Consider the following 115,343-nt stretch of genomic DNA (forward strand, 5'->3'; position numbering starts at 1 on the left):
AGCGGCTAGAACTTGTTCTTGGCTAATCATCATTAGTCAAATTTAACAAAAGACCGCCACAATTAATTTTAAATGCCCCTTTTTATTGTAATTTTAACACGAAATAAACATTTGAGTTTAACGTTTAGCATTAATACCTGTTTTATAACATGCATCTTCCAAAAATTAACATTCCTAAAAAGTACATAAAGATCGGAGCATGGGTATTGGGGATTTTTCTGCTCCTGCTGGTCATTGGTGGCACGATTGCTTATAACAAACGGGAGGCTTTACTGGAAAAAATGATGGCCAAAGCAATTGCGAAGGCCGATAAAGACTATGGGCTGGAGGTTAAAATCGGGGAATATGGCTTTAACGGGCTCAATACCGTCCATATGCAAAATCTTTCCATTGTGCCAAAAGACCGTGACACCCTAAGCACCATCAGCGATATGACCATCGGCGTGAAGCTTTTTCCTTTAATTTTTGGAGATGTAAAGCTTTCGGAGATCAACTTAAACAGTGGAAAATTCAATATTGTATTCAGGGATTCATTAAGCAATCTTGATTTTTTCCTGAAACGTAAAAAGAAAGACAGTACAGAAAAGAAGTCAAAGGTTGACCTTGGCAACCTGGCACACAACCTGTTGAACCAGGTGTTGTACAAGATTCCCGACAACATGGAGGTCAAAAATTTTTTACTGAATGTAAATGATAACGATACCGCTAAGTTGAGCTTCCTGACCACAACCGCAACCATAGATGACGGCGACCTCAGTTCGACCATTTTAGTAAATGGAAATGAAGCAACCTGGCACATCAATGGAAAAGTAAGGCCGGGCCGGAAACAACTTGACATCATGCTTTATGCCGACAACAAAAAAGTTGAGCTACCTTACCTGGAGCGAAAACTGCAGGCCAGATTTAGTTTTGACACGGTCAGAACGGAAATGAAGAACGCGGATTATAGTGGTGATGATTTTAGAATATCCGGTTCCTGGTCCGTAAAGAACCTGCTCATCAACCATCCCAAGATCGCGGCCAACGACATCATTGTTCCCGATGCAAAGATTGATGCAGAGATGCTGATCGGAAAAAACTTCGTGGCGCTCGACAGCTCATCCACCATATTCCTGAAAAAAGCGGCCATCCATCCCTATTTAAAATATACCCTCTCACCAAATAAAATTTATGAACTTAAGCTGCACGCGCCTGAACAGGACGCACAGGAGGTCTTGAGTGCCTTTCCAAAAGGGCTCTTTGAATCGCTGGAGGGCATGCAGGTAAGTGGAAAAGTACAGTACGACCTTAATTTTTACCTGGACAGCGCTGTGCCGGACAGTGTTAAATTTAATTCCGCGCTGACACCGATTCATTTTAAGATCCTGAAATGGGGCAAAACAAATCTGCAAAAGATCAACAAAGATTTTGTGTATACGCCTTATGAACGGGGCAAGCCGATGCGTGACATTCTGATTGGTCCCTCCAATTCAAATTTCACCCCCTTATCCGAGGTTTCGAGCAACTTTAAGAATGCGATTTTAACCTCTGAGGATCCTTCTTTTTTTACGCACAGGGGTTTTGTTCAGGAGTCTATCCGCAAATCATTTGCAGTAAATTTCAAAGAAAAAAAATTTGTCAGGGGGGGAAGTACCATATCCATGCAGCTGGTTAAAAATGTTTTCCTTAGCCGGCAAAAAACGCTTGCAAGAAAAGCAGAAGAGATCCTGATTGTCTGGCTGATAGAAAACAATCACCTCATCAGCAAGAACCGGATGCTTGAAGTATATTTCAACATCATTGAAATGGGACAGAACATCTACGGGATAGGAGAAGCAACACGATACTATTTCGGTAAAAAACCTTCCGACCTGAACATCGGAGAAGGCATCTTCCTGGCCAATATTGTTCCGCGCCCCAAAATTGCACTGTATAAGTTCAGAGGTGATGGCGGACTGAAAGATTACCTTTATCCTTATTTTAAATACATCGGAAACATCATGGCCAGAAGAGGGCTCACTCCGGGAGATACCAGCGGATATGGTTTTTACAATGTGCGTTTACGGGAGGGCTTAAGGCAATACCTGCTGCCTGATTCTGCAAAAATTGACACCAATGCTTTTGATAATGATGACCCGCTACCGGCCATTGAGACACAGGATGCTTCAAAAAACTTATTTGACCGCTTATTTGGACGCTCTAAAAAAGATACAACGGCCATTCAACCCATAAAAATAGATAGCGCGCAAAAAACAAAAAAAGAACTCAGACAGGAGCGCAGGGAACAACGCCGGAAGGAAAAGGAAAAAGAGAAAGCAGGCCAGCTTTAACCAAAACCAAAACATGAATAAAATTCAAATCGCCGATAAAGAGTTTGAACTCCTTTTGGACAGTGACAACATCAGCAAACGTATCCGTTTAATTGGTATCCAGTTAAATGTCGATTACGAAAAGCGCTGCCCTATATTTATTGGGGTACTCAACGGCAGTTTTCTCTTTATGGCCGATCTGCTAAGGGAAATAGAAGTTCCTTGCGAAGTTGGGTTCATCCGCATTTCCTCTTACGCAGGAGCCGAAAGCAGCGGAAAGATCAACCAGGCATTTGGTTTGCCCGAAGACCTGCACAACCGGGATGTCATCATCGTGGAGGACATTGTAGATACGGGTTTCACCCTGGACTACATCCTGAAAGAAGTACACAAACAAACACCTGCTTCTGTTAAAGTTTGCTCGTTATTGTTCAAGCCAGCGGCTTTAAAAACAGAAATCGCCGAACTCGAATATGTAGGTTTTGAGATTGCAAATGACTTTGTGGTGGGGTATGGCCTGGATTACGATGGCCTTGGCAGAAACCTGAAAGCAATTTACAGGGAAAAAACTGTTCCGGCTGATTTACCTTGAATGTAATATATTTTTCCCAATTTTGTAAAAAATATATCAAATCAATGACCATACATAAAGAAGGTTACACCACCATCGCATTATCTGTTCTTTTTATATTCATCCTGAATGCATTTATCGATTATAAATATGCAGATATCACCTGGTTAAGGTGGTTTATTTATCTTTTCTCTTTTTTACTATTCGTAACGGTACTCCAGTTCTTTAGAAATCCATCAAGGTCATTTAAGACCGGGGACAATCTGGTGATCTGTCCTGCAGACGGAAAAGTTGTCGTGATAGAAGAAACCACCGAAGGAGAATATTTTAAAGATAAAAGATTGCAGGTTTCCATATTTATGTCCCCGGTAAATGTGCACATCAACAGAAACCCCATTTCTGGTGTGGTTAAATTCTTTAAATACCATCCCGGTAAATACCTGGCTGCCTGGAACCCTAAATCATCTACAGAAAATGAAAGGACTACTGTTGTAGTAGAACATCAAAACGGCACTCCGATATTGTTCAGACAAATTGCTGGTGCATTGGCCAGAAGAATTGTATGGTATGTTAAGGAAGGGGATCCGGTAATCCAAAATAAAGAGTTCGGGTTTATTAAATTTGGCTCCAGGGTTGATGTATTCCTGCCTTTGGATACCAAGATTAACCTCGAACTGAATCAGGTCGTAAAAGGCGGGATAACCGTATTGGCTGAGCTGTCGTAACCGTTATCTATAAAATTTATTCTGCTGTTTTATCTGTGATGGAACGCTGTGTCGGATAAGCAAAGTCAGACCGGTATTCTTTTACGATTTCCATCAATTTAAAATTGATCTCCTCCTTTACCTTAACGTATTTACTATGCTCCATATTGATCACCAGGTATACGACCTGGATATTTAAAGCAGAGTCGCCAAAATTATCAAATGTAGCATAGCCATCCTTGGTATCGGGATGGGCATTCAGAAAATCAGCGATAGCTGATAGGATCTGCCTGATATCTTCCGCGGCTGTCTCATATACAATTCCAATAAAAAAATTAACCCTTCTGTAATTTCTCAAAGTCACATTTTCGAGCACTCCATCTATCATAGCCCTGTTTGGAATTACAATTGTTGTTTTGTCCGGGCTAATGAGCCAGGTACTTCTAAAACCCACTTTTTCAATTGTACCTTCAATACCATCAACTTTTACCACATCGCCAACCGTAAAGGGCTTGTCCAGGAATATCGTAAACGAGCCAATCAGGTTTTCCAGACTTTCTTTCGCCGCCAGCGCAATCGCTATACCGCCAATCCCTAATCCTGTGATCAGCGTAAGCACATTGATTTCGAAAACAAAGCCCAGCAGGACAAAAAAACCCAGAAAACAAATGAGCGTCTTGGTGAGCTCCTTTAAAAACGGAACCAGCTGGTCGTCGGCCCTGTTATTGGTTATGCTTGCCTTTTGCTTCAACACAAATGCGATAAAATCAATGATCCTTAAAATGATCCAGAATATGGAGAGAATGATCAGAAAAAGAAAAATTTTGTCCAGGCAATCGCCGATGGTAACCCCAATCTTTGTTTTAGATCTATGCCAGAGCACCAGGTTAAGTGGATGATTTAAATTATTAACTGCCAGGTATATGGTACAGAACGTAATGAACGACTCTATCGGCTTTACTAACAAAGCAACAAAGGTTTCTCCTTTAACCTCTTCTGCAAATTTGCTGAAAATTTTAAAAAGAGCAAGACTAAACAACCTGGATACCAATCTTTTAAACAGCAATCCAAGTAAAATAACAATCACAAAAATGCAGTATTGCTTAACTGTATTTCCCCAAAAAACCTGTTCAAAAAATTGATAGTCCATCATAATTATTATACTAATTGTTTAAGCGCTATTTCAAATGCCGTTTTTGAAAGCTTCTTTCTCCCCGCCGATTCTTCATGTACCGCCTTCATCGCATGATATATTACCTGAGATGCATCTGTAAAGATAGCGTCGTCACTCATTTCCACGTTTCTCTGCATCAGGTAAGCAAAAACTCTCGCCATACCGCAATTTGAAATAAAATCAGGGATTACGGCAACATGGTTATCAGCGTGTTCCATAATGCTTCCAAAGAAAATCTCCTTATCCGCAAAAGGAACGTTTGCACCACAGGCAATTACCTCAAGCCCTCCGCAGATCAACTGATCCACTTCAGCTTGCTGAACAAGCCTGGAAGCCGCTGCCGGAACAAATATCTCTGCTCCGATATTCCAGATCTGCGTACTGGCCTCTTCAAATGGGATTAACGCTGATGAGACCAATGTATTTCCGGCCCTGTTGTTGAATAAATTAACAATTTCTTCCACTGTAAAACCTTGTTTATTGATTAACCCACCAACGCGGTCGATAATGCCAACAATTTTCACACCATTTTGCGCCAGGTAGTATCCTGCCGCTGCGGCCACATTGCCCCAGCCCTGGATAATCGCAGTCTTGCCGGCTAACGATCCGCCCCAGATGCTATAAAAATGTCTGATAGATTCTGCTACGCCATAACCAGTGATCATGTCTGCAACTTTGTATTTTCTTTTGAAATCCGGCGTATAATTTAAATCTTCCAGCACTTTAGAGACCCCGTAGCGCAATTGTCCGATCTGGTGGATTCTTTCATTTTCCCTCGCCTGATAATGCCCGCTGATTACGCCTTCCTGAGGATGCCATAAACCATAGTTTTCCGTAATAGGGATCACTTCATGGATCTCATCAATATTTAAATCGCCCCCCGTTCCATAATAGTTTTTTAACAAGGGCATCACCGCCTTATACCAGCGCTCTAAAACTTCTTTCTTCCTTGGATCCGCCGGATCGAAATTTATGCCCGACTTTGCCCCGCCTATTGGAGGGCCGGATACCGTAAACTTCACTTCCATTGTTTTTGCCAAAGATTCTACCTCTCTTTTATCCAGGCCTTTGCGCATCCTGGTCCCCCCTCCTGCTGCTCCTCCGCGAAGTGAATTGATCACCACCCATCCTTCAGCTTCAGACTCTTTGTCTTTCCACTCAAAAACGATCTCTGGCCGCTTCTCTTCGAATTTTTTTAACAGTTCTTTCATTACGATATTAAGTTAGTTGCCGCAAAGATATACAAACAAAAAAACCTCCCCGATATATTCGGGGAGGTTTGTCTATTTTTTTAAAAGAATTTCTAAACTCTTTTAGATTTGATACGTGCCGCTTTACCAGTTAATTCGCGCAGATAAAATAGTTTCGCTCTGCGAACTTTACCATGGCTGTTTACTTCAATTTTAGCAATGTTTGGAGAGTTAATAGGGAATATCCGCTCTACACCAACACCGTTAGACATTTTACGAACAGTAAACGTTTCGTTTGCGCCTACGCTGTTACGTTGTAATACTACGCCCTGGTAAATTTGAATACGTTCTTTATTACCTTCGCGAATTTTATAGTGAACACTCACTGTATCTCCTGATTTGAATGCAGGAAACTCATTTTTTGCGATTACCTGCTCTTCAACAAATTTTACTAAATCCATGATTTTAAGCTATTAAGCCGATTTTTTGTTGTTTAAAATCGGACTGCAATATTAGGAATTTTATTTTATAAATAAAAACGTTTTTTATTTTTTTCCACATTCTTTAACATTTCCACAAAACCAAAGCCCTGATCTGACTGCCAGCTCATTTCTTAACTTTCTTTTTATGGATCAATGTCTGCAGGTCAGGGCCTTTTATTTTAAAGTTTTCCAGCTCCCCTCTGTTCATCTTAAAAAGGACCTCCAGCTTTCTGATGATACAGTAAGGAATATCCGCTTCAGAATCAATCTTTATATTCCTGTAATTATGAAAAGTATTCAACGAAATATCCAGTTCCTGAGGGATAATCCTCCTTGCAGCAGAGTACTCCACCACATTCAGCCCGTATAAATACTCATTGATTTTATATTTGTACATATCTGATAAATATTTAGCTTAGCGCTTTTTGGCAAATCTGCTTTGGCGCAATTCCTTTCCCATCAGCACTTTTAAAGGCTTGCACTTCACCTCTACATTGATCAGCTCACCCGTCCTCATTTCAAATAATTTCTCAAATAAGATCACTTTTTCGTAAGGAATGTCCTGCTTGTCATCAAATAAAATATTTCTGTAATTGTGAAATGTATTCAGCGAAATCCCCAAAATCTTAGGGATAATTTTTACAGCCTCCCTGTACTGCGGTACGGGTAACCGCAATAAACAATCATTGATCTTATACTTTCTTGCTTTATCGCTCATAAATGAATATTTAGTTAGGTTTAATTGTTTTCTTATATGCGAACATAAAAAAAACGGATCAATCATAATTTTTTTAGTGTAAATTTACTTAAAAAATAAGCACAACCCAACAAAAATATTTTTTTATTTAGAAACGAAAATCTAGTCAAACAAAGAATTTGTCGAATCCCCGGTAAAAAAGATGCGTATTATCTTTACAACAATAGCATTGATGCTAAAATTAATCTTCCAGGAGATCAGGCCTGCGCAATTGCGTACGGATTAAAGCCTGTTCATGACGCCACTCATTGATCTTCGCTTCATGGCCACTCAATAAAACCTCCGGAACCTTATGCCCTCGCCAGTCTGCCGGCCTGGTATAAACAGGAGCATCCAGCAATTCCCCTTGAAAACTATCAGACAAGGCTGATGTTTCGTCATTCAACACCCCCGGGATTAATCTAATGATCGCATCAACAAGCACCGCAGCAGGCAGCTCTCCGCCTGAAAGCACGTAATCTCCAATCGAGATTTCCCTTGTCACATAAAGGTCCCGGATCCGCTGATCAATCCCTTTATAATGGCCACAGAGCATCATGATATTCCTTTTTCCCGACAGCTCATTTGCAATGGTCTGATTAAATGTTACCCCATCCGGGCTCATAAATATAATCTCATCGTAGTCCCTTTCAGCTTTCAGCGCCTCAATACATCGAGCAAATGGTTCTATGGACATGACCATGCCGCTGCCGCCGCCATAGGGGTAATCATCAACACTCTTTTGCTTATTGCTGGCATAGTCCCTCAGGTTATGTACCAGAATTTCAGCAATGCCTTTTTTTTGGGCCCTCTGCAAAATAGAATGAGCAAAAGGACTTTCCAAAAGATCTGGTAAAACGGATATAATGTCGAAACGCATTTGACAAAGTTAAAACTAATTTGACAGATAAATATCAAGCAGGCCTTCCGGTAAATCGACCAGCAAAGTCTGCGCTTCCTCATCAATCTCGATAATCATATCCTCATTTAAAGGAAACATGATTTCTATCCCTTTATATAAAACCGTAGCCACAAACTGCTGAGGATATTCATTTACTTCAATGACCTCTCCCAACTCACCCACAACCTCATCCGAAACCACAAAACCCTTGAGGTCATTGTAATGAAAATCATCTTCAGAACGGTCGGGCATTTTTGCCAGGGGCAGGTATATTTTTTTCTTTACCAATGCCTGGGCCTTATCGATATGATCGATATCGTCAAAATAAAAATTACCCGTACTGTTTTGCTGCAGTTTATAGGAGGATACAAAAAATGGCACCATTTTTCCATTAATAGCTGCGAAAACAACATCCAGCTCCAGCAAGTCTGGCGCATCATATTCAAAGAACAACTGAACCTCGCCCTTTAAACCTTTTGTTTTAGTAATGTATCCTATATAAAATGTTTCTTCCTGTTTCATAAATACCTATGAATAAAAATAGCGAAGATTCATTTAAATGAATGCTTCGCTATCTTACAGCATAATTAAAAGATTATGCTTCTTCTTCTTTGCTTTCTTCAGCAGCAGGAGTCTCTTCAGTTGCAGCTTCAGCTACAGGAGCCTCTTCCACAGCCGGAGTTTCTTCGACTACAGCTACTTCTTCTTCAACTGCAGGAGCCTCTTCAGTTGCAACTTCCGCTACAGGAGCTTCTTCTACAGCTGCAGTTTCTTCAACAGCAACTTCTTCTTCTTCTGCCACTTCTTCTACAGGTGCATTTTTAATTGCAAGAGCTGCAGCGCGATCAGCATTTTTCTTAGCTTCAGCAGCTAAAGCAGCTTTTTTAACTTCATCTTTAGATTTAGTTAAGCTGTCTTTTTTGCCTTCAATTTTTTCACCTTTAGCACTCAACCACTCTGCAAATTTAGTTTCTGCCTGTTCTGCGGTTAAAGCACCTTTTTTAACACCACCTTCCAAGTGTTTTTTGTACAAAACACCTTTGTAAGAAAGGATAGCACGACAGGTATCCGTAGGCTCAGCACCTTTGTTTACCCAGTCTAAAGTTTTATCAAAATTAAGGTCGATGGTAGCAGGATTGGTATTTGGGTTATAAGAACCTAAACGCTCAATAAATTTACCGTCTCTTGGTGAACGGGAATCCGCTACCACTACATGGAAAAAAGGTTTTCCTTTTTTACCGAATCTTTGCAATCTGATTTTAGTTGCCATTTCTTCTTTTAATTTATGTATTCAACATAGTTCCCGGAGCTTCGTGCTTGCGGGGTTGCAAAAGTAAGTAAAATACTAATGATTAACAAGATGCAATATTTTTAAATTCACAATTGCTGCAAAAATTACTTCAGTTCCTGTAACATCCTGTTTGCATGCCCGTCAAACCATCAAAAAAAATTATGCTAGTCACAACAACCAACACCATAGAAGGCAAAAAAATAGTGAAATACATTGGCCTTGTTAGCGGCGAAACCATTATTGGCGCCAACATTTTTAAAGACCTTTTCGCAGGCATACGCGATATTGTAGGTGGCAGGTCGGGTTCCTACGAGCAGGTACTGAGAGAGGGGAAGAATACTGCGGTCAATGAAATGCAGCAATATGCAGCAGCAATGGGTGCCAATGCAATTATTGGCGTAGATCTGGATTATGAAACTGTTGGTAGCGGGGGCAGTATGCTCATGGTTGCCGCAACAGGTACCGCTGTAATAATTGAAGATTAAAAAAAGGCCCTTAGAAAGGGCCTTTTTTTATAAGGATAAAATTTCCACCAGCTTTAACCAGGCCGGACTGACTTGCTGAGCGTCTATATGTTTAATTGCATGATCAAACCGGGTAAAAACAATTTCCCTGTTCACCTGGCCTACCATTACACCTGATTGACCAGCCAGCACACCCTCAACAGCGGCAACACCAAAACGACTGGCTAAAACCCGGTCCATACAGCTTGGTTTTCCCCCACGCTGAATATGCCCCAGTACCGATACCCGAATGTCATAATTCGGGAATTTCTCCTTTAATGCCTCTCCAACATTAAATGCTCCGCCTACCTCATCACCTTCCGCAACAATCACAATCTTTGAAGCTTTATCTTTACGCCCGTTTTCCAGCCTCGTGATCAGTCCATCTACCCCCATATTTGCCTCCGGGATAAGAATCGCTTCAGCACCCACGCCTATTCCGCTTCTTAAGGCGATCAGCCCTGAGTCACGACCCATAACCTCTACGATAAATAAACGATCGTGCGATTCGGCCGTGTCCCTGATCTTATCCACGGCATTTACAACCGTATTTATCGCGGTGTCGTAACCAATGGTAAAATCTGTACCCTGCAGATCGTTATCTATTGTTCCTGGTAATCCTACAACAGGAAAATTAAATTCATTGGTAAACAAATTTGCACCGGTAAAAGTGCCATCACCACCGATCACGATCAAAGCATCTATATTGTGCTTTTTCAACTGTTCATGGGCCTGTTCACGCCCTTCTTTAGTTTTGAAAGCTTCGCTGCGCGCCGTTTTTAAAATGGTTCCGCCACGTTGAATGATATTCGCCACCGATTTCCTGTTCATTTCGATAAAATCCCCATGAACCAGACCTTCGTAACCTCTCAAAATACCCGTAACGTCTAAATCATAATAAATTGCTGCTCTAACAACTGCCCTAATGGCAGCATTCATTCCCGGGGCGTCGCCTCCGGAAGTTAATACTCCGATATTCTTAATCTTGTTCATTTAGTTTTCAGCCGTTTTAAACAAATTTCTACAAGGCCGTGAAATTAGCTATAATCTTTAAATGTTATTTAAAAATTCTACTTCTTTAAAAGTATAGCCCCTTTTTACCCCTTCAGATAGGATCACCAACAAACCATTTTCGGTCACATCTACAATAATTCCTTCAAAGCACTCGCCATTATGACGGTAAAATGCCGGCTTATTAAATTTATACAGGCTATTTATGTAATTGTATTGCAACTTATTTGAATTCCCCGCTTTCAATTTGAGGTATTCCGCCTCTATATTTTCACAAATAATTGCCAATAATTCCATTAAATTAACATCCCGCTGTAAAATTTTACTAATCGATGTTGCCTTGTTTAACAGTTCAGGATCAAAATTTACCTGGTTTACATTAATTCCTACACCTATAATACTGGCCTTGTAACTCGCTCCGGCTATGATATTTTCAATTAAAATACCCCCGATTTTTTGATCCAGATAATAAAGGTCGTTTGGCCATTTTACCTTCAGAAAGCCCCCCAGATAAGCCCCAAGAGCATCACCAACAGCCGTACTCACGGCCATATTGAGTAAGAATTGTTCGCTTACCATCAAAAAAGAAGGACACAGGTAAATGCTGAAGGTAAGGTTCAGCCCGGGTTCTGCATACCAGGTATTTTCTTGTTGCCCCCTCCCCGCAAATTGATTATCTGCCATAATAACAGTCCCTTCGGGTAATGGCTCGGAATTTGACGCTTTAACTTTCAAAAAGTTATTGGTAGAATCAACCTCAGATAATCTGATCAAATTTTGACCAACAAATAATGTTGAAAAAGTGTTATTTTGCAAGTGTTGATTGTATATTTGTTTATCAAAATTAAAACATTTTAATGGTAAAAAAGAAAATTGGAAACCTTTCTACATACCTCTCAGAGATCGCTGTACATGGCATCCAGGAAAAAAAAGGAAACGACATCGTAAGATTGGACTTAAGAGAACTCAACAGTTCTGTTTCCGATTACTTTATCATCTGCAACGCCGACTCCGCAACACAAGTTAAAGCAATTGCCGATAGTGTAGAGGAAGAAATTTATAAGAAAACCCAGACTAACCCATGGAGAAAGGAAGGCCTGGAGCATGCAGACTGGATCATTCTTGATTATTTTGATGTCGTAGTCCACATATTTAAAACTGAAAAGCGCGAATTTTACGGGATTGAAGACTTATGGGGCGATGCCCAGTCTACTTCTTACCAAAGCGCTTAATCATTCACACATTTTGATTTTATAATGAAAGAGAACCCAAATACAAAGCCCAAATTGATAAAGAGAATTCCAAATATTCCCAAGAAACCCCAAAAAGGTTCAAAGTTTAACATTTTTTGGGTTTACGCTGCTATTATTTTAGGGCTTATTTTATTGCAGTTTCTGTTTAGCGCAGACGCGACAAAAACCATCTCTTACCGTACATTTGAAACCCAGATGCTCTTACCCGGTGATGTGGAAAAACTGATCGCCTATAAACATGAGGACGTAGTTAAAGTAGAGGTCTTTATTAAAAAAGACAGGCTAAAAGATCCGAAATATAAACAATACCTCAGCAGAAACAATTTCAGCACTAGTGATGGCCCTACCGTTTATTTTAATGCCGGTTCCATGGACAGACTGGATACGGATCTGAAGGAATCTCAAAAGAACATTCCTGAAGGTCAGCAGGTTCTTGCCGAGAAGCAGACCCGGCAAAGCACCTTCAATTCCTGGTTCTTTACCATTATCCTCCCTGTACTGTTATTTATTGCCTTCTGGATCTTTATCATGCGCCGCATGGGTGGAGGTGCCGGAGGTGGCGGTGGCCAGATCTTTAACATTGGAAAGTCAAAAGCTACCCTTTTCGATAAGGAAAGCCAGGTAAATGTTACTTTCAACGATGTTGCCGGGCTTGAAGAAGCTAAACAGGAAGTAATGGAAATCGTTGATTTCCTTAAAAACCCTAAAAAATATACCAATCTCGGAGGTAAAATTCCAAAAGGGGCCTTATTGGTTGGCTCACCGGGAACTGGTAAAACCCTGTTGGCCAAAGCTGTGGCAGGTGAAGCCCAGGTTCCTTTCTTCTCCCTTTCAGGATCAGACTTCGTAGAAATGTTTGTTGGAGTTGGCGCCTCACGTGTACGTGATTTATTTAAGCAGGCCAAAGACAAGGCACCATGTATCATCTTTATAGATGAGGTGGACGCCATCGGGCGGGCCCGCGGTAAAAACAGCATGATGGGCGGAAATGATGAACGTGAAAATACGCTCAATCAGTTGTTGGTAGAAATGGACGGTTTCGGAACAGATTCTGGCATCATCATTCTTGCCGCAACCAACCGCCCTGACGTTCTCGACTCCGCTTTGCTGAGACCAGGACGTTTTGACAGACAGATCTCTATTGATAAACCAGACCTGGTTGGACGTGAACAGATTTTCAAAGTTCACCTCAAGCCTATAAAAACGGATGAAATCGTGGATGCTAAAAAGCTTTCCGCACAAACCCCGGGATTTGCAGGCGCAGAGATAGCCAATGTTTGTAATGAGGCCGCTTTAATCGCTGCCCGACGCAATAAAGAATTTGTGGATATGCAGGATTTCCAGGATGCTATAGACCGTGTTATTGGTGGTCTGGAGAAGAAAAACAAGATCATCTCACCTGAGGAAAAACGTATTGTTGCCTATCATGAAGCCGGACACGCTATTGCTGGTTGGTTTCTTGAACATGCTGATCCCCTGGTTAAAGTGTCTATCGTTCCTCGTGGAGTGGCCGCTCTGGGTTATGCACAGTATCTGCCCAAAGAACAGTTTCTATATACTACGGAACAGCTAACAGACGGCATGTGCATGACGATGGGCGGTCGTGTAGCGGAAGACATCGTTTTCGGAAAGATCTCTACCGGCGCACAGAATGACCTGGAGCGCATCACCAAGTTATCTTACGCCATGGTCACGATTTATGGTATGAACAGTACCATTGGTAATGTGTCTTTCCATGATCCGCAGAATGAATACAATTTCAACAAGCCTTATTCTGAAAAAACTTCAGAAATGATCGACAATGAAGTCCGTATCCTCATTTCTGAAGTCTACGCCAGAACCAAAGCACTGTTAACAGATAAAAGAGACGGCCTTGAAAAACTGGCCCAGAAATTAATAGAGAAAGAGATCCTGTTCCAGGCAGATCTGGAAGAGATATTAGGCAAACGTCCTTTTGATAACCGCACCACTTATGATGAATTTGTAAATGGAACCGGTGACCAGAAACCAGCTGCAGAAGGCTTAGTACACGATGGTGTTACTCAGCCTACAGATCCTTCAACGCCTATAAATCCGGCTAAAACAGAATCTTAATCACATTTTATGGGGCTGCCGTTTCCAAAAGAAGCGGCAGCAAATCCATTACCTATGCAAGAAAACATTTCCTCAAAAGAGCTCATGCTAAAAAAGATAAGAAAAGCCCTTCTGGAAAGAAGAGATAACCCTTATCCCAATTTAGAAGACAGCCCGCTTTATGTAGAAAACACAGAATATCCTGAAGTTCTGTTTGCCGAACAGCTTACAGCAGTTTCCGGAAATTTTATTTATTGCGAAAACGGAATAGAATTTATTGAAAACATTATTCAGCTGGCTGAAAAGTTCAACTGGAGGAAAATCTACTGCTGGGAACCAGAACTTCAAAAACTCCTTTCTACCTACGAATTTCCTTTTTACCAGACCGATAAGGATTTTGAAATGGCTGAAGCAGGTATTACCCTATGCGAAGCCTTAATTGCCCGCAATGGCTCTGTAATGGTCTCTAACCAAAATGCAGCAGGCCGAAGGCTGAGCATTTTTCCGCATCACCACATTGTCATTGCCCGTACCGGGCAATTGGTAATGGATCTTAAGGACGCTTTTAAGCTGATCAAAGATAAATACGGCAGCCAGATCCCATCTATGATCAGTACCATTACCGGTCCCAGCCGAACGGCTGATATCGAGAAAACTTTAGTTCTGGGTGCACATGGACCTAAGGAATTATTTGTATTTTTAATCGATGATTTTTCATAATCTAATTATTTTATTCTAGTTTTATACTGTACACTAAAACAGTATACGGTACAAAATGGGCACTAAAACGAATTTACACGCAGTTATTACTGGCACAGGGAGCTATATCCCTAAAAATGTTATCTCAGGAAATGCATTTCTAAACGCCTCTTTTTACGAGAACGGCTTAAAGCTGGATAAAGACATCTATGAAATCATCAGCAAATTTTCGGAGATTACCGAAATTGTGGAGCGCAGATATATTGATGCCGGCCTGGTTAGCAGCAATATTGCGACCATTGCCGCGCAAAGCGCAATAGATGACGCTAAAATCGACAAAGAAAGTCTTGACTACATCATATTCTGCCACAATTTCGGAGATGTAAAAGCGGGCAGCAACCGCATGGACATTCTTCCATCGCTTGCCTCAAAAGTAAAACAAGCCCTCCAGATTAAAAATCCAGACTGTGTGGCCTATGATATCATCTTTGGCTGTCCGGGCTGGGTGCAAGGCGCGATTCAGGCCAACTACCTTATCCAAAGCGGAGATGCAAACCGGGTAATGGTTATCGGGGCAGAAACACTGTCCAGGATTGTCGATCCACACGACCGGGACAGCATGATTTTTTCTGATGGTGCCGCCGCCGTTATATTTGAAGCCCGGACCGACGAAAACCCAAGGGGCATTATCGCACATAAAACACAAACCTACGCGGTTGATTATGGTTCCCTGCTCGTGATGGGCAAAAGTAACAATCCGGAAGAGTGCAATGGCAATGCCTACCTTAAAATGAACGGACGGAAGCTGTATGAATTTGCCGTAACCACAGTACCCCATGTTGTAAAAACAGCGATTGATAAGGCCGGGATCAGCATTACAGACATTAAAACTGTCTTTATTCACCAGGCCAACGGGAAAATGGACAATGCCATTATGAAACGGGTTTTCAAGCTTTACGGCCTGGATACCGTTCCTGAAAATCTGGTACCCATGACCATCTCCTGGCTCGGCAACAGCTCCGTAGCTACAATTCCTACGCTTTTAGACCTGGTACTTCATGATCAGGTAAAGGGCTATAAAATCAACAAAGGCGAGTACGCCGTTTTCACTTCAGTTGGCGCTGGAATGCACATCAATGCGTTCGTCTACCGGTTCTAGTTGATCCGTCTTAAACTGTCACGGGCTTCACTTTCAATACTATTCTCGTATTGATGGTCCTTCATATTTATTGCAGTATTAAAGCTGGTTTTAGCCTGTGTATAGGCTTTCCTTTTCATATAGATCTTTCCCATACTCAACGCAGAATTAGCGGCAAAATATGCTTTCAGCCCTTTTCCATAGTTTACCGCTTTTTGATAATGCTGCAGCGCAAGGTCCCCTTTTCCCAATTCATCATAGTTTCTTCCCAGGCGGTAATGGTATTCTGTCCGGTCTTTCAACAGGCTCAGATCGCCTTCGTTAATGTCCGCCAAAATTTCCAGCGATTTGGTATAATAACCTCCGTCAAACAATAACCTCGCTTTTAAAAGCCCAACATTAGGACTCCCTGAGCCCACTTCATTCAGGGCCTGCTTGTCGCGCTCATTGATCACATACCCTGTGGTTTTGACTTTCTCCGCAAAAGCATGATAACTCCTTACATCCCCCGAAATCAATGCGATCCAGCCCAAATGAAGGTAGCTGTCCTTAATGTAACTAACCCCCCTATTGCGCTGCAAAAACTTGTTAAAATAAGCCCCGGCACTAAAATCAAGTTTATTCAAGCGGGCAATTCCCATCAGGTAGTCAAGGTATGGAAAAGCCTGGTACTGACTCCCTACAGGTCTTTCAGAAAGCGTAGCTATTGCTTCCTCGTTATGCCCTTTCTTTGCGCTCACATAAGCTTTAAGATAGGTTTTCAGCAAACTGCTATCCGCTATCCTTGTGGTATACTTTATGGTTTCTGCATACGCATTTTCACTGCGGGTAACATTAATCAACACAAATGAATAATAAAATACCGCCTCTTCATAAAAAGGCTCATAGGCAGATTTAGGCAAACCCTCTGCCAACTTTCTCATCATGGCAAGACCTGTTTTCACATCCCCCTTAATACCAAAAGTAGACAGTGTTTTTTTCATGAAACCCTCCGGCAGGCTTCCCAAAAGAGCGTTGATCAGGCCAAGTCCTTTTAAATTTAAATGAAAGCCCGGAAACTTTTTCGCATTCTCCTGCAGGTAACCATTGGCTCTTTTAATTTCAAGTGCTGCATTAAACTGCTCGCCAAAAAGACCACGGATCAAGGCCCACTGTAAATTGATCTCTGCCTGGGCATATAATTTATAGGGTGATTTACTGTCGTCGTCAGCGAGCTGGTCCAGCCTGCTGTTTTTATTTCCCTTCAACCGGTTAAAGTCTTCTTTGTTGTCCGTTGCCAGCAAATAAAAGAAGTCAATATAATTTTCCAGTAAAGGCACAATAGCGTTATCAGGATTAACTTTCTTCTCTGAGGCGACCATTTGCCTCGCCACATCAAGTTTAAGCTCAAATATCAACTGATATGCCTTTAAACAATTCGCATTAAAATCAAATTTAGCAAACAGGGATCCGGGTAAAAACAACAAGAGCGCAGCCAGGCATAGTTTCTTCATTAAATGGATGTTCTGCATAATTTCTGTTTTTTGTAAAAAAAATCACAAAAAAAGGCCAGATGGAATTTCTGACCTTTTTATATGATTAAAAAGCTTAAGCAGGAACTACTTCCTGGGTAAGCGCCTCGTCTACTAAAATCCTTCCGCAGTGTTCACAAACGATGATCTTTTTGCGTTGACGGATATCTAACTGACGCTGAGGCGGAATCTGGTTAAAACAACCAGAGCAGGAATCACGATCAATCGTCACTACCGCCAGGCCATTATTGGCATTTCCCCTCAACCTGTTATACGCCACTAAAAGCCGCTCCTCAATTTGAGTTTCTGCTTTCTCCGCTTTTTTAAGCAAGCCCTGCTCATCTTTTTCCGTCTCGGCAGTAATGGTTTGCAGCTCACCTTTTTTAATTTCAAGATCCTTTTTCCTTGACTCTAAATCCGCCAGCGCTTTATCATAAACTTCAGTTTTCTGAGCGATGTCAAATCCGAACTCCCTGATCTTTTTCTCGCAAACCTGTATCTCAAGCGTTTGTATCTCCACCTCTTTGGTCAGGGCATCATACTCCCGGTTGTTTTTAACATCTTTTAACTGGGTCTCATATTTTTTGATCAGGTTCTGAGCTTCCTTGATCATATTTTTACGTGTTACAATGGCATCTTCAGTATCATCCAATTCGCCTTTGAATTTTTGTATACGTGTTTCCAGTCCTGCAACCTCGTCTTCTAAATCAGCAACTTCCATTGGCAGTTCACCGCGTATCTGACGTATTTTATCGATCTTAGTATGCAGGGTTTGTAATTCGTATAAAGCTTTTAGCTTTTGCTCTACAGTTTGTTCCATTAAATGAAATAATTTATGGGGTTTGTGTTATGCTCCGTTAAACGGATTGCAAAGTTAGGAAATTTTTCTTGAATAATATCTATCAACAAATCAGATGTAAATTGTTCACTCTCAAAGTGTCCGATATCTGCGATCACTAATTTTTCATCGGCGTCAAAAAACTCGTGGTATTTAAAATCCGAGGTCACAAATGCATCCGCACCCGCAGCTATCGCTTCCCTTAATAAAAAACTCCCGGCCCCGCCACAAACTGCAACCTTCCTGATCTTTTTAGGCAGCAGACGTGTATGCCTGATCACGGTGGCATCCATATTGTTCTTTACCCGTCTCAAAAACTCCAGGCCATCCAGCGGTTCTTCCAGCCAGCCGATCACGCCCGCCCCAACAGTCTCCAGTTTATTTTCGAGGGGATAAATGTCGTAAGCCACTTCTTCGTATGGATGGTGTTCCAATAAAGCCAGCAATACTTTTCGCTCATCATGAACCTTGAAAATGGTTTCTATCCTGATCTCGCGCTCCTGGTGCTGTATGCCCCTTTCACCAACATAAGGATCCGTCCCGGCTCCACCTTTAAAAGTTCCGAAACCCTCAGCATTAAAACTACATTCACTATAATTGGCAATATGACCAGCTCCGGCAGCAAACAGGGCTTCTCTCAATACATCCGCTTGTTCAACCGGGCAAAAAGTAACCAGTTTCTTTAAAAACGAATTTTTTGGGCTCAATATTTTTGTATGCTGCAGCCCCAGGCGACCTGCAATCACTCCGTTTACCCCATGCGGGACATGATCCAGGTTAGTATGTATGGCATATAAAGCGATGTCGTTCTTTATTGCTTTTAACACCACCCGCTCCACGTAATTTTTTCCGGTGATCTTTTTCAACCCCTTAAAAACGATCGGATGATGTGTAATGATCAGGTTACAGCCATGCAAAATGGCTTCATCAACCACATTTTCTATACAGTCCAGTGCAACCACTGCACCCTGCACCTCCTGCTCCGGATCGCCTACAATAAGGCCCGAATTGTCATAATCCTCCTGATAATTCAGTGGAGCAAAAGTTTCCAGGTGCTTCATTAAAACAGATAACCTCATTCCGTAAATATACGATAGATTTTAATTACTGTAAATTGCCCATTTTTACCATTTGCAGACTTTCAAAAACCATCCGCTGGTTGTATTCATAAGCCAGTGTTTTGTGGTTGATCAGGTCTATGATCGTACCGATAAAACACAAACCAATAGTAAAGAAATACAAAATACCCATTCCGATCTGATTTACTAAAAACCTCGGCAGCCCTGGCACAAAAAAACCAAGAATACAGTACAATACCATATCGTCCGGGTTTCTCCGCTTACCCCCGTAGATCATTAAAAAACCTCTCAACTGTTGTTCGCTAAATCCTGTAGTTGCACTTTGCAAATACGAATACTCCTGCGGCGTAATACCCGGTAGCGACATAAATGGTGAATCAAACATATCTTTTCTCCTTATATTTTAAATTTAATAGCTTATTGTTTATCCAAATCATTTTCATTAAAACGCCTATCCTCCGGCAAATGATCAGCAGGGCCGGCAGGCCAAACCAGTGCTGTGCAAAGCTTTCTGCAAAATTTCCATGAAAAAGTTGTGTGATCGATCTCCCTATCCCACATCCAGGGCACCAGGTCATGCCCAAATTGGCAATCGGGCAAAGCGTAAAATGCTGTGCTTCCCCATGGTTCTGCAGATCAGCAGTAGCCAGCAGCACCAAAGCCGTAATCCAGAAAATCAGTTCAAGGGGTATCCGCTTTAATCCGCTCATTTTAATTTCCTCTGTTAAATATAGGTACTTCCAAATCAAAAAATTGCCAAAAACCCAGCTTTGTGCATAAATAACCACGTGTGTTAAGGCTTTTTAGCTTTAGATCAATTGGTTGAAACTTTGTTACATTTAAAGACCGCCATAAATCTTACCTTTGCATGGTGAACATTCGCGACCTGATCAGCAGATACAAGACAGACGAGCGTATTGTGGCATTGGCAAAGGCTCTTAACGCCGGTAAAGGCACCAAACTTCAATTAAAAGGTTTAGTAGGTTCTGCCGATGCAACAATTGCAATGGCTACCTATTTCCTTTTGCACAAGCCACAGCTCTTTATACTCCCGGACAGGGAAGAAGCCTCCTATTTTTTGGCCGACCTGGAAAGTATCCTCGATAAAGAGATTTTGCTCTTTCCTTCCTCCTTCCGCAAAGCCTTCGATTTTACGCAGGTGGATACCGCCAATGTACTCGCCCGGGCCGAAGTATTGAATGAACTAAATCACCAATCTGAATACGGTAAAATTGTGGTTTCCTACCCGGAAGCCATTGCAGAAAAAGTGATAGACCGCAAAGTACTCGAAAAAAACACCCTCGAAATTAGCTTAAACACCAAACTGGGCATTGATTTCATCAATGAATTTTTAATCGATTACGACTTTAACCGAACCGATTTTGTCTACGAGCCAGGTCAATTTTCCATACGTGGCGGCATTGTAGACATCTTTTCCTTCTCACACGACCTGCCTTACCGCATCGAGTTTTTTGGAGATATTGTAGAAAGCATCCGAACCTTTGAAATAGAAAGCCAGCTTTCGGTAGAAGATGTAAAAACGCTTACCATCATACCCAATGTACAATCCAAATACCTGACCGAAAACAACATCAGTATCCTGGATTATATCGAAAAGGATACCCAGGTTTGGTTTAAAGATGTAGAATTTACTTTAGACATTGTTAAAAGCGGCTATAAAAAAGCCGTCGAACTCTGGAAAGCCCTGCCATCCAAAGAAAAACAGGAAAACCAGGACTGGATAGACCCTAAATTTGCTTTTACAGACGAGAAAATGATGGGCGATATGTTCCATGACTTTCCTCTTGTAGAGTTCGGAAAGCAGTTCTTTTATAAAACTGATCACATTTTTCAATTCGAAACAAAGCCTCAGCCATCTTTCAACAAAGACTTCAGCTTGCTGATCCATAACCTCAAAGAGAATGAAAAACAAGGCATACATAACTTCATTTTTAGCGCTTCTGTTAAACAGACAGAACGTTTATATGCCATTCTGGATGACATCGACAAAACAGCCAAATTTACGCCGGTAAACATCCCGTTGAGGGAAGGTTTTGTAGATGCCAAGCAGAAAGTTGCCTTTTATACAGATCACCAGATCTTTGACCGTTTTTATAAATACAAGCTAAAAAGAGGTTATCAGCGCAGTCAGGCCATTACGCTAAAAGAACTGAGGGACCTGAAACCAGGTGATTTTGTTACACATATCGACCATGGAATAGGTAAGTATGCCGGTCTTGAAAAAGTAGAGGTAAATGGCAAGACCCAGGAAATGATCCGGCTGGTCTATGCAGACAACGACCTGCTGTATGTTAATATCAATTCCCTTAACCGCATCGCTAAATACAGCGGGAAAGATGGCACAGCGCCAAAAATGAACAAGTTGGGGACTGAGGCCTGGGACAAACTTAAAAAAACCACTAAAAAAAAAGTTAAAGACATTGCCCGCGACCTGATCAAGTTATACGCGTTGAGAAAATCGCAGGTAGGAACCGCTTTTGCACCTGACGGCTACCTGGAAACCGAACTGGAAGCCTCCTTTATTTATGAGGATACTCCCGATCAGGAAAAAGCTACCGCTGATGTAAAAAAGGACATGGAAGCCCCGCATCCTATGGACCGGCTAGTTTGCGGTGATGTTGGTTTTGGAAAAACTGAAATCGCCATCAGGGCCGCTTTTAAAGCCGTCGCTAACGGCAAGCAGGCCGCGGTTCTGGTGCCAACCACCATCCTGGCCCTGCAACACTTCAAAACTTTTTCCAGCCGCTTAAAAGATTTTCCCTGCACAGTAGATTACATCAACCGTTTTAAAACCAGCAAACAGATCAAAGAAACCCTGGCTAAAGTGGCTGAAGGTAAGGTAGACATCATCATCGGCACGCACCGTTTGCTTAGTAAAGATGTAAAATTCAAAGACCTGGGCATCATGATCATTGACGAGGAACAGAAATTTGGTGTATCCTCCAAAGAGAAGCTCCGGGCCTTAAGGGTAAATGTAGATACCTTAACCCTAACCGCAACTCCAATACCCAGGACCCTGCATTTCTCGTTAATGGGCGCACGTGACCTTTCCATCATGAGCACCCCGCCACCAAACCGGCAGGCCGTAAACACGGAATTACACGTATTTAATGATAAACTCATCCAGGAAGCGATTCAGTTTGAACTGGACAGGGGCGGACAGGTGTTTTTTATCCACAACCGGGTACACGATCTGCCGCAACTCGGCGGCCTGATCAAAACCCTGGTACCAAAAGCACGCATAGGCATTGCCCACGGGCAATTGGATGGCGATCAGCTCGAAGACGTGATGCTCGATTTCATCAACGGGGAAAAAGATGTTTTAGTAGCCACCACAATTATCGAGGCCGGGCTTGACATCCCAAATGCCAATACCATCATCATCAACCATGCCCATATGTTCGGGCTGAGCGACCTGCACCAGATGCGCGGCAGGGTAGGCCGGTCCAATAAAAAGGCTTTCTGCTACTTACTGAGCCCACCTTTAAGCACCCTTACCTCCGAAGCCCGCAAACGCCTCAGCGCAATTGAAGAGTTTTCAGACCTTGGAAGCGGTTTTAATATTGCGATGAGGGATTTAGACATCCGGGGCAGCGGAAACCTCTTAGGCGCCGAGCAAAGTGGCTTTATTGCCGAAATAGGTTTCGAGATGTACCATAAGATACTCGATGAAGCCATTCAGGAGCTGAAGACCGATGAGTTTAAAGATTTGTTTAAAGATGAGCCCTTACGCCCTTTTGTAAATTTTACCCAGGTAGATACCGACCTGGAGCTTTATATTCCGGATGATTATGTGACCAACATTACCGAAAGGTATAACCTGTATACAGAACTTTCAAAAATTGAGGATGAAATCCAGCTCAAAGCCTTTGAAAAAAGCTTAAAAGACAGGTTTGGACCAGTTCCTGAACCTGTTAAAACCATGCTGAATGTATTGCGGCTGCAATGGGTAGCCAAAAAACTGGCCTTCGAAAAGATAAACTTTAAAAAAGGGGTTCTACGTGGCTATTTCATTACGGATAAACAATCCTCATTTTTTGATTCTACCATGTTCAATAAAATATTGCATTTTGCGCAGATCCATCCGCGATTGTGTAACCTCAAAGAGGTTAAAGATTCGCTACGTATTGCATTCGATAACCTGAATACCATTGATGAAGCGGTAGAGATGCTGGAAATGGTGGCCAAATAAAAAATAAGATGAACCCTAAACTGTTACAAGACCTGGTTACCATGCAAATGCCCTTTGGAAAATATAAAGGCCGCCTGTTATGCGACCTTCCCGAATCTTACCTGATCTGGTTTCACAGAGAAGGCTGGCCACCGGGCAAACTCGGAGAAATGATCGCCACGCTTTACGAGATCAAGCTCAACGGTCTGGAATACTTGTTGCAGCCATTAAAAAAGAATAAGCCCTTTTAATTCAATATCAGATACAGGTAGGCGTATACAACTGGTGCCGACAGTAAAAGACCATCAAAACGGTCTAAAAAACCACCATGCCCAGGCAGTATATTCCCAGAATCTTTTACGTTAAGACTACGTTTTAACATCGACTCTACAAGATCGCCGAGTGTACCAAAGCAAACAATTAACACCGCCATTCCCCCCCATACCAGTGGGTTGATCTCTTTAAAAAACAAAGAAATCAGGTAAGAAGCCAATATGCTGGTAAACATCCCACCGAAAAAACCCTCCCATGATTTTTTTGGAGAATGACGCTCAAATAGACGTGTTTTCCCAAATTTAACCCCAAAAAGGTAAGCTCCGGTATCACTGGCCCACAACATCAGTAAAAAGGCAAGTGGTAAATGGAAACTATATGTCGCCTGTTCCTGTATAAATCCAAGCGAATAAAAGAAACAAAAAGGCAGCGTCACATAAATAAAGCCCACAAAGGTGTAAGAAATATTAGAAAAAGGTATTTTCTCTTTTTTATACAATTCGCTGATGAACACCGAGAAAATCAAAGGCACAATCAGGAGCATAAATTTAGTTTCAAATTGTAACAGGTGATACCCGGCTGTCATTGAAAAGATCAATGCAGCGGCAAATAGCGCAATGTTCCGGTGCGGTCGTATGCCTGCTGTTTTTATCATGGAAAAGAATTCCAGCAAAGCTGCAAGGCTTAGTATCAGGTAAAAGCAGGTAAAAGCATAAGCCCCTAAAAAAATGGAGCCCAGCATCGCAATGGTAAAAAAGACAGCAGTTATCGCTCTTGTTTTCATCTGGCTTGTTTTTTAAAATATCGGAACAGCAAAAAAGTCAATCCTGCACTGATTACATAACCATACCAGGCAATATTCATCGTTTTATCGGATTCAGACAAAGGTATATTGTTTTTTTGCATATACCACGCTGCACATACTGCATATCCGTTATTTAAAAAATGACCAAACATGGCATACCATAAACTTCCGCTCCAGAAATAGATGTATCCAAAGGCAGCCCCCAATAACAGTCGAGGTAAAAAGCCATAAAACTGAACATGAATGGCGCTGAATATAAAGGCCGAAAGCCATATGGCAAGGTGTGGATTGTGGAACATCCTGCCAAAAATACGTTGTAAACCAGCCCTGAACAGGAGTTCTTCCGCCACTGCCGGCAATAAGGCGATCATCCCTATATTCAGCAGGAACATGCCTATATGATCCATTTTTAACAGCGCAATGGTCATTTTCATCCCCTGATCCTCTGCGGCTTTCATCCAGGCTTCCAGCCCCTTCAAAGCAGCAGGAAATTTCATTTGCTGATTAAACTGTGTAAGCCATTCCAAAACGGGCAGGGAACAGGCCATCATTACCAAAACGAGCAATAAAAGCCCTGCGGTAGGCCTTTTAAATCCATAAAAGCCATGAATAGCGCTACCCTCAGTTTTGGCAAGCAGCAAGGCGGGCACCAAAAATAAGCCCAGTTGCTGGGCGGTGATCAGTATCCTTTGTGCAGGCAGGTAATAGACATCCGTACTGCTCAGCCAGTCCATATTTTGCAGCATTTCTCCACCATATTTCAAATATATCAATGCAAAACCTATTGCTGGAAAAACAAGCAGGCCCAGAAAAGCATAAAAACACAGCATCAGCAGTTGTATAAAAGGACTATTCTCTTCTTTAATTTCTTTCATTTACCTGCCTTTTTATTTTCATTCTTCCAAGATTTGCCGGCCAGCAAAATAGTTAATTAACTATTTTAGCTAAGTTTTGTACCTTTGTGCCGTGAATTTTGGGTTGAAGATAGAAAAATGTCTGTAAAAATAGGAAATATTGATCTGGGAGAATTTCCCTTATTGCTTGCACCAATGGAGGATGTAAGCGATCCTCCTTTCCGTTTTGTATGCAAACAAAGTGGTGTGGATATGATGTATACAGAGTTTATTTCATCAGAAGGGCTCATCAGAGATGCGGCTAAAAGCAGGGCCAAGCTGGATATTTTTGAGTATGAAAGGCCAATAGGCATACAAATATTTGGAAGCGAGATAGACCACATGCGTGAAGCAACTGAAATAGCTACGCTTGCCGGCCCTGATTTGATGGACATCAATTATGGTTGTCCAGTTAAAAATGTTGCCTGCAGGGGTGCTGGCGCCAGCCTGCTTCAGGATATAGATAAAATGGTGAAGATGACAGCAGCGGTAGTAAAAGCCACTCATTTGCCAGTTACCGTTAAAACCCGTCTGGGCTGGGACGACAACACCAAAAATGTAGAAGAAGTTGCGGAGCGTTTACAGGACATCGGCATTCAGGCTTTAACCATTCACGGCCGTACCAGGGCACAATTGTATAAGGGAGAGGCCGACTGGACACTGATACGTGAGATCAAACGGAACCCAAGAATTAAAATACCTATTTTTGGCAATGGCGATGTTGACAGTATCCGTAAAGCGGCAGACTGGCGGCTGGAATACGAAATAGATGGCATCATGATTGGCAGGGCAGCCATAGGTTATCCCTGGATATTCAGAGAGATCAGGCATTTCTTTAACACGGGCGAAATATTGCCAGGGCCAACCCTGGAAGAACGTGTTTCTGTATGCCGCACACACTTTGACAAATCCATTGCCTGGAAAGGTCCAAGAGTAGGTATCTTTGAGATGAGACGACATTATGCCAACTATTTTAAAGGTATTCCGGATTTTAAAACCTACAGAATGCAATTGGTTAAAGAAGAAAATATTGATACTATTCACAGTATTTTAGATGAAATAGCAGAAAAATATCAACATATTTACCCCGCCGGTGAAATGGCTTGATTTTTGAAAACTATTTATTAAATTATGAGTTAAAATGATTACAGCTATTACGTTAGGCGTTAAAATTTCAGTCGAAACAACTTATCAGGAAGAACATTCCAATCCGGCTAATGCACATTTTATGTTTGCTTACCGCATTACCATTGAAAACCTGACCGATTACGCTGTACAGCTTAAAAGGAGACAATGGTTTATATTTGATTCCAATGGCACACAAAGAGAAGTAGAAGGAGAGGGTGTTGTGGGTGAACAGCCAATCATTGAGCCAGGTTCCAGCCATTCCTATGTATCAGGTTGTAATTTAAACACTGACATGGGTACCATGAGTGGAAATTACCTGATGTACCGTATTGCAGATGACAGGGACTTCATAGTAGATATCCCTGAATTTGAGCTGATTGTTCCTTATCGCTTAAATTAACCTATCTGCTTCGTCCAAATAGTATAGAAACATAATAAAACAGGTTTGCAAGTGCACCCAAAGCTGCGATAACATAAGTCATAGCAGCCCACCAGAGGGCATCTTTAGCCTGCGTGTGTTCTTCGGTAGTATACAATACACTTTTATTGTTTTTAAGCCAAAGCAGGGCTCTTCTGCTGGCATCAAACTCAACCGGCAGGGTGATGATACTAAATAAAGTAATCAGAGCCAGTCCAAGAACGCCAATCCCCAAAACAAAAGGATTAAAAGTAAAAGCAATCAGCAATACCCCGGCAATCAGTACCCATTGCAACAGGTTAGAAGTGATGCTGACCACAGGTACCATGTTTGATCTCAGCTGTAACCAATGGTAAGATTTTGCATGCTGTACAGCATGGCCACATTCATGGGCAGCAACTGCAGCAGCGGCAACACTTCGCCCATAATATACATCTGTACTTAAGTTAACCGTTTTATCTTCAGGATTATAATGATCTGATAAAGCTTTGTCAGTGCTCATCACCTTTACGTCAAAAATTCCATTATCCTGCAGCATCTTCTCAGCCACCTCCTTACCCGAAAACCCTGAATTTAACTGCATTTCAGCGTATTTTGAAAACCTGTTTCTAAAACGCCACTGCACAAACATGCTAATCATCAGTATCGGAATTATCAAAACAAAATAAGTTCCCATTTTATTTAAAGAATGTTTCAGTCATTATGAATCAAAAAGTGTTCCTAATTTAATTATTTTAAAAAAAAGCCTCAAATGAGGTAAGAACGGCCTGCAAGCTAAGTACCCTTCTCATCTGTAGGTTAAACTAAGCAGGTAGCTTTACACCATATTTACTATTTATTTTTGCAATACAGACTTATTATCATGATATTTGATAATAATATTAGTATGGAAACCATAGGAATTACATTATTGATCATCATTCTGATCACCCTCATCTTTATCCTGTTTAGAAAGCTTGCTGCTGATAAAAATCAGCTGGAACTTTTAGCACTCAAAGAAAATGAACATCAAAAATCATTAAACTGGTTAAAAGAAGAAAAACAAAAGCTGGAAGATGAATTGAATGACCTGCGTCAGAATTTTATTAATGAACGCAGTAAAGTGATCAAGGCAGAAGAAAATTTACTTGCCCAAGGGCAAAGGCATGCAGAACAGGAGAAATATATTATTGAACTTCAACAGCGTTTTAAACTGGAATTTGAACATATAGCCAGTAAAATACTGGAAGAAAAATCAGAAAAATTTACCCTGCAGAACAGGACCAACCTGGACATCATTTTAAATCCGCTGAAAGAGAATATCAAAGCTTTTGAAGACAAGGTTGAAAAAGTATACAAAGCCGAATCTGATGAACGTAATGTTTTAAAAGGAGTAATTGCCCAGCTGATGGACCAGAGCAAGCAAATCCAGGAAGAAGCTAATAATCTAACCAAAGCCCTTAAGGGTGACGCTAAAAAACAAGGAAACTGGGGTGAAATTATATTAGAGCGCGTTTTAGAACGTTCAGGTCTGATTAAAGACCGGGAGTACCGCATACAAACCAGTTTAAGCTCAGCTGAGGGCTCCAGAATGCAGCCGGATGTAATTATTGACCTTCCGGACGATAAACACATTATCGTTGATGCTAAGGTCTCTCTGGTTGCTTACGAACGACTGGTTGCTGCAGATACAGACCAGGAAAGAGAACTTCAGCTCAAACAACATTTGATTTCTATAAAAACACATATACAAGGTCTATCCGGAAAAAATTATCATGAACTCTACCAGATCAACTCTCCCGATTTTGTACTGCTTTTTATCCCGATCGAATCATCTTTTGGAATTGCAGTGCAGCAGGACGCCGAACTGTTCAATTATGCCTGGGACAGGAAAGTAGTCATTGTAAGTCCTTCTACCTTACTGGCCACTTTACGTACCATATCCAGCATCTGGAAACAGGAAAGACAAAACAGGAACGTATTGGAAATAGCCCGGTTAAGCGGCAGTATGTACGATAAATTCGTAGGTTTCTTAACCGACATGGAGAGCATTGGCCGGAACATAAAACTAAGTCAGGATGCTTATGATAAAGCAATTAACAAGTTATCCACAGGAACAGGTAACCTCTCCAATACCTCTGAAAAGATCAAAAAATTAGGTGCCAAAGCCACTAAACAGATTGACAGCAAGTTTTTAGACCCTGTTTTACCTGAAGAGGAGGAATTATAACTTAAAAGCGTTCCAGCCCTGCGCTTTCAGTTCATGTACTACATTAGATTTAGAAATCATTTTACATCCCGAATTTCGATCCGTAATGTGCCCGATGATACTGATGTCTACATCGTGTTTGAGCTTATCGTAGTCGGCTTGTTTAATGGTAAATAATAATTCATAATCCTCCCCACCATTTAATGCGCAAACGGTAGGGTCAAGGCCCAGTTCTCTTGCGGTCTCATAAGTCATGGGATCAATGGGCAATTTATCTTCATATAAAGTAGCTCCCTTTTCCGATTGCTGGCAGATGTGTAAAACCTCTGAAGCCAGTCCGTCAGAAACATCAATCATCGCCGTAGGAACAATATCCATTTGCGCCAGCAGGTCCACAATATCCCTTCTTCCCTCAGGTTTCAGCTGACGTTCTATAATGTAATCCTTTCCCTCCAGATCAGGCTGAATACCAGGATTTTCCAGAAATATCTGTTTTTCCCTCTCCAGGATTTGCAGGCCCACATAAGCACCACCCAGATCTCCTGTTACACAGATCAGATCTCCTTCTCCGGCACCATTTCTATACACCACATCTTTCTTTTCCGCATAACCAATACTGGTCACACTAATTACCAATCCCTGCTTACTCGATGAGGTATCCCCACCAATCAGGTCAATGTTAAACTTATCACAGGCCAGTTGTATCCCTTTGTAAATTTCCTCCACAGCTTCGAGCGGAAATTTGCTCGACAAACCAATAGAAACCGTTACCTGGGTAGCAATCCCATTCATGGCATAAATGTCACTCAGGTTCACCTGTATAGCTTTGTACCCCAGATGCATCAGGGGTACGTAAGCCAGATCGAAATGAATGCCTTCCAGTAACAGATCTGTAGAAATTAAAACCTCTTTATTTTCAAAGTTTAATACAGCAGCATCATCACCAATACCTTTAATACTGCTTTCATGCTTTATTTTGAATTGATCCGTCAGGTGTTTGATCAACCCAAATTCTCCCAGTTCAGCAATATCGGTACGCTCTTTATTCTCAAACATTATCTTATTCTATTACAATCAATTAACAGGTTATCCACAACTATTTACCATACATAACCCAAAATATCTAATTACAAGCCCAGACTCGCTGATATTTCCAGCATTCTTTCAATAGGTTTACGTGCCTGGACAATAATATCAGCAGGTACAGTAACCTCTGGCAGTCCGTTTTTTATACAGAGATACAATTTTTCCAGGGTATTTCTTTTCATATACGGGCAATCGTTACAGGCACAACTGTTGTTTGGTGGCGCAGGAATAAAGGTCTTAGCCGGATTAGCTTTCTCCATCTGGTGGATGATCCCACTTTCGGTAGCCACAATGAACTCCTGGGCATCGTTATTGATCGTATATTTCAGCAAACCAGTGGTAGATCCAATATAATCAGCCATTTTTAATACTGCATCCTCACATTCAGGATGTGCAATAAATTTTGCCTGCGGATGGCGCTCCTTTAATTTTGTGATCTTTTCTCTTGAAAATATTTCATGCACCATACAGGCACCATTCCATAATACCAGATCCCTACCGGTTTTTTTAGCCACCCAGGCCCCTAAATTCTTATCCGGTCCGAATATAATCTTCTGGTCTTTGGGCAAACTTTCTACAATCTGAACTGCATTCGTAGAGGTACAAACAATATCACTTAAAGCTTTGAGCTCAGCAGTACAGTTCACATAAGTAATCACCAGATGATCAGGGTATTTCTCTTTAAATTTTTTAAACAAATGAGGCGGGCAGCTATCTGCCAATGAACAGCCAGCTTTCAAATCAGGCAACAATACTGTTTTATCAGGAGAAAGAATTTTAGCAGTTTCAGCCATAAAATGAACACCCGCAAATACAATCACATCTGCTTCTGTTTTTGCTGCTTCCTGTGAAAGGCCCAAACTATCGCCTATATAATCTGCTATATCCTGAATATCAGGCTCTTGGTAATAATGAGCCAGTACAATGGCATTCTTTTCCTTTTTTAACTTTTCAATTTCTTCAAAGAGATCTAAAGTTGGATCAATATGTTCCTCTATAAAACCTTTTCTGTTTAATTCCTCTAAAGTATCCGTTTTCATCAGAATGAGTTTATTTTAACTTTTGTAAAGGTACGTAGTTTCCACACTTCAATAAATTATAATTAATTTAATATAAATAGATTTCTATTGTTTATTAGCGTGTGGATACTGTGTATAAATATCTGTTTTCTGTTCGATTATATGAGTTATTAATAATTTACTAACATTTAGATTACATTTTCATTTAAAATATCAGCTGATTTACAGCTATATATTTTACAGTCTATATTTTTATCAATACCAATATGTTTATTGTTAGTCGCGGTGGAAAAAGTTAATAAACTAGTGAATGTTGCTTAAAAATAACTCAAAATATTGTGGCAAATTGGCTTTTTAGGTTAGCTTTAAACATTCAAAAATATTTGTTCTTTTTATTTAGACATGTAATCAACAATTATATTAACGTTGTTAACAAGAGTCAGAATATGGATAATTTAATGGTATTTATAAGGTTAATAGCTGGATAAAACAGGCAGAGATTTTATAATGTATTGAAAAACAACAGCACACAAATGAGAAAAGTAGATTTTTTGGTGATAGGGTCTGGAATTGCGGGTCTGAGTTTTGCATTAAAAGCAGCTCAGCACGGTAAAGTATTGATCGTAACCAAATCCAATGAAGACGAGTCCAATACAAAATATGCACAGGGCGGAGTAGCCGTTGTGGTAGATAAGGACGATTCTTTTGAGAAACATATTGAAGATACACTGATTGCGGGTGATGGCCTGTGTGACAAGAAGGTAGTAGAGATTGTGGTTAAGGAAGGGCCACAGCGGATACAGGAAATTATCGATTATGGAATTAATTTTGATAAAAACAGAACAGGAGTTTATGATCTGGCCAAAGAGGGCGGACACTCAGAACATCGTGTATTGCACTATAAAGACGTTACAGGCTATGAAATTGAAAGTGTGTTGTTGCGTCAGATCCATCAGAATGAGAACATAGAGATATTAACACATTACTTTTGCCTGGAACTGATTACCCAGCATCACCTGGGACAACATGTGGATAAGAGCTCCGAGGATATCCGCTGTTATGGCATATATGCCTTTAATACAGAACGTAACGATGTGGAAAAAATATTGGCGAATGTGACTATCATGGCTTCCGGAGGTGCAGGCCACGTGTATTCCAGTACTACAAATCCAGTTATTGCTACGGGAGACGGAATGGCAATGGTCTATCGTGCAAAAGGAAAAGTAAGAAATATGGAGTTTATCCAGTTCCATCCTACAGCTTTATACCATCCCGGAGAATATCCGTCCTTTTTAATATCAGAAGCTGTAAGGGGTTTTGGTGGAGTACTCAGACGTAAGAACGGTGATGAATTTATGTATGAATACGATAAAAGGGGTTCTTTAGCTTCCCGGGATATTGTGGCCCGTGCAATAGATGCAGAAATGAAAAAATCGGGTGACGATTTTGTTTACCTGGATATCAGAAGCAAGAAGAAGTCCGATATTTTAACACATTTTCCTAATATTTATGCCAAATGTTTGTCAATTGGAATAGATATGACAAAGGATTTGATCCCGGTTACGCCTGCAGCGCATTATATGTGTGGCGGTATCCTGGTCGACGAATATGGAAGATCATCCATAAAGAATCTTTATGCCTGCGGGGAATGTTCCTCTACCGGATTGCATGGTGCAAACAGGCTGGCTTCTAATTCACTTTTAGAGGCCCTGGTTTTTGCGCACAGGATTTACGAGGATGCTGTCAAAGCATTTGGTAAATCTGTAATACCTGAAAATATACCCGATTGGGACGCAAAGGGCGTTACCCAATCTAACGAGGATATTCTGGTTACACATAACCTTCGTGAAACACAGAAACTGATGAGTGACTATGTAGGTATTGTCCGCTCAGATTTCCGGTTGGAACGGGCGATGAGAAGGTTGTTCCTGCTGCATGAGGAAACAGAAGAGTTTTATAAAGCAAATGAAGTTTCGGTAAAACTCTGTGAGTTGAGAAACGTCATCCAGGTTGCTTTTTTAGTCATTAAAGCTGCCATGGTAAGAAAAGAAAGCAGGGGGCTGCACTATACAACCGATTATCCGGATCATTCTCAAACTTTGACAGATACAATTTTTTAAATTATGCCAGTAATATTGCCAGTAAAAGATAAAACTCCAAAATGGGGGAATGACTGTTTCATCGCGCCAAATGCTACCATAGTTGGTGATGTACTAATGGGAAGTAATTGTTCAGTTTGGTTCAATGCAGTTATTCGCGGAGATGTAAACAGCATTACCATAGGTAATGAAACGAATATACAGGATGGAGCAGTGATCCATGCTACTTATCTCAAAGCTTCTACAATTATAGGAAGCAGGGTTTCAGTAGGTCACAATGCCATAGTACATGGCTGTATTTTGAAAGATCATATCCTTGTCGGCATGGGTGCTATTATCATGGATAATGCATTGGTAGAAGAATATTGTATCATTGCTGCTGGTGCAGTAGTGCTGGAAAATACCCGTTGTGAAAGTGGTTTTATCTATGCAGGTACACCTGCAAAAAAAATAAAGCCCATTACCGAAGAGCAAAGGGTTTTATTAAATAAATTACCTGATAATTATATCCTATATTCCGATTGGTTCAGGTAGTTATTCCTTAGGGATGGTGATCGTTTCATTTCTTTCCCAGAGGGCCCTTATAGAGAGTTCTTTGGGCTCATTCCAGATCCGCTCCGGCTGTACGCCCCGCTTTACATTTCCCGTATCCCATACCCCGTTTTTATTGGTATCGTAAGTGATGCGCAGCCAGTATTTACCAGCCTTATAGTTGGCAAATCTAACGGTAGTATCCCTCGTGATTACCAAAGTATTGGCTACGTTCTTATTCTCGTTCACCACTTCAAGGATATAACTTTTATTCAGTTCCGGGGGAACGATCTTGACAATTAATGTCCCGTAATCATCCTTATTAGCCAGTTCAAATGTCTTAATAAACTCTTTATTCTTGGTGCTGAATATGGCTGTAGCTGCACCTGCTTCAAACTTAAGCTCATAAGTTTTTTTAGGCTTCCATGGATACCTGAAATAATAGGAGAGGAGATCAGTACTGTCTTTAACCAAGGTAAAGCCTGTCCGTTCGACAGAGTCTTCCAGCAAGCTTATTTTAGTGATATCTGTACTTTCCAATGGAAAATTGAAAGTCAGTCTCAGCGGTTTATTGGGATTTAAAAGGCGACCTTCTATATTATCTGTTGCGGTTAGGGCCCTCGTATAAGTTTCTTTTTTCCCCCTCGTGATGTTTACCGTCTGCAGGTCTTTGCTCTGGTCCTTAATGGTTATTTTAGTAGAATCAAAACTAAGTTCTTTTAACCATACCTTTAAGGAATCATTGTTCCGGCTAAATTTGAACAGCTTGCCGGCATCCAATGCCGGAGGATCCGTAACTACAACTTCTGGTTTTTTTAATTTTTGGTTAAAGACAAAAGAAATGCTTCCATCTGCATTAAGTTTTCTGTCTGTTATTCTGAAGGTCTCGGCATCCTCTTTAAAAATACTTAAATTGACATTGTCCAATACTTTATCCAACAGGATGGAATCCTTCAAAAAGCCAATTTCATCGCTGGCCTGCTGATAGACCTTGTCTCCACCTTTCTCCTTAAGGGCATAGATTTTATAGGTATCCTTTCTTAGATTGTTCAATGCATAATTACCGCTGCTGTCTGTGGTAGTAAATATGGAAGGTTTACTTTTACCAAAAATAGTATCTCTTTTTATAGGCAGAATAAATACGAGCACATCCAGCTCCGGCAGCCCTGTCACAGAATTGGTCACCTTACCTTTGATGCTTAAGGAATCCAGCTGGGGCCCTGTTGAGAAAACATAAGTAAAATTTTTAACAGTATTACCTTCATTCACGTCACCAATGGCCTTACCGAAATTCAGGGTATAGGTGGTATTTTTCTCGAGGCTGTCCTGAATGCTGACCTCCAGTTTTTTTCCCTTGATCTTCAGTTGCGGTGGTTTTTCCATTTCCGGCGAAACTGAAAATTCCTTAAACTCATTTTGTATTTTAAAATACTCGTTAAATTCTATGACAATTTTTGGCGAAGTGAAATTGACCGTCAGATTTTTCGGGGTCATCTTTAAAATCTTGGGTGGTTCGGTATCTCTGGGTCCGCCCTGAGGTTGTTGCATACTCGCACAAGCATAAAAGAGTACACTTATGCAAATAAGAACAAAAAAATTCAGCAAGTTTATTACAATTCGTTTTTTAGCCATTTATGTGCGCTGTATTTAATTTATATGCTTTTTTAACCCATATCATTAAAAAATATTAAAAGTTGCTCAGATCGAATTTAAATAGGCTTGTTTAAAATGTTACTGATTTACTTGTAATTAATTAAAAATCAATGAGTTGTATCTTATTTACTGATATGAACCATTAAAACAGAGATATCAGAAGGTGAAACGCCGGAAATTCTGGAAGCTTGCCCCAGCGTTCTCGGTTTGATCTTCAGCAATTTCTCCCGCGCTTCTTTGGATAAAGATACCAATTGTGAATAATCGAAATTTGGATTGATGTCTTTATCTTCCATTTTTTGCATTTTGTTTACGATTTCCTGTTCTTTTTCAAAATAGCTTTCATACTTGATCTTAATTTCCGCCTGCTCTACAGTTTCTTTATCAAATGGATCCAGAAATTCTTTAAATGTTTCACTTACTTTTCTAACATCATTGATGCCCACTTGTGGTCTGCTTAATAAGCTAACTAATTTTACATTCTGGCTCAATGCAGATGTACCAAGCTCTTCCAGCATGCCGTTAGCCGTACTCATTTCAATGCCCTGTTTTTTAGCAAAAGCAACTATCGCATCAGAATTTTTTATCTTTTGATTTACGATTTCCAAACGCGCATCACTGATTAAGCCAAGTTGATGTGCAATAGGAGAGAGGCGAATATCGGCATTATCCTGGCGCAGCAACAAACGGTGTTCGGCCCTTGAGGTGAACATTCTGTAAGGCTCTTCTGTGCCTTTGGTCACCAGGTCGTCGATTAAAACACCGATATACGACTCCGAACGCTTCATGATCAGCTCCGCCTGGTCATTTACTTTCTGATGGGCATTAATTCCTGCTATAAAACCCTGACTAGCAGCTTCTTCGTAGCCGGTAGTTCCATTGATCTGGCCCGCAAAGAACAAATTACTAACCAATTTGGTTTCCAGGGTTAAAGAAAGCTGGGTTGGTGGAAAATAATCGTATTCTATAGCATATCCCGGGCGGAACATCTTCGCATTTTCGAAGCCGGGGATTTGTGTAAGTGCTCTATATTGTACGTCTTCGGGCAGGGAGGTAGAGAATCCATTCACGTAAATTTCACAGGTATTCCATCCCTCGGGCTCCACGAATATCTGGTGTCTTTCCCGCTCAGCAAACCTGTTAATTTTATCTTCTATGGAAGGGCAGTACCTTGGTCCAAGCCCTTTGATGCGGCCAGTGAACATGGGTGATTTTTCGAAGCCTTCTTTCAAAGTTTCATGAACCTTTGTATTGGTATAGGTAATCCAGCAGCAGCGTTGTTCTTTTGGAAGCGCTACATCGGTAAATGAAAAACGCCCCGGATTTTCATCACCCCATTGTTCTTCCATTACGCTGTAATTTAAAGACCTGCCATCTACCCGGGGTGGGGTACCGGTCTTCATCCGGCCAGCTTCAAATCCAAATGCAGTAAGCTGTTCGGTTAATCCGGTTGCTGCTTTTTCTCCGGTTCTGCCGCCCCCAAACTTTTTTTCTCCGATATGGATCAATCCGTTTAAAAAGGTACCGTTTGTGAGCACTACCGCTTTGCCTTTTATTTCTACACCTATGGCAGTTTTTACACCAACCACAGTGTTGTTTTTGATGATGAGGCTGCTGACCATGTCTTGCCAGAAGTCTACATTTGGTGTGCGTTCCAATGCCAGGCGCCACTCTTCAGCAAACCTCTTCCGGTCATTCTGTGTTCTTGGGCTCCACATGGCAGGGCCCTTGGAAAGGTTAAGCATTCTGAACTGAAGTGTTGTTTTATCGCTGATGATTCCTGAATACCCACCCATAGCATCTATCTCCCGAACGATCTGACCTTTTGCTACACCTCCCATAGCTGGATTACAGCTCATCTGCGCAATGGTTTCCATGTTCATGGTGATCAGCAAAACGGCTGATCCGAGGTTCGCTGCTGCCGCCGCCGCTTCGCAACCGGCATGGCCTCCGCCCACCACAATTACATCGTATTCTTTAAACATTTTTATTCCGTATTTATTGTTGTTCCACGTGAAACATAAATGAGATTCATATTGACCCTTTCTTGTTTCACGTGGAACATTTGTTTCGTTTTAATTTTTTACGCTTCCGAAAGGGCCAGCCAGCGCTCTGTTTTTTCTTCCAGTTCTGTATTTAAGTTTTCAATAGATTTAGTTACATTTTGCAATTCTACATAATTTGACGCGTCTATTTTAAACAGAGATACAGTCAAATCACTGATTTCAGATTCTACCTCCGCAATGCGGATTTCCAAGTCTTCCAGTTCGCGCTGTTCCTTGTAACTTAGTTTTTTTATAGGTGCGACAGGGGCAGGGCTTGCTGTATTTTGTTTTTGCTTCTGTTCCGGTTTTTCTTTAGCGGCATCTAAACTTAATCTATATTCCGAATAATTTCCATTGTAAATTCCGACTTGTCCGTTGCCCTCCATGATGAACAATTGCTCACTCATCTTGTCCAATAAATACCTGTCGTGGGAAACCAGGATCAGGATACCTGGAAAGTTCTCCAAAAATTCTTCCAGCACATTTAACGTATCAATATCCAGGTCATTGGTCGGCTCATCCAAAATTAAAAAATTGGGATTCTGCATGAGCACCTTCATCAGGTGCAGCCTTTTCTTTTCACCTCCACTCAACTTCTCTACCATTCCGTGTTGTTTTTTTGGAGGGAAGAGAAACAGGGTTAAAAGCTGTGAAGCAGAGATCGTTTGTCCATCTGCCATTTTGATGTATTCCGCATCAGATTTTACAATATCGATTACCCTTTCCTTTTCATTAAAAGCTAAACCACCCTGTTTGTAATATCCATAAACAGTGGTCTCACCGGTACCAACCTTTCCCTTTTCTGGCTGAAGGTAGCCGGTAATGATATTGAGCAATGTAGATTTTCCAGTGCCATTTTTCCCCGCTAAGCCAATCCTGTCTGCGCGTTTAAACGTATAGCTGAAATCATTGATGATGCTTTTTCCATCAAATGATTGGCCGATATGATCCAGTTCAAGTATTTTATTTCCTTGTCTGGACATTTTAACGTTTAATGTAACTTTTTGATTATCAGACCGTTGTTTGGTTTTGTTTTCTAAATCATAGAAGGCATCTATCCTGGATTGCGATTTGGTGGTGCGGGCTGCAGGCATTCTCCTCATCCATTCCAGCTCTTTCTTCAGGAGATTCTTATTTTTCTGGAAAGTACTCTCATCAGCGGCTTCCCGTTCCGATTTCTTCTCCAGGAAATAGGCATAATTTCCACTGTAGTTATAGATTTTGCCCCTGTCCAGCTCTACAATGGTATTGCATACATTGTCTAAAAAATACCGGTCGTGGGTAACCAGCAAAATGGTTTTATTTCCAGAAGTCAATAATTTTTCCAGCCATTCTATGGTGTCAATATCCAGGTGATTGGTTGGTTCGTCCAGCACATAGATTTCCGGGTCTTCTATCAACAGTTTAGCCAGTGCCAGGCGTTTTTTTTGCCCACCGGATAAGGTTGCTATTTTTTGCTGCAAATGGTTAATGCCCATCCGACTCAGGATCGTTTTGATTTCGTGCTCATATTCCCAGGCATTGTGCTCGCTCAATTCCTCATACAGGCGGTTTAAAATCTTTTCATCCGGATTTGGATCTTCTATCAGTTCCTCATATGCTTTGATCAGCTGCTGTTGTTTGTTTTCCAGAGAAAAAATAAAGTCACTGATCGAATAACCATCTGGAAAACCAGGCTCCTGGTCCAGGAAACCAATTTTGACGGATTTATTCTTTACAATCTTTCCTTCGAGAGGAGAGAACCTTTCGGCAAGAAGTTTCAGTAAGGTGCTTTTTCCGGCACCGTTAATTCCTACCAACGCTACGCGCTGCCCTGTCTGGATGCCCAGGGTTAAGTTTTTGAATAGCCATTCGTCGTGATAAGCATGGCCTAAGTTTTCGGCTGCAATAAGTGTGCTCAATTCTGTGTTTAAGATATTATAGATAAGAAATTACCACAAAAGTAAACATTAATTTCTTTGCAAGGCTTTGTGCGCCCTGGAATTTGACAGGAGCAGGTAAAATGCAGATTAAGAAGGAGTTTAAGAAAGTTTAGCGAGGTAATGATCTTCCCTACTGGTCATCTTTGACTTTGCCGCTTTTCCTTTATCTTTATAACCCAACAAATGCAGGGTTCCATGAATCATCACCCGGTGTAATTCATTGGCCACGGGCAGGTTTAAACCCTGCGCATTTTCCTGTATACGCTCAATGCTGATAAAGACATCCCCAATGATCGTTTTAAGCTCCTCTGAGTTGTCAAAGGTGATCACGTCGGTATAAGTGTCATGCTGAAGATAATCCTGGTTCATGCGCAGTAAATATTCGTCAGAGCAAAGGATGAAATTTAATTCCTGTAGCCTGTAACCTTCCTCAATAATAGCCGATTTGATCCAGTCCTTGATCAGCGTTTTCTTTTTAAGGGAATAATTGGTGTCTTCGGTAAAAAAATGAATGTTTGCTTTGGCCATCGGATCAGAATTATTGGACCGAATTTAACAATTTAAAATATTCTGCCACTTTATTTTTGTAATAGGGGTTTAAACCAGGCGGCATTTTTTGCAGCCACTCGGTTTCACTTTTTTGGATTGTTTTGAACTTTTCGAGGAACTGTTTATACGAGGGAGGCTGGTCTTTACCTGCTTTGCTTTCTCTTTTGGCATCCTGGTCTTGTTCCCTTTCTGCATTTTCTGCAGCTAACAATTTGGTCAATACCTCTTTCTGACGGTTCAGCGTCTCCTGCTCCAGCCTTTTGTTCACCAGTTCAGCCTCGGTAGCTTTCATGTCTTCAATAGTTTGGTTCAGGTTACCCAGCTTACCTTTTCCGTCCTTATTTTCTTCCCGGTTTATTTTCTGCAAAGCTTCCCTGATCATTTGCTGCTGCTGAGCCATTTTAGCAAATTCCTCACTCATTGCGCCCTTTGGTACAGCGCCCTTATTGCCCCCGTTTTGCATTTGTTCCCGGGCCTTTTGCATGCTGTTGTTCAGTTGCTGCTGCATTTGCTGCAGTTGTTTCATCCCTTGCTTTTTCCCCTTCCCCCCAGGCTTTCCGTTTTTCATCCTGTTCTGCAGCTGGTCCAGCGCCTCGCTTAACATTAAAGAAAGGTTGTTAATGGAGGTCATCGTGTACTGCTGGTTCTTATTTGCAGCAGCCGTATTTCTGTCACCCAGGTTCTCCAGGCTCTTGTCCATGTTAAAGTTGATCTTCTGCATTTCCTCATTCACTGCGGCCTCAATCTGCGGTACACGTTTACTCAAGGCAAATAGGCTGTCTGCAATCGTCTTCAAGTTGTCTTTGATCTGGCGTTGCTGCTGAACATTGGTAGTATACTGAGGATCATTGTTGTTTAAACGCCTCAGATTCAACATCACTTTTTCCTGGTCAAATGAGGTTTTAAGCAGGTTTTCCAAAAGTTGACGCAACTCTTTCGCGTTCAGATTATTTTCCATCTCTTCTGATTCCTGCTGCATTTCACCCATCTTTTTAGCCAGCTGCTCCAGTTGTTCTCCTGCTTTTTGCTGTTTTTCGGCAGCCTTTTTTCGCTCGTTCTTCTCCAATTGTTCTTCAGCGCTCTTTTGCTGTTGTTCTATGTCCTTTGTTTCCTGTTCCGGATTTTGAAAAGGATTGGGGCGTTCCAGCTGCTGGTTCTTTTCCTCCAGCTTTTTCAAATCCTTTTTCAGTTCCTCAAAGGATCTGGATAATTCTTTTTGTTTATTTTTCAGCGCATCAAGTCCTGATTCTTTAGTGACACTTTGGGCGGCCTGCTCTTTTTCTTCTTTTGCCAGCTCATGGAGCTGGTCTATGGCCTGCTGAAAATTCTGCTCAAATTCCAGCTGTTTGTAGAGCTCTAAAATGCGGTCCAGTTCATTTTTAAGGGATTTATTGTCCATTTGCATTTTAGACAACTCGTTCTGGGTCTGATCTTTATTGTTCTGGTCCATCAGTCCTTGCAGCTTCTCTAACAGGGATTTGGTTTTTTCGTCCAGCACATTGTTAAATAATTCATCTATCTGTTTTTGTTTATCTGCCAGTTCCTGTTTAATGGCGTTATTTTCTTCCTTTTCAAAAGTGTTCTTCTTGTTCAGCGTATTGATCTCTTTTACTGCTTCTTCCAGTTGTTTTTGTTTATCGAGCAGTTGTTCAATCTGCTTTTTATCATCAAAAGCAAGCTGTTTTTTATCCAGTAAGGTTTCCCCAAGCTTTTTGCTTTCTTTTTCCACTTGTCCGGCCAGTTTAATGGCTTTTTCCATTTTCTGTTTCAATAACCTGCTGCTTTCATTTATTTTTTCAGCAACTTCCTGTGCCGACGGTGGAGCAAAGACCTTAATTTCAGATTTGCTTGTTTTTGGCCCGTTTACCCCATCATTATCGGTTACTTCAAAGTAGTATTCCAGGCTTTGGCCAGGCTTTAACGAAAGCTCCTTTAAGTTCCAGAAATAAAAGAAGGGAACCTCCAGTTGCGCCTTCTTAACGGGGATCTGCCTGCTCAGTGTGCTGGTTAACTTGCCGTTCTCCCGGATGCTGTATTTAAATCTGAGCGAATTAAAACCATGGTCATCGTTAATCTTCCCTGAGAAATACAAGGATTTACTGCTCAATGAATCCGGGGCCTCCAGTACAGAAATGCCGGGAAACTGATCTTTAATCACACTCAGCTGGTGCGTCAGCGAATCTTTGCTGATCACAAAATTATTTTTGGGTACAATGCTATAGGCCGAGTTTTCGCGGAGGATACCCGAATAAGAAAAAAAATTGTTTGCGGCATTTAATACCTGTGATTTGCTGCCGAGTGTAAATATCAGCTGATCACTGTTCTTCGTTTGCAGTGTCCAGATCACCCTTGTACCTTCCGGCATGATCAGGTCTCCTGCATTTTTAAAGTGTTCTTCTTTTTTATTCAGATAAGCAGGGTAAACCAGCCTGGCGTCCACCGTCAGGATAGCCGGCCTGGGCTTAACTTCAATGGCAAAGGATTCCGAACTAAAGCCTCCTGCCGAGAAATGGAAGCGCTGGCTTTTTTGCACATTTTTAAAGGTATAATTGAAGCGCAGGTTGCTTTCTTTTTCCAGTTTATAGGTATTTATGCCGTCCGATACATACACCTCCTGGGGGATCTCATCACCGGTAAGTTTCAGTCGCAGCGCCACATCATCACCCTGCGCCACACTGAGCTGTCTGCTGAGCAGCGTAAACTCAAAAGGAGCTTTTGGTAAAATTTCCTTATTGTACTGTACAAAGCTCTGCGTCCCCTCCCTCAATATGGCCGGAGAAATAAGGGCAATGAGTAAAATAACTGATGCCGGCACCAAAAAAAACTTGATGTGTTTCCTGTTGTCGGCCAGTTTAATTGCGTTTGAAAAGGGAATGGGTTTCAATTCCGCGATCTTCTGGTCTATCCCGGCAAGAATCAGCTGACTGTTTTCGGGGGATCTGTCCGCCATGGCCTTTAATTGCAGGGTGTTCAGCAGCTTGTCTTTGACATTAAAAAAGTGGTCCCCTATCATTGCCGAGGCCTGCTCCATGCTTAGGTTTTTGCCCAGTTTAAAGTAAGACAAGGCAGGGGCGATAATCAGCAGGGCGATAGTCAGCGCCGCAACGGCGATATAGCCAAAAAATAAGGTGGTTTTTGTGCTGGTTCCGGGATGGGTATAATAGATCAGTACAAAAAGTACCAGGTATAAAGCCAGCAGCAAAGCAGCGGCGTAAATGCTGCCGCGCACAAGCTTATTGAGGTAAAACTTTTGCGTAAACTCATTAATTTTTAAAATCAGAAGTTCATAGTTGCGCTGCATCTGCTGGTGAATATAGCTTAAAGATAAGAATCAACAACGTTTTTTAATAATAACAGGAATAATAACCCGGGATTTATACAGATATTTACGATATAATAACTTTAATATTGTTTCGATTTGTTTTTATATTTTTTACTTTAGTAAAAAAACAAAACAATATGAAACACTCATCTTTACTCATTGTCTTTATGGTGATGACATTAAATGGCGTATTTGCACAAAAGAAAGGTAAAAAGATCAGCAGCTGGAACAAAAATGAGGTGATTGCCCATCGTGGCGCCTGGAAAAAACAGGGCCTTCCCGAAAATTCTATTGCCTCCTTAAGAGAAGCCGTAAGAATAGGTTGTCATGGAAGCGAATTTGATGTCCACATGACCAAAGACAATATCCTTGTGGTAAACCATGATGCCGATTTTCAGGGCATGCACATCGAAGAATCTACTTATGCCGAACTTCTGCAGAAGAAATTAAGTAACGGAGAGTCGATACCCACTGCAGAAGCCTATATCAAAGAAGGGATCAAACAAAAAGGTACCCGTCTGGTCTTTGAGATCAAACCCACCAAAAAAGGTAAAGCAGGAGACATCGCCCTTGCAGACGCCTGTGTTAACCTGGTTAAAAAGCTGAAAGCAGAAGCCTGGGTAGATTACATTAGCTTTAGCTGGGATACCATGCTAAGACTGACCGAAATTGCACCAAAAGCGCACATTGCTTATTTAAAAGGAGATAAATCACTTGAAGAGCTAAAAGCGGCAAAAATGAGTGGTGCAGATTACCATTACAGCGTTTATCAGAAAGGCGAATGGTTTAAGAAGGCAAAGGAGCTGGGCTTAACGATGAATGCCTGGACAGTAAATACTGAGCCCGAAATGAAATGGCTGCTGGACAATAATGTAGAGTTCATTACCACCAATGAGCCGGAACTGTTATTTGAAGTCATCAAAAACCACAAATAAACTCCTTTTAAAACAAAAAAGCATCGCGGGTTATCCGCGATGCTGTACAATTTATGTTTTTAATAATCTAGATTACTTTAACATTAATCGCATTCAACCCTTTTTTGCCGCTTTCAACGTCATATTCAACTTTGTCGTTTTCACGAATTTCGTCGATAAGGCCTGTTGAATGTACAAAAATTTCGCTATCACCATTAGCTGGGATAATAAAACCGAAACCTTTAGTTACATTAAAAAATTTTACTGTTCCTTCTTGCATTGTATTATTTATTAAAAATTAAGTGTGCAAGGTACATATTATTTTTTTATAATATGCAAATGCTTCATTTTTTGATAAATATAAAATAAAACAGGCTTTATTTGCTGTTTTTCCGGCCTGTTACCGAGAGATTTATTTCGCTGGAATGCGGAATCCCCAGTGTTTTTCCGGGAACTACCTCCAAAAGATGTGTAAGATAGACTTCAATAATGGCGGTTAAAGTTTTCTTCCTCGGCTCCTGATTTTCCGGAAAATTCGTGTGGAAAGTACCCAGGTGCATCCGGCCTTTTGCATCCACTACCGCCGAAAAATCATAACCAAAATCGGCATAAGCTTTGGCGATGTCGATGCGGTAACGCGGGAAAAGATAATCATAAGCCTCCGTCTTGCCCAACAGCTTATCTACGCTGCTGATCCTCGCTACCTTAATCAGCTTGCTGACCGGAATAAATTCAACGGGCTGCCTTGCCCCAAATGCACTATCGCGGTTGTCCGGGTTCCTGTTCGTTTTTTCTGCCAGTTTCCGGATGTACAGCGTATCTGCCCTGGTGGGCTCCTGCAGCTTTTCTACCGATGTTTTAAGCACCTTGCTGATGTAATCTTCCGCGTACCAGGTCAGGTTCACATCGGAGCGGACGTCTTTAGAAATCTCCCTGGCGGTTAAATGCAGCCGTTGAAACACCAGGCTGTCCTTAGTCACTTTTTTAATCCTGAACCATTCTTTGGCGAAGTTATAAACGTCGCCATGGTCATAATGCAGGTAAAAACTTTGCATCCGGTCATATTGCGGACTATAAGCCTCTACCGTATCCCGTGATTTAAAGCGGATGATCCAGGAAGGCTCCTGCTGAAAGCCCAGCTCGTTAAAAGACAGACCTGTACTAAACCTGCGCTTTACTTCATAATATTTAATACCGATAACCGGATCAAAAGGCGTTCTGCCGGTAATCTTTTTGGTTTCTTCTGTACCTGCTCCGGCCTTATCGCCTCCAGCCCCGCTGCTGCAACTGCCCAAAAGCAGTGCCGCGAGCGGCAGTACATGCCAACTACATGTTTTCGTCATATTTTCTTTACCAGGATCACATTCGCTACTTTTCTTTGCCCGGCATGGTCCCAAAGCTTGTTGTCTGAAGGGTAGTTGACCACCCCACCATCAGGAAAACCACTGATCCAAAGGGTGGTGGAGCCCCCTCCATCCAGGTTGATGGAACTGCTGCAGCCCAGCCATTTCATGGTTCTGGCCAGCTCCGTTAAACTCATTCCTGCAGCGTTCGCATTCCTGCCGTCAACGGTCAGCAAAACAATTCTGCCGTTTGCTTTAATCCCAATAGCTGTTCTTGGGTGTCTGGAGCGCGAAAAGCTGCTAGAATCCAACACTTCATCCTGGCCGTTCAACACCAGCAGGGGGCCAGTCAGCAATACGTTCTCTTCCCTTAAATTGTGCTCCCAATCGGCCGAACCGTCCCATTTTTTTAAAGCAAGTTTGCCCGCCTCAATCACCAAAGCAGCCTGCTGGTGCTTCGCGCGTTTCCCGTTTCTTTCCAGCTGGTTTTCGGCCAGCACTTTACCCTCAACTTTTATAAAGTCAACAGATCCGCCGTTTTTAACATCAAAAAAAGAGCCGTTAACAGCCGCCAGGGCCTTGTGTTCTTCCCCAAAAGTACTGGTTGTTTTCAACACTTTTTCTTCCGCCCCTATGGCCAGAACGGGCGATTTTCCCCTGTTCCTGATCTCCAGATAGCTGATGTTCTGGTTCGCCAGAAAAAGGTCTTTCGCATTAAAATGATGGGTGATCAGCTTAACTTTACGGGCCACACGCTGTTTGCTCCATTTGGCATGCACCAGCTGAACAGAATCTATGTTTTGTGCAAAGGCCAATCCGTAGCTGCAAAGCACAATAAGGAAAAGAAAAGATTTTTTAAGCATAAACACAAAGGTAAAATAATCCTTTAAATTCTCTGTTTAAGCTTAAAAAGCTTAATGATCAGTTCATTGTTCCTGGCGATGGTCAGGATGATCTGCTTGCCGTCGGAGGATTTTAGGATGTTATTGATCTCATCCAGTTTATAGCTTAACGCAGGCAAAAAATTGATGGAAACCAATTCATCATCAATCAGAATTCCAGCTTTTTCCGCCGGAGAACCGGGCTCAATCCTGCTGACGAAATAATGTCTTTTTTTGCCATCGTCCTGCAGGTATAGCTCTATGCCCGACATATCGTGTTCAAAAGGCCGGTTAAACTGCCCGTTCTTTTTCAGGTACATCGAATGGTCTTCATAATCAAAAGTAATGTTAAACCGGCTCAGTACGTCGGCCCCCAGATTCCCATTGCGGTCTTTCAGGATCACTTTCGCCGCCACATCATCATATACAGGATAAGATGCCAATACATTTTTGAGCAGTACCGTTCCAACTTTTAAAGAAGAGACCCGTCCAATGCTACCATCAATCGGCCCGCTCATCCCAACCCCAAGATTGGCCGAAATAGATGATACGGGTACAGGGAAAGGTTTTTCATTCAGTCTTTCTAAAGAGATCGCATGGCTGGCCCCATTGTCCACCAGCATTTTTAAGGTCAGTGTTTGATGCCCGGGGCTTTCCAGTTCAACATTGACATAGGGCTTATAGCCCAGGATTTCAATAGGGACCCTTTCCCCTTTAATTTTACCGAAAGCTGCCGGATAGCCAAACAGGAGTCTTTTCCCCGAATACCTCAGCTGGACAATAAAGCTTTTAAAAAAATAATAGCCCAGTAGTCCGTAAATTTTCATGCCCAGGTAATTGGATAAGCCGAAAATATCCTTTTTTAAAATGGCTGCAGGAATGTTGACAATTCCCGACCTGCCAACTTTTGCAGAAAGGTCATTGGATACAAAAGCATCAATTTCAGCTCCTCTGCCCAGACCGGAAATTTTAATAGAACGGGAAACCTTAATCCCCAGGCTATCAATTAAGCCAGGATCAGTGATGATCATTGGGCCAACACCGGTATCCAGGATAAAGTTAAAGGGCCCCTGATCATTCAGGTAAACCGGAATGATCACCAGGTTTTTTACCATAGTAAACCGGATCACGTCTCTGGTCCTGTCTCCCTCAAAATTAAATTGCTGTGCCCCGGCATTAATGGTTAAACAAATTTGAGCAGCCAGCAGCAGCTGGAAAACAATAAGTTTACCGAAATTAATCCTGCGCATTGACAACTTCATTAAACTAAATTAATAAATTAGTAGCAGTATGATCAGATATCCCCAGAAAAGAAAACCCCTCAGCCTGTATACACTCAGATCAGTCCTGCTCAAGGCCATTTTCGCGCTGCTCTTATTTTCCGGCTGTACTGCCGAAAAACGCATTGGCAGGGCTGTAAGGAAGCAGTTTGCAGATTCTCCGGTGCTGAAGCAATACTATGCAGGCTTTGCGCTATATGATATGGCAGCAGGGCGCATGCTGTTTCAAAAAAATGCAGACCAGTATTTCACCCCCGCATCCAATACCAAGCTGTTTACCTTTTATGCGGTGTTAAAAATGCTGCCCGATTCGATTCCTTCATTGCGGTATATAGAGCAGGGTGATTCCCTGATCTTCTGGGGTACGGGCGACCCATCCATGTTGCAAAGCAGGCTGAAAGGGACCAGGGCGATCGAATTCCTGAGGTCAAGCCAGAAAAAGTTGTTTTATGCGCCCGGGCGCTATACCGGTGATTTTTACGGCCAGGGCTGGCAATGGGACGATTACAACGATTATTACCAGGCCGAGATCGGTGAACTGCCTTTAATGGATAACCTGCTTAGCCTTAAAGCCGAAAAGGGCAAGCTGACCATGGTGCCGGGCTTGTTTAAAGATTGCTTTTCTGTAGATACGCTTTCCGGACAACAAACCTTCCGTGTCATCCGTGATTTTAACACCAATCATTTTAAATACCCGGTAATGCCGCTTCCATTAAACTATAGCCAGGATGTTCCATACAAAGTAAGCCTGCCGCTTACCCTGAGCCTGCTCTCGGACACGCTGAAAAAGCCGGTTCTGATCATAAAGCGGAAAATGCCGGCCAACGCAAAGACCATTTATAACCTGAAAAGAGATACCGTACTTAAGGCAATGATGCTGCCCAGCGATAATTTTATAGCGGAACAGCTGCTGCTGGTGTATGCCGACCAGCTTGGTGAAGAACTGAATAGCCAGAAGGCCATCTCCCATATCAAAAAAACCTATTTAAACGAGCTGCCGGACCAGCCGCGCTGGGTAGACGGTTCCGGGCTTTCCAGGTACAATCTGTTTACACCCCGCGACCTGATCAAACTGCTGGAACTGATCTACAAACAGGTAAACGATCCTGCCCGTCTTTTTGCCATGATGCCAGCAGGCGGCCAAAGCGGAACACTCCGGAATGCCTATCCCAAAACAGATCAGCCCTTTGTTTTCGGTAAAACAGGAACCCTTTCCGGGGTGCACAACCAAAGCGGGTATGTGCTTACGAAAAAAGGGAAAACCTATATTTTTTCTTTTATGAACAACAACTATATCTTGCCAACCGCAGATGTCAGGAACGAAATGGGCCGCATCATCACTTATATCCATGAAAAGTTCTGATCTGGATTTAACGCGCCTCCAAAACCCGCTTGCACTGAACATCGATGTTCAGGGAGCATCCTATCTGTATTTCAGCGGTACGGCTTACCTGGGTATTCCCCAAAATGAAGCGTTTAAATCGCTTTATCTGGAAGGGCTTAAAAGGTTCGGTCTCAATAACGGCACCAGCAGGGGCAATAACGTTCAGCTGGGCATTTACAGGGAAGCAGAGGAATATGCCGCCCGATATTTTGGCGCTGCGGGGGCGTTGATTACATCCAGCGGCTATCTGGCCGCTCAATTGCTGGTCAGGCATTACGCCAGTTACGGCAGCCTGCTTTATGCACCCCAGACACATCCGGCGCTTTGGCTGAACGAAGACCCGGGCATTACCGGATCTTTTAACAACTGGGCCGAAAGCAGCCTGCAGCACATCAACTCTGGCAAACAGCGCAAATGGCTGCTGCTCAGCAACTCCTTAAATAACCTGTTTCCCGAGCGTTACGATTTCTGTTTTTTAGAAAACATCCATCCCGATAAGGACGTAACTTTAATTGTAGACGATTCCCATGGAATTGGCTTGCTGGATCATGGACGGGGCATCTTAAACCTGATTGCTGCGCCGAAAAATGTTCAGGTCATTGTCGTCGCCTCCATGGCCAAAGCTTTAGGGGTGGATGCAGGGCTCATCCTCGGGCCACAACAGGCCATAACCCAACTTAAAAAAAGCAATGTATTTATGGGGGCCTCTCCGCCGGCCGCCGCCGGTTTATACGCTTTTATGCATGCTGCCGGGATATATCGTGCCGAGCTGGAGAAACTGCATGCACATATGGATGATTTCGCAGCAGGAGTCCAACCCGATGAATGGGATTATGTAAAGGATTATCCGGTCTATTTAAGTAAAAACAAAGATTTATACCAAGAATTGCTAAAAAGCAGGATTCTGATCTCCTCTTTTCCCTATCCGGACCAGAACAGCCCTGCATTAAACCGCGTAGTACTGAGCAGCTGGGCCAGCCGGGAAAGCATAGGCCAATTACTGCAAGCTATAGCTGCTCAAAGGGGATATCCATCAGGTCATAGTTCTGCCAGCCCATAAAATCAAAATGCCACCATTCATTGGGAATCACCCGAAAGCCATGTCTGCGCATCATGCTGATGAGTTCCTCCCGGTTTTTTAAAACCTCATCCGGCAGCTCAGCATAAGTAGAAGAGGCCTCAGGAGCAAAACTGTCATAAGGTGTTGGCATGACCAGTTCCTTCCTGGTTTTCAAGTCAATCAGTGTAAGGTCTACTGCGCAGCCCCTGTTGTGCTTTGAGCCCTTTTTTGGATTGGCCACAAAGTTTTTGTCAGAAGCTTCTGCATAAAAGGCCAGGGTTACTTGGTAAGGCCGGTAGGCATCAAAGATCTTTAAGCCATATCCCTTCTTTTTAAGTTCTGTCTGGATCTTTCTGAGCTGCATCACCACCGGTCTGCGGGCAAATGCACGCGCCTGTTTGTACATCACCCGCTTCATAAAATTATCAGTAGTGGCGTATTTGATGTCGAGCACCAGGCCCGGAACGTATTTTTTAAGCTCCAGCAGCTTGTTGTCACTGTTTTTTTTACAAGAATCCAGGTATTCGGCGTAGGTGCCTATCTTCAGTCCGTAGGGGTTGAGTGTTTTTTCCTGTGCCTGGGTATGGAAGGCGTAGCTAAGAAATAAGATCAGCAGCATTTTTTTCATGGAATGTTTGCTCATGATGGTTTCATTCGGGAAGCAGTTATTGATTGGCCGCTACCAGCAGCTCAATGTCTTTATAGGGCAGGTTAAACATCGTAGCAAGGTCTTTGCTGGTCAGGTGACCCTGGTAAATGTACAGGGCCTCTCTTATCCCCGGCTTGTTCCAGACTACGTTCATCAGGCCGCCCATATCGCCGATATCTATCAATATAGGTGTAAAAATATTGGTTAAAGCATAGGAGGCCGTTCTGGGTACCCGGGATGCGATATTTGGCACACAATAATGGATCACATCATGCTTCCGGAACACGGGATCCTTATGGTTGGTCACCTCAGAAGTTTCAAAACAGCCGCCCTGGTCTATACTCACATCAATCACCACCGAATTGGGCTTCATGCGGGCTACCGTTTCTTCCATCACAATACAGGGGCTCCGGCCATGCGAAGCGCGGATGGCACCAATCACCACATCACAGGTAGTAATGGCCTTGCCAAGCACAATCGGCTGCATTACCGAGGTAAAAACCCGGGTGCCCAGGTTATTCTGCAGTCGTCTTAACCGGTAAATAGAACTGTCAAACACTTTCACTTCCGCCCCCAGAGATATGGCTGTCCGGGCTGCATATTCGCCTACTGTACCTGCGCCCAGGATAACGATCTCGGTTGGCGGTACCCCTGTAAAACCACCCAGCATCAGCCCTTTACCTCCGGTAACATTGCTCAGGTATTCGGCGGCAATTAAAATTGACGTGGCGCCCACAATTTCACTCATAGAGCGGACCACACTTAAAATATTGCCCTCATCACGCAGGTTTTCAAAGCATAACGCATTGATCTTTTTATTGAGGAGTGCTTTCAGGTAGGATTCTTTAAGTGCACCCATTTGAAGCGCTGAAATTAAAGTCTGTCCTTTATGCATCAATGCAATCTCTTCCGTAGTAGGCGGAGCGATTTTCACCATAATATCGGCCTCAAAAACCTCTTTTTTGTTAAAAGAGATGATCGCGCCCTGTTCACTGTAGTCTTTATCAGAAAAATTTGCGCCCACACCGGCCCCGGTTTCAATAATTACCTTGTGTCCGTTGTTCACCAGCAGGGCAACAGAAAGCGGGGTCAATGCAATCCTGTTTTCCTGGAAAGAGATCTCTTTCGGAATGCCTATGTATAAACTGTTGTTCTTTTTGTTGATTTCTGACATTGCCTCTTTGGGTTGTATTAACCCTTTTTGGGCAATGGAGGCCATACCTTCGCGTAATCCTGTAGCCATTGTTATTTATTGATTTGGATTGAAATTAAGCAATTTAGCTGAAATTTAGTTCCTTTGCGATTTAAATTTTTATTATTGACAATAACCGGCCATTTTCATTCAAGGTCTCTATCTGGATTTTGAGGTAATGTTCGGGCAGGAGCTCCCAAACCTTTTCAGGCCATTCAATAAAACAGGGGTTTTCCGAATAAAAGTATTCTTCATAGCCAATGTCATAGGCTTCCTGCAGGTTTTTTATCCGGTAAAAATCAAAATGGTAAATGATCCTGCCATTGGCCTCGTATTCATTTACGATGGAAAAGGTTGGGCTTGAAACCACTTCGTCCACCCCCATTGCTTTGGCCAATGCTTTGATCAGGGTAGTTTTTCCCGCGCCCATTTCACCTTCAAAAATGAAGAAGTGCTCATCTTTTGCATGGTTCAGGATCTTTTTAGCAGCCCCATCCAGCTCGTCCAGGCCATTTACCTCAATTTTTATCTTTTCCATTTATGGCAAATTTACAAGAATTCGGGTTAATTTTGTAGCGGCTGGTTAAGCTCTTGTCTCCGAAAGGGTCATTTTTTTCGTTCCGCCTTGCCGCTGTCACTGCCAGGGATGCACCAGGTTCTATATAAGTTCAATATAAGTATAGGTAAAGAACAGAATAAATACAGAATTAAAATACTGTTGAGCTACCATTAAGCTACCCTTGAAATACCCTTGCATTACCCAATATGGTATTCCAACCGTATTCCAAGGGTAATGCAAGGGTAGTTTAATTCTGTTTTTTAATTGTAGTTAAACAATATTTAAATTGTATTTATTATTAAGGATGCTGCAACAAAAAGGAGCCCGGAGGCTCCCTGATCTATATATTAATGATAAATATTTACCGTGAACTGTAAGAAGCAACGGGAATGATCATTTCCTCCAGTGAAATGCCCCCGTGCTGGAAAGTTTCATTGTAATAATTTACAAACTGGTTGTAATTGTTCTGGTATACAAAATAGCGGTCTTCTTTAGCAAAAATATAGTTGGAGCTGATGTTGATCTTCGGCAATTGTGCTTCATGCGGGTTCTTGATCAGAAAGACTTCTTTAGCGTTATAATTAAGGTTGCGGCCTTGTTTATAGCGCAGGTTGGTGTTCGTATTGCGATCGCCGATTACCTTGCTCGGGTGTTTTACCCGGATAGTGCCATGGTCAGTGGTGATCACCACTTTTACCTTTTTCTGTGAGATCTTTTTTAAGAGATCCATTAAGGGCGAATGTTCGAACCAGGATAAGGTGAGCGAACGGTATGCAGCATCGTCATTCGCCAGTTCCCGGATCATTTGCATATCGGTACGGGCATGTGACAGCATGTCTACAAAGTTGTAAACGATGGCATTGAATTCGTTTTGCATCAGGTTGTTGACCTGTTCGTTTAAGGCCTTGCCATCATCATAGGTCAGGATCTTATTGTAGCTGAATTTGCAGTCCTTGCGCAGCTGACGTTTGAGCTGATCGGCTAAAAAAGCACCTTCATGCATGTTTTTGCCGCCTTCATCATCATCATTCTGCCACAATCCGGGAAAGCGCCTTTCCATCTCCAGGGGCATCAGACCAGAAAATATCGCGTTGCGTGCATATTGTGTAGCCGTCGGCAAGATGCTGGAATAAGTGTCCTCATCGTCCATTCTGAAATGTTCGGTAATCAGCGGGTTGATGATGCGCCACTGGTCGTAACGCAGGTTGTCAATCAGGATAAAGAAAACCGGGGTGGTGCCGTTGATCAGCGGAAAAACCTTTTTCTTCAGCAGTTCATTAGATAGCAGGGGTGCCTGGCCCTTGCCGTTTACCCAGCCCAGGTAATGGTCTTCTATAAATTTGGAGAACTGCATATTGGCTTCCGATTTCTGCATGGTCAGGATCTCATGCATCTGGGGGTCATCGAGTTTTTCCAGCTCCAGCTCCCAGAAAACCAGCTTTTTGTAAACCTCTACCCATTCTTCGTAACTGAGCCTGTCGTTCAGCGTCATACCCAGGCGTCTGAAGTCCTGCTGATAGGCCATGGAAGTTTTTTCGCTAACCAGCCTTTTATTGTCTATGATCTTTTTAATGGTCAGCAATACCTGTTTTGGGTTCACTGGTTTAATGAGGTAATCGTCAATCTTTGAACCGATGGCATCTTCCATCAGGTTTTCTTCTTCACTTTTGGTGATCAGCACCACGGGAACATCGTTCCTGATGTTCTTGATGGCGGTAAGGGTTTCCAGTCCGCTTAGCCCCGGCATATTTTCATCGAGAAAAACCAGGTCGAAGTGTTCCTTTCCAAATGCTTCGAGCGCATCATTGCCATTGGTAAAGGTGGTGACATGGTATCCCTTTTCGTTTAACAGTAATATATGTGGTTTTAATAAGTTGATCTCATCATCGGCCCATAAAATTTTAGTCTCTTGCATCATTATATATGTATAATGTAAAAATAATTCCTCAAAAAGAGACATCTCTTTCTTAGTATGGATAAAAATAGCAATTTTTGTACCGTATAATTTATTTTCAGCGATTGAACAAAAAGAAAATCATCAATGATCCGGTATATGGCTTCATCAATATTCCCTCTGAAATCATATTTGACCTGATCTCACATCCGTATTTTCAAAGACTAAGGTATATCAAGCAATTGGGGATGACCCACCTGGTATATCCGGGGGCTTTGCACACGCGGTTTCACCATGCGATAGGTGCAATGCACCTGATGGGTCTCGCTATTGAGGTGCTTAGGGGCAAAGGGCATGAAATTGATCTGGAAGAAGAAGAGGCGGCAACTATAGCCATTTTGCTGCATGATATTGGTCACGGGCCTTTTTCACATGCGCTGGAACATACGCTGGTAAATGAAATTAAACACGAAGACATTTCTATGCGGCTGATGGAAAAGTTGAACGAAGAGTTTGACGGACGGCTGACATTGGCGATCAGAATATTCAGGGGCGATTATCCCAAGCATTTTCTGCCTCAGCTGGTTTCCAGCCAGCTTGACCTGGACCGTATGGATTACCTGAACCGGGACAGCTTTTTTACAGGTGTCAGTGAGGGGGTGATCAGTTTTGACCGGATCATTAAAATGTTCAATGTGCTGGATAAGGAGCTGGTGATTGAAGAAAAAGGCATTTATTCTATTGAAAAATTCCTGATTGCCAGGAGGCTGATGTACTGGCAGGTATATTTGCATAAAACGGTGATCGCCGGCGAAATGCTCCTGGTAAAGATCCTGGAGCGGGCAAAATACCTGGCCTCACATGGCGAAAGCCTGTTTGCAACTCCGGCATTGCATCATTTTTTGGTAAATGAAATTACGGAAACAGAATTTTTTACAGGAGATGTGCATCTGCAGGCTTTTTCGCGGCTGGACGACCAGGATATATTTGCTTCGGTAAAGGTATGGGTGGACCACCCTGACCGGATCCTGTCGCAGCTTTGCGGGATGCTGACGCAGCGGAATCTCTATAAAGTAGAGATCAGCAATGAGCTGCCTGATGAAAACCGGGTAGAAGACCTGAAGGCCCGTACTGCTGAAGTCTTAAAGCTGAACGAGACAGATGTTTGTTATTTTGTGTTCACCGATATGATCAGGAACAGGGCCTACAATGCGGGCAGCGGCAACATCAATATCCTGTTGAAAAACAATACGATTATTGATATTGCAAAAGCTTCGGATTTATCTAACTTAGAATCTTTAGACAAGACCGTAAAAAAACACATATTATGCTATCCGCGAATTATTTAGCATTTTTTAACAAAATAATTTGCGATTTATCCCGTTTTTAGATGTTCAATTTAAAATGATGAATTGGCAACCTAAACAGGTTTATTTGTTCATATCAATTTAACATATAACTTTGTAAAATGCAATTTACTGCCAAGCAGATAAGTGAGTTTATAGATGGTACCATTGAAGGCGATGAGCGCGTTGGGGTTAGTGAGCTTTCCAAAATAGAAAATGGTAAGATTGGTTCTTTATGCTTTTTATCTAACCCCAAGTACGAGAACTACTTATATTCAACAAATGCTTCTGTAGTCATTGTTGGTAAAGACTTTATGCCTTCTCAAAAGGTAAAGAGCACGCTGATCCGTGTAGCCGACCCTTACAGCGCTTTTTCCGTTCTGCTGGAAAAGTATAATGAAGTCATCAACCAGACGAATGCGCAGGTAGGCATTGAACAGCCCAGTTTTATTCACCCCTCTGCAAAAATCGGTAAAGATGTATTTATCGGCGCTTTTAGCTATATTGCTGAAAATGTGGAGATTGGTGATGGCAGTAAAATTTCTGCACAGGTATATGTCGGTGCGGATTCGGTAGTGGGTACCAATTGTACCTTGTTTCCGGGTGTGAAGCTTTATAACCGTTCGGTTTTGGGCAATAACATCATTATACATTCCAATACGGTAATTGGCAGTGATGGGTTCGGGTTTGCGCCGCAGACTGATGGAACATATACCAAGATCGCGCAGATCGGAAATGTGGTGATTGAGGACGATGTGGAGATCGGGGCCAATACTGCGATAGACCGGGCCACGATGGGCTCTACATTTATCAGGAAGGGTGTTAAATTAGACAACCTGATCCAGATTGCACATAATGTTGATGTAGGCGCGCATAGTGTGGTTGCGGCCCAGACGGGGATTTCCGGCAGTTCCAAGCTCGGAGAAAAATCGGTTGTGGGTGGTCAGGTTGGCATTGCAGGGCACCTTTCATTGGCAAAAGGTACCCAGATTGGTGCCCAGGCCGGTATAAATTTTAATACGACTGAAGAAAATAAACAGTGGCACGGCAGTCCTGCCCAGCCACTGAGAGACTGGATGCGGGCTTCTGTAATTTTTAAACAGCTGCCCAGCGTTGAAAAAAGGATAGCGAGCCTGGAGGCGAAAATTAAACAGCTGAACGAGCGCATTGAACAAAACAGTACAATACCAAAATAAGAATGAACGTTAAACAAAAGACCATAAAGAATGAAGTTTCGGTACAGGGCGTAGGCCTGCATACCGGGGCGAATGTTACCCTCACTTTTTGCCCTGCACCTGAAAATCATGGATTTAAGTTTCAAAGAACTGACCTTCCTGGAAGCCCGGTTGTAGATGCAGATTGTGACAATGTTACCGATACGGCCCGGGGAACAACCATTTCTCAGAACGGGGCAAGTGTAAGTACCGTTGAACATGTTATGGCTTCTTTGGTTGGAATGGATCTGGACAATGTGCTGATGAAGCTGGATGGTCCGGAAACACCGATAATGGATGGCAGTGCCATCCTGTTTTTAGATGCACTGGAAAGTGCAGGCGTACAAATACAGGAGAAAGACCGGGAGTATTTTCAGATCCCGCACAATATAGCCTATACAGAACCTGACCGGAAGGTAGAGATTGTGGCCATGCCCCTGGATGATTACAGGTTTACCTGTATGATCGACTACAATTCGCCGGTTTTGGGCAGCCAGCATGCAGGGATTACCAGTATTGCTGAATTTAAAAAAGAGATCGCTTCCTGCAGGACCTTCTGTTTTTTACATGAGCTGGAATACCAGCTGCAAAACAACCTGATCAAAGGCGGGGACTTAAACAATGCCATTGTTATTGTAGATAAAGAGGTAACGAAGGAAGAGTTAGACCATTTGGCCAAGATCTTTAAAAGAACAGCTATTGAGGTTGCGCCCCAGGGAATTTTAAATAACATGGAGCTGAGGCACCAGAACGAACCGGCAAGACATAAACTGCTGGATATGATTGGTGATCTTGCCCTTGTTGGAGTGCATTTAAAAGGGCATATCATGGCAGCAAGACCTGGTCATGCTGCGAATGTGGCCTTTGCTAAAAAAATTAAAGCAGCCATCAAAAAGGAAAAAAACAAAAAAGTACAGCATGTATACGACCCGAGTGTCAAACCGCTATACGATACGGTTCAGATCATGGACATTCTGCCACACAGACAACCATTTTTGTTTGTGGATAAGGTCTTGGAATTGTCTAAAACCCATGTGGTGGGCGTAAAGAACGTGACCATGAACGAAGAGTTCTTTAAAGGACATTTCCCGGGTGCGCCTGTTTTTCCAGGTGTGATCCAGATCGAGGCCATGGCCCAGACAGGCGGGATACTGGTGCTGAGCACTGTTCCTGATCCGCGGAATTACCTTACTTTGTTCCTGAAAATTGACAATGTGCGCTTCAGGGCACAAGTGCTGCCAGGCGATACCATTGTATTCAGGTGTGATCTGATGGAGCCGATAAGACGAGGAATTGCGCAAATGAAAGGCGTTGGCATGGTAGGCGGAAAAGTGGTTGTTGAAGCTGAAATGATGGCCCAGATCGTAAAAGTAAAAGAAACCGAAACTACATGATACAACCCTTAGCATACATTCATCCACAGGCAAAAATAGCCGACAACGTAGTTATTGAGCCTTTCGCAGTAATTCACAAAGACGTTGAGATTGGCGAAGGCACCTGGATTGGTTCAAACGTAGTAATTATGGATGGGGCAAGGATCGGAAAGAACTGCCGGGTATTTCCGGGCTCAGTGATTTCTGGTGTGCCCCAGGATTTGAAGTTTGCCGGGGAAGTGACAACCGCAGAGATTGGCGACAATACCACCATCCGGGAGTGTGTGACGATCAACAGGGGAACGAAGGATAAATGGAAGACCGTGATTGGCAGCAATTGCCTGATCCAGGCCTATTCACATATCGCGCACGACTGTGAGGTTGGCGATTTTTGTATATTTTCGAACAGCACAACGCTGGCCGGGCACATTACCATTGGCAATTATGTGGTGCTGGCCGGACTGGTGGCCATCCACCAGTTTGTAAAAGTAGGTTCGCATGCCTTTGTTACTGGTGGTTCACTGGTTAGAAAGGATGTTCCGCCTTATGTAAAAGCAGCAAGAGAGCCACTTTCTTATGCCGGGATCAATTCTGTAGGTTTACGCAGAAGGGGCTTTTCATCTGAAAAGATCAATGAAATACAGGAAATTTACAGGGTATTATTTGTAAAGCACAACAATGTAACCAAGGCCCTGGATATGATAGAAGCTGAATTTAAACCGACAGAGATCCGCGATGAGATTGTAGATTTCATCAGGAATTCGAACAGAGGGGTGATGAAGGGCTTTGGCTCTGGCAGTTAACACACCGGGAAGGAATGACAATCAGCTTGCAGAACGTTGGCAGAAGGTTTAACCAGGAGTGGATCTTCAGGAATGTGAACTATACGTTCAATGCGGCTGAAAAATACGCAGTTTTAGGGCCAAATGGTTCTGGTAAGTCTACTTTATTAAGTGTGCTGCTGGGTAACCTGACCCTTTCGGAAGGGATGGTAGCCTATGAAAACGGGGCGCTTGTTCCAGTGGAAAACATTTACCGGCACATCAGTTTCGCAGCTCCTTATGTAGACCTGATAGAGGAATTTACCCTGCAGGAGACGATAGCCTTCCATTTTAAGTTTAAGGGCTTCTATGCGGGAATGGATGCAGAAGCCGTGCTGGACTTGCTTGGCCTGGCTAAATCTCAGGATAAAGCTTTAAAATATTTCTCTTCGGGAATGAAGCAACGGACTAAACTCGTTCTGGCTTGCTGCGCAGCTACACCCTTGCTTTTTTTGGATGAGCCTACCTCTAATCTGGATAAACAGGGAGTGTCCTGGTACCTGGAGTTGATGGAGCGTTTTGGGGCAGACAGGACACTGATCATTGGATCAAATCAGGAGGTTGAGTATTCCTTTTGTAACCATTTTGTGCAGTTGACAGATTATAAATAAGTAAAATTTATATTTGAAAACGGGCCAAAAGGGGCTATTTAGGGCTTAAAATACCTTTATAAAAATATTTTTAAATTACTATTGTATAATTAATAAATAGTCTTTACCTTTGCGGCACGAAAAAAGGCCGAAAGTTTAGGCACAATTTCAAAAAAAATGGCAAAAGCATCAGACATTAAAAATGGTAATATCCTTCGTTTCAACGGAGAATTGGTACAAGTAGAGGAGTTTCTACACCGTACGCCGGGCAACTTGCGTGCTTTTTACCAGGCCAGAATGAGGAATGTTAAAACCGGGAAACTGGTTGAATACAGGTTCCGTGTGGATGAAGAGGTGGAAATTTGTCGTGTAGAAACCAGCGATTATCAGTATCTGTATGAAGATGGTGATGCCCTGGTGGTGATGGACAATACCAGTTACGAACAGTTTAACATTCCGAAGTTGTTATTCGGTAAAAGTGTTCGGTTTTTGAAAGAAGGAATGAATGTGATCATTGCATTTGAAAGCGATGAGCCGATTATGGCACAGACGCCTTCGCATGTAGAATTAGAGATTACGTACTCGGAGCCTGCGGTTAAAGGTGATACGTCTACCAATGCATTGAAATATGCGACAGTAGAGACAGGAGTTGAAATAAAAGTGCCAATGTTTATCAATCAGGGCGATAAGGTTAAGATTGATACACGGACTGGTGACTATATAGAAAGAGTAAAATAAGAATTTTCATAGTTTAGTTTTAGGTTTAGGTTGATTGAGGCTTCGGAGTGGTTCCCGAAGCCTTCTTTTTTATGTGGTTTTTTTGGAGAAATCAATATGGAGGATTTGGATTGGTTTCTGAAGCTGTTGTTTTATTGTGAAGGTTAATCGTTATGGTTATCTTTGGGTATGACAAAAGCGGAGTTAAGGAAACATGCTGTTTTGCAGCGAAAGGGGCTTTCTGAGGAACAGGCTGCGCTTTATAGCAGGACGTTGTTAGGGCATTTTGCTTTGCAAGACTTTTCTTCGGTTAAGACAGTCCATGTTTTTTTGCCGATTGCCGAGAAAAAAGAGCCGGATACCTTTTTATTGATCGACTGGCTTGCGCTGCATCATCCGGAGATCCGGATTGTGGTGCCTAAGGCGGATTTTGAGACAGCATTGATGCACAATTATGTGTATATGGGTAGGGATGGACTGGAAAAGAATTTTTATGATATCCTGGAACCGGCTAAAGGGGACTTGCATACCGGGGAGGTAGATATGGTGCTGGTTCCGATGCTGGCTTTTGATCTGGATGGATATAGGGTAGGCTATGGAAAGGGTTTTTACGACCGGTTTTTGCAGGGTTTGGATACACGGAAAATTGGTTTGTCTTTTTTTGGACCAATTGGGCAGATTGAGGATGTCGATGCGTATGATGTTGCGTTGGACCTTTGTATTACGCCGGAAAAAGTATATCATTTTTAATGACGGTTTTAATTGCCGAAAGATTTTTTTGCTGAGGGGGTAACAAATTTTAAGTTTTCATGATATCACTCCAAAGGTTTGATTTAAACTAAAGGAATGAAATTATGAAAAAGTTAATATTAATGGTAGTGGCGGTTTTATTAAGCAGCCTTACCTGGGCACAAAACAGGTCGGATTCGACGGCAAATGATAAAGGAAGACTTCAGGTTTCGGCTTTTGGCGGCCTCAGCATGCCGATGGGCAATTATAAAAAGGAGCCAGGCCGGGCCAAAAATGGTTATTTTGCCGGTCTGGCCATAGACCAGTATTTTAAAGGTAATAAATGGGGTATTGGTATAGATGCCCGGTTTTTGAACCATGATATGCGGAAGTTTGACAGCGTATTTTTTGACAATGGGCACATTGCTACGGAATATCACAATCATCCTTCTTTTCAGCATATTGCGGTGAGCATAGGACCTACCTATAAAGCGATTTTTGGTAAACTGGATGTGGAGGCGTTTTTACGGGGTGGGGTATTGTTTGAAGGCTTTCCACAGTATACCCAGTCTGTGTATGTAAATGTGGCTTCAGGTCCTCCGGTCAATTTGTTTGACAGCTATTATACCAGCAATTCGAAAGAGAAAACAAAATCCTGGATGGGACTGGGCGGGATGCGTTTGTCTTATGCCCTGGGGGATAATCTGAGTGTATTTTTACAGGCGGACTATTTAAGGGCTTTTGGCAAAAGCTTCGGGTCTGATTCCAGTGAGTTTTATGTGACCAGCTACCAGGCTAAGAAAGCCATCACTGCTACTGATGTAATGAACGTAAAGGACGGACAAATCACCAACATATTAGATTTCTATGAAGAAAAACCAATTACTCAAAAAACTTTTGTACAGGCAGTAAATATAGGCCTGGGGATCAAATATACATTTGGCGGTAAACGCAAAGCTGCGGCAGCTGCGCCATTGACCAAAACGGTGGCACCACCTGCAGCCGCACAGCCGAAGGACATCCTGGTGGTGGTGAAGGACAGGCAAACAGGCCTAGCTTTAAGCGGGGTTACCGTGAAAATCAGCCGTAACCAGATCGACAATACTTCCATCAGCAATGCAGATGGGCAGGCGGAACGCATGATCGCTGCTGAAAAGGGCACCTATGAGATTACTGCGGTAAAAAATGGCATTGCCGCGATGCCTGTTGCCATTACAGCTGCTGATTTTGAGCGCTCGGGCCTGGTGATCTATAAAGAGATCTATCATGATGATCCCCGTTTTACGCTGATTGGAGAAACCGTTCGGACAAATGACCATACTAAATTGCCCGGAATCGGAACGGTACTGACCAATACTTCGAACAGTACGAACATGAGCCAGATTTCGGATACGGAAGCTAAGTTTGTATACCAGCTGGAGCAGGCTTCGGATTACAGCATCGTGGCCAACCAGGCGGGTAAATTTTCGCAGACAGAAGGTGTGAGCACCAAAGGCCTGGACAGGAGTAAAACGCTGTACGTGACCTTGAAACTGGGGGTAAGCAACCTGGATGCCGGAGCGGTATTTGTACTTAAAAATATCCATTATGATTTTGACCAGTCGAACATCAGGCCGGATGCCGGAAGGATCCTGGACAACCTGGTAAATGTGATGTCGCAAAACCCGACGTTAAAGATAGAGCTTTCTTCGCATACGGACAGCAGGGGTAAGGATGCGTATAACCTGCGCCTTTCTCAGCAAAGGGCGGAAGCGGCGGTAAATTACCTGGTGAGTAAGGGGGTGGAGCGCAGCAGAATGCAGGCTAAAGGTTATGGGGAAACAAAGTTACTGAACCAATGTGCAAATGGGGTGGACTGTGCAGAAGATGCGCATCAGCAGAACAGAAGAACGGAAATAAAAGTTTTAAAGTATTAGTGCGTGAGGTTAGTAAAGTGGCGAAGCCCTGCAAATCATTTTGCAGGGATTTTTTAGCGTTGTGCTTTGATAAAGTCGCTGATGAGGCAGGCGATGGCTTTAGCAGCCATGCTTTCAGGGGTTTAATTCTAATAAGACGGGGCAGTGATCGGAATGTATCGCGTCGGCAAGGATGGATACTTTTTTCAGCTTTGGCAGCATCGGCTGGGTAGCCAGGTGATAATCGATACGCCAGCCCAGGTTCTTGGCTCTTGAATTGGCCCTGAAGCTCCACCAGGTATAATGGTGCGGGTCTTTATTGAAATACCTGAAGGTATCGATAAAACCGCTGTTCAGAAACAGTTCCATCCATTCCCGTTCCTCAGGCAGGAACCCGGAAGAGTTGGCATTGGATTTCGGGTTGTGGATATCCATCGCGGTATGACAGATGTTGTAGTCACCTGAAATGATCAGGTTAGGAATGGTTTGACGTAAACCGCTGATATAGGCCTCAAAGAAACGCATGAATTCATACTTTTTAACCTGTCGCTCATCACCGCTTGATCCTGATGGAAGATAGACGCTCATCAGGGAGAAATCGTCAAAATCCGCCCTTAAAATGCGGCCTTCCTTGTCTATCCATTCTTCGCCGCAGCCATATTCAACATGGTTGGGTTTGATGCGGCTCAGTATGGCAACGCCGCTGTACCCCTTTTTTTCGGCAGGAAACCAGTAATGGTGATAACCGAGCTGCTCAACGAGCGCAATAATTTCGGGGATTTGTGAGGGCAGCGCTTTCACTTCCTGCATGCAGACCATATCGGCATCGGTGGCCTGCAGCCATCCGAATAAGTTTTTTGTAGAAGCGGAACGGATTCCGTTGACGTTATAAGAGATGATTTTCATGTGTTATCATTTGTTTATCCTGATGGGCGCTCCATGGAGCATTTTTTCCAGTTTCCGGGCCTCCCGGCGTTTTAATATGCTGACCGTCATTTTTACATCTTCCAGGGGCCGGTTGTTACGGTCTGTCTTTATCACTGCGACCTGGTCGATCAGCTCAAGGCCCTTAACCACTTCACCATAAACGGTATAATTGCGGTCTAAATGCGGGGTGCCACCAATATTTTTATAAATTTCTCTTTGCCATCCGGGAATTTTAAACCCGGGACGTTTGTTTTCTACTTCATCCAGCTGTGGATCGGTAAATATTTTACCCTGTACCAGGTAGAACTGGCTTCCGCTGGAAGCTTTTTCAGGGTTGTTGTCTCTGGCGGCAGCCAATACCCCTTTTTTATGGAAAAGGCTGTCGCGAAATTCTGCCGGAATGGTATAGCCTACCGTCCCTTCACCGAGCAGTGTGCCTGATAGTGCCGTTTTTGAATCGGGATCTCCGCCCTGAATCATAAAGCCTTTGATCACCCGGTGAAAAAGGCTGCCATTATACATGCCTTTTTTGGCCAGTTTAAGGAAGTTATCCCGGTGCTGCGGGGTTTCATTGTACAGCATGATGATGCACTCCCCCATCTCTGTTTTGATTTTAACATAGGAATGCTTTGGCTTGGCAGGGAAGGCCGAAATAAAGCAAAGACAAAGAATTATGGTAAAATAACGCTTCATGGGCTTTTAATTAAATTGCTAAGTTATTTATTTAAGGGCACAATTTCTTATCATAGATCAACAATTGGAGCGCTGATTGGTTATAGCTTTGTAAATCATTTAAAACCATAAGAAAATGAAAAAAGTATTTTTATTCCTGATTGCCATTTCCATCAGTGTGGCCTCATTTGCACAGACGAAATGGACGGTAGACCCCATGCACTCCTTTGTGAATTTTTCGGTAAAGCACATGGGCATCTCTTTTGTTGATGGCTCATTTCATAAATTTGACGGCTCCGTTACAGCAGCAAAAGCCGATCTTACTGATGCGAAGATCAGTTTTACAGTGGATGTGAACAGCATCAGTACCAACGTAGCGCAGCGGGACAAACACCTGAAATCAGACGATTTCTTTAATGCTGAAAAATTTCCGGCAATGACCTTTGAAAGTACTTCATTTAAGAAACTGAGTGGCAATAATTATGTGCTGAGCGGAAAACTGACGATCCGTGACGTGACGAAAGATGTTAAATTTAATGTAGTTTTTGGTGGAACTGCCAAAGACCAGCAGGGCAATACCAAAGCGGGCTTTACGGCTACAACAAGTGTAAACAGGCTGGATTACAACATCAAATATGATCCGACCGGTATGGGCATCGCAAAGGATGTTAAGGTGACCCTGAACCTGGAATTTGTTCAGGCTAAATAAGCGGCCATGTCTGATTTAACTCAATTTAAAACGTTTACGGCAGGGCTGGAACAGCAGGAACAGCTGATGCCCGTGCTGTTTATTGGCCATGGCTCGCCCATGAACGGGATTGAGGACAATGAATTCAGCACCCAATGGGCTGCTATGGGCAGGGACATCACGCGGCCTAAAGCGGTTGTAGTGGTTTCTGCCCATTGGTTTACCCGGGGTACGCACATCACCGCCATGGATTTTCCGAAAACGATACATGATTTTGGGGGATTTCCGCAGGCTTTATTCGATGTGGAATATCCCGCGCCCGGAGATCCGCAACTGGCCATGGAAACTGCCGGACTGGTCCACAGTACAGTTGTTGGCCTGGATCACGACTGGGGCCTTGACCATGGCGCATGGACGGTGGTCAGGCACATGTATCCCGGCGCTGATATCCCGGTACTGCAGCTGAGTATTGACTATACCAAAGATGCAAATTATCATTATAGCCTGGCAAAAGAGCTCTATGCCCTGCGTAAAAAAGGGGTATTGATCTTAGGCAGCGGGAATATGGTGCACAACCTGAGGATGATGAGCTGGGAAATGATCAATGGAGGGGGCTATGACTGGGCGCTGGAAATGAATGATAAATTCAAAAATCTGATCCTGAACCGGGAACATCAGCCTTTGCTGAATTATCAGAACCTGGGGGCTGCGGCCATGATGGCCATCCCTACGCCGGAACATTACCTGCCCCTGATGTATACTTTGGGTTTGCAGAACGCGAAAGAGGAGGTTTCCCTGTTTAATGATAAAGCGGTAGCAGGCTCGCTGACCATGACTTCGGTGAGGGTTGGTTAAACTTAAAAGAATTTTTTAACCCATTTCAGCAACCAGAACTTGTTTTGGTAAGGTGGATAAATGAGGCGGCTGGTAGGAAAGACAGACTGAAATACCACAGCCCTTTCATGAGAAAAGGCTTTAAACCCAAAAAAACCATGGCTACTGCCCATGCCACTGCCATTTACCCCGCCAAAGGGTAGTTTAGGGTTTGAAATGTGCAGCAGTACATCATTCACGCAGACACCGCCGGACGAGGTGTTTTTTAGTACATAGCGGATGTTTTGCTTATTGGCACTGAAGAGATACAGGGCCAGCGGTTTGCTGCGGCTGTTTACCTGCGTAATGGCTTCGCTCAGGGTCTGATAGCTGATCAATGGTAAAACAGGGCCAAATATTTCTTCTTTCATAATGGCTGCTCCGGCCGGCAGCCGGCTCAGTACCGTTGGATAAATGCTTTGGTTCAATTCGTCCCTTTCGGCGCCCATGGAAGCAATGGCTCCTTTGTCAAGGGCATCATCTATTAAAGTGGCTATTCTTTTGAAATGTTTCTGGTTGATGATCTTCGCATAAACTTCTTCATTGAGCTGCCCGTTGGTGGTAAAGAACATCCTGGTTACTGCACTTTTATAATGTTCAATAAATCTTTGCTGCAGGTCCAGGGGAATTAAAACATAATCGGGCGCAATACAGGTTTGCCCCGCATTGATCAGCTTGCCCCAGGCAATTTTTTCAGCAGCTTTTTTCAGATCAGCTGTTTCATCTATGATCACAGGCGATTTGCCGCCCAGCTCCAGCGTTACTGAACTTAAGTTTTTAGCCGCCGCCTGCATCACAAGCTTGCCAATTGCCGTACTTCCGGTAAAAAAGATATGATCAAAGGGGAGGCTGAGCAAGGTGGTAGCTACTGCAGCATCACCGGCTATGCAACAGACTTCGCGTTCGTCAAAACAATCCCTGATCAACCGGGCAATGACCGCACTGCTGGCCGGGCTGAGTTCTGATGGCTTCAGTATCGCACAGTTGCCCGCAGCAATAGCGGAGATCAGCGGGCTCATTAAGAGCTGGAAGGGATAGTTCCAGGGCGCTATGATCAGGCAGCTGCCTTTGGGCTCATAATAAATCCTGTTTTTCGCGAGGAAACTGCTGATGCTTTTTCCGGCGCGCCTGGGCTTCATCCAGCCCTGCAGGTTTTTAATGGCAAAGTTAATTTCGCTGTAAATGAAAATCAGTTCTGTGATGGCGCTTTCAAACCTGTTTTTCCGCAGGTCGGTTTGCAGCGCGGCATAAATTTTTTCCTCATAGCTTTCAATTGCTGCTCTTAATGTTGTTAATTTATCAATTCTTTGTGCGGCATTGCTGTTTCTAAGCGTATATTTATGTTTTTGCTGGGCATCAAAAGCGGAACTGATCATTTGGCTCATAGGCTTGGTGTTTATTACCCGAAAGGGCTCATGCGTACAAAAAACAACAAAATATAACGAATAATAATATACCAATGAACAAAAGATTATTAATTGTTTTCGCATGCGCAGCATTTGCGCAGCTGGCCATAGCCCAAACGATTAAAACAGGGGTGCTGGTTGTCGGGAACAGAAATAATGCACTTGGCGCCGGATTCCAATCGGCAATGTCTGGTGCAAAAACGGTTCTGCTGCTGCAGGAACCGGATTTTGATCTTGCTGACCTGGATAAAAACCTGGCTTCTGGACTGGAACTGACATTTTTAAATAAAATGCGTAAGGCTAAAGGGATCAAGGACAGCACTGCTGCGGTTTACGTAGATGGTACAAGTGCCAATATGGTCCTTAAAACCTGGGGGGATAGCATAAAGAACCTGACTGTGATCAGGAACATCAAATGGTCCAGGATCAAAAGATCGGGGAACAACTGGAACGTATTGCTGGCGGATGGAAGGACCATTAAAGCAGAAGTGCTGGTCAATGCAGACCATACGGGGAACGTAAATACTTTGCTTGGCCTGCCAGCTGTAGCGAAACAATGGCATACACTGAGCTATGCGGATAATCTTTACCGCATAAATGTGGCTTCGGGCTACGCGGAAGGAGCGGCGACGGGCAATGTGTTCAGCTTGTACAGCTTGCTGCTTCCGGATCAGGAAAACCTGGTGGTATTGAGTGCCGCACAGCAAAGCATAGCCGGGGGGCAGGCCGCGGGTGCAACAGGAGCGTATGCCGCCTTTTTTAAAACCAAAACTTCCCTGGCCAGTTTAAAAGTGATCCAGCGGGAATTGATCGACCACAAGCTTTCGCTGATGCCCTTTGTAGATGTACCGCGTGCGGACAGCAACTGGAAAGCCATTCAGCTGATCGGCCTTTCTGGCTTCTTAAAGGCAGATATTGCCGGGGGAATTGCGCGGTTTTTACCAGATCAGGCTGTAACTACCGCCGAAATAAAGGAAGCTGTAAAAAGCTTTTACTATAAAGCACAGATCTGGTTTGACGATTACAAGGAAAGGGAAATGAGCATTGGGGCAGTGTTGAACCTGGTTTGTTTTGTAGGCAATAAATCGCCCGAAAATACGAAAGAAGAAGTAAAGAAGAAATGGAAAACAAGCCATCACTTTAAAACTGAATTTGACCCGAACCGCATCGTCACGCGCAGGGAATTTGCGGTGTTGGTCAATGAATATTTAAATCCCTTTGCGGTGAATATCGATAAAGCAGGAAGAGTCGTCAGGTAAGTGGTCATGGAAAGGATGTGGCTTTTACTTTGTTTACTCGTGTCTTCTGCGATGGCGCAGCAGCTGGCGCCTTTAACTGTGGAAAAGATCATGAGAGACCAGAAATGGATGGGCACATCCCCATCTGATTTCCGCTGGTCTGCCGACAGCAAAAAGCTATTTTTCCACTGGGATCCGGACCGTACCGGAAACCCGGAACTTTATCAGATCAGTCCGCCTGCGGTAAAGCCGGTAAAAGCAGTACAGCTGCGGGCAGAGAAGGCTGAAAAAGCAACAAGCAGAACAAGTGAAAACTTTATTTACGATCGGGTTAAAGATACCGTGTACCGGACCCCGACAGCGCAGATCCCGGGGATTAAGGACTTGCCTGCTTATCTTAAAGATTACCCCGGAAAACTGGAAGAACGCAAACAAAAGAATGCGGACAGAACCGTAGCGCTTTCCGGGCCATATTGGAATGAACAAGGAACAGCAGCAGTAATGTTTGCACGAGCACAGGACAATAAAGATCTGTGGTTGCTAAAAATAGATGGCGGAAGCAGCGCCCTGAGCTTGCTGGACCGGCAACATGATGAAGCCTGGGTTGGTGGTCCAGGTTCAGGAACAGTTGGCTGGCTGGATGCCGACCGGGTGTATTACCGAAGTGAGGCGAGCGGTTATGCACACATTTACCTGAGCAATATCAAAACAGGGGTAAAAAAACAACTGACTTCCGGCAATTGGGAAGTTCAGCAACTGCAGCTTTCCAGGGATAAAAAGACCTTTTATTTTACGGCAAATAAAGCGCATCCGGGGATCACGCATTTTTATAAAATAGGTGTAAATGGGGGGGATGTGCAGCAGATTACTTCGATGAAAGGCGGCAATAAGGTGTTGCTTTCTCCGGATGAGCGATGGCTGGCTATTCAGTACTCCTACATGAACAAACCCTGGGAGCTGTACCTGCAGGCCAACATACCGGGAGCAAAGGCAGTTCAGGTAACGAATTCGGGTTCTGCTGAATTTAATTCCTACCCCTGGAGGGAGCCAGCCCTGCTGTCTTTTAAAAACCGTTATGGTGATGAGGTGTATGCCAGGGTTTACCCGGCTAAATATGCCCATCCAAACCGGCCGGCAGTGGTATTTGTGCATGGCGCAGGCTATTTGCAAAATGTGCATTACTGGTGGAGCCAGTATTCCAGGGAATACATGTTCCATAACCTGCTGGCTGACCATGGCTATACCGTAATTGATATTGATTATACCGGCAGTGCGGGTTATGGCAGAAACCACCGGACAGGTATTTACAGGCATATGGGTGCCAAAGACCTGACAGACCAGGTGGACGGGGTAAAACTGCTGGTGGACAAATACGGGGTGAACCCGGGTCATGTCGGTATTTACGGAGGGTCCTACGGCGGCTTTGTTACCCTGATGGCCTTATTTAAGGAACCCGGGGTTTTTACCTGTGGCGCGGCTTTGCGCCCGGTAACTGACTGGGCCCGGTATAATCAGGGCTATACGGCTAATATTTTAAATGAACCTTACAATGATCCTTTGGCTTATCGGCGGAGTTCGCCCATCTATTTTGCGCAGGGTTTGAGGGGACATTTGCTGATGTGCCATGGCATGGTAGACAAGAATACACCTTTTCAGGATGTTGTGCGTTTATCACAGCGACTGATAGAACTGGGGAAGGAGAATTGGGAGCTGGCTGCTTACCCGCTTGAAGATCATGTTTTTACCCGGGCGGACAGCTGGACAGACGAATACAAACGCATTTTTAAGCTTTTTGAAGAAACCCTGAAAAATCCATAGTTATCAACTAATTTGTTTTTGTGCAGTATAGGTTTTCTCTATGACGTCATCAAGATTAAGTATCTGTTATATCTCCGCTTTGGTTGTTTTTGAAGGGGGATAGCCGTACCTTTGTGCCATCAAAAAAAACAATAAAACAACATATAATTATGGCAATAGTAGGTAAAAAATTCCCGAGTGTTAGCATTGATGCGATGTCTGAAATGGGCGATGATTTGAAGATCAATGTATTTGAAGAAGCAGTAAGCAAACAAAGCAAAGTTTTATTATTCTGGTATCCAAAAGATTTTACTTTTGTTTGCCCTACAGAACTACATGCCTTCCAGGCGGCCCTGCCTGATTTTGAAAAAAGAAATACCCTGGTGATCGGTGCATCCTGCGATACCAACGAAGTTCACTTCGCCTGGTTAAATACCCCAAAAGATAATGGTGGTATTGAAGGGGTAACTTACCCGATCCTGGCGGATACACACAGACACCTGGCTAATATTTTGGGTATTGTGGAGCAGGAAGTGGAATACGATGAAGAAGGAAATGAATCTTTTTCTGGTTCAAATGTAACTTTCAGAGCAACTTACCTGATTGACGAAACCGGTAAGGTTTTCCACGAAAGTGTAAATGATATGCCGGTTGGCAGAAATGTAAAAGAATATTTGCGCTTAATTGATGCTTATGCACACGTGCAGAAACATGGCGAAGTTTGCCCTGCAAACTGGGAAGAAGGTAAGGAAGCCATGAATGCCAACAGAACAGGCGTTGCAGAATACCTGAGCGCTAACTAATAAAATAGAAAATATGTTTTTAGAATTAACAGAAGATAACCTTCAGCAATATGTTGCGGACAATAACAAGGTAATGGTTCAGTATGCTGCATCCTGGTGTGGAAACTGCAGGATCATGAAACCGAAGTTTAAAAAGCTGGCTGCAGAAAATGAAGATGTTGCTTTCCTTATTGTTGATGCTGAAAAACTTCCGGGTTCGCGCAAACTGGCAAACGTTGATAATTTGCCAACTTTTGCTGCCTTTGAAGGCGGAGCCCTGGTTGATCAGGTTCAGACCAATAAGGCAGAAATTTTAAGTGAATTATTTGATAAGATCAAATCATGAAGATACCAGTTATAAGACAACTGTTTGAAAACAGCAGGCCCGAAGACCTGGAAGCTACTTTAACGGTTTTAGAAGCTTATTGTGAGTTCAGGGGTGTAAATGAGCAGGAGATTGATGTGGCGGGAGAACTGATCACCAATATCTGCGGTGCACTCGAGGTGCATGAAAGCGTGAAATCAGGGATGGGGGAAAGAGATGCACTGAATGCATTCGGGCAGAAGGTGATGGGTTCAATTGACCGGTAATTCGGCCTGTAACAAATAAAAAGGGAGATTCCATCGGAACCTCCCTTTTTTTGTTTGCCGCTATGATCCATGGAATGATCAAATATGGACTTTTACCTGATCGATTTCCCAAAAGGCGTAAACGCCAGGTTCATCAATTTAAAATGTTGTCTTCCAAATGGAATCCCAACAATTGTAATGCAGAGCAGCACACCAAAAAACAGGTGGGTTAGTACAATCCAGAAACCACCGAATAAGAACCAGATGATGTTCATTAGGGTAGATAAGCATCCGGTATTGGAAGAAGTATCGGTAATTTTGACGCCAAAAGGAGCAAGGCCAACGATAGCGAATTTAAAACATTGTATGCCAAATGGAATCCCTACAATAGTCAGGCATAGGATTAACCCGCCAAATATATATTCAAAGAAAATAAATATTCCGCCAAAAATAATCCAGATGATATTGCCAATTAAATTCATACAGTATAGACTTTAATAAGGCAATATAGTTACGGTAAAAAATTGCCCTGTTCCATTTGTCATTATAAATAATTTTTACAATACGAATATAATAACACCCATTTAAAAAGTCAGGGTGGCAGGCAATGACTATCGTGGAAATGAGCGGAAACAATTTACTCGTAAAACTGTTGTATTCGACGGCAAGATTATCAGATGTGCATGCATGCCCGGCATTAACTCCGGGCCCAATTCCTAGTAACTTCCGCTTAAATTTTTACCTTTATTAAATAATTTATTTGACTATGAAAGCGTTTTTGGGTACCGGCCTGTTGGGGGCAAATTTTGTGAAGGCAATGCTCCGCAAGGGAGTTCAGGTACAAGTATGGAACAGGACCTTATCAAAGGCAAAGGCACTTGAAGTTGAGGGTGCAAAGGTGTTCGAAAATATTGTTGATGCCGTAACAGGAGTTGACGTGATTCACCTTACCCTAAAAGACGATGATACTGTGAACAAGGTTTTGGAAGCTGCAAGTAGCGGCTTTTCTTCAGGGGTAACTATTGTAGACCATACCACAACCTCCAGGCAGGGCGCTGTGGAAAGAACAAAGCACTGGAAGGCCAGAGGGTTTACCTATCTGCATGCACCGGTATTTATGGGGCCACCCAATGCTTTGGAAAGCAGCGGGAACATGCTGGTTTCTGGTGATCAGCAGGTGATCAGCAGGTTGGAGCCAGCGCTTTCTGAAATGACGGGCAAACTCATCAATTTTGGTCCGGAAGAAGGAAAGGCGGCTGGTATCAAACTGATCGGCAATTCCTTTCTGATCTCGATGACCGCCGGCCTGTCTGATGCGCTTGCACTTGCAAAGGCGCAGGATATTGATCCTGCAGCTATAGCGGCGCTGTTTGCGGAATGGAATCCAGGGGCTGGCGCACCGGCAAGGCTGGATAAACTAAGAGAAGGGGATTTCAGCAAACCTTCATGGGAACTGGATATGGCCCGGAAAGATGCAGGACTGATGATGAGCGCCGCTGATGAAAAAGGCGTCAGGCTAATTGTTATTCCTGCCGTGGCTTCCCAAATGGATAGCTGGATAGCAAAGGGCCACGGCTCTGATGACTGGAGTGTGATTGCGAAGGATAACCTATAAGGTGTGCAAATCCATGGCCTGCAAATTTGTTATAAAAATTCAAGAGCTATTGCTATACCCTTAAGATGTATACATGTTTAATATTTTGATATGAGTTACAAGACGTTAACTTAATTTGTTTTAACGATGGCGAATTTTAAATGGAGACGGTTTAACTTTGCAGCTACATTTGATAAATTATGATCAGCATACTGAAAGCAGGGGCCGGCGATTTGAACACCTTGCAGGAAATCAGCAAAACTACTTTTTTTGAGACCTTCCGGGAAAGTAATACCGAGGAGGATATGAGGCAATATTTAGCGGTTAATTTCAGCCTGAATAAATTAACAGCTGAACTGGATGAGGTCATAAATGTTGATTCCAAACCTCATTTTAAAACGCCCTGAAACCGGGGCGGCTTGTTAGTGGTGAAAAAGGCCAGGGAATGGAAGAAAGTATCAAAACCAATCCGATAGTAAACCATAAGGCCATGATCCGATATTTTTGTTGTGAATTTTTTGCTTTACTGACTTTCTCCGATCCGACAGTAATAATAAAAACTGCGATGGTCATCATGGTGATGTGTTCCATTCCAAAAAACCTGATTTCCCTGAGGTGTACTGCTGTTTTAAAGTTATTCAGAAAATACCTGATGATTGGGCTGATAAGATATAAAGCGATACCGATGCAAAACTGAATCTGCAAAATTTTTACAGCGAGGAGCATAATAGTATTGTCAAAAGCGGAAAAATCCAGTTTCTTGAACTTTCCGTAGTACGCCCTGTAAATGGCAAAAAGAAGAGAAATAAGCACCAGCCAACGGATCAATGAATGTAAGGGAAGCAATATCTGGTACATTCTGTAAATATAAAAATAATAGACACAACACCTGAAATGGAAGCAATCATTAATGATTAGCTGGCACTGCATTCGAGATGACGACTGCTTTAGTAGCATGATGCTAAAATAAACTGCCTAAAAATTATAAAGACTGACTCCAAACCTGGGGCCAGTCTTTATAATGGGTATATGGTGACCTCCTTTAAGCGAGATTCCGGCCGGCATTTACAATACCATAAACGGTTCTTATGGCCAGCTTTTCGTAAGACTGCTGTTCCTCATCGGTAATTTCAGTTTGCAGTTGTTCCAGGGCGTAATGCTGGATCAATACCAAAGGCAGGACAATTTTTTCCCTTACGGCAATAGAGCGCTTCTCTACCGGGTAATTCTCCATCAGGGTTTCATGACCCGAAAGTTTCAGCAGCATGCTTTTAGAAAGCTCAAATTCATCGTGCAGCGTTTTCCAGAAGGCCCCGTATTTCTTGTCATTTGCAAAATGGGCAGTAATGGAGAAATCGGACTTGCTCATAGACATCATACAATTGTCGATGATCGTTTTGAAGTATCCGGATTCCTGGTATGTTTTGACTACTTTGTCCCAATTGCCCAGCTTTTCCTGGTTCTTTAAGGCTGTTCCCATGCCGTAGAAGCCCGGGATATTTTGTTTTAACTGGCTCCAGGCAGTTACAAAGCTGATCGCCCTCAGGTCTTCCAGCTTTAAAGCGCCACCGGAATTCCGTTTAACAGGCCTGCTGCTGATCGTGATCTTTGACAACAGGGTGAGTGGAGAGAATTTCTCGAGGTAGCTTAAAAACAAAGGGTGTTTGCGTAAGTCAACGAAAGCATCGTAGCTCTCTTTGGCCATTACATCCAGGAGGCCCTTATGCAGCGGATCAAGCAGAATGTTATGGGTTTCTTTAATTCCGGCAGACATTCCGGCGTTGATCAGTTGCTCAATGTTGAACTCCGCACTGTCTATAGAACCATACTGCGAACTGATCGTTTGTCCCTGTATGGTGAGCTGAATGTTTTTGTTGGCAATTTCTTTACCCATAGAAGAGTAGAAGCGGTGTGTTTTGCCACCGCCTCTTGAAGGCGGGCCACCACGGCCATCAAAAAAGGCCAGCTGTATGTTGTGGTTATCTGCAGTTGCTGTTAAGGCTACTTTTGCATTGAAAATAGACCAGTTGGCCATCAGATAACCCCCGTCTTTGGTACTGTCGGAGAAGCCCAGCATGATGTGCTGTTTGTTGCCCCTTCTTTTCAGGTGTTTTTTATAAAATGGATGCGCATAAAGGGTTTCCATAATTCCGGCAGCATCAGCAAGGTCATGTACCGTCTCAAAAAGAGGCACAAAATCTATGGAGAGGTCTGTTTCTTCCCAGCCGTTCCAAAGGAAAAGCTCAATGAGCTGCAGGATATCGCTTGCCTGCTGGCAATTGCTGATGATGAAACGGTGGCAGGCCAGCTCTCCGTTGCTCTCCTGGATCTGTTTGATCTCTGTTATGGTTTGCAGGGTATCGTTAACGAGCGGGTCCTTATTGTCAGCGTAGTTGAGCCTGGCGCTTTTAAAGGAAAGATTTTTGATCTTTTCTCCCTCTTCAAGGCTATCGTAATTTTCCGGAAATAAGGAGATGATCGGTTTGCTCTGGCGGCAAAAGGCATGCACGTCCCGCAATACACGGCTATCCTGTCTGATGTCCAGAGAGGCAAAATGACTGCCGTAAAGTTCGACCTTACGGATCAGGTCTGAAGCCAGGTCGGCAAAGAGACCGTCATGATCGTCCATCAGCGTAGTCCTGATGTTATTGAGGTTTTCAATTAAGAATTCTGCAATGTTTTCTGCTTTGATGCTAGGATCAAAAGCATTTTTGTATAGTACATCCTGCACAATGGCAAGGTGTTCTTCGACTCCTCTGAAGGTAATGCGGCGTTTCATGTTCCTGAAATCGCGGTAATAACACCTGAAAAGGATCTGTCTCAGCATTTTTGAAACCTGTATCGTCGAATCCGTGTGTACATTCGGGTTGCCGTCCCGGTCTCCCCCGGGCCAGAAGCCCAGTTCAATGATCTTTTTAGATTCCAGGTTGTAATCGTTAAGGCTTTTATCCACTTCAGCCTGGATATTAGCGGCGGCAAAGTAAAATACATTTTCCAGGTACCAGGCCAGGCTTAATGCCTCATCAACCGGAGTTGGGGATTTTTTATTGAAAAACGGCGTTTTACCCAGTTGCTGCAGCAGCAGGTTTATGCTGCTGATGTCGTTGGTTTTAATGGCCGTAGTGAGGTCGGTAATGATAGACAAGACACTGCCCGGATAAAACTGGGTGGGGTGTGCGGTCAATACCAGGCGCAGGGAAAACTCATCAATGAGCTTTTCAATCTTATCGTTCAGCGCTTTGTTGTCTATTCCTTTTTTGAGGTAAGCCAGCAGGGCGTTGTGTTCATCTGAAGCATTCAGCTTATTGAAAGAGGCATCTTCAACAGCATCAAACAATACCACCTGGCGTTCTATATACTGGATAAACCGGAACAGGAGGTCGATGATGTCTTTATTGGAATTGTTTTGGGTATACTTCTTAAAAAAGGCCTCAATAATCGCTGCTGGGGTTTGGTGGTTATTGATACCATCTTCGCAGTATTTAATAAATAGGGGTAATAAGGTACCGGTGTCTTTCACCTTGTAAAACGGAAGGGTAAGAAAAAGACTATTGTAGAGTTCGAACCTGGATACGACTTCATTGTTAAATATAGACTCTCTCTGACCTTTTGCTCGTTGTTTCTGCATCATAATTTTAACGAAATATTTTCGCGCTTAATTTACCACAAATCATCCAAATAACGGCCTAAAAGGGCTAATAAATTTATTTTGAATTATTTTTAAAAAACGGTAACTTAGATGCATAGAGATCCAAAACATCTTTTAATTGTTATTTTTTTGGGGTAAAAACAGCCGCCAGGATTTCCTGGGGGCTGTTTTTTTAATGCAGATCTGCCGGAACGGCAACATTCCTTTTAAATTTTTGCAGGTACAGCAAAGGGATAGAACACAACAGGATCAGTCCTGCTACCCAATAGGCATCGCTGTAAGTAAGCAATAATGCCTGTTTGGTAACGGTACCTTCTATCGCTTTGGTAGCCAGTGATTTTGCGTCCAGATAAGTATAACCTTTGGTCATGAAGTTATGGATAAAGCCGTTGAAGCGATCGGTAAAGGCAGGGTTGTATTCGTTGATATTGACTAATAAATTGCTGCGGTGAAAGCCCTGGCGCACATGGATCAGGGTGGTTAAAGCAGCAATGCCGAACGATCCGCCCAGCTGCCTCATCATGTTGTTGAGGCCGGAGCCCTGGCCGATTTCGGCCCCTTTCAGGTCCTGGATGGCCAGTGTGGTCAGGGGTACAAACAACAGGGCCATACCTACACCCCTGATCATCAATGGCAGGAAAAAATCATTTGTCCCTGATTGCAGGGTAGATTTACTGAGCATCGAACAGAACACAAAGAAGAGGAACATGCCTATGGTTGCCATAAACTGTGCCGGGATGTTTTTCTTCAGCATGATCCCTATAAAGGGCATCATGACGATAGTACATAATCCACCAGGGAAGAGCAATTCTCCCGTTTGAAGCGGAGAAAAACCCAGCAGGTTCTGGCAGAATACCGGGAATACAAATACGGAGCCATATAAGCCGAAACCGAGAATGAACGAGGTGAACATCCCAACAGAAAAGCTCCTGTGCCGCATGATCTTGAAGTTGACGATGGGATGGTCTGTACTCAGTTCCCTCCAGATGAACAACAGCAGGCCCAGTACTGAAGTTATGGCAAGGGCAGTGATGTAAGGTGTGGCAAACCAGTCTTCACTTTCCCCTTTTTCCAATACGGTCTGCAAACTGCCGACGGCTACCGCCAACAGCAGGATGCCCCACCAGTCTACCGGCATACCTTTACCATCCTTCGGTGTTTCCCGCACAAACATATAGGTACAGTACGCGGCGAGGATGCCGACAGGAATGTTGACATAAAAAATGAGTGGCCAGGTACTGATCTCGAGCAGATAACCACCAATTGTTGGACCGACAGTAGGACCTACTACGGCACCTAAGCCAAATAAAGCGGTGGCAATACCCACATCCTCCCGGGGCCAGGTTTCAATTAATATGGCCTGGGCAGTAGAAATTAAGCCCCCACCTGCCAGGCCCTGCAGGATACGAAAAGCAATCAGCTCTTCCAGGTTGGTTGCATTTCCACAGAGGAAAGAAGCAATGGTAAAAAGGACGATGGAAAAGAGAAAATAGTTTTTTCGACCGAAACGGCTGCCGAGCCATCCGGACATGGGCAATACAATCACATTGGCAACTGCATAACCGGTGGATAACCAGGCCACATCTTCCAGTGTGGCACCTAGATTACCCTGTATCTGAGGAATAGCCACATTTACAATCGTGGTATCGATCAGCTCCAGTAAGGATGCTGTGATCACGGTAAAGGTGATTACCCATTTTTTTAAACCTTTTTCGGCCATTGTTTAGTCTTTTATTGCAACAGAAACCTTAACGCTCATTCCGGGACGCAGTTTGGCAAGGATCTCTTTTGGAGCTTCGGTGATTTTTATTTTTACAGGTACGCGCTGCACCACTTTAACAAAATTTCCGGTGGCGTTATCAGGCGGAAGAAGAGAGCCTTTCGCGCCGGTGATCGGGGCAAAATTATAGACCTCACCGGTAACTTCAGCATCAGGATAGGCATCAACATCTATTTTAACTTTAGAACCGGGTTTGATGTCTTCCAGCTGGGTTTCTTTAAAGTTGGCCGTGATGTAAATGCTGTTGTCATTTACTACAGAAAAAAGGGACTGCCCTGCCTGTACCAGCTGGCCTTTCTGTACGTTCTTTTTAGATACGATGCCGGTTGCAGGGGCTTTAATCTCGGTATAGGACAGTTGTAAGCGCGCAAAATCTACATCTGCCTGGCGCTGGGTAACGCCATTGCTGCTCACGGCCAGTTGAGACTGAGTGGTGCCTACCTGTTTTACGGCAGCATTGTACTGGTCGTTTGCCGCAGTAAAAGCGGCCTGTGCCGATTCTTTTTGCGCCTTTGCCTGATCGAACTGTTGCTGGGTAACAGAACCGTCTTTTACCAGGTTGGCATAACGTTCATAATCTTTCTGGGCAAGGTTCAGCTTTACCCTGGCGGCTTCAATATTGGCCCTGGCGGTACTGGTATTGGCTGCAGTAGCGGCGATCTGCGATTCAGAAACGCCAACACCAGCGCTGGCGCCCTTTTGTCCGGCTAAAGCCTGCTCCAGTTTTACTTTATAGTCGCGGTCGTCCAGCTTAACCAGCACATCACCTTCATTAACACGGGTATTTTCTTCAAATTTTATTTCCTGTACATAGCCACCTACACGGGCCACAACCGGACTGATGTCTCCGTCAATCTGCGCATCGTCTGTATCTACGTGCTTGCTGTAATAAAGGTAGGCTTTGGTGCCAAATATGGCGCCTAAAATGATCAGTACGCCTAATATGATAGGGATAACTTTATTCTTTTTTTTCTTTTCAGTTGTCATTGCGGGAGTTTTTTTGGTGTTCATTGAGAAATTTTTCCGGTAGATTTTAATAAAGTGTAATAAGCCAGACCGGCATCAGCCCTGGCAAGTTCCAGGTTAATTTTAGCCTGGTACAGCAAGGTTTCGGCATCTATTCTGTCTATTGCCGAAGCCACATTGTTCTTGTATTTTGAAGCCAGTAACTTATCATTTTCGGTAGCCTGGGCTATGGATGTTTCCAGCACTTTAATCTTGTTCAGCGCCAGCTGATAGTTCTGGTAATTCCTGTTGATTTCTGTTTTAACCTGATCGGAGAGGATGTCTTTTTGAATGCTGACCTCCTTTTGCTGGATGCGGGCATCAGTTATTTTGTGCTTGTTGGTCCACAAACTGCCAATGTTCCAGGAAAGGTTGGCACCCAGGGTTACCGGCATAATATACTGATCTGTTGGCGGGATGAACTTGCCGCTCGGATTGATGTAATACAGGTTAGCCCCTACGCCAACGGTAGGCAGGGTATTGGTCTTAACCGACTTGATGTTGACATCGGCCACCTTATTTTGCAGGTCCAGCTGGCGGAGCTCCTGTCTGCCGGAAAGGGCGTTTTGCAGGTAAGTGTCTAAAGGGGCAATAGGTTTGGTAGCGGCATCAGGGTCTGCAATTTCTATTTGCGTGTTTTCATCAAGGCCCAGCAGGATATCCAGGTTGTAATTGATGATCTTCCTGTTGTTTTCGGCCTCCATATCTGTTAAAGAAACATTTGCCTGCTGCAACTGGAACCGGAGAACATCATTTTTGGTCACAATACCCTGTTCAAAAAAGCGCTGAGACTGCCTGAGCTGGCTTGCAATAGATTCCAGGTTCTGGGCGATGACGCTTTTACTTTGCAAAACCTTGTACAGTGAGTAATAGGTGTTGATGACTGCATAACTCACCTCTTCCTTGTTTTTATCGGCATCCAGCCGGGCCACATCGGCCAGCAGGCGGGTTGATTCTTCGGCATATCTTAGTTTGCCACCACCGTAAACCAGTTCTTCAATTGCTGCTGTACCTACAAAGGCATCGGCCCGTTTGGGCAGGTGGATCGGGTCGGCGCCGCCAATGCTTAACGTATTGGTAGGTATTTCGGCATGGTTATACAAAAAAGAAGCTTTTGCAGTAGGCAGGGCATTGTCTTTAACCACGTTGAGCTGTGCAATGGCCTGGTCTATTTTGTTCTGGGCTAACTTTAGATTTTTGCTGTTGGCTATTCCGAGAACAACAGCTTCCTGTAAACTCAGTTTTTTAACGTCCTGAGCGAAAATGGCTCCCGGGATCATCAGTGCCAGAAAGCTTAATCGGATGGTTTTATGTATCATTTTTTGGTGTTAAATACGTGATGATAAGGTCTTTTAAATGAGTGATCAGGCGGGCTGTAATGATTTTACGGTCGTCCTCATTGTTGATGTCTAGCGTAGTTCCTGAAGTAATTTTAGAAGGGGAAATGGCCACGTTGCTGATGGTACCCATTAAGGTAGCAATCAGCATCCTGACATCTACCGGTCTGAAGCTCCCTTCAGCAATGCCGTCGTTGATGATCTTTTCAATGACCAGTAAATTTTCGGCCATGGAATTCTTTATTTTAAAGAACATTTCCGGACGGTGTGGTAAAGAAAGTTCACGGTGCATCATTTTATGTAAACCATGGTTGCAAAGGATGCGTGAAGCATAGCCCTCAACTACTTTCAGTAATTTTTCCATTCCGGATAATTTATCCTGGCTGATGCTGTTGAGCTGGCTGGCGAAATCAGCGATCCTCTTACTCATGATCTCCATGAAAACCCCTTCCTTTGAACCAAAGTAATAATTGATCATGGCCATGTTTGCACCGGCTTCCCTGGCAATATTACGGGTAGAGGTGGCTTCGTAACCCAGCTCTGCAAATAGTTTCTCTGCAGCTTCCAGGATATTGGCCTTCTTGTCTATCTTTTCCATTTGATAATTTGTGGCAACAAAACTAATCAATCGATTGATTAGTTTTAAAAAAGTGGTTGATATTTTAAATAATTGACGAAAAGCTGACAAGTGTTTGTTAATTTAGTTTGCCGGAAAATAAACACCTAGCTGATGGACAAAACAAAAATATCCTATGGATTTTTAGCGGCGATAGTGCTGATCGCTTTTTTCCCTAAGTATCTTGCTGCTCAGACAGAAAAGTCCTGGCTTAGGATCAACCTGCTCGGCTACCAGACCAATTCGGTGAAAGTAGCGGTATGGGTAACTAAAGAGGAGGGTGGCATGCCGGCTAAGTTTGAAATTATAGATAAGGAAAGTGGAAAGGTCGTTTTCAGCTCCAGGAAAATTAAACGTTTCGGCGCCTATGGCCCTTTTAAAAAATCAGCCAGGTTAAATTTTAGTGACTTTAAACTTCCGGGACGGTACTATATTAAAGCCGGGAATACAAAATCACCGGAACTGATTGTGAACGATCAGGTTTATAACCAGACTGCTGATTTTGCCTTACGGTATATGCGCCAGCAACGCAGCGGATATAATCCCTACCTGAAAGACAGCTGCCATACCCGGGATGGGTTTGTACTGTATGGTAAGGATGCAGGAATTCGGGACAGTACATTTTATAAGGCGAGCGGTGGCTGGCATGACGCATCGGATTATTTGCAATATGCAACGACATCAGCCAATGCGACATATCATTTACTGGCCGCTTACAGAGATTTTCCGGGAATATTTGCGGATAGGCATCAGGAAAATGGTCTGGAGGGCAGGAATGGTGTGGCAGACGTGTTGGACGAGGCCAAATGGGGATTGGACTGGTTGTTAAAAATGCACCCGGAGCCCAACATTATGTTTAACCAGATTGCAGACGACCGTGACCATAGCAGCATGCGTATGCCTAAGGAAGACAGCCTGTACGGGCGTGGATATGAGCGGCCTTTATATTTTATTAATGGAAAACCTCAGCAAAGGGGAAAATTTCTGAACAACACAACAGGTACGAGTTCTACTGCGGCCAAATTTACCAGCGCTTTTAGCCTGGCTTCGGGTATTTATCAGGATAAACACCCGGAATATGCCCGCTTGCTGAAAGAGAAAGCGCTGACGGCTTATCAGTATGCCAATAAGATACCGGGGGTTACACAAACGGCATCTGTAAAATCTCCCTACATTTACGCAGAAGACAATTGGGTGGACGATATGGAGCTGGCATCGGCAACGTTAGCTGCGGTTTCGAATGATCCGGGATTGCTGGATAAGGCTTTTGATTATGCAAAGAAAGAACCCGTAACGCCCTGGATGGGAAAAGATACCGCGGCGCATTATCAATATTATCCATTTCATAACTTTGGGCACTTTGAAATTGCCAGACAGCACAGTGGCGCGGCCGGAAAGGAAAGCATAAAATTTTATAAGGCAGGACTGGATAAAGTCTGGCAGAAAGCAAAGGATAATGGCTTTTACCGGGGCGTTCCCTTTATATGGTGTTCCAATAATTTAACGGCCTCTTTTGCCATACAGTCTTTTTTATATCAGCAGTTGTCCGGAGATCAGCAATACGATGAATTGGCACAGGCCAATTTTGACTGGTTGTTTGGTTGTAATATCTGGGGTACGAGTATGGTATATGGCTTGCCTGCCTGGGGGGATACGCCAAAAGACCCGCATTCGGCCTTTACCCACATCGGGAATTATCCGATAGATGGGGGATTGGTAGACGGACCCGTATATGGCAATATTTACAAGAACCTGATCGGGATCAGGCTGACTAAACCGGATGACTACGCAGTGTTTCAGTCTGACCTGGTGGTTTACCATGATGACTATGGCGATTACAGTACAAATGAGCCTACCATGGACGGTACCGCTTCACTGATCTATTTACTGGCAGCTTTTGATAGCAGGGCAGGCGGGAAATAAAAAAATAATTCAATATCTTTGGGGCCTAAGTATTCATATGATGATTAAAGAAGAGAACAACAACACTTTTGACTGGGTTTATTATGTTTTAGGCCTGTTTTTTGGTATTTTAACTGCTGCAATTATAACCGGGAGCTTTGGCTGGTCTATCCTGGGTGGAATTATAGGATTTATATTTGGTGCGGTTTTCTTAAATGGTATTGTTAAAGGACGCCAGTATTAAGGGGAAAAGGTATTTATTTAAAGGGATTGGATTGATGAAAAGATTAAGTTTTATCGCAATATTAGTGCTTTTTGCTCTGGCTGCCCATGCACAGGAACTTAAATTTGCACCTGTAGATGCCAGTCCCGCTGATATCGTGTACTATCCATTAAATGCGGCCAAAGTAAAAGATGGCGCTGCCCCGCTAATCAAAGTGATCTACTCCAGGCCTTCTAAAAAAGGAAGGGAAATTTTTGGTGTGCTGGAGCAATTTGATAAGGTATGGCGTGTCGGCGCAAATGAATCAACAGAGATCAGGTTCTATAAACGGGCAGCTATCGGGGGCAAATCCATCAAAGCAGGCACGTACAGTTTGTTTGCGATCCCATCCCAGGATAAATGGACCCTGATCATTAACAAACAGACCGATCGCTGGGGCGCTTTTACTTATAACCAGAGCCAGGATGTGTTAAGGATTGAAGTGCCGGTAAAAAAACTGGACAAACCGGTTCAAGTTTTGTCCATTACTTTTACCAGCCAGCCGGCCGGAGCCGATATGGTGCTGGCCTGGGACCGCAGCATGATTGCGCTTCCTATTGCTATAAAATAGTTTGGGCAAAGTTTAATGACCTCCTGCCAGGAATTTTAAACCTAAAATTGAACCGATCAGGGTGGCAATAAAAAAGATCCTCCAAAAATTGACAGGTTCGTCAAAAAAGAATATGCCAACAAGGACAGTTCCAACTGCACCTATACCTGTCCAGACAGCGTAAGCTGTACCCATGGGTAAGGTTTGTATGGCCTTGTTCAATAGCAGGAAACTTACAGAGATGCAGATAAAAAAAGCAGCGCTCCATTTCAGGTTGCTAAAATTGTTTGAAAGTTTTAAACAGGTCGTAAAGCCAACTTCAAAAAGACCTGCAACAACTAATATAATCCAACTCATAATTTTAAAATATTTCCTGCAAAATTACCCCGAATTGTACGGGAAGTTTTTTACAAATGTTAAAAAATGATCTTCCGGTATTTTATCTTTACAAAAACAGGCAGCCTTTGCAACAGATCTTAAAAAAAATAAAAAGCATTTATCCTTTAAATGAGGAGCAACTGGATCAATTACTGGGCCTGATGCAAAGGGTGGAAATCGCTAAGAACGACCTGGTCATCCGGGCCGGACGTATAGAGCAATCGCTCTTTTTTATTGAAAAGGGCATCGCAAGAGGGTATTTCGAAGGCCGGGACAACCAGATCACCTTTTGGTTGGGAATGGAGGGGGATGTGGTGCTTTCCTATAACAGCTATATCAAGGGCTTGCCGGGTTATGAAAGTATAGAGCTGCTGGAAAACAGTGTGCTGTATGAGATCAGGACAGCGGCACTGGAATCGCTTTATCGCCAGGATGCTGCATTTGCCAATTGGGGGCGGAAGCTTGCAGAACAGGAACTGATCAAATCGGAGACCTGTTTTATTGGCAGGCTTTTTAGAACAGCTGCCGAACGTTACGGTGATCTGCTGCGTGAAAATCCTGCGCTGATCCAAAGAATCCAGCTTGGCTATATTGCCTCTTACCTGGGCGTAACCCAGGTAACTCTAAGCAGGATCAGGGCTGAACTCAGGTAATTCAGTTTATAAATAGCGGTTTTTAATCACCTGTGTATGATGGATGATGTGCCCGGCTATCACAAAGAGCAAGGCCCTTACTGAAATTTGTCTTTCAGATGCGGTTCCGCTCCGGTTCAATTCGGTTTCTGATAAGGAGTTAAACAGGTACATATTCGATTTCCTCAACAAAGAAAACTCGTCCGAAAAACTCAGCAGGCTTCTGTCCTGAAAATGTGCATGGGCGACATAATCATCCTCTTCAAAACCCGGAAGCGCATGGTTTTCGGCCCGGGCGAAACAAGTTAAGCGATAAGTAAGGATGCGTTCGGTATCGATGATGTGACCAATGAGTTCTTTTATGGTCCATTTGCCGGGTGCATAAGCATAATCTGCCTTTTCTACCAGACTGTTGATAAAATCCGGAAAGTCTGAAGCTTGTTGCTGAAGGACTTCCAATACATCCCCTTCTACCAGGCTGATGTATTGTTCCCCCCAGGCGGGGTACTCATGTATTTGAGGTCGGTTCATAAGTTATGCTGCTTTTTAAAACGATGCGAAAAGTAGTGCCTTTGCCCAGTTCAGAGTCTTTCACAAAGATCTGTCCATTGTGATAATTTTCAATGATCCTTTTGGTAAGGGAAAGGCCCAGGCCCCAGCCGCGTTTTCTTGTCGTATACCCGGGTTGGAATACGGCATCAAACTTAGAGCGGGCAATGCCCTTGCCGGTATCAGTCACATCTATAAATACTTCTTCCTTGGTTAAGTTTTCAATGATGGTTATGGTAATGTTCCCTTCATTTTCAATGGCATTGGCGGCATTTTTTAGCAGGTTTTCTATTACCCAGTCAAAAAGTGGAACATTCAACAGTGCCCGGACCTGCTCGTCGCCAACGATGCTGAATACGATTTTATCAGAGGTGCGGAGCTTAAAATATGCTACAAAGTTGTAAATGACCGTATACACGACATGATCTTCCACGATGGGTTTAGAGCCAATCTTCGAAAAACGATCAGTAATCACCTCCAGTCGCTTGATGTCGTTTTCCATTTCGGCGATCAGTGGGTCATCTTCGGCGTCAAAACGCGATTTGATCAGTTCAACCCAGGCCATAAGTGAAGATATCGGGGTGCCCAGCTGGTGTGCAGTTTCTTTGGCCATACCTACCCAAACCTGGTCCTGTTCCGCTTTACGGGCAGAGCTAAAGGCAATGTACGCCGTAATTAAAAACAAGCCGATTACCGCCAGCTGGATGTAAGGAAAATACCGGAGCTGGGTAAGCGTTGCCGAATCTTTATGGTAAATATACCAGCGGGTATCATCGCCACCTAAAATAGGGGTAGCAGGATGCTGCTTTTTCATTTTTCTAAGCTCCCTGGCAAAATAAGCAGGATCATAATTGACATTGGCTTTCTTTTGCAGGTCGTAATTGGTTTTTGTAGAGTCCAGCCCCTGATAAGTGATAATGTCGCCTTTTGAATCGGTCATGATGACGGGCAGTTTGGTATTTGTCCTGATCAGGTCGATCAGCCCGGTATACCGGTCATCATCATACATGGCCAGCGTTTGTTCAGTTACCTTCACGTAAAGCTGGAATTGCAATTGTTCTTCCCGTTCCATTTTTTTTACGAAGAAGTCGCTGTAAAAAACAGAAGCAGTGCCAATAACAATGGCAAATATCAGTAAAAAGAATTTCCAGCGACGTTTTTTCTCGTAAGGGTTCATAGGATTATGAAGCCAAATTACAAAATAGCATTTAAAAATGCAGGATTAAGCAATTAAATAATGTAGCAGCAGGAAAAATTACCATTCTCTTTCGACGCTGCATGGGGCATCAAACGCTAAAAAATATATCTTTGCAAGCTGAATATGGAAAAGAAAGTAAGAGTACGATTTGCCCCCAGCCCAACAGGGGGATTGCATTTAGGCGGGGTACGTACCGCTTTATTCAATTATCTGTTTGCTAAAAAGCACAACGGCACATTTATTTTACGGGTAGAGGATACCGACCAGACCCGTTTTGTACCAGGTGCCGAAGCATATATCGTTTCCTGCCTGGAATGGTGCGGAATAAGCCCGGATGAAAGCCCTGTACTGGGTGGCGCATTCGGCCCATATCGTCAAAGCGAAAGGAAATCTACGTATAAACAATATGCCGACCAGCTGATTTCCAGTGGCCATGCTTATTATGCCTTTGACACTCCGGAAGAGTTGGAGGAGAAACGCAAGGCGGTCCCGAATTTTACTTATGGCCTTGCTACAAGGGCAGAAATGAGAAATTCGCTTACCCTGGCCGAAGAAGAGGTACAGGCGCTTTTGGCAAAGAACACGCCGCATGTGGTACGGATCAAGATGCCTGCGGATGAGCTGGTTTCTTTTACAGACCTGATCAGGGGGCATGTTAGTTTTGATACCAATTTGGTTGACGATAAAGTTTTACTGAAGGCAGATGGCATGCCGACTTATCATCTTGCTGTTGTTGCAGACGACAGGGCGATGGAGATCAGCCATATTTTCAGGGGCGAAGAGTGGCTTCCATCGGCACCGATCCATATTCTGCTGTGGCGGTACCTGGGATGGGCAGATGAAATGCCGCAATGGGTACACCTGCCCTTAATTTTAAAGCCGGATGGCAACGGTAAGCTCAGCAAAAGAGATGGCGACAGGCTGGGTTTTCCGGTCTATGCACAAAATTGGACAGACCCTAAAACCGGCGACCTGACCAGGGGCTTTAAAGAACTTGGTTTTATGCCCGAAGCATTTGTTAACTTATTGGCCATGCTGGGCTGGAATGACGGGACAGACCAGGAACTGTTTACTTTAACGGAACTGGTTGATAAATTCTCTGTGGAAAGGATCAGTAAGGCCGGGGCTAAATTTGATTTCGAAAAGGCCAAATGGTATAACCACGAATGGATCAAAAATTCAGCGCCAAAAAAATTGCTCCCATTTGTAAAGCAGGCTTTTTCGGTACAGGGCATTGAGCTTGATGCGGATGCAAGACTGGAAAAGGTCATTGACCTAATTAAAGATCGCTGTAACCTGCTTCCTGATTTTGTGGCGCAGGGCCTATACTTTTTTATCGCGCCGAAGGAATATGATCTGGCAGCAGTACAACCCAAATGGACGGCAGAAAAAGCGGCTTTTTTTGAGGCTTATGCTATGGAAATAAAAGACGGCCTTGTTGGCGCTGAACTGGAAGAAAAGTTTAAAGCATTGGCTGCAGCGCATAATTTTAAGCCGGGAGAACTGATGCTTCCTTTGAGGATCATGCTGGTTGGCGGGAAATTTGGGCCCGGAGTATTTGATATTTTGGTAAACCTGGGGGCTGAGGAAAGTACAAAAAGAATCCATAAGGCGATAGCTGCATTTAATTAATCTTCAATTCTTTTATTTTTGGTATAACAATTGTCGCAAATTTTTATAAACCAAATTAAAAGAATTGATATGCAATGGTTCGGTAAAGGAAGTGGCAATATAGACGACAGAAGAGGGATGAGCGGAGGCGCAAAACTCGGTGGCGGCGTAGGTATTATCATTATTGTTTTGGGTCTGCTTTTTGGCAAAGACCTTACAGGAGTTGTTAGTCAGCTTCCGGTTGGGGAGATGACACAAACTGAAGGTAAAACAGGTGACCCAACGGATGCAGAAGGCAAATTTGTTGATGGGGTACTGGAATCGACCAACCAGGTTTGGGAACAACAGTTTCAGGCCATGGGCAAGGCGTATGAAAAACCAAGAATGGTCCTGTTTACCAATATGGTGCAATCCGCCTGTGGCAATGCAAGTTCGGCTGTAGGGCCATTTTACTGCCCTGCAGATCATCAGGTATATATTGATCTCACATTTTATCAGGATTTAAAAGACAGGTTTGGTGCAGCGGGTGATTTTGCCCAGGCCTATGTGATCGCACATGAAGTGGGCCATCATGTGCAAAACCTGCTGGGGATTTCTGATCAGCTGCAGCAGGCAAGAGGTCGCGTGAGTGAAAAGGAATACAATCGGTTGTCTGTTAAGCTGGAGCTTCAGGCTGATTTTTTTGCCGGGTTATGGGCCCACCAGGCCCGGAACCTGAAAGATTTTAAACTGGAAGAAGGGGATATTGAAGAAGCGCTTACTGCTGCCAATGCAATTGGCGATGATAGGCTTCAAAAGCAGGCACAGGGCGAAGTTGTGCCGGATGCATTTACCCATGGCACTTCCGAGCAGCGGATGTACTGGTTTAAAAAAGGCTTCGATACCGGCGACATCAAGGAAGGCGATACATTTAATTCTGGCAGGCTATAATTCCATTGTTTTGCAACAAAATGATAATATATAAGTTTAAACTTATAAACTTGTATAAATTAGTATTACACCATTACACATACGTTTCTAAATTTTAAAAGCCTTATTTATTTTTAATAATGATATTAATAGTGGATGATACCCCCGAGAACCTGATTTCTTTAAAAAAGGTTCTGGAGCGGCATAATTTTGAAGTCGATACTGCATCATCAGGAGAAGAGGCCTTAAAAAAAGTACTTAAAAATGAATATGTACTGATCATTCTGGATGTTCAGATGCCCGGAATGGATGGATTTGAAGTTGCTGAAGCAATTTCCGGTTACAGTAAGGCCAAAGAAACAGCAATCATTTTCCTTTCTGCTGCAAACACGGAGCTTAAATTTATTACGAAAGGTTATTCTTCAGGAGGGCTGGATTACATCACCAAGCCGGTGGATATGGGGGTGCTGTTGTTAAAGGTAAAGACCTTTTACCGCATTTATGAACAAAGCCGGAAACTGATAGAGATACAAAAAGCTTTACTGGATGAAATTGAGTTCAGGAAAAAAGCGGAACGGAAAAAGGATGAATTTATCAGTATTGCGAGCCATGAATTGAAAACACCGTTGACCAGTGTGAAGGGTTATGTACAATTGTTGAGCAGGAGTATCGATAAGGGAGATATTCCTACGGTTAAAAAGCACCTTGCAAAGGCACAGGTCCAATTGGAAAAGTTAAATGAGCTGATTGCCGATCTGCTGGATATTTCTAAAATAGAGAGCGGTAAACTCAAGTTCAACAAAAAACATTTTGTGCTGGACACGCTGCTTGATGGAGTCCTGGAAGTGATCCATCAGGCAAATCCAACCTTTAACATCATCAGGAAAGGAATAGCTTCGCAGGAGATCTATGCGGATGAAATGCGCATTGAACAGGTCATTGTTAATTTTTTGACCAATGCCATCAAATATTCGCCCGGAACAAACGAAATTGAGATCAATATCAGCACAAATGACGATCAGCTCTATATTGGTGTCCGCGATTTTGGGATAGGTATTGCACCTGAAATGCAGAAAAATGTATTTGAGAAATTTTATAGGGTAGAAGAAACGGCTATTCATTTTCAGGGACTGGGTATAGGCTTGTACATTTCAGCCGAAATTATTAACCGGCACGGCGGAACGGTTGGCGTAAAAAGTGAGCTTGGAAAAGGCTCGGAATTTTACTTTACACTTCCCTTAAATGTGGGCCCTGAAACAGATTAAACAAAGAATTTATGAGCAAAAGAACAATAAAAAATAACCTGAGGATCGGTTTAGGACTGTCTTTGCTGATCCTGTTCATCACTTCACTGGCTTCTTATCTGAGTATAAAAAGCCTGATCCAGAGTGCCGATATGGTGCAGCACAGCAATGAAGTGATGACCAAACTGGATGGGGTGATTTCTATATTGAAAGATGCAGAAACGGGACAGCGGGGTTACCTGCTTACTGGTGACAAGGATTTTTTGGAGCCTTATAACGGGGCGAAACTGCATGCAATTGCCTTATTGGATGAAGTGGCAGTGGAAACCATAGATAATCCTTTTCAGCAAAGGAATGTGAAGAAATTACGGGAAGTAATTGAAGGCCGGTTGCAAATTCTTGAAAATACGGTTGGGGTAAAAAGCAGGGGTGGAAATGTGAGTGTTGCGGAACTGATCAATGGTAAGACCTATATGGATTCGGCCAGGGAACTGATAAAAACCATGCAGGCCGAAGAGAAAAGGCTATTGGAACTGAGAACAGCGGACATGAACAAGCTGGCAGGTTATACCCCGGCGTTGATTGTTTTGGCGGCTTTCTTAGCGATTCTGATCACCTTTTTCTTTTACCGGAAGGTCTCTTCTGATTTTAATGAAAGGGTAAAACTGCAGCAGGAACTGCAGGAAAAAAACGAAGAAATTGACAACAGAATAGAAGTTATACAGGGAATTGCTGCACAGATTTCCAGCGGGGATTACCAGGTCAGGCTGGAAGAGGAAGTAAAGGACGGACTCGGAAGCCTTGCCGGATCATTGAATGCCATGGCTGAGTCTTTACAATATTCGTTCTCTCTGCTTGGCGATAAAGAATGGTTACAATCTGGCATTGCAGCATTGAATGATAAAATGGTGGGGGAGAAAACGGTCAGTGAACTTGCCCATGACGTATTGGATAACATTGTCGGACTTACCAACAGCCAGGTGGCTGCCTTTTACCTGGTGGAAGAGGACCAGTTGCTACATATGGCGGGGAGCTATTCGCTGATGGAAGATCAGCAAAGACGGAGCCTGAAACCTGGTGAAGGCCTGATTGGACAGGCCGTGCAGTCGGGAAAACAGATTTTGATCAATGACATTCCTGAGGGGGAGCTGACCATCAGCTATGCTACGGGCAATACCAGGCCGCGCAATGTGGTGGCCGTTCCGATTTTTAGGGATGGGGAAGTAGTTGGGGCAATGGAGTTTGGTTCTCTGCAAAGTTATACCCCTTTACAGCTCGATTTTCTGAACAGCATTTCTACCAATATCGGCATTGCCATACATGTTGCGCAGAACCGAAAGAAATTGCAGGAGTTTTTAGAAGAAACCCAGGCGCAGGCAGAAGAATTGCAGGCACAGCACAGGGAGCTGGAAGGGCTGAACGCGGAGCTGGAGGCGCAAACCCAAAGAATCCAGACTTCAGAAGAGGAATTGCGCGTACAACAGGAAGAACTTTTGCAGAGCAACCAGGAGCTGGAAGAGCGGACCAGCTTGCTGGAAGAAAAGAACCAGTTGATACAGGAGCGTAACCTGGACATACAGCATAAGGCAGAACAGCTGGAGCAGAGTACAAAATATAAATCGGAATTCCTGGCCAACATGTCACATGAACTCCGTACGCCTTTGAACTCTATTTTATTGTTGTCCAAACTGATGTCTGAAAATAAGGAGCTCGATAAGGAATATATCGAATATGCAGAAGTGATCCAAAGTTCGGGGCAGGGCCTTTTGGGCCTGATTGATGAAATCCTTGATCTCTCGAAAATTGAGGCTGGCAAAATGAAACTTGAATTTGCAGACATCAGCATCAATGAGGTGGCAACGGATATGCGCTCACTGTTTAGCCCGATTGCAAAAAATAAGCACCTGGACCTGGTTATTGATGTGGAGCAGGATCTTTCGGGCATCAATACAGACAAAATGCGCCTGGAACAGATTTTAAAGAACCTGCTTTCCAATGCCATTAAATTTACTTCAGCCGGGAAGGTTACTTTAACGGTTAGAAAAGATGAGGCCGGCAAATCCATTTTATTTAAGGTAACAGATACAGGAATTGGCATTCCATCGGATAAGCAGGGCCTGATCTTTGAAGCTTTTCAGCAGGCAGATGGTTCGACGCGGCGCAAATTTGGTGGCACTGGTCTTGGCCTGTCCATCAGCAGGGAGCTGTCTAAGCTTTTGGGAGGGGAAATAGAACTGACCAGTAAGGAAAACGTGGGCAGTGAGTTTACCCTGAGTTTGCCGGTAGACCGTATGGCAGCAGTTAGCACGGTTATAGGGCAGGATATGATCGCTACCCCTGTGTATATCGAAAAGATCGAACCTGTTGTGGCAGAACGCTTCACGGTAGACCACATTCCGAAGGAGATTGAAGATGACCGGGATGACATTAAACCGGGCGACCGGGTGATCCTGATCATTGAAGATGATACCAATTTTGCCAAAACCCTGCTCAAGTTTACGCGGAAGCGAAATTATAAGGGCATTGTTGCGGTGCGGGGTGATATGGGTATTGAACTGGCCAATCATTACCGGCCACTGGCCATATTGCTGGATATACAGCTCCCGGTAAAGGATGGCTGGCAGGTGATGGAAGAACTGAAAGCCAATCCGCAAACCAGGCCTATCCCTGTGCACATCATGTCTTCGCTGGAGGTAAAAAAGGAAAGCTTATTAAAGGGAGCGGTCGATTTTATCAACAAGCCGGTAGCACTGGAACATATGCAGCAGATTTTCCAGAAGCTGGAGCTTGCCCTGAGCAGGCATCCAAAAAAGGTATTGATTGTAGAAGAAAATAAGCAACATGCAGAAGCCTTAAGTTATTTTTTGAGCAATTACAGCATCCAGACTGAAGTTGCGGATAATGTAACGCAGAGTATTGGTGCGCTAAACAAAAAAGAGGTGGATTGCGTGATCCTGGATATGGGGGTTCCCGATAAAAGCGTGTACGATACGCTGGACACGATTAAGAAAAGCGAAGGCCTGGAAAATCTGCCGATCATCATTTTTACCGGTAAAAACCTGTCGAAGGGAGAGGAAAGCCGCATTAAACAATATGCGGATTCTATTGTGGTAAAAACGGCGCATTCTTACCAGCGGATTCTGGATGAAGCGGCTTTGTTCCTTCACCTGGTGGAAGAAAAGGCAGAAGAAGGAAAGCATAAAAAAAATGGATCGGAAAAACTGGGCGGCTTGTATGAGGTTTTGCACCATAAAACTGTGCTGATCGCAGACGATGATGTGCGTAATATTTTCTCTTTAACAAAGGCCCTGGAGCAACATAAAATGAAAGTGCTGGCTGCCACAGACGGCAAAGAAGCCCTGCAAACGCTTAAGGACAACCCTTTGGTTGATATTGTGCTGATGGACATGATGATGCCGGAGATGGACGGATATGAGACCACAAAGGAGATCCGGAAGATTGCTGCCTACAAACAATTGCCTGTTCTGGCTGTTACAGCAAAAGCAATGATGGGCGACAGGGAGAAATGCATTGCTGCCGGGGCTTCGGATTACATTTCGAAACCGGTTGACATTGATCAGCTGATCTCCTTGTTAAGGGTTTGGCTTTACGATAAGGTATAATTAATAAATTCCATGTTTTAACCCATATGGCAAATAGTAAAATATTAATAGTTGACGACGATAGCAGGAATATTTTTGCTTTAACCGCAGTATTAAAAGCAAAAGGATACCAATGCCTTTCGGCCACAGGCGGACAGGAAGGGCTGGATATATTGGAGGCGAACAGGGACATTACCGTAGTGCTGATGGACATGATGATGCCGGATATGGATGGTTATGAGGCAATGGATAGCATGAGTAAGCATCCCTCATTGAAGGATATTCCGGTGATCGCGGTTACTGCCCAGGCGATGATGGGTGATAGAGAAAGGTGTTTAAACGCTGGAGCGGTTGGTTACATTTCCAAGCCGATAAATGTAGAAGAGTTAATCCGGTTGCTGGACCAGTATATTTTAGCGAAATAGATGTTAGACATTCCTGTAATTAATGATGAACATGTAGAGATCCTGCTTTCCGATCTGCTGGAGCAGTACGGCTACGATTTTACAGGTTATTCGAGGGCATCACTAAAACGCAGAATTTCCAGGTTGTATGCTTTAGACAAGGCTTTAAGCTTTGCGGAGTTCCGGTATCAGATTTCGGACGACCAGGCTTATTTTAAGCGCTTTGTGGAACAGATCACGGTAAACGTAACAGAGATGTTCAGGGACCCTTCTTTTTTTAGGACATTAAGGGAAGAGGTTTTGCCTAAACTGGGTACTTACCCTTTTATACGGATCTGGCTTGCAGGTTGCTCTACCGGTGAGGAAGCCTATTCCATTTCCATCATTTTAAAGGAATTAAATTTACTGCACAAATCTTTGATCTACGCTACTGACCTGAACCCGGCGGTTTTGGAAAAAGCAGGGCAGCGCATGTTTGCCATGAGCCAGATGAAGCAATACTCAGAGAATTATATCCTCTCAGGTGGGGCTAAAGATTTTTCGAGTTATTATACGGCCAGTTATTCGCTGGCCAAATTTAATGAGGAGCTGAAGAGCAAGATCATATTTTCTACGCATAACCTGGTTTCTGATCATTCTTTTAATGAGTTCCAGTTAATTCTCTGCAGAAATGTACTGATCTATTTTGACCGGGAATTACAGCACAAAGTGCTGGATCTTTTTGACAATAGCCTGGAGGGGCTGGGATATCTCGCCCTTGGCACTAAGGAAACGGTCGACTTTTCCAGGATTGCGAAAAGGTACAAGCGGCTGCCCGGAGAAAAAATATGGAGAAAGGTAGGCTGATGAAGAAATGTAAAGCATTTATTATAGGGGGTTCTGCCGGCAGCCTGGATGTATTGCTAAAAGTATTACCTGTGGTTAAGCCTGACATTGATTTTCCGATCATTATTGTGGTGCACCGAAAACACGGAGCAGATTCCCTGTTGCCTGTTTTATTGTCCACACGTACGAAGCTTAGGGTGAAGGAAGTGGATGAGAAGGAAAAGATACTGGCGGGAACAGTTTATGTCGCGCCTTCAGATTACCATTTACTGATTGAACAGGACCAGACCTTTTCATTGGATTATTCTGAAAAGATAAATTATTCGAGACCGGCCATTGATGCCACATTTCAGACCGCAGCAGAAGTGTACGGGTCAGAATTGGTCTGTCTGCTGCTTTCGGGCTCGAATGCGGATGGTGTGAATGGCCTGAAGAGCGTTAAAGCCTGGGACGGAACAACGGCAATACAGGACCCGGAGACGGCACAAGTTGCTTATATGCCGGCACAGGCGAAGCTCCATGTGCAAATAGATCATGAATTAAGCATAGAAGCTATCGGAGAATTCATAAATTTGCTACCTTAATCAGGAGAAGATCAAATGGCTATGAATAAAAAAGTATTCGTATTTGACGACAATACAGACATTTTAGAGTTGTGTACCATTATTTTGCAGGATGCAGGATATGACATTAAAACGTCTTCTACTTCTAATAATATCATAGACCAGGTGATGGCTTATACGCCGGATATCATTTTTATGGACAACTGGCTACCGGATGTTGGCGGAATAGATGCGACCAGGGAGTTAAAGGCACACAGTGCGCTAAAAAATATCCCGGTGATTTATTTTTCGGCCAACAATGACGTGAAGTCACTGGCTGATCAGGCTGGGGCTGATGGCTATCTGTCCAAACCCTTCGATATCGAAGAGCTGGAAGATATCATCAGCAAACATTTGGCTATTTAACGCCTAAAACATCGACACCCTGTTCGAAAACAATATCAACAGGTATTCCCCTTTTGGTCAATTTATCCAGGTCCGCCTGTAGTTCTGCTGAAATTACGGCCATCTTTTTCTGGCTGGCTTCTACGGCGGCTTTATCTCCATTGCCCTGCAGGGTGATGATGAAATGGCTTAATTTGTTCATTGCTCCCTCAAACTTGCTGAAATCCACCTTGTAGGTTCCATCGCTGTTCCTGATAAAGGCTCCGTTTTCTTTAAAGAAATTGAAGCATTGCATATTGGCCTTACCATGGGCGCTGGCCGCACCAAGCCTTACAGAGCGTAAAATTCCGGCCATATAGGTGGTATAAAAAGTTTTGATGTCGCCCTGTAATTCTCCTTTTTTGAGCAGGCCGGTAACCATATACAGGCCCAATACATCTGCTTTCCCTTCTTCGAGCCAGGAATACTGTTCCTGCAGCGCTTCCTTGACAAAGCCTTTTCCGGTAATGGTTTTTTTAATGCCCAGGCCATGCGCAACCTCATGGAACATGACATTGGCAAAAAAAGCATCGAAATTGATATACTGCTGTTGTTCTTTGTCTATCAATTCTTTAGCAATAGGGATCAGGATCTTATCAAATTTGGCTTTCATGGCATTCTTTAGCTGGGAACGCCGGGTTCCTTTCTTTTGCTGGATCACTTCATCGTTAGGCAGGTTAACCGCAATGGTTTTTGATCCCGCATTGCAATCCCCGGCATAGTACAATACATCGTAAGCATTCAGTTCAGAATCTGTACCTGGCTTTTCGCGTTTATACTTCGCTTCAACCGGAAGGCCCTGTTGCAGTTCCGGCAGCATGCTCACGTATTTTGCCAGTCTTTTGCTCCATACCTTGTCTTTTACCAATACATACGATTCGTAGGCTGCGCGGGCATTAAATAACTTGTCTTCATAATTCTCAATAGGCCCTATGATGATGTCGAGTGTATTCGTTTTCATGTCCAGCCAGGCATAGTCGCTTGGGCCATAAACATCGGTAACGAGGGCATCGGCACGAAGGTTCAGGTATTTTTTAAATCCGGCATCTTCCGCAAGCAAAGCGGCCTGTTTAAGCAGGTTGGATGCTTTTTGAAGCTCTGCTGCATAAAGTATGTGATAAGGCATGGAGATTAATTTACCTGCGGTATCTCTTTGAATTACGGAATAAAGTCCAAGCTTGTCTTTAACCTCAGATTTTTCCAGTTCTTCTTTGGTCATGCCGGCCGGGTAAAAGCTGGATGCAGCGGGCTTTGGGCCTATGCCATCCACGAATGGCTTGTCGCCGTTTAACCGATCCCATGGCCCATAATTTATTTCTAAAAAGGCCCTGGTCTTTTCATCTTTAATGGTGCTCAGCAGGCTGTCACGCTGGGGATAGGCCTGTTTCCAGAACAGGTCGTCCATAATTTTTGCGGCCTGGATCAGTAAAGGAATTATTTTGCGTTCATTAACGGTCAGGTCGTTCAGGTTGGTGGTCAATTTAACCGTTTCATAAATGCCCAGGCGTTCGTTTACATAGCGCTGAAGGCTGTCGCTGCCGGAACTTATATTTTTAGTTTCCGTATGGCTTGGTTTCTGGGAATTGGTACAAGCGGCAATACCTGCAAAAACGGCGCATCCGGCAAGGATCAGGCTTATTTTATGGGTCTTCTTCATAGGGTTGATGTCTTTGTTCCTGCTATGAAATTAATAGCATGCAACGAAATTAGTAAAAAATAGTAATTTCACATCCTATATACTTCTATTATGATACTACAACATTTTAACCGGTACTGTCTTTATTTTATCCCTTTGTTTTTACTGGCGGCATGTTCCACAAATAAGTATGCGGCTACGAATAAAGTATACAAAAAGCAGGCTAAGAATTTTGCCGAAACGATAAAAGCAGCCCCACCGCTAAACCAGGCGATTGATTCCTTGCCTGTCCATCCTTTATCCTGGGTTGGCTCTGTTAATTTTGGTATCCGTAAGCCAAATTTTGTAGTGCTGCACCATACCGCCCAGGATTCTTCGGCACAAACCTTAAAGACCTTTACCCTTACCCGTACCCAGGTAAGTTCTCATTATGTAATCGGGCGCGATGGAAAAGTGTTCCAGATGGTCAATGATTACCTGCGGGCAAACCATGCCGGGGTATCCAGGTGGGGCAATGATATGGACCTCAATTCTTCTTCTATCGGGATAGAAATAGACAACAATGGACGTGAACCTTATTCGGATGTACAGATAAAGAGTTTAGTCACAGTGCTCAGGGCATTGAAAAAAAGATACAACATTCCTACTGCAAACTTTATTGGCCATGCTGATATCGCTCCGGGACGCAAAAATGACCCGAGGAATTTTCCATGGAAAAAAATGGCTGAGGCTGGCTTTGGCTATTGGTATGATGATGTGCTGGTGATGCCGCCTGATGACTTTGATACCGTAGCGGCCTTGCGGATCATTGGTTACAATGTGAAAAACCTGAATGCAGCAATTGAGGCATTTAAAATCCATTTTGTACAGACGGACATCAGCCAGGTACTTACTCCCGCAGATAAACTGATCTTATTTAATGTGTACAAAAAATACCTGTAAATAAAAAAAGCGCCTTAAAGGCGCTTTTTTTATTTGTTTCCTTTTGCCCAGGCATCTTTAAGGGATACCGTACGGTTAAAAACAAGATGATCCGGACTGGAATCCTTATCCAGGCAGTAATAACCTTTTCTGATGAACTGGTAACGTGCATCGGGATCGGCTGCAGCCAGGGAAGGCTCTATATAAGCCCTTTCAATTATTTCAATGCTGTTTGGGTTCAGGTAATCTTTGAAATCGCCTTCTTCAGCGTCAGGAGACTCCACACTGAACAGGCGGTCGTACATCCGGATCTCGGCACTTTTTGCATGTTTGGTGCTTACCCAGTGAATTGTTCCTTTGACATTGATGCCACTGGTATCTTCACCACTTTTTGATTCGGGGAAATAGGTACAGTGTATTTCGGTTACCTTGCCTGTTTCGTCTTTTACAAAACCTTCACATTTCACGATATAGGCATGTTTTAGCCTGACCATTGTGCCGGGGGCCAGTCTGAACCATTTTTTAGCAGGTTCTTCCATGAAATCGTCACGCTCGATCCAAAGTTCATTGCTGAAAGGGATGTCCCTGCTCCCACCTTTGTCTTCCGCCTCCGGGTTGTTTTCGCCAATCAGCGTCTCTTCTTTTCCTTCCGGATAATTGGTAATGACCAGCTTTATCGGGTCCATAACCGCCATTACACGGTTGGCCGTTTTGTTCAGGTGCTCTCTTACACAGAATTCCAGCAGGCTTAATTCAATCAGGTTCTCTCTTTTTGCCACACCAATCCGCTCGCAAAACTCGCGGATGCTCTCCGGCGTATAGCCTCTTCTTTTCAAACCGCTGATGGTTGGCATACGGGGATCATCCCAGCCACTAACCACTCCTTCATTAACCAGCTGGAGCAATTTCCGTTTGCTCATTACGGTATAAGAGAGGTTTAAACGGGCAAATTCATATTGTTTAGAAGGATAGATCTCCAGTTTTTCTATACACCAGTCATACAGTTCCCGGTGCGATACGTATTCCAGAGAACAGAGCGAATGTGTAACGGTTTCAATGCTGTCGCTTTGTCCGTGTGCGAAATCATACATCGGGTAAATGCACCATTTGTTTCCGGTGCGGTGATGTGCTGCATGTTTGATGCGGTAAATAATGGGGTCGCGCATGATCATGTTGGGGCTGGCCATGTCTATTTTTGCCCGTAAAGTGCAGGTACCATCTTCAAAATCCCCATTTTTCATGCGGGAAAACAGCTCCAGGTTCTCTTCGGTGCTGCGGCTGCGGTATGGACTGTCCTTGCCCGGTTCCGTAGGCGTTCCTTTCTGGGTTGCAATTTCATCAGCGGTACTGTCGTCTACATAGGCCAGGCCTTTATGGATCAGCTGTACGGCATAGTCATACAGGGTGTCAAAATAATCAGAAGTATAATGTATGTTTTTCCAATCAAAGCCCAGCCATTTGATGTCGGCCTGCTGGCTGTTCACATATTCTGTTTTTTCGGTAACCGGATTGGTATCGTCAAACCTAAGGTTGGTATAGCCGCCATATTTTTTAGTTAAACCAAAGTTTAAGCAAATGGCTTTGGCATGGCCAATGTGCAAATACCCGTTAGGTTCCGGTGGAAACCGGGTGATCAGTTTTTCGTATTTTCCACTATTTAAATCGTTCTCAATGATCTCTTCAATAAAGTTCAATGATCTTTCCTCACTCATATAAACTGTAATTTTGTAGCCAAAGTTAACATAAAACCGCTAATTTACTTACATTTACAGCCTACTTATTAGCATAAATTATGAGCAATGCATTAAACAGGCCTATCCGGGTTTTAGTAGCCAAGGTTGGATTGGACGGTCATGACAGAGGGGCAAAAGTGATTGCGACTTCTTTAAGGGATGCAGGTATGGAGGTCATCTATACGGGCTTGCGCCAGACTCCGGAGATGGTGGTAAATGCGGCTTTACAGGAAGATGTTGATGCCATCGGGATTTCGATCCTGTCAGGAGCCCATATGACGGTTTTCCCAAAGGTCGTAGCGCTCATGAAACAGAAAAAAGTAACAGATGTATTGCTCACCGGTGGGGGGATCATTCCTGAAGGGGATAGGGATAAACTTAAAGAGATCGGTGTAGGAGAACTATTTGCCCCGGGTACAACCATGGAAAGTATTGTTAATTATATCAGGAACTGGGTTACAGAAAACAGAAATTTTTAGATCATGACTTATCAGCACATTTTATCGGAATTAAAAGATCAGGTATTGTATGTAACCATCAACAGGGAGCAAAAGTTAAATGCCTTAAATAAAGAAACTTTGGCGGAGCTTGCCGATGTGATTGCATTTGCAGCTGTCAACGATGAGGTGAGGGGTATTTTGCTTACTGGCGCTGGCGAAAAAGCATTTGTTGCAGGTGCAGACATTGCTGAGTTTGCCGATTATAACGGACAGCAGGGCGAAGAACTGGCCAGGAAAGGTCAGGAAAGTGTTTTTAATGCCATCGCGAATTGCCCTAAGCCGGTTGTTGCCGCTATCAATGGTTTTGCGCTGGGCGGTGGACTGGAACTGGCCATGGCCTGCCACATCCGTGTGGCTTCGGATCATGCCAGACTGGGTTTGCCCGAAACTTCATTGGGCCTGATCCCTGGCTATGGGGGTACCCAACGGTTGACGCAATTGGTAGGAAAAGGAAGGGCCCTGGAAATGATCTGCACAGCAGATATGATCACCGCAGCACAGGCAGAAAGCATTGGCCTGGTAAATGCCGTCGTTCCTCAGGGAGAACTGATGGCCAAAGCGGAAAGTCTGCTGGCGAAAATTACGCTCCGCGCGCCTTTGGCCATTGCGGCTGCAATAAAAGCTGTCAATGCAGCAGCCGGTTCTGATGAAAATGGCTTTGAAAAGGAGATTGAAGAATTTGGAAAGTGTTTTAATACATTGGATTTCAAAGAAGGGACCCTGGCTTTTTTAGAAAAGAGAAAACCTGTATTTACCGCAAAATAGCCTTTTTTTATCTTTTAAGCGGGTTTTTAAAGGTATATTTACAATTTTTTAACCTGCTGTTTTGCTTTTGAGGGGAATTGCCTTGCAAAAAGTGTAGAGAATATTTCCCATAACAAAAAAACTCTCTTATATTTATCTCAGTATTATTCAATAAATATCTATGAGAAAAATATTAATTGTTGATGATGAAATAAATATTGGGATACTATTATCTAAATTTTTAACGCGAAATTCCTTTAGTGTATCTACTGCTACAAGCGGTGTCTCTGCGATGGAATATCTGGCTAAAGAGTATTATGATCTGGTATTGTGCGATTACCGCCTGGAAGATACAGACGGTAAAGAAATGCTGATCAAGATCAAGGAGAAATACCCAAGAACAGGTGTGATCATCATCACAGGTTACTCTGATATTAAACTTGCAGTAGAACTGATCAAGCTTGGTGCTTACGATTACATTACCAAGCCCCTTTATCCGGACGAGATCCTGAATACGATCAATAAATCTATCGAAACGCAGATTGCGCTGAATGTTGCCGCTATACCCGAGGTTTCAGAAGCGCCTAAACAGCGGATCCAAAAGCAACAGATCTACAACCAGGCGGATAACTTTGTTGCGGGGCAAAGTAATGCTTCAAGACATTTGTTAAAGCAGATCCAATTGGTAGCGCCAACGGCCTACAGTGTAATTTTAACTGGTGAGAGCGGAACAGGTAAAGAATCTGTGGCCAAAGCAATTCATTTGAACAGCCCGAGAAAGGATAACCCTTTCGTAGCCATGGACTGCGGATCTTTAACCAAGGAACTGGCAGGAAGTGAGTTTTTCGGACACGAAAAAGGCTCTTTTACAGGGGCCTTATATACTAAGATAGGCCATTTTGAAATGGCTAACGGGGGCACGCTTTTTTTGGATGAAGTAGGTAACCTCTCATATGACATCCAGGCAGCCTTGTTAAGAACGGTACAGGAACGAAAAATAAAGCGCATTGGCAGTACCAAAGAAATAGACCTGGACGTGCGCATCATTGTGGCCACGAACGAGAACCTGGGCAATGCCATTCAGAAAGGAAAGTTCAGGGAAGACCTATACCATCGTTTTAATGAATTTTCTATTGACCTTCCACCTTTAAGCCAGCGGGGACGGGATATCCTGATTTTTGCCAATACCTTCCTGGAGGTGGCCAACCAGGAGCTGGGCAGGAGTGTGCAGGGCTTTTCTCCCGAAGTGGAAGATTGTTTTTTAACCTATAACTGGCCAGGAAATGTAAGGGAGCTGAAAAATGTGATCAGAAGGGCAACCTTACTTACAGAAAGCCAGGAAATCCAGCTGAAAGCACTGCCGTTAGAGATTTCTACCTATGCCAGGGCAAACGCCATAGAAAATACCATGTCGCGTACCGAGCGGCCCCGGGATTTAAAGAATGCAGCCCTGGAAGCGGAATATGATGCCATTTTAAAAGTTTTGAGAGAAGTAAACTTTAATAAAACCAAGGCTGCCAAAATCCTGAACATTGACCGCAAAACGCTTTACAATAAAATGAGGGCCATTAACCTGGAAAAATAGCCAATCAGATATGTCGATATTTACGTATAAACAGCGAAATAATATCAACCTTGTTATTATTATAGCACTGGGCTGTTTAATTGCGTACTCTTTACAGGGGATTTTCGGCTCTATCCTGAGTACACTGGTCTTGTTTACCATTTTAAGACCGGGCTTTATTTATATGGTGGACGTGAAGGGCATGAACAAAAGCTTTTCTGCCATTTTGCTGCTGATGGTTTCTGTTGTCGTGATCGTGCTTCCTTTTTATGCCCTGAGTGCAATGGTGATTGAAAAGATTGCTGAACTGCAAAATGATCCCATTTATTTTAAAAACCTGGTTTTTAAACTTAAGCATTTAATCCCTGTGGGTGATGATGTGCAGAAGCTGGTTGGGGATGGACTTAAAAAGGCCGGGACCTGGGCTACAGAACTGTTTCCTTCTCTGATTTCGGGAGCTTTTAACATTGTATTGGGTTTGCTGCTGATGTACTTTTTACTGTACTTCATGCTAGTTGAAAGGGAACGTTTTGAAAATGCGCTGATCAAATATGCACCATTCAGGGCACAGAATGCGCAACGTTTTGCGGAGGAGATGCGCAATACCACCTATGCCAATGTGCTGGGCCAGGGGTTTATTGCCCTTGTACAGGGATCCCTGCTGAGTCTGTGTTTCTTTGTACTGGGCTATACTGACCCGGTATTCTGGGGGGTAATTACAACGTTTATCTCTTTTGTTCCGGTACTGGGACCGCCAGTGGTATTTGTACCTGCAGCCTTAATACAGATAGCAAACGGCAATAACTTTGCAGGCTGGGCCATGCTGATCTTCGGCTTTGTGGTGATTATCAATATTGATAATGTACTCCGGTTCATCATTGCAAAAAAAGTTGGGAATATTCATCCCATCATCACCGTAATTGGCGTAGTTATTGGTATACCTTTATTTGGAATATTGGGCCTGGTTTTTGGCCCCTTACTGTTATCGTATTTCATCTTGCTGATTAAAATATACGAAACAAGCGCCATGGCTTCTGAAAGATTGGAAAGAATTAAAACAATTTCTGAGCACGATGAGTTATAATAATGGTGTTCCGGAGAATTAATATATCGTTAACCCTAAAAATTTAAATGTTATGAATGATAATTCAAAAGTGTTAGTTGGACTGTTGGTAGGTTTGGCTGCCGGTGCCGCGTTGGGCTTGCTGTTTGCTCCTGAAAAAGGAAGTGAAACAAGGGACAGATTGAGCCAGTCTTTAAAGGATCTTGGAGATTCCATTAAGGACAAGGCTGCAGATGAGATCAATAGCTTAAGTAATTTAAAAGATAAAGTAGTGAGCTCTGTTAAAAGTAAACTCCGTCAATCTGAGGAAGAATTTATTGACGACGATCTGGAACACGCTTAAACATAATGCCAAACCGATTTGAACAATGCAGGAAAAAAAAGAAAAGAATATCGAAGATTTATACGAAGATGCTAAAAGCTATGTGGATACCCGGGTTGAATATACCAGGCTGTATCTGGTAGAAAAGATATCGAAGATATTTGCTGATCTGGTGACGAATGCAGCAGTGATCATCTGTTTTATTTTGGCCTTCCTGTTTGGCACATTTACACTTGCCTTGTTCCTGTCGGACATACTGGGCAGTTATGCCCGGGGTTTTGGCTGCGTTGCCATAATTTATATCCTGCTGGCGCTTATTGTATATTATTTCAAAGAAAAATACATTGAGAAAGCCATCATTAATTTTACGATCCGAAATTATTTTAATAAACTGGCAGATAAGGATGAAGAAGATGAACCGAAGATATAACATCAATAATTTAGAGGAGCTCCATGCAATGGTCTGTAGTTTAAAGGCTGAACACCAGCAAAAAGGAGATTTGCTTTTAAAAGACACTAAAGGGTATTTTAAACAGTTTACTTTAGGTGGATTGATAAAAAAATACGCTACCCCATCGGCTTTTCTTAAAATTGATGATAAGTTGAACATCAGCAGCAGCTTAATGTCGCTGGTATTGCCTTTTTTAATGAACAGTACTTTGTTTAAAGGATCTGGGTTCCTGACCAAAACACTGGTTGGCCTGGCCTCTAATAAAGTAGGCAAAACCCTTGATGCAGAGCACCTGTCGGCTATTTTTAATTCGGTAAAGTCCTGGTTTGGCGGCTCAAAAAAGAAAACAGAAAAAGCACCACATTATGTAGATTACGGGATTCCCCCGGATAGCGAAACGTATTGATCAAAAAAAAGGCTTCATTTAATGAAGCCTTTTTTTTGATCAAACTGTTGTTCTTATTTTCAGTTCATCCAGCTGTTTGCCGTCAATAGTGGATGGGCTATCGATCATGACATCCCTTCCTGAATTATTTTTAGGGAAAGCGATCACGTCACGGATGCTGTCCAGACCTGCGAAAATGGAGCATAACCTGTCGAAGCCAAAGGCGATGCCACCATGTGGAGGCGCGCCAAACTCAAAGGCATCCATTAAAAACCCGAACTGTTTCTGTGCCTCTTCTGCCGAGAAGCCCAAATGTTTGAACATTAAGGCCTGCAGTGCCCTGTCGTGAATCCTGATAGAACCTCCGCCAACTTCAGTACCATTAATGACCATATCATAGGCATTTGCCCTCACTTCACCTGGTTTGGTATCCAGTAAAGCAATGTCCTCCGGTTTTGGAGAGGTAAAAGGATGGTGCATGGCGTGGTAGCGCTCAGTTTCTTCATCCCATTCCAGCAATGGAAAATCGAGTACCCAAAGTGCACTGAATACATTTTTATCCCGTAAACCTAAACGGTTGCCCATTTCCAGGCGAAGTTCGCTCAGTTGTTTGCGGACCCTGTCTGTAGTTCCGGCCATTAGCAGCGCCAAATCCCCTGGCTGTGTATTCAGCGCAGCAGACCAGTCTTTTAAATCTTCTTCCGTATAAAACTTATCAACAGAAGATTTTAAAGAGCCATCTTCATTGTGTCGCATGTAAATCAAACCTGTTGCCCCAATTTGCGGTCTTTTGATGAAATCTGTAAGTTCATCTACCTGCTTGCGGGTATAGCTTGCACAACCTTTTGCATTGATGCCAATCACCAGTTCGGCATGGTCGAATACCGGGAAATCTTTTCCTTTAACCAGATCGTTTAAGGCTACAAACTGCATGTCAAAACGTGTGTCGGGTTTATCAGAACCATATAGGCGCATGGCATCTGCATATTGCATCCTGGGTACTTCAGGCAGGTCTATGCCTTTGATCTCCTTAAATAAAGTACGGATCAAGCCTTCAAATGTATTTAAGATATCTTCTTGTTCAATGAAAGACATTTCACAGTCGATCTGTGTAAATTCAGGTTGTCTGTCTGCACGCAGGTCCTCATCCCTGAAGCATTTGACAATCTGGAAATATCTGTCAAAGCCCGAAACCATTAACAGTTGTTTAAAGGTTTGGGGAGACTGTGGCAAGGCATAGAACTCTCCGGGATTCATGCGGCTTGGCACCACGAAATCCCTTGCGCCTTCAGGTGTTGATTTGATGAGCACAGGTGTTTCTACTTCGATAAAGTCCAGCCCGTCCAGGTAACGTCTCACCGCCTGGGCAATTTTATGACGGATGATCATGTTGTTGCGGACAGGGTTGCGGCGCAAGTCCAGGTAACGGTACTTCATGCGCAGGTCATCGCCGCCATCGGTTTCATCATCGATTAAGAACGGAGGAAGTTTGGCAGCATTCAGGATCTCCAGTGCGGTGATCTTGATCTCCACTTCACCAGTAGGCATTTTCAGGTTCTTGTTAGAACGCTCTACTACCAGTCCGCTAGCTTTAATTACAAATTCACGGCCAAGGCTGCGTGCTGCCTCACACAGGTCGCGGTTATCATCCATATTGAAAACCAATTGGGTAATGCCATATCTGTCGCGAATGTCTATAAAAGTCATTCCCCCTAAATCTCTCGATTTTTGTACCCAACCGCATAGGATTACATTTTCTCCTAAGTTCTGAATGGTTAAAGCGCCGCAAGTAGTTGTTCTTAACATTATTATTAAAGTATTAAGCGGCAAAAATATTGATTTTGAACGGGATATTTAAGCCTTCGGTGAATTTAGCTTAGTATATTGAAAATATTTTTGTTCTTGCTGCAACGTTTTAAAAAATCGGGTGTCTATTTATTTGAAAGAAAAACATTGGAACCGGTATACATTGATAAAAACACGGCACTTGTAGCAGCCTGCAGGCTGGGGAGCCGTAAGGCACAATTTGAAATTTACAAATTGTATGCTAAAGCTATGTACAATGTGGCACTCCGGATTTTAAATTTTGAAGAAGAGGCAGAAGATGTTTTGCAGGATTCCTTTTTAGACGCTTTTACGCGGATAGAGAGTTTTAAGGGAGAGGCTACTTTTGGCCTATGGCTGAAGCAGATCGTGATTAACAAATCGATCAACCAGCTGCGCAAACGAAAAGTGGAGTTTGTAAGTATAGAAGAGGTGGATGTAGCTGACGAAAACGAAGTGGAGGAAGAACTGGAGTGGAAGGTAGAAGAAATCAGGGCGGCAGTAGCGCAGCTTCCCGACAGGTACCGCGTCATATTAACCTTGTACCTGTTTGAGGGGTATGACCATGAAGAGATCTCTTATATTTTAAAGATCACCGAAGGGACCTCCCGCACACAGTATATGCGTGCAAAAATGAAATTAAATGACTTATTAGTAAAGAGAGGAGTATAAAGATGAATAAGGGTATGGAAGAATACATTAAAGCACACAGGAAAGAATTTGATGTGAAAATGCCGCCGGAAGAGCTATGGGATAGGATTAACGCGGCATTGGATAAAGAAAAACAAAAAAAAACAATAAATAAGCCTTTATGGCTGGGGATAGCCGCATCCTTACTATTGGTGCTGGGGCTTTTCCTGTTTAACCGTCATAAGGCAGATCAGCAGCATGACCTGACCGGGATCAACCCGGCATATGTAAAGAAGGAACTTCGGTTTGCCAGCCTGATTGAAGAAAAAAAAGATAGCCTGCAGCTGTATGCCAGCAAAAATCCGAAGCTATATGCCCGGTTTAATGCCGATCTCAACGAGTTGGGGAACGATTACGAAGCCCTTAAAAAAGAATTGCCACAAAGTCCGAACCAGCGGATCGTGATCAGGGCTATGGTGAAAAACCTGGAGCTGCAGCTCCAGGTGATCAGCCAGCAACTGTCAATTATTAATGATGTTAACCAGTACAAAGAGGAGAACCATTTATGAAACCTTATATTTTAGCTATAGGCCTGATGCTGGCAATAAATTTTGCCATTGCGGGAACAACAGATCCGAATGACCCTGTTCGTTCGAAGACTTTTTCAAAAAGTTTTCCATTGGATGGGAATGATAAGGTAGAGCTGAACAACAGGTATGGGGAGATGCTGATCAAAACCTGGGATAAAAAAGAAATACGGGTAGACATTGACATTAAAGCCTATAGCAAGGATGAAGCCGATGCGCAGCGTTTAATAGACGGTACAGTTATCGCAGCGGATAAACGCGGCAACCTGGTGTCGGTTAAAACCAATTTTGCTGCGGATGGTGGTAAATTCGGCAGCAAGGTCATAAACGGGAAAACGATATCGAGAAGAGAAATCAGGGTAAATTACATCGTTTATATGCCTGCGGCCAATGCTTTAACCCTAAGTAATCAATATGGAAATGTGAACATGGGTAGTTTTTCGGGTCCGTTGAATGTCAAGGTGCAATACGGGAGCTTAACTGCGGGAAACCTGAACAACGCCAGCAATATCCTTGAAATCCAATATGGCTTTACTAAAATTCAGGAAATAAGGACAGCAACTATTAAACAGCAATACGGTTCGGGGCTTAACATTGGTACCATTGGTAGCCTGAACCTGGATGCGCAGTATACGGGCGTAAACATTGGCACCATTAAAGGGGATGCCATAGTTAAACAACAATACGGGCCGGGACTGGACATCGGCAGGGTAGGTAACCTGGATCTGACCGTGCAGTATGCCAATGTAAAACTGGGAACGGTGATCGGGGACGCGAATATCAAACAGCAATACAATAAGCTCTCGATTGGCTCTGCAAACACATTGAACCTAAAGGGACAGTACACAACAGTAGCCATTGGGAATTTAAAAGGCCCGGGAAATTTTAGTGTTGCCTACGGCAAACTGGGCGTTGAACAGGTAGGTACCGGATGTAAAAATTTACACCTCCTGAGCAGTTATTCGCATGTTTCCTTAAAGTTCGGCAGCGGTTACCAGGGAGATTTTGACTTAAGGACCAGCTATTCGCCATTTAAAGCAGGTGCCGGAGTAAGCTCGAAACTGATTGCAGAGAAAGGAAGCATTAAAAACTATGCAGGTACCATAGGAAACGGTGGCGGAGCAGAAGTTACCCTTAAAGCAGATTATGGTTCTGTGAACTTGAATTAGACATTTAGTATTTGCTTAAAAACATAAACGGGACAAAGCTTGTTGATAAAATCAGCAAGCTTTTTTTATATCTTCGCATACCTAATTTTTACCTATGGAATTTTTAAGCAGCCCTGAGGCCTGGATCTCTTTATTAACGCTAACGGTGTTGGAGATCGTTTTGGGCATAGATAACATCATCTTTATTTCCATTTTGTCTGGGAAGCTACCGGCACACCAGCAAAAAAAAGGCAGGCAGCTTGGCCTGGCGCTGGCGATGATCACCAGGATTTTGCTCTTGTTGTCTTTAACCTGGGTGATGACGCTGACCGCTCCCCTGTTTAACATTGGCTCCTGGCTTAATGTAAGCAGTACGGAATGGCTGGAAAAGCTGGCCATATCGGGCCGTGACCTGATCCTGATCATTGGAGGTTTGTTTTTGATCTATAAAAGTACCCATGAGATCCATGATAAGCTGGAAAGCGAAGAAGAACAGGAAATTAAAGGGAAAGTATATTCATTTAGCGGGGTCATCGTTCAGATCCTGCTCCTGGATATCGTGTTCTCCCTGGATTCTGTAATTACGGCAGTGGGGATGGCGGAGCATGTTGAAATCATGATCGCCGCAGTCGTTATTGCGGTAATTGTGATGATGGTATCGGCAAGCGCCATCAGTAATTTCGTCAATAACCACCCTACCGTAAAAATGCTGGCGCTTTCCTTCCTGCTATTGATCGGCGTCTCCCTGTTGGCAGAAGGGTTGGATCAGCACATACCAAAAGGATATATCTATTTTGCCATGGCCTTTTCTATCCTGGTAGAAATGCTGAACCTGAAAATGAAAAAAAATGCAAAGAAACCTGTCGAGCTCCGCAATACCCCCAATGAAAACCAACACGAAGAAAAATAATTGATGATTTCTTTTTTTGAGGCCTCACTGGCCGAATTATCTATACACCGCATCGGGAACAAATCCGAAGAAGAGTTTTACGTATTGTCTGAAAAATCTTTAACGATTAAAGACCCTATGCTGAGTAACCTGCTCCAGCAATATTTTTTAGGCCCTTATGAAAAGGTAAATGAAGTATACCGCTTCATGCATCCCAACGGTGACCTGAACCTGAACGAAGCCTATCATTTTGCCGCAGCCATTTTTGAAAATGGGGAAACCTTTCATGAAAACAGCCAGCAGCTGGCCAAATTCCTGTATGATGTTTCCGGTCATCCAAAGATCAAACCGGGGGAACTGTATGTGGCTTATTTTGAAAATGTACAGATAGAAGGGGAACTTCATGATGCCATCGGTATCTTTAAATCAGAAACGAAGGAAACTTATTTAAAGGTTTTTCCTGAACAGGACGGCTTTGGGCTGAGTTATGAGCAGGAAGCCATTAATATCCATAAACTGGACAAAGGCTGCCTGATCTTTAATACAGATAAAGAAGAAGGCTTTCGGGTTGCGGTGATTGACCAGACCAACAGAAGTGCGGAAGCGGTATACTGGAAGGACGAGTTTTTGAAGCTGAAGATCAGGAACGATAATTTTAACCAGACCAGCAGCGTGCTTGGGGTTTATAAAAACTTTGTAACGGAAAAACTGGATGAAGAATTTGAGATTTCGAAGGCAGATAAAATAGACTTGCTGAACAAATCCATGAAGTATTTCAAAGAAAAAGAAAGTTTTGACCTGGAGGAGTTTTCGAATGAGGTAATTGGTAATGCCGAAGGGATCGAGTCTTTCAAGAATTACAAGAAAAATTTTGAGCAGGAATTTGACCAGCCCATTCCGGATAGTTTTGACATTTCAGGGGCTGCGGTAAAAAAACAGGCCCGTGTTTATAAAAGTGTATTAAAGCTGGATAAGAACTTTCACATCTATATACATGGTGATAAAGAATTGATAGAAAAAGGCTTTGACGACGATAAATCCATGAATTATTATAAGGTATTTTTTAGAGAAGAGCAATAGGCTTTTCTTCTTTTAATTACAATGGGTACGGTAACGTAATTAAACTTTTTACTTTTATAGTTTTAAAATTCTGCTTATAATTGAGAATAAATTGTAGATTTAGTTCTTTAAGCAAACCTTTTAAACCAATATGAGCCAGGAACCACAACAGAGCAGTATTTTTAAAGTTATAGGCGCCTCATCCCTAGGGACGCTGATTGAATGGTATGACTTCTATATTTTTGGAAGTCTGGCCACTATTATCGGATCACAGCTATTTCCTGCAGACGCAGGAGCATCTGCATTGATCAACACACTGGCTATTTTTGCCGCTGGTTTTATTGTACGCCCTTTTGGTGCGCTGGTATTCGGTCGTCTTGGCGATCTGATTGGCAGGAAGTATACTTTCCTGTTGACCCTGGTGCTGATGGGCGGCTCTACATTTCTGATCGGCCTGATCCCATCCTATTCCAGTATTGGTTATGCGGCGCCCATTCTGGTGCTGATCCTGAGACTGATCCAGGGACTAGCCCTGGGAGGAGAGTATGGTGGTGCGGCTACTTATGTTGCTGAACATGCGCCAGCCAATAAAAGAGGATTTTTTACCAGCTGGATCCAGACCACAGCCACCGGAGGCCTGTTCCTTTCCCTGGGGATTATTGTATTGACCAAAAACCTGGTAGGCGCTGAGAGTTTTGCCGATTGGGGCTGGAGAATCCCGTTCCTGCTTTCTATCCTGTTGGTGGGTGTTTCCATCTACATCCGGATGAAAATGCACGAATCGCCAATGTTCAGCAAGCTAAAATCAGAAGGCAAAGTATCTAAAAACCCGCTAAAAGAGAGTTTTAACAATAAAGCCAATTTTAAAATGGTTTTGCTTGCACTTTTTGGCGCAACCATGGGCCAGGGCGTAATCTGGTATACAGGACAGTTTTATGCACAATCCTTTATTGAAAATACCTGCCATGTCGACTTTAACGATTCCAGGTACATTCTTTTATGGGGTATCGCTTTCGCCACTCCATTCTTCGTGATCTTTGGTTCATGGAGTGATAAAGTGGGTCGTAAATGGATCATGCTGGCAGGGATGCTGCTGGGGGTCATATTTTATCGCCCAATTTACCAGATATTCCTGGACGATACGGATGTTACAAAAATTGAGCAAAAGGACATTGCTTCGGTTTCTGATCCTGTAATAACGCGCACTGCGGTTGCCGGAACAACCGACAGTTTGATCTCCAGCACCTCAACAGTGACTTTGCTGGACGGAGCGTCTTTTCAAAAAATACAGTCGCATACCAAGTTTGCAGATGCCAGTAAACCTGTAGTTGAGCTACCGGATGCTTATAAGGATAAAAAACTATCTACTCCGGTTTTCTGGAAATTTGTATTCCTGATCTTCTTCCAGATCTTGCTGGTAACCATGGTATATGGACCGATAGCGGCCTTCCTGGTAGAATTGTTCCCTACCAAGATCAGGTACACCTCCATGTCTTTACCTTATCACGTAGGTAATGGGGTTTTCGGAGGCCTGGTACCTTTTATCGCAACACTTATCGTCAGCTTTTCGGGCGCTACGCCTTTATCCGGTTTATGGTACCCGATAGGCATAGCTGCACTGAGTCTAATTATAGGCACAATTTATTTATCTAATAAGAAGCCAGATCATAAAGAGGCTGAATCTGAAACCATTTAAAGATTTTCAATCATGAACGGATTAAAAAAAGCATTAGGAATATTCTGGATCATATTGGGTCCGGCATCTATTATATTTATGTTTATGCAGGCTTTTGAAAAAGTGGGCCTGGCGGAAGAAGGTGTACACAGAACCAATACTGCGCTGCAGTGGGGAATTATATTGTTCATCTTTATCCCGATCAGTGCCGGGCTGGTTATTTTTGGCTGGTACGCACTTAAGGGTGAATACGACAGGCTGCCCGACGACGATAGTTTATAAATTTGCCAGGTATTAAGAAAAGGCCCCTTATCCAGATGGATAAGGGGCCTTTTTATAGATTTAAAGTATCCTTAGCAACAATCCTTTTAAATACTCTCCTTCAGGAAAAGAAAGGCTTACCGGGTGATCTTCGGGCTGATTGAACTGTTTGATGATCTGTACTTCGCGGCCCGCATCCAATGCGGCCCATGCGAGGATCTGTTTAAAGGTTTCCATGTCTACTGCTCCGGAGCAGGAAAATGTAGCCAGAATACCGCCCTTTTTAAGCAGGAGCATGCCCAGCCTGTTCAGGTCTTTGTATGCCCTTGCGGCCCGGTCTAATGCTGATCTTGAAGGCGCATATTTTGGCGGGTCTAACACCAATACATCAAAGGTTTTTCCTTCGTCTTTAAAAACACGCAATTGTTTGTTGACGTCAGATTGTATGCTGTGCTGATCGGACCCTTTAAAACCGTTCAGTTCCAGGTTGTGCTGCAGGGTTTCGATGGCCAGTGCAGAACTGTCTACGCTGGTAACGGATGCGGCACCGGCTTTCAGG

The 115,343-nt window shown here is 43.3% G+C and carries 112 protein-coding genes and 1 pseudogene (2 of these 113 running past the window's edge); 62 read left to right on the forward strand and 51 right to left on the reverse strand.

Annotated features, from left to right (window positions below; all coding sequences use genetic code 11):
* Window positions 1-30: the start of an Mrp/NBP35 family ATP-binding protein gene (locus R2Q85_RS04235; protein WP_316810724.1), read on the reverse strand. It extends 1,074 nt beyond the left edge of the window; the window shows 30 of its 1,104 coding nt (coding positions 1-30); the start codon lies at window positions 28-30; its stop codon lies beyond the left edge, outside the window.
* Window positions 31-149: 119 nt separating this feature from the next.
* Here R2Q85_RS04235 and R2Q85_RS04240 point away from each other — a divergent pair, with 119 nt between their 5' ends.
* The 3 genes from R2Q85_RS04240 to R2Q85_RS04250 are packed head-to-tail and all read left to right on the forward strand — an operon-like array spanning window position 150 to window position 3,584.
* Window positions 150-2,309 carry a biosynthetic peptidoglycan transglycosylase gene (locus R2Q85_RS04240; protein ID WP_316810502.1) on the forward strand — a complete coding sequence of 720 codons (2,160 nt, stop codon included), beginning with the start codon at window positions 150-152 and terminating at the stop codon, window positions 2,307-2,309.
* A 13-nt stretch (window positions 2,310-2,322) separates the two neighbouring features.
* Entirely contained in the window at window positions 2,323-2,880 is a 558-nt protein-coding gene (hpt, locus tag R2Q85_RS04245) for a hypoxanthine phosphoribosyltransferase (RefSeq protein ID WP_316810503.1), read from the forward strand.
* A 44-nt stretch (window positions 2,881-2,924) separates the two neighbouring features.
* Window positions 2,925-3,584 (forward strand): phosphatidylserine decarboxylase family protein, encoded by a 660-nt coding sequence (locus tag R2Q85_RS04250; RefSeq protein WP_316810504.1) that lies wholly within the window; start codon window positions 2,925-2,927, stop codon window positions 3,582-3,584.
* A 16-nt stretch (window positions 3,585-3,600) separates the two neighbouring features.
* On the opposite strand, the gene R2Q85_RS04255 is transcribed toward R2Q85_RS04250, so the two are convergent.
* The 8 genes and pseudogenes from R2Q85_RS04255 to R2Q85_RS04290 all read right to left on the reverse strand — a co-directional run.
* Complete coding sequence (locus R2Q85_RS04255) at window positions 3,601-4,716, reverse strand: mechanosensitive ion channel family protein (protein WP_316810505.1); 1,116 nt, start codon at window positions 4,714-4,716, stop codon at window positions 3,601-3,603.
* Window positions 4,717-4,721: 5 nt separating this feature from the next.
* Window positions 4,722-5,948, reverse strand: coding sequence for a Glu/Leu/Phe/Val dehydrogenase dimerization domain-containing protein (locus R2Q85_RS04260; RefSeq protein WP_316810506.1), 1,227 nt, complete (start codon window positions 5,946-5,948; stop codon window positions 4,722-4,724).
* Window positions 5,949-6,040: 92 nt separating this feature from the next.
* A complete protein-coding gene (rplS, locus tag R2Q85_RS04265) occupies window positions 6,041-6,388 on the reverse strand; it encodes a 50S ribosomal protein L19 (RefSeq protein WP_008241658.1) in 348 nt (115 codons plus the stop codon).
* Window positions 6,389-6,533: 145 nt separating this feature from the next.
* The gene (locus R2Q85_RS04270; protein ID WP_316810507.1) at window positions 6,534-6,806 is read right to left on the reverse strand and encodes a hypothetical protein; all 273 of its coding nucleotides are present in this window, start codon (window positions 6,804-6,806) and stop codon (window positions 6,534-6,536) included.
* 18 nt (window positions 6,807-6,824) lie between these two features.
* Entirely contained in the window at window positions 6,825-7,127 is a 303-nt protein-coding gene (locus R2Q85_RS04275) for a hypothetical protein (RefSeq protein ID WP_316810508.1), read from the reverse strand.
* A gap of 220 nt (window positions 7,128-7,347) precedes the next feature.
* On the reverse strand, window positions 7,348-8,025 hold the full coding sequence (trmD, locus tag R2Q85_RS04280) for a tRNA (guanosine(37)-N1)-methyltransferase TrmD (protein WP_316810509.1): 678 nt from the start codon (window positions 8,023-8,025) through the stop codon (window positions 7,348-7,350).
* Between the two features lie 15 nt (window positions 8,026-8,040).
* The gene (gene rimM, locus R2Q85_RS04285) at window positions 8,041-8,568 is read right to left on the reverse strand and encodes a ribosome maturation factor RimM (protein WP_316810510.1); all 528 of its coding nucleotides are present in this window, start codon (window positions 8,566-8,568) and stop codon (window positions 8,041-8,043) included.
* A 199-nt stretch (window positions 8,569-8,767) separates the two neighbouring features.
* Window positions 8,768-9,316 (reverse strand): annotated as a pseudogene (locus R2Q85_RS04290) (30S ribosomal protein S16); the annotation flags it as partial.
* A 182-nt stretch (window positions 9,317-9,498) separates the two neighbouring features.
* Between R2Q85_RS04290 and R2Q85_RS04295 the strand changes: the two are divergent.
* Window positions 9,499-9,822 (forward strand): heavy metal-binding domain-containing protein, encoded by a 324-nt coding sequence (locus R2Q85_RS04295; RefSeq protein WP_316810511.1) that lies wholly within the window; start codon window positions 9,499-9,501, stop codon window positions 9,820-9,822.
* 27 nt (window positions 9,823-9,849) lie between these two features.
* Here the strand turns inward: R2Q85_RS04295 and pfkA are convergent, their stop codons facing one another.
* Together pfkA and R2Q85_RS04305 are read right to left on the reverse strand one after the other, a co-directional pair.
* Complete coding sequence (gene pfkA, locus R2Q85_RS04300) at window positions 9,850-10,833, reverse strand: 6-phosphofructokinase (protein ID WP_316810512.1); 984 nt, start codon at window positions 10,831-10,833, stop codon at window positions 9,850-9,852.
* A 57-nt stretch (window positions 10,834-10,890) separates the two neighbouring features.
* Entirely contained in the window at window positions 10,891-11,625 is a 735-nt protein-coding gene (locus tag R2Q85_RS04305) for a biotin--[acetyl-CoA-carboxylase] ligase (protein ID WP_316810513.1), read from the reverse strand.
* 83 nt (window positions 11,626-11,708) lie between these two features.
* Here R2Q85_RS04305 and rsfS point away from each other — a divergent pair, with 83 nt between their 5' ends.
* From rsfS to R2Q85_RS04325, 4 genes are read left to right on the forward strand one after another with little or no spacing between them, the layout of a single operon-like run.
* Window positions 11,709-12,083, forward strand: coding sequence for a ribosome silencing factor (gene rsfS, locus R2Q85_RS04310; RefSeq protein ID WP_316810514.1), 375 nt, complete (start codon window positions 11,709-11,711; stop codon window positions 12,081-12,083).
* A gap of 24 nt (window positions 12,084-12,107) precedes the next feature.
* Entirely contained in the window at window positions 12,108-14,198 is a 2,091-nt protein-coding gene (ftsH, locus tag R2Q85_RS04315; RefSeq protein ID WP_316810515.1) for an ATP-dependent zinc metalloprotease FtsH, read from the forward strand.
* 54 nt (window positions 14,199-14,252) lie between these two features.
* Window positions 14,253-14,897: a lactate utilization protein gene (locus tag R2Q85_RS04320; protein ID WP_316810516.1), complete on the forward strand. Its 645-nt coding sequence runs from the start codon at window positions 14,253-14,255 to the stop codon at window positions 14,895-14,897.
* A gap of 55 nt (window positions 14,898-14,952) precedes the next feature.
* On the forward strand, window positions 14,953-16,035 hold the full coding sequence (locus R2Q85_RS04325; protein ID WP_316810517.1) for a ketoacyl-ACP synthase III: 1,083 nt from the start codon (window positions 14,953-14,955) through the stop codon (window positions 16,033-16,035).
* On the opposite strand, the gene R2Q85_RS04330 is transcribed toward R2Q85_RS04325, so the two are convergent.
* The 5 genes from R2Q85_RS04330 to R2Q85_RS04350 all read right to left on the reverse strand — a co-directional run bounded on the left by R2Q85_RS04330 (window position 16,032) and on the right by R2Q85_RS04350 (window position 20,152).
* Window positions 16,032-17,507, reverse strand: a complete 1,476-nt coding sequence (locus R2Q85_RS04330; protein WP_316810518.1) for a tetratricopeptide repeat protein — start codon at window positions 17,505-17,507, stop codon at window positions 16,032-16,034. The two genes, R2Q85_RS04325 and R2Q85_RS04330, sit on opposite strands and share 4 nt — an antisense overlap.
* Before the next feature lie 94 nt (window positions 17,508-17,601).
* A complete protein-coding gene (locus R2Q85_RS04335) occupies window positions 17,602-18,345 on the reverse strand; it encodes a zinc ribbon domain-containing protein (RefSeq protein WP_316810519.1) in 744 nt (247 codons plus the stop codon).
* A complete protein-coding gene (locus R2Q85_RS04340; protein WP_316810520.1) occupies window positions 18,345-19,442 on the reverse strand; it encodes a Nif3-like dinuclear metal center hexameric protein in 1,098 nt (365 codons plus the stop codon). Before R2Q85_RS04340 ends, R2Q85_RS04335 begins: the two co-directional genes overlap by 1 nt.
* 25 nt (window positions 19,443-19,467) lie before the next feature.
* Window positions 19,468-19,827, reverse strand: a complete 360-nt coding sequence (locus R2Q85_RS04345) for a TM2 domain-containing protein (RefSeq protein WP_316810521.1) — start codon at window positions 19,825-19,827, stop codon at window positions 19,468-19,470.
* Window positions 19,820-20,152, reverse strand: a complete 333-nt coding sequence (locus R2Q85_RS04350) for a DUF2752 domain-containing protein (protein WP_316810522.1) — start codon at window positions 20,150-20,152, stop codon at window positions 19,820-19,822. Before R2Q85_RS04350 ends, R2Q85_RS04345 begins: the two co-directional genes overlap by 8 nt.
* A gap of 158 nt (window positions 20,153-20,310) precedes the next feature.
* On the opposite strand from R2Q85_RS04350, the gene mfd reads away from it, so the two are divergent.
* The gene (mfd, locus tag R2Q85_RS04355) at window positions 20,311-23,655 is read left to right on the forward strand and encodes a transcription-repair coupling factor (protein ID WP_410478839.1); all 3,345 of its coding nucleotides are present in this window, start codon (window positions 20,311-20,313) and stop codon (window positions 23,653-23,655) included.
* A gap of 8 nt (window positions 23,656-23,663) precedes the next feature.
* The gene (locus R2Q85_RS04360) at window positions 23,664-23,885 is read left to right on the forward strand and encodes a DUF3820 family protein (protein ID WP_316810523.1); all 222 of its coding nucleotides are present in this window, start codon (window positions 23,664-23,666) and stop codon (window positions 23,883-23,885) included.
* Here R2Q85_RS04360 and R2Q85_RS04365 read toward each other — a convergent pair.
* On the reverse strand, window positions 23,882-24,691 hold the full coding sequence (locus R2Q85_RS04365; protein ID WP_316810524.1) for a phosphatidate cytidylyltransferase: 810 nt from the start codon (window positions 24,689-24,691) through the stop codon (window positions 23,882-23,884). The genes R2Q85_RS04360 and R2Q85_RS04365 overlap by 4 nt on opposite strands.
* Window positions 24,688-25,587, reverse strand: coding sequence for a CPBP family intramembrane glutamic endopeptidase (locus R2Q85_RS04370; protein ID WP_316810525.1), 900 nt, complete (start codon window positions 25,585-25,587; stop codon window positions 24,688-24,690). The genes R2Q85_RS04365 and R2Q85_RS04370 overlap by 4 nt, the downstream gene beginning before the upstream one ends.
* 117 nt (window positions 25,588-25,704) lie before the next feature.
* Between R2Q85_RS04370 and dusB the strand changes: the two genes are divergently transcribed.
* Together dusB and apaG are read left to right on the forward strand one after the other, a co-directional pair.
* The gene (dusB, locus tag R2Q85_RS04375) at window positions 25,705-26,712 is read left to right on the forward strand and encodes a tRNA dihydrouridine synthase DusB (RefSeq protein ID WP_316810526.1); all 1,008 of its coding nucleotides are present in this window, start codon (window positions 25,705-25,707) and stop codon (window positions 26,710-26,712) included.
* A 34-nt stretch (window positions 26,713-26,746) separates the two neighbouring features.
* The gene (gene apaG / locus R2Q85_RS04380) at window positions 26,747-27,133 is read left to right on the forward strand and encodes a Co2+/Mg2+ efflux protein ApaG (protein WP_316810527.1); all 387 of its coding nucleotides are present in this window, start codon (window positions 26,747-26,749) and stop codon (window positions 27,131-27,133) included.
* Window position 27,134: 1 nt separating this feature from the next.
* On the opposite strand, the gene R2Q85_RS04385 is transcribed toward apaG, so the two are convergent.
* Window positions 27,135-27,827 (reverse strand): zinc metallopeptidase, encoded by a 693-nt coding sequence (locus tag R2Q85_RS04385; protein WP_316810528.1) that lies wholly within the window; start codon window positions 27,825-27,827, stop codon window positions 27,135-27,137.
* Between the two features lie 210 nt (window positions 27,828-28,037).
* Between R2Q85_RS04385 and R2Q85_RS04390 the strand changes: the two genes are divergently transcribed.
* Complete coding sequence (locus R2Q85_RS04390; RefSeq protein ID WP_316810529.1) at window positions 28,038-29,360, forward strand: DNA recombination protein RmuC; 1,323 nt, start codon at window positions 28,038-28,040, stop codon at window positions 29,358-29,360.
* On the opposite strand, the gene thiL is transcribed toward R2Q85_RS04390, so the two are convergent.
* Both thiL and nadA read right to left on the reverse strand, forming a co-directional pair.
* Window positions 29,355-30,395, reverse strand: a complete 1,041-nt coding sequence (gene thiL / locus R2Q85_RS04395; protein WP_316810530.1) for a thiamine-phosphate kinase — start codon at window positions 30,393-30,395, stop codon at window positions 29,355-29,357. The genes R2Q85_RS04390 and thiL overlap by 6 nt on opposite strands.
* 71 nt (window positions 30,396-30,466) lie before the next feature.
* Complete coding sequence (gene nadA / locus R2Q85_RS04400) at window positions 30,467-31,465, reverse strand: quinolinate synthase NadA (protein ID WP_316810531.1); 999 nt, start codon at window positions 31,463-31,465, stop codon at window positions 30,467-30,469.
* A gap of 512 nt (window positions 31,466-31,977) precedes the next feature.
* Here nadA and nadB point away from each other — a divergent pair.
* Together nadB and R2Q85_RS04410 are read left to right on the forward strand one after the other, a co-directional pair.
* Window positions 31,978-33,564, forward strand: coding sequence for an L-aspartate oxidase (gene nadB / locus R2Q85_RS04405; RefSeq protein WP_316810532.1), 1,587 nt, complete (start codon window positions 31,978-31,980; stop codon window positions 33,562-33,564).
* A gap of 3 nt (window positions 33,565-33,567) precedes the next feature.
* Complete coding sequence (locus tag R2Q85_RS04410) at window positions 33,568-34,077, forward strand: gamma carbonic anhydrase family protein (RefSeq protein WP_316810533.1); 510 nt, start codon at window positions 33,568-33,570, stop codon at window positions 34,075-34,077.
* On the opposite strand, the gene R2Q85_RS04415 is transcribed toward R2Q85_RS04410, so the two are convergent.
* The 5 genes from R2Q85_RS04415 to R2Q85_RS04435 form a co-directional block, all read right to left on the reverse strand.
* Window positions 34,078-35,706 carry an Ig-like domain-containing protein gene (locus R2Q85_RS04415; RefSeq protein WP_316810534.1) on the reverse strand — a complete coding sequence of 543 codons (1,629 nt, stop codon included), beginning with the start codon at window positions 35,704-35,706 and terminating at the stop codon, window positions 34,078-34,080. It lies immediately after the preceding gene.
* A 143-nt stretch (window positions 35,707-35,849) separates the two neighbouring features.
* Complete coding sequence (gene mnmG, locus R2Q85_RS04420) at window positions 35,850-37,712, reverse strand: tRNA uridine-5-carboxymethylaminomethyl(34) synthesis enzyme MnmG (protein ID WP_316810535.1); 1,863 nt, start codon at window positions 37,710-37,712, stop codon at window positions 35,850-35,852.
* 98 nt (window positions 37,713-37,810) lie between these two features.
* Window positions 37,811-39,673, reverse strand: a complete 1,863-nt coding sequence (locus R2Q85_RS04425) for an ABC-F family ATP-binding cassette domain-containing protein (RefSeq protein WP_316810536.1) — start codon at window positions 39,671-39,673, stop codon at window positions 37,811-37,813.
* Between the two features lie 120 nt (window positions 39,674-39,793).
* On the reverse strand, window positions 39,794-40,222 hold the full coding sequence (gene ybeY, locus R2Q85_RS04430; protein ID WP_316810537.1) for an rRNA maturation RNase YbeY: 429 nt from the start codon (window positions 40,220-40,222) through the stop codon (window positions 39,794-39,796).
* Window positions 40,223-40,232: 10 nt separating this feature from the next.
* Entirely contained in the window at window positions 40,233-43,544 is a 3,312-nt protein-coding gene (locus R2Q85_RS04435; RefSeq protein ID WP_316810538.1) for a DUF4175 family protein, read from the reverse strand.
* A gap of 158 nt (window positions 43,545-43,702) precedes the next feature.
* Between R2Q85_RS04435 and R2Q85_RS04440 the strand changes: the two genes are divergently transcribed.
* Complete coding sequence (locus R2Q85_RS04440) at window positions 43,703-44,500, forward strand: glycerophosphodiester phosphodiesterase (protein WP_316810539.1); 798 nt, start codon at window positions 43,703-43,705, stop codon at window positions 44,498-44,500.
* A gap of 67 nt (window positions 44,501-44,567) precedes the next feature.
* Here the strand turns inward: R2Q85_RS04440 and R2Q85_RS04445 are convergent, their stop codons facing one another.
* The 4 genes from R2Q85_RS04445 to R2Q85_RS04460 all read right to left on the reverse strand — a co-directional run bounded on the left by R2Q85_RS04445 (window position 44,568) and on the right by R2Q85_RS04460 (window position 47,965).
* Complete coding sequence (locus R2Q85_RS04445; protein ID WP_008241764.1) at window positions 44,568-44,759, reverse strand: cold-shock protein; 192 nt, start codon at window positions 44,757-44,759, stop codon at window positions 44,568-44,570.
* Between the two features lie 97 nt (window positions 44,760-44,856).
* Window positions 44,857-45,822 carry a hypothetical protein gene (locus R2Q85_RS04450; protein WP_316810540.1) on the reverse strand — a complete coding sequence of 322 codons (966 nt, stop codon included), beginning with the start codon at window positions 45,820-45,822 and terminating at the stop codon, window positions 44,857-44,859.
* Window positions 45,819-46,685: a phosphodiester glycosidase family protein gene (locus tag R2Q85_RS04455; RefSeq protein WP_316810541.1), complete on the reverse strand. Its 867-nt coding sequence runs from the start codon at window positions 46,683-46,685 to the stop codon at window positions 45,819-45,821. The genes R2Q85_RS04450 and R2Q85_RS04455 overlap by 4 nt, the downstream gene beginning before the upstream one ends.
* Before the next feature lie 23 nt (window positions 46,686-46,708).
* On the reverse strand, window positions 46,709-47,965 hold the full coding sequence (locus R2Q85_RS04460; RefSeq protein ID WP_316810542.1) for an aspartyl protease family protein: 1,257 nt from the start codon (window positions 47,963-47,965) through the stop codon (window positions 46,709-46,711).
* A gap of 28 nt (window positions 47,966-47,993) precedes the next feature.
* On the opposite strand from R2Q85_RS04460, the gene R2Q85_RS04465 reads away from it, so the two are divergent.
* Together R2Q85_RS04465 and R2Q85_RS04470 are read left to right on the forward strand one after the other, a co-directional pair.
* Window positions 47,994-49,346: a D-alanyl-D-alanine carboxypeptidase/D-alanyl-D-alanine-endopeptidase gene (locus R2Q85_RS04465; RefSeq protein WP_316810543.1), complete on the forward strand. Its 1,353-nt coding sequence runs from the start codon at window positions 47,994-47,996 to the stop codon at window positions 49,344-49,346.
* Window positions 49,333-50,427 (forward strand): aminotransferase class I/II-fold pyridoxal phosphate-dependent enzyme, encoded by a 1,095-nt coding sequence (locus tag R2Q85_RS04470; RefSeq protein WP_316810544.1) that lies wholly within the window; start codon window positions 49,333-49,335, stop codon window positions 50,425-50,427. Before R2Q85_RS04465 ends, R2Q85_RS04470 begins: the two co-directional genes overlap by 14 nt.
* Here the strand turns inward: R2Q85_RS04470 and R2Q85_RS04475 are convergent.
* The 4 genes from R2Q85_RS04475 to R2Q85_RS04490 form a co-directional block, all read right to left on the reverse strand.
* On the reverse strand, window positions 50,375-51,070 hold the full coding sequence (locus tag R2Q85_RS04475; RefSeq protein ID WP_316810545.1) for a M15 family metallopeptidase: 696 nt from the start codon (window positions 51,068-51,070) through the stop codon (window positions 50,375-50,377). The genes R2Q85_RS04470 and R2Q85_RS04475 overlap by 53 nt on opposite strands.
* Before the next feature lie 22 nt (window positions 51,071-51,092).
* The gene (locus tag R2Q85_RS04480) at window positions 51,093-52,319 is read right to left on the reverse strand and encodes an alanine dehydrogenase (RefSeq protein ID WP_316810546.1); all 1,227 of its coding nucleotides are present in this window, start codon (window positions 52,317-52,319) and stop codon (window positions 51,093-51,095) included.
* 61 nt (window positions 52,320-52,380) lie between these two features.
* Window positions 52,381-52,806: a tRNA (adenosine(37)-N6)-threonylcarbamoyltransferase complex ATPase subunit type 1 TsaE gene (tsaE, locus tag R2Q85_RS04485; protein WP_316810547.1), complete on the reverse strand. Its 426-nt coding sequence runs from the start codon at window positions 52,804-52,806 to the stop codon at window positions 52,381-52,383.
* A 382-nt stretch (window positions 52,807-53,188) separates the two neighbouring features.
* Entirely contained in the window at window positions 53,189-54,742 is a 1,554-nt protein-coding gene (locus R2Q85_RS04490; protein WP_316810726.1) for a bifunctional response regulator/alkaline phosphatase family protein, read from the reverse strand.
* 104 nt (window positions 54,743-54,846) lie between these two features.
* Between R2Q85_RS04490 and R2Q85_RS04495 the strand changes: the two genes are divergently transcribed.
* The 8 genes from R2Q85_RS04495 (at window position 54,847) to R2Q85_RS04530 (ending at window position 63,427) form a co-directional block, all read left to right on the forward strand.
* Window positions 54,847-56,070 (forward strand): HD domain-containing protein, encoded by a 1,224-nt coding sequence (locus R2Q85_RS04495; RefSeq protein ID WP_316810548.1) that lies wholly within the window; start codon window positions 54,847-54,849, stop codon window positions 56,068-56,070.
* Between the two features lie 119 nt (window positions 56,071-56,189).
* The gene (gene lpxD / locus R2Q85_RS04500) at window positions 56,190-57,263 is read left to right on the forward strand and encodes a UDP-3-O-(3-hydroxymyristoyl)glucosamine N-acyltransferase (RefSeq protein ID WP_316810549.1); all 1,074 of its coding nucleotides are present in this window, start codon (window positions 56,190-56,192) and stop codon (window positions 57,261-57,263) included.
* Between the two features lie 2 nt (window positions 57,264-57,265).
* On the forward strand, window positions 57,266-58,675 hold the full coding sequence (locus R2Q85_RS04505; protein ID WP_316810550.1) for a bifunctional UDP-3-O-[3-hydroxymyristoyl] N-acetylglucosamine deacetylase/3-hydroxyacyl-ACP dehydratase: 1,410 nt from the start codon (window positions 57,266-57,268) through the stop codon (window positions 58,673-58,675).
* A complete protein-coding gene (gene lpxA / locus R2Q85_RS04510; RefSeq protein ID WP_316810551.1) occupies window positions 58,672-59,457 on the forward strand; it encodes an acyl-ACP--UDP-N-acetylglucosamine O-acyltransferase in 786 nt (261 codons plus the stop codon). The genes R2Q85_RS04505 and lpxA overlap by 4 nt, the downstream gene beginning before the upstream one ends.
* A gap of 14 nt (window positions 59,458-59,471) precedes the next feature.
* Window positions 59,472-60,086, forward strand: coding sequence for an ATP-binding cassette domain-containing protein (locus R2Q85_RS04515; protein WP_316810552.1), 615 nt, complete (start codon window positions 59,472-59,474; stop codon window positions 60,084-60,086).
* 156 nt (window positions 60,087-60,242) lie between these two features.
* The gene (gene efp / locus R2Q85_RS04520; protein WP_316810553.1) at window positions 60,243-60,803 is read left to right on the forward strand and encodes an elongation factor P; all 561 of its coding nucleotides are present in this window, start codon (window positions 60,243-60,245) and stop codon (window positions 60,801-60,803) included.
* 168 nt (window positions 60,804-60,971) lie between these two features.
* Window positions 60,972-61,532, forward strand: a complete 561-nt coding sequence (locus R2Q85_RS04525) for a 5-formyltetrahydrofolate cyclo-ligase (RefSeq protein WP_316810554.1) — start codon at window positions 60,972-60,974, stop codon at window positions 61,530-61,532.
* A 104-nt stretch (window positions 61,533-61,636) separates the two neighbouring features.
* Window positions 61,637-63,427 (forward strand): OmpA family protein, encoded by a 1,791-nt coding sequence (locus R2Q85_RS04530; protein WP_316810555.1) that lies wholly within the window; start codon window positions 61,637-61,639, stop codon window positions 63,425-63,427.
* A gap of 114 nt (window positions 63,428-63,541) precedes the next feature.
* Here R2Q85_RS04530 and R2Q85_RS04535 read toward each other — a convergent pair whose 3' ends face one another.
* Together R2Q85_RS04535 and R2Q85_RS04540 are read right to left on the reverse strand one after the other, a co-directional pair.
* Complete coding sequence (locus R2Q85_RS04535; protein ID WP_316810556.1) at window positions 63,542-64,312, reverse strand: exodeoxyribonuclease III; 771 nt, start codon at window positions 64,310-64,312, stop codon at window positions 63,542-63,544.
* A 6-nt stretch (window positions 64,313-64,318) separates the two neighbouring features.
* Window positions 64,319-65,026, reverse strand: a complete 708-nt coding sequence (locus R2Q85_RS04540; protein WP_316810557.1) for a peptidylprolyl isomerase — start codon at window positions 65,024-65,026, stop codon at window positions 64,319-64,321.
* A 115-nt stretch (window positions 65,027-65,141) separates the two neighbouring features.
* Here R2Q85_RS04540 and R2Q85_RS04545 point away from each other — a divergent pair, with 115 nt between their 5' ends.
* Window positions 65,142-65,714 carry a YceI family protein gene (locus tag R2Q85_RS04545; RefSeq protein WP_316810558.1) on the forward strand — a complete coding sequence of 191 codons (573 nt, stop codon included), beginning with the start codon at window positions 65,142-65,144 and terminating at the stop codon, window positions 65,712-65,714.
* A 6-nt stretch (window positions 65,715-65,720) separates the two neighbouring features.
* The gene (gene ygiD, locus R2Q85_RS04550; protein ID WP_316810559.1) at window positions 65,721-66,548 is read left to right on the forward strand and encodes a 4,5-DOPA dioxygenase extradiol; all 828 of its coding nucleotides are present in this window, start codon (window positions 65,721-65,723) and stop codon (window positions 66,546-66,548) included.
* A 2-nt stretch (window positions 66,549-66,550) separates the two neighbouring features.
* Here ygiD and R2Q85_RS04555 read toward each other — a convergent pair whose 3' ends face one another.
* Entirely contained in the window at window positions 66,551-67,951 is a 1,401-nt protein-coding gene (locus tag R2Q85_RS04555; protein ID WP_316810560.1) for an aldehyde dehydrogenase family protein, read from the reverse strand.
* Window positions 67,952-68,025: 74 nt separating this feature from the next.
* Here R2Q85_RS04555 and R2Q85_RS04560 point away from each other — a divergent pair, with 74 nt between their 5' ends.
* From R2Q85_RS04560 to R2Q85_RS04580, 5 genes are all read left to right on the forward strand, one after another.
* Complete coding sequence (locus R2Q85_RS04560) at window positions 68,026-69,231, forward strand: hypothetical protein (protein ID WP_316810561.1); 1,206 nt, start codon at window positions 68,026-68,028, stop codon at window positions 69,229-69,231.
* Between the two features lie 6 nt (window positions 69,232-69,237).
* Entirely contained in the window at window positions 69,238-71,028 is a 1,791-nt protein-coding gene (locus tag R2Q85_RS04565) for a S9 family peptidase (protein ID WP_316810562.1), read from the forward strand.
* A 149-nt stretch (window positions 71,029-71,177) separates the two neighbouring features.
* The gene (locus R2Q85_RS04570) at window positions 71,178-71,810 is read left to right on the forward strand and encodes a peroxiredoxin (protein ID WP_316810563.1); all 633 of its coding nucleotides are present in this window, start codon (window positions 71,178-71,180) and stop codon (window positions 71,808-71,810) included.
* 13 nt (window positions 71,811-71,823) lie between these two features.
* Window positions 71,824-72,135 (forward strand): thioredoxin family protein, encoded by a 312-nt coding sequence (locus tag R2Q85_RS04575; RefSeq protein ID WP_316810564.1) that lies wholly within the window; start codon window positions 71,824-71,826, stop codon window positions 72,133-72,135.
* The gene (locus R2Q85_RS04580) at window positions 72,132-72,380 is read left to right on the forward strand and encodes a DUF6952 family protein (RefSeq protein ID WP_316810565.1); all 249 of its coding nucleotides are present in this window, start codon (window positions 72,132-72,134) and stop codon (window positions 72,378-72,380) included. Before R2Q85_RS04575 ends, R2Q85_RS04580 begins: the two co-directional genes overlap by 4 nt.
* Window positions 72,381-72,472: 92 nt before the next feature.
* On the opposite strand, the gene R2Q85_RS04585 is transcribed toward R2Q85_RS04580, so the two are convergent.
* Window positions 72,473-72,841 carry a YccF domain-containing protein gene (locus R2Q85_RS04585; protein ID WP_316810566.1) on the reverse strand — a complete coding sequence of 123 codons (369 nt, stop codon included), beginning with the start codon at window positions 72,839-72,841 and terminating at the stop codon, window positions 72,473-72,475.
* Between the two features lie 284 nt (window positions 72,842-73,125).
* Between R2Q85_RS04585 and R2Q85_RS04590 the strand changes: the two genes are divergently transcribed.
* Window positions 73,126-73,974, forward strand: coding sequence for an NAD(P)-dependent oxidoreductase (locus tag R2Q85_RS04590; RefSeq protein WP_316810567.1), 849 nt, complete (start codon window positions 73,126-73,128; stop codon window positions 73,972-73,974).
* 179 nt (window positions 73,975-74,153) lie between these two features.
* Complete coding sequence (locus R2Q85_RS04595) at window positions 74,154-74,360, forward strand: hypothetical protein (RefSeq protein WP_316810568.1); 207 nt, start codon at window positions 74,154-74,156, stop codon at window positions 74,358-74,360.
* Here R2Q85_RS04595 and R2Q85_RS04600 read toward each other — a convergent pair.
* From R2Q85_RS04600 to R2Q85_RS04625, 6 genes are all read right to left on the reverse strand, one after another.
* On the reverse strand, window positions 74,347-74,811 hold the full coding sequence (locus R2Q85_RS04600) for a hypothetical protein (RefSeq protein WP_316810569.1): 465 nt from the start codon (window positions 74,809-74,811) through the stop codon (window positions 74,347-74,349). The two genes, R2Q85_RS04595 and R2Q85_RS04600, sit on opposite strands and share 14 nt — an antisense overlap.
* Window positions 74,812-74,995: 184 nt before the next feature.
* Window positions 74,996-77,584, reverse strand: coding sequence for a phosphoenolpyruvate carboxylase (locus R2Q85_RS04605; RefSeq protein WP_316810570.1), 2,589 nt, complete (start codon window positions 77,582-77,584; stop codon window positions 74,996-74,998).
* Window positions 77,585-77,774: 190 nt separating this feature from the next.
* A complete protein-coding gene (locus R2Q85_RS04610; protein WP_316810571.1) occupies window positions 77,775-79,322 on the reverse strand; it encodes a DHA2 family efflux MFS transporter permease subunit in 1,548 nt (515 codons plus the stop codon).
* A 3-nt stretch (window positions 79,323-79,325) separates the two neighbouring features.
* Window positions 79,326-80,393 carry an HlyD family secretion protein gene (locus R2Q85_RS04615; RefSeq protein ID WP_316810572.1) on the reverse strand — a complete coding sequence of 356 codons (1,068 nt, stop codon included), beginning with the start codon at window positions 80,391-80,393 and terminating at the stop codon, window positions 79,326-79,328.
* Window positions 80,390-81,706, reverse strand: coding sequence for a TolC family protein (locus tag R2Q85_RS04620; RefSeq protein WP_316810573.1), 1,317 nt, complete (start codon window positions 81,704-81,706; stop codon window positions 80,390-80,392). Before R2Q85_RS04620 ends, R2Q85_RS04615 begins: the two co-directional genes overlap by 4 nt.
* Window positions 81,696-82,322 carry a TetR/AcrR family transcriptional regulator gene (locus R2Q85_RS04625; protein WP_316810574.1) on the reverse strand — a complete coding sequence of 209 codons (627 nt, stop codon included), beginning with the start codon at window positions 82,320-82,322 and terminating at the stop codon, window positions 81,696-81,698. The genes R2Q85_RS04620 and R2Q85_RS04625 overlap by 11 nt, the downstream gene beginning before the upstream one ends.
* 132 nt (window positions 82,323-82,454) lie before the next feature.
* Here R2Q85_RS04625 and R2Q85_RS04630 point away from each other — a divergent pair, with 132 nt between their 5' ends.
* The 3 genes from R2Q85_RS04630 to R2Q85_RS04640 are packed head-to-tail and all read left to right on the forward strand — an operon-like array spanning window position 82,455 to window position 85,075.
* Entirely contained in the window at window positions 82,455-84,263 is a 1,809-nt protein-coding gene (locus R2Q85_RS04630) for a glycoside hydrolase family 9 protein (protein ID WP_316810575.1), read from the forward strand.
* Between the two features lie 37 nt (window positions 84,264-84,300).
* Window positions 84,301-84,486 (forward strand): hypothetical protein, encoded by a 186-nt coding sequence (locus R2Q85_RS04635; RefSeq protein ID WP_316810576.1) that lies wholly within the window; start codon window positions 84,301-84,303, stop codon window positions 84,484-84,486.
* Between the two features lie 34 nt (window positions 84,487-84,520).
* A complete protein-coding gene (locus tag R2Q85_RS04640) occupies window positions 84,521-85,075 on the forward strand; it encodes a DUF2911 domain-containing protein (RefSeq protein WP_316810577.1) in 555 nt (184 codons plus the stop codon).
* A gap of 12 nt (window positions 85,076-85,087) precedes the next feature.
* On the opposite strand, the gene R2Q85_RS04645 is transcribed toward R2Q85_RS04640, so the two are convergent.
* Window positions 85,088-85,411 (reverse strand): multidrug efflux SMR transporter, encoded by a 324-nt coding sequence (locus R2Q85_RS04645; protein ID WP_316810578.1) that lies wholly within the window; start codon window positions 85,409-85,411, stop codon window positions 85,088-85,090.
* Window positions 85,412-85,518: 107 nt separating this feature from the next.
* On the opposite strand from R2Q85_RS04645, the gene R2Q85_RS04650 reads away from it, so the two are divergent.
* Window positions 85,519-86,085, forward strand: a complete 567-nt coding sequence (locus tag R2Q85_RS04650; RefSeq protein ID WP_316810579.1) for a Crp/Fnr family transcriptional regulator — start codon at window positions 85,519-85,521, stop codon at window positions 86,083-86,085.
* A 6-nt stretch (window positions 86,086-86,091) separates the two neighbouring features.
* Here the strand turns inward: R2Q85_RS04650 and R2Q85_RS04655 are convergent, their stop codons facing one another.
* Both R2Q85_RS04655 and R2Q85_RS04660 read right to left on the reverse strand, forming a co-directional pair.
* A complete protein-coding gene (locus R2Q85_RS04655) occupies window positions 86,092-86,595 on the reverse strand; it encodes a DinB family protein (protein ID WP_316810580.1) in 504 nt (167 codons plus the stop codon).
* The gene (locus R2Q85_RS04660; protein WP_316810581.1) at window positions 86,573-87,790 is read right to left on the reverse strand and encodes a HAMP domain-containing sensor histidine kinase; all 1,218 of its coding nucleotides are present in this window, start codon (window positions 87,788-87,790) and stop codon (window positions 86,573-86,575) included. Before R2Q85_RS04660 ends, R2Q85_RS04655 begins: the two co-directional genes overlap by 23 nt.
* Window positions 87,791-87,934: 144 nt before the next feature.
* Here R2Q85_RS04660 and gltX point away from each other — a divergent pair, with 144 nt between their 5' ends.
* From gltX to R2Q85_RS04700, 8 genes are all read left to right on the forward strand, one after another.
* Window positions 87,935-89,443 (forward strand): glutamate--tRNA ligase, encoded by a 1,509-nt coding sequence (gene gltX / locus R2Q85_RS04665; protein WP_316810582.1) that lies wholly within the window; start codon window positions 87,935-87,937, stop codon window positions 89,441-89,443.
* Between the two features lie 69 nt (window positions 89,444-89,512).
* Window positions 89,513-90,352 (forward strand): neutral zinc metallopeptidase, encoded by an 840-nt coding sequence (locus R2Q85_RS04670; protein WP_316810583.1) that lies wholly within the window; start codon window positions 89,513-89,515, stop codon window positions 90,350-90,352.
* A gap of 119 nt (window positions 90,353-90,471) precedes the next feature.
* Window positions 90,472-91,596 carry a hybrid sensor histidine kinase/response regulator gene (locus R2Q85_RS04675; protein ID WP_316810584.1) on the forward strand — a complete coding sequence of 375 codons (1,125 nt, stop codon included), beginning with the start codon at window positions 90,472-90,474 and terminating at the stop codon, window positions 91,594-91,596.
* Window positions 91,597-91,607: 11 nt separating this feature from the next.
* A complete protein-coding gene (locus R2Q85_RS04680) occupies window positions 91,608-95,198 on the forward strand; it encodes a response regulator (protein WP_316810585.1) in 3,591 nt (1,196 codons plus the stop codon).
* A gap of 26 nt (window positions 95,199-95,224) precedes the next feature.
* On the forward strand, window positions 95,225-95,602 hold the full coding sequence (locus tag R2Q85_RS04685) for a response regulator (RefSeq protein WP_316810586.1): 378 nt from the start codon (window positions 95,225-95,227) through the stop codon (window positions 95,600-95,602).
* Window positions 95,603-96,427, forward strand: a complete 825-nt coding sequence (locus R2Q85_RS04690; RefSeq protein WP_316810587.1) for a protein-glutamate O-methyltransferase CheR — start codon at window positions 95,603-95,605, stop codon at window positions 96,425-96,427.
* Window positions 96,409-96,990 (forward strand): chemotaxis protein CheB, encoded by a 582-nt coding sequence (locus tag R2Q85_RS04695; RefSeq protein ID WP_316810588.1) that lies wholly within the window; start codon window positions 96,409-96,411, stop codon window positions 96,988-96,990. The genes R2Q85_RS04690 and R2Q85_RS04695 overlap by 19 nt, the downstream gene beginning before the upstream one ends.
* Before the next feature lie 21 nt (window positions 96,991-97,011).
* A complete protein-coding gene (locus tag R2Q85_RS04700; RefSeq protein ID WP_316810589.1) occupies window positions 97,012-97,374 on the forward strand; it encodes a response regulator in 363 nt (120 codons plus the stop codon).
* Here R2Q85_RS04700 and R2Q85_RS04705 read toward each other — a convergent pair.
* Complete coding sequence (locus tag R2Q85_RS04705; RefSeq protein WP_316810590.1) at window positions 97,367-99,049, reverse strand: dipeptidyl-peptidase 3 family protein; 1,683 nt, start codon at window positions 99,047-99,049, stop codon at window positions 97,367-97,369. The two genes, R2Q85_RS04700 and R2Q85_RS04705, sit on opposite strands and share 8 nt — an antisense overlap.
* A gap of 90 nt (window positions 99,050-99,139) precedes the next feature.
* Here R2Q85_RS04705 and R2Q85_RS04710 point away from each other — a divergent pair, with 90 nt between their 5' ends.
* Entirely contained in the window at window positions 99,140-99,970 is an 831-nt protein-coding gene (locus tag R2Q85_RS04710; protein ID WP_316810591.1) for an N-acetylmuramoyl-L-alanine amidase, read from the forward strand.
* 29 nt (window positions 99,971-99,999) lie between these two features.
* Here the strand turns inward: R2Q85_RS04710 and R2Q85_RS04715 are convergent, their stop codons facing one another.
* On the reverse strand, window positions 100,000-101,661 hold the full coding sequence (locus tag R2Q85_RS04715) for a glutamine--tRNA ligase/YqeY domain fusion protein (RefSeq protein WP_316810592.1): 1,662 nt from the start codon (window positions 101,659-101,661) through the stop codon (window positions 100,000-100,002).
* Between the two features lie 80 nt (window positions 101,662-101,741).
* Between R2Q85_RS04715 and R2Q85_RS04720 the strand changes: the two genes are divergently transcribed.
* The 7 genes from R2Q85_RS04720 to R2Q85_RS04750 all read left to right on the forward strand — a co-directional run bounded on the left by R2Q85_RS04720 (window position 101,742) and on the right by R2Q85_RS04750 (window position 106,732).
* Window positions 101,742-102,161, forward strand: coding sequence for a cobalamin B12-binding domain-containing protein (locus tag R2Q85_RS04720; RefSeq protein ID WP_316810593.1), 420 nt, complete (start codon window positions 101,742-101,744; stop codon window positions 102,159-102,161).
* Window positions 102,162-102,164: 3 nt separating this feature from the next.
* Window positions 102,165-102,947, forward strand: coding sequence for an enoyl-CoA hydratase/isomerase family protein (locus R2Q85_RS04725; RefSeq protein WP_316810594.1), 783 nt, complete (start codon window positions 102,165-102,167; stop codon window positions 102,945-102,947).
* A 160-nt stretch (window positions 102,948-103,107) separates the two neighbouring features.
* Window positions 103,108-104,511, forward strand: coding sequence for a sigma-54 dependent transcriptional regulator (locus tag R2Q85_RS04730; RefSeq protein WP_316810595.1), 1,404 nt, complete (start codon window positions 103,108-103,110; stop codon window positions 104,509-104,511).
* Window positions 104,512-104,521: 10 nt separating this feature from the next.
* Window positions 104,522-105,574, forward strand: coding sequence for an AI-2E family transporter (locus R2Q85_RS04735; RefSeq protein ID WP_316810596.1), 1,053 nt, complete (start codon window positions 104,522-104,524; stop codon window positions 105,572-105,574).
* 52 nt (window positions 105,575-105,626) lie between these two features.
* Window positions 105,627-105,896, forward strand: coding sequence for a YtxH domain-containing protein (locus R2Q85_RS04740; RefSeq protein WP_316810597.1), 270 nt, complete (start codon window positions 105,627-105,629; stop codon window positions 105,894-105,896).
* Window positions 105,897-105,921: 25 nt separating this feature from the next.
* Window positions 105,922-106,305, forward strand: a complete 384-nt coding sequence (locus tag R2Q85_RS04745) for a phage holin family protein (protein WP_316810598.1) — start codon at window positions 105,922-105,924, stop codon at window positions 106,303-106,305.
* Window positions 106,280-106,732: a hypothetical protein gene (locus R2Q85_RS04750; protein ID WP_316810599.1), complete on the forward strand. Its 453-nt coding sequence runs from the start codon at window positions 106,280-106,282 to the stop codon at window positions 106,730-106,732. Before R2Q85_RS04745 ends, R2Q85_RS04750 begins: the two co-directional genes overlap by 26 nt.
* Before the next feature lie 39 nt (window positions 106,733-106,771).
* Here R2Q85_RS04750 and aspS read toward each other — a convergent pair whose 3' ends face one another.
* Window positions 106,772-108,517: an aspartate--tRNA ligase gene (aspS, locus tag R2Q85_RS04755; protein ID WP_316810600.1), complete on the reverse strand. Its 1,746-nt coding sequence runs from the start codon at window positions 108,515-108,517 to the stop codon at window positions 106,772-106,774.
* A gap of 78 nt (window positions 108,518-108,595) precedes the next feature.
* Here aspS and R2Q85_RS04760 point away from each other — a divergent pair, with 78 nt between their 5' ends.
* From R2Q85_RS04760 to R2Q85_RS04790, 7 genes are all read left to right on the forward strand, one after another.
* Complete coding sequence (locus R2Q85_RS04760) at window positions 108,596-109,207, forward strand: sigma-70 family RNA polymerase sigma factor (RefSeq protein WP_316810601.1); 612 nt, start codon at window positions 108,596-108,598, stop codon at window positions 109,205-109,207.
* Between the two features lie 14 nt (window positions 109,208-109,221).
* Window positions 109,222-109,734 carry a hypothetical protein gene (locus R2Q85_RS04765; RefSeq protein ID WP_316810602.1) on the forward strand — a complete coding sequence of 171 codons (513 nt, stop codon included), beginning with the start codon at window positions 109,222-109,224 and terminating at the stop codon, window positions 109,732-109,734.
* Window positions 109,731-110,921 carry a hypothetical protein gene (locus R2Q85_RS04770; RefSeq protein ID WP_316810603.1) on the forward strand — a complete coding sequence of 397 codons (1,191 nt, stop codon included), beginning with the start codon at window positions 109,731-109,733 and terminating at the stop codon, window positions 110,919-110,921. The genes R2Q85_RS04765 and R2Q85_RS04770 overlap by 4 nt, the downstream gene beginning before the upstream one ends.
* A 94-nt stretch (window positions 110,922-111,015) precedes the next feature.
* Entirely contained in the window at window positions 111,016-111,810 is a 795-nt protein-coding gene (locus tag R2Q85_RS04775) for a TerC family protein (protein WP_316810604.1), read from the forward strand.
* Window positions 111,811-111,813: 3 nt separating this feature from the next.
* Entirely contained in the window at window positions 111,814-112,869 is a 1,056-nt protein-coding gene (locus tag R2Q85_RS04780) for a nucleoid-associated protein (RefSeq protein WP_316810605.1), read from the forward strand.
* 130 nt (window positions 112,870-112,999) lie between these two features.
* The gene (locus R2Q85_RS04785; protein ID WP_316810606.1) at window positions 113,000-114,544 is read left to right on the forward strand and encodes an MFS transporter; all 1,545 of its coding nucleotides are present in this window, start codon (window positions 113,000-113,002) and stop codon (window positions 114,542-114,544) included.
* A gap of 12 nt (window positions 114,545-114,556) precedes the next feature.
* Window positions 114,557-114,805, forward strand: a complete 249-nt coding sequence (locus R2Q85_RS04790; RefSeq protein WP_316810607.1) for a DUF6814 family protein — start codon at window positions 114,557-114,559, stop codon at window positions 114,803-114,805.
* Window positions 114,806-114,865: 60 nt separating this feature from the next.
* Here R2Q85_RS04790 and R2Q85_RS04795 read toward each other — a convergent pair whose 3' ends face one another.
* A protein-coding gene (locus R2Q85_RS04795; protein WP_316810608.1) for a class I SAM-dependent rRNA methyltransferase crosses the window boundary here: on the reverse strand, window positions 114,866-115,343 show its 3' portion. 707 nt of this gene lie beyond the right edge of the window; 478 of the gene's 1,185 nt are visible here — the last part of the coding sequence; its start codon lies beyond the right edge, outside the window — the gene reads right to left on this strand; its stop codon occupies window positions 114,866-114,868.

It is taken from the genome of Pedobacter heparinus, from assembly GCF_032678725.1.
GTDB lineage: Bacteria > Bacteroidota > Bacteroidia > Sphingobacteriales > Sphingobacteriaceae > Pedobacter > Pedobacter heparinus_A.

Coding starts and splice junctions, on each gene's coding strand:
- R2Q85_RS04240 (WP_316810502.1), top strand. CDS start 150: ATGCATCTTCCAAAAATTAACATTCCTAAAAAGTACATAAAGATCGGA.
- hpt (WP_316810503.1), top strand. CDS start 2,323: ATGAATAAAATTCAAATCGCCGATAAAGAGTTTGAACTCCTTTTGGAC.
- R2Q85_RS04250 (WP_316810504.1), top strand. CDS start 2,925: ATGACCATACATAAAGAAGGTTACACCACCATCGCATTATCTGTTCTT.
- R2Q85_RS04255 (WP_316810505.1), bottom strand. CDS start 4,716: ATGATGGACTATCAATTTTTTGAACAGGTTTTTTGGGGAAATACAGTT.
- R2Q85_RS04260 (WP_316810506.1), bottom strand. CDS start 5,948: ATGAAAGAACTGTTAAAAAAATTCGAAGAGAAGCGGCCAGAGATCGTT.
- rplS (WP_008241658.1), bottom strand. CDS start 6,388: ATGGATTTAGTAAAATTTGTTGAAGAGCAGGTAATCGCAAAAAATGAG.
- R2Q85_RS04270 (WP_316810507.1), bottom strand. CDS start 6,806: ATGTACAAATATAAAATCAATGAGTATTTATACGGGCTGAATGTGGTG.
- R2Q85_RS04275 (WP_316810508.1), bottom strand. CDS start 7,127: ATGAGCGATAAAGCAAGAAAGTATAAGATCAATGATTGTTTATTGCGG.
- trmD (WP_316810509.1), bottom strand. CDS start 8,025: ATGCGTTTCGACATTATATCCGTTTTACCAGATCTTTTGGAAAGTCCT.
- rimM (WP_316810510.1), bottom strand. CDS start 8,568: ATGAAACAGGAAGAAACATTTTATATAGGATACATTACTAAAACAAAA.
- R2Q85_RS04295 (WP_316810511.1), top strand. CDS start 9,499: ATGCTAGTCACAACAACCAACACCATAGAAGGCAAAAAAATAGTGAAA.
- pfkA (WP_316810512.1), bottom strand. CDS start 10,833: ATGAACAAGATTAAGAATATCGGAGTATTAACTTCCGGAGGCGACGCC.
- rsfS (WP_316810514.1), top strand. CDS start 11,709: ATGGTAAAAAAGAAAATTGGAAACCTTTCTACATACCTCTCAGAGATC.
- ftsH (WP_316810515.1), top strand. CDS start 12,108: ATGAAAGAGAACCCAAATACAAAGCCCAAATTGATAAAGAGAATTCCA.
- R2Q85_RS04320 (WP_316810516.1), top strand. CDS start 14,253: ATGCAAGAAAACATTTCCTCAAAAGAGCTCATGCTAAAAAAGATAAGA.
- R2Q85_RS04325 (WP_316810517.1), top strand. CDS start 14,953: ATGGGCACTAAAACGAATTTACACGCAGTTATTACTGGCACAGGGAGC.
- R2Q85_RS04330 (WP_316810518.1), bottom strand. CDS start 17,507: ATGAAGAAACTATGCCTGGCTGCGCTCTTGTTGTTTTTACCCGGATCC.
- R2Q85_RS04335 (WP_316810519.1), bottom strand. CDS start 18,345: ATGGAACAAACTGTAGAGCAAAAGCTAAAAGCTTTATACGAATTACAA.
- R2Q85_RS04340 (WP_316810520.1), bottom strand. CDS start 19,442: ATGAGGTTATCTGTTTTAATGAAGCACCTGGAAACTTTTGCTCCACTG.
- R2Q85_RS04345 (WP_316810521.1), bottom strand. CDS start 19,827: ATGTTTGATTCACCATTTATGTCGCTACCGGGTATTACGCCGCAGGAG.
- R2Q85_RS04350 (WP_316810522.1), bottom strand. CDS start 20,152: ATGAGCGGATTAAAGCGGATACCCCTTGAACTGATTTTCTGGATTACG.
- mfd (WP_410478839.1), top strand. CDS start 20,311: ATGGTGAACATTCGCGACCTGATCAGCAGATACAAGACAGACGAGCGT.
- R2Q85_RS04360 (WP_316810523.1), top strand. CDS start 23,664: ATGAACCCTAAACTGTTACAAGACCTGGTTACCATGCAAATGCCCTTT.
- R2Q85_RS04365 (WP_316810524.1), bottom strand. CDS start 24,691: ATGAAAACAAGAGCGATAACTGCTGTCTTTTTTACCATTGCGATGCTG.
- R2Q85_RS04370 (WP_316810525.1), bottom strand. CDS start 25,587: ATGAAAGAAATTAAAGAAGAGAATAGTCCTTTTATACAACTGCTGATG.
- dusB (WP_316810526.1), top strand. CDS start 25,705: ATGTCTGTAAAAATAGGAAATATTGATCTGGGAGAATTTCCCTTATTG.
- apaG (WP_316810527.1), top strand. CDS start 26,747: ATGATTACAGCTATTACGTTAGGCGTTAAAATTTCAGTCGAAACAACT.
- R2Q85_RS04385 (WP_316810528.1), bottom strand. CDS start 27,827: ATGGGAACTTATTTTGTTTTGATAATTCCGATACTGATGATTAGCATG.
- R2Q85_RS04390 (WP_316810529.1), top strand. CDS start 28,038: ATGGAAACCATAGGAATTACATTATTGATCATCATTCTGATCACCCTC.
- thiL (WP_316810530.1), bottom strand. CDS start 30,395: ATGTTTGAGAATAAAGAGCGTACCGATATTGCTGAACTGGGAGAATTT.
- nadA (WP_316810531.1), bottom strand. CDS start 31,465: ATGAAAACGGATACTTTAGAGGAATTAAACAGAAAAGGTTTTATAGAG.
- nadB (WP_316810532.1), top strand. CDS start 31,978: ATGAGAAAAGTAGATTTTTTGGTGATAGGGTCTGGAATTGCGGGTCTG.
- R2Q85_RS04410 (WP_316810533.1), top strand. CDS start 33,568: ATGCCAGTAATATTGCCAGTAAAAGATAAAACTCCAAAATGGGGGAAT.
- R2Q85_RS04415 (WP_316810534.1), bottom strand. CDS start 35,706: ATGGCTAAAAAACGAATTGTAATAAACTTGCTGAATTTTTTTGTTCTT.
- mnmG (WP_316810535.1), bottom strand. CDS start 37,712: ATGTTTAAAGAATACGATGTAATTGTGGTGGGCGGAGGCCATGCCGGT.
- ybeY (WP_316810537.1), bottom strand. CDS start 40,222: ATGGCCAAAGCAAACATTCATTTTTTTACCGAAGACACCAATTATTCC.
- R2Q85_RS04435 (WP_316810538.1), bottom strand. CDS start 43,544: ATGCAGCGCAACTATGAACTTCTGATTTTAAAAATTAATGAGTTTACG.
- R2Q85_RS04440 (WP_316810539.1), top strand. CDS start 43,703: ATGAAACACTCATCTTTACTCATTGTCTTTATGGTGATGACATTAAAT.
- R2Q85_RS04445 (WP_008241764.1), bottom strand. CDS start 44,759: ATGCAAGAAGGAACAGTAAAATTTTTTAATGTAACTAAAGGTTTCGGT.
- R2Q85_RS04450 (WP_316810540.1), bottom strand. CDS start 45,822: ATGACGAAAACATGTAGTTGGCATGTACTGCCGCTCGCGGCACTGCTT.
- R2Q85_RS04455 (WP_316810541.1), bottom strand. CDS start 46,685: ATGCTTAAAAAATCTTTTCTTTTCCTTATTGTGCTTTGCAGCTACGGA.
- R2Q85_RS04460 (WP_316810542.1), bottom strand. CDS start 47,965: ATGAAGTTGTCAATGCGCAGGATTAATTTCGGTAAACTTATTGTTTTC.
- R2Q85_RS04465 (WP_316810543.1), top strand. CDS start 47,994: ATGATCAGATATCCCCAGAAAAGAAAACCCCTCAGCCTGTATACACTC.
- R2Q85_RS04470 (WP_316810544.1), top strand. CDS start 49,333: ATGAAAAGTTCTGATCTGGATTTAACGCGCCTCCAAAACCCGCTTGCA.
- R2Q85_RS04475 (WP_316810545.1), bottom strand. CDS start 51,070: ATGAGCAAACATTCCATGAAAAAAATGCTGCTGATCTTATTTCTTAGC.
- R2Q85_RS04480 (WP_316810546.1), bottom strand. CDS start 52,319: ATGGCTACAGGATTACGCGAAGGTATGGCCTCCATTGCCCAAAAAGGG.
- tsaE (WP_316810547.1), bottom strand. CDS start 52,806: ATGGAAAAGATAAAAATTGAGGTAAATGGCCTGGACGAGCTGGATGGG.
- R2Q85_RS04490 (WP_316810726.1), bottom strand. CDS start 54,742: ATGCAAGAGACTAAAATTTTATGGGCCGATGATGAGATCAACTTATTA.
- lpxD (WP_316810549.1), top strand. CDS start 56,190: ATGCAATTTACTGCCAAGCAGATAAGTGAGTTTATAGATGGTACCATT.
- R2Q85_RS04505 (WP_316810550.1), top strand. CDS start 57,266: ATGAACGTTAAACAAAAGACCATAAAGAATGAAGTTTCGGTACAGGGC.
- lpxA (WP_316810551.1), top strand. CDS start 58,672: ATGATACAACCCTTAGCATACATTCATCCACAGGCAAAAATAGCCGAC.
- R2Q85_RS04515 (WP_316810552.1), top strand. CDS start 59,472: ATGACAATCAGCTTGCAGAACGTTGGCAGAAGGTTTAACCAGGAGTGG.
- efp (WP_316810553.1), top strand. CDS start 60,243: ATGGCAAAAGCATCAGACATTAAAAATGGTAATATCCTTCGTTTCAAC.
- R2Q85_RS04525 (WP_316810554.1), top strand. CDS start 60,972: ATGACAAAAGCGGAGTTAAGGAAACATGCTGTTTTGCAGCGAAAGGGG.
- R2Q85_RS04530 (WP_316810555.1), top strand. CDS start 61,637: ATGAAAAAGTTAATATTAATGGTAGTGGCGGTTTTATTAAGCAGCCTT.
- R2Q85_RS04535 (WP_316810556.1), bottom strand. CDS start 64,312: ATGAAAATCATCTCTTATAACGTCAACGGAATCCGTTCCGCTTCTACA.
- R2Q85_RS04540 (WP_316810557.1), bottom strand. CDS start 65,026: ATGAAGCGTTATTTTACCATAATTCTTTGTCTTTGCTTTATTTCGGCC.
- R2Q85_RS04545 (WP_316810558.1), top strand. CDS start 65,142: ATGAAAAAAGTATTTTTATTCCTGATTGCCATTTCCATCAGTGTGGCC.
- ygiD (WP_316810559.1), top strand. CDS start 65,721: ATGTCTGATTTAACTCAATTTAAAACGTTTACGGCAGGGCTGGAACAG.
- R2Q85_RS04555 (WP_316810560.1), bottom strand. CDS start 67,951: ATGAGCCAAATGATCAGTTCCGCTTTTGATGCCCAGCAAAAACATAAA.
- R2Q85_RS04560 (WP_316810561.1), top strand. CDS start 68,026: ATGAACAAAAGATTATTAATTGTTTTCGCATGCGCAGCATTTGCGCAG.
- R2Q85_RS04565 (WP_316810562.1), top strand. CDS start 69,238: ATGGAAAGGATGTGGCTTTTACTTTGTTTACTCGTGTCTTCTGCGATG.
- R2Q85_RS04570 (WP_316810563.1), top strand. CDS start 71,178: ATGGCAATAGTAGGTAAAAAATTCCCGAGTGTTAGCATTGATGCGATG.
- R2Q85_RS04575 (WP_316810564.1), top strand. CDS start 71,824: ATGTTTTTAGAATTAACAGAAGATAACCTTCAGCAATATGTTGCGGAC.
- R2Q85_RS04580 (WP_316810565.1), top strand. CDS start 72,132: ATGAAGATACCAGTTATAAGACAACTGTTTGAAAACAGCAGGCCCGAA.
- R2Q85_RS04585 (WP_316810566.1), bottom strand. CDS start 72,841: ATGAATTTAATTGGCAATATCATCTGGATTATTTTTGGCGGAATATTT.
- R2Q85_RS04590 (WP_316810567.1), top strand. CDS start 73,126: ATGAAAGCGTTTTTGGGTACCGGCCTGTTGGGGGCAAATTTTGTGAAG.
- R2Q85_RS04595 (WP_316810568.1), top strand. CDS start 74,154: ATGATCAGCATACTGAAAGCAGGGGCCGGCGATTTGAACACCTTGCAG.
- R2Q85_RS04600 (WP_316810569.1), bottom strand. CDS start 74,811: ATGTACCAGATATTGCTTCCCTTACATTCATTGATCCGTTGGCTGGTG.
- R2Q85_RS04605 (WP_316810570.1), bottom strand. CDS start 77,584: ATGATGCAGAAACAACGAGCAAAAGGTCAGAGAGAGTCTATATTTAAC.
- R2Q85_RS04610 (WP_316810571.1), bottom strand. CDS start 79,322: ATGGCCGAAAAAGGTTTAAAAAAATGGGTAATCACCTTTACCGTGATC.
- R2Q85_RS04615 (WP_316810572.1), bottom strand. CDS start 80,393: ATGAACACCAAAAAAACTCCCGCAATGACAACTGAAAAGAAAAAAAAG.
- R2Q85_RS04620 (WP_316810573.1), bottom strand. CDS start 81,706: ATGATACATAAAACCATCCGATTAAGCTTTCTGGCACTGATGATCCCG.
- R2Q85_RS04625 (WP_316810574.1), bottom strand. CDS start 82,322: ATGGAAAAGATAGACAAGAAGGCCAATATCCTGGAAGCTGCAGAGAAA.
- R2Q85_RS04630 (WP_316810575.1), top strand. CDS start 82,455: ATGGACAAAACAAAAATATCCTATGGATTTTTAGCGGCGATAGTGCTG.
- R2Q85_RS04635 (WP_316810576.1), top strand. CDS start 84,301: ATGATGATTAAAGAAGAGAACAACAACACTTTTGACTGGGTTTATTAT.
- R2Q85_RS04640 (WP_316810577.1), top strand. CDS start 84,521: ATGAAAAGATTAAGTTTTATCGCAATATTAGTGCTTTTTGCTCTGGCT.
- R2Q85_RS04645 (WP_316810578.1), bottom strand. CDS start 85,411: ATGAGTTGGATTATATTAGTTGTTGCAGGTCTTTTTGAAGTTGGCTTT.
- R2Q85_RS04655 (WP_316810580.1), bottom strand. CDS start 86,595: ATGAACCGACCTCAAATACATGAGTACCCCGCCTGGGGGGAACAATAC.
- R2Q85_RS04660 (WP_316810581.1), bottom strand. CDS start 87,790: ATGAACCCTTACGAGAAAAAACGTCGCTGGAAATTCTTTTTACTGATA.
- gltX (WP_316810582.1), top strand. CDS start 87,935: ATGGAAAAGAAAGTAAGAGTACGATTTGCCCCCAGCCCAACAGGGGGA.
- R2Q85_RS04670 (WP_316810583.1), top strand. CDS start 89,513: ATGCAATGGTTCGGTAAAGGAAGTGGCAATATAGACGACAGAAGAGGG.
- R2Q85_RS04675 (WP_316810584.1), top strand. CDS start 90,472: ATGATATTAATAGTGGATGATACCCCCGAGAACCTGATTTCTTTAAAA.
- R2Q85_RS04680 (WP_316810585.1), top strand. CDS start 91,608: ATGAGCAAAAGAACAATAAAAAATAACCTGAGGATCGGTTTAGGACTG.
- R2Q85_RS04685 (WP_316810586.1), top strand. CDS start 95,225: ATGGCAAATAGTAAAATATTAATAGTTGACGACGATAGCAGGAATATT.
- R2Q85_RS04690 (WP_316810587.1), top strand. CDS start 95,603: ATGTTAGACATTCCTGTAATTAATGATGAACATGTAGAGATCCTGCTT.
- R2Q85_RS04695 (WP_316810588.1), top strand. CDS start 96,409: ATGGAGAAAGGTAGGCTGATGAAGAAATGTAAAGCATTTATTATAGGG.
- R2Q85_RS04700 (WP_316810589.1), top strand. CDS start 97,012: ATGAATAAAAAAGTATTCGTATTTGACGACAATACAGACATTTTAGAG.
- R2Q85_RS04705 (WP_316810590.1), bottom strand. CDS start 99,049: ATGAAGAAGACCCATAAAATAAGCCTGATCCTTGCCGGATGCGCCGTT.
- R2Q85_RS04710 (WP_316810591.1), top strand. CDS start 99,140: ATGATACTACAACATTTTAACCGGTACTGTCTTTATTTTATCCCTTTG.
- R2Q85_RS04715 (WP_316810592.1), bottom strand. CDS start 101,661: ATGAGTGAGGAAAGATCATTGAACTTTATTGAAGAGATCATTGAGAAC.
- R2Q85_RS04720 (WP_316810593.1), top strand. CDS start 101,742: ATGAGCAATGCATTAAACAGGCCTATCCGGGTTTTAGTAGCCAAGGTT.
- R2Q85_RS04725 (WP_316810594.1), top strand. CDS start 102,165: ATGACTTATCAGCACATTTTATCGGAATTAAAAGATCAGGTATTGTAT.
- R2Q85_RS04730 (WP_316810595.1), top strand. CDS start 103,108: ATGAGAAAAATATTAATTGTTGATGATGAAATAAATATTGGGATACTA.
- R2Q85_RS04735 (WP_316810596.1), top strand. CDS start 104,522: ATGTCGATATTTACGTATAAACAGCGAAATAATATCAACCTTGTTATT.
- R2Q85_RS04740 (WP_316810597.1), top strand. CDS start 105,627: ATGAATGATAATTCAAAAGTGTTAGTTGGACTGTTGGTAGGTTTGGCT.
- R2Q85_RS04745 (WP_316810598.1), top strand. CDS start 105,922: ATGCAGGAAAAAAAAGAAAAGAATATCGAAGATTTATACGAAGATGCT.
- R2Q85_RS04750 (WP_316810599.1), top strand. CDS start 106,280: ATGAAGAAGATGAACCGAAGATATAACATCAATAATTTAGAGGAGCTC.
- aspS (WP_316810600.1), bottom strand. CDS start 108,517: ATGTTAAGAACAACTACTTGCGGCGCTTTAACCATTCAGAACTTAGGA.
- R2Q85_RS04765 (WP_316810602.1), top strand. CDS start 109,222: ATGGAAGAATACATTAAAGCACACAGGAAAGAATTTGATGTGAAAATG.
- R2Q85_RS04770 (WP_316810603.1), top strand. CDS start 109,731: ATGAAACCTTATATTTTAGCTATAGGCCTGATGCTGGCAATAAATTTT.
- R2Q85_RS04775 (WP_316810604.1), top strand. CDS start 111,016: ATGGAATTTTTAAGCAGCCCTGAGGCCTGGATCTCTTTATTAACGCTA.
- R2Q85_RS04780 (WP_316810605.1), top strand. CDS start 111,814: ATGATTTCTTTTTTTGAGGCCTCACTGGCCGAATTATCTATACACCGC.
- R2Q85_RS04785 (WP_316810606.1), top strand. CDS start 113,000: ATGAGCCAGGAACCACAACAGAGCAGTATTTTTAAAGTTATAGGCGCC.
- R2Q85_RS04790 (WP_316810607.1), top strand. CDS start 114,557: ATGAACGGATTAAAAAAAGCATTAGGAATATTCTGGATCATATTGGGT.